A 113,820-nucleotide genomic window follows, 5' to 3' on the forward strand; every position below is an offset into this window, starting at 1 on the left:
ACTGCCAAGGCAGTCGCCAAGGACCCGAATGCGCCGGGGATCCTGGACCTGTTCAGGAGCCGCATGCTCTCGGGCATCTTCCTCGCGCAGTACTGCATCACGGCCATCACCTGGTTCTTCGTGTCGTGGTTCCCGACCTACCTGGTCAAGGAGCGCGGCATGACGATCCTCACGGCCGGCTTCGTCGCGTCCATCCCGGCCATCGCTGGCTTCCTTGGCGGCGTGTCGACTGGCTTCATTTCAGACTGGCTGCTCAAGCGCACCGGCTCCCTGACGATCGCGCGCAAGGTGCCGACCACCATCGGCTTGCTGCTCACCGCCGCCATGATCGGCTGCAACTACGTGGAGTCCGACGCACTGGTGATTGCGCTGATGTCGCTCGCCTTCTTCGGCAAGGGCTTCGGCTCGCTGGGCTGGACCATCGTGGCCGACACCGCGCCGCGCCAGATGATCGGCCTCACCGGCGGCGTTTTCAACGCGATCGGCAACACAGCGGGCATCACCACGCCGGTTGTGATTGGCTACATCCTCAGTGCGACCGGTTCGTTCCAGGGCGCGCTCGTGTACGTGGGCCTGCACGGCATGGTGGCCGTGGCGAGCTACTGGCTGATCGTCGGGCGCATCGAGCGATTCGAGATCAAGCCGCGCGTGCCGGCTGACCTGATCAAGGTTGCAAGCGTCCAGGGCTGATCCCGCGCCTCGCCTTGGCGACGCAGCCCCTCACGCACTGTTACACCGCGCGGGAATGGATCTTGCGGACCTCACAGCGTTCTCGATCCAAGAACGCTCGCTTGGCAATTGCTCAATTTTCAAGCGGGTGCCGCATCCCTAGCATTGACTCCGCCCGACCGAAGAGTCGCGCGAGTCACTGCGCTCGAACACATCAAGAGACAAATGCCGAACCACGCCACCGTCGCCATTGATCCTTCCGCCCATGAGTGCGCGGACATCTGGAACGACCCCGTCCATTTCTCACTGGCTGCACCTTCGCGAGACCTGTCGTCGTCGCCTGCAGCCGGTGACGCATCCCCGATTCCAAAACTGCACCAAGGACCTTCCATGAAAGCCGCCGAGTTGTTTGTCAGATGCCTAGAGAACGAGAACGTCGAATACATCTTCGGGATCCCAGGCGAGGAAAACATCGACGTGATGGACGCGCTGCTCGACAGCCCCATCACGTTCGTCACGACCCACCATGAGCAGGGCGCAGCCTTCATGGCCGACGTGTACGGCCGCCTCACGGGCCGTGCGGGCGTGTGCATGTCCACGCTGGGTCCGGGCGCCACCAACCTCATCACCGGCGTGGCCGATGCCAACATGGACCGCGCGCCGATCGTGGCCATCGCAGGGCAGGGCGCTACCACGCGGCTGCACAAGGAGAGCCACCAGATCCTCGACCTGGTGAGCATGTTCCAGCCGATCACCAAGTATTCGACGCAGATCCTGGAGCCGGGCATCGTGCCGGAGATCGTGCGCAAGGCCTTCAAGGTCGCGCAGACGGAAAAGCCCGGCGCTACTTTCATCGACTTCCCCGAGAACGTGGCGGAGATGACGACCGACAAGCAGCCGATCAAGGTGCAGACGGCCTACACCTCCGAGGCGCCCGCGCACAAGATCGAGGAAGCCGCGAAGCTCATCAACGCGGCGAAGGCCCCGGTGATCCTGGCCGGCAACGGCGTGATCCGCCAAGGTGCAGCCGATGCATTGACCACCTTTGCCGAGGTGCTGCGCATTCCCGTCGCCAACACCTTCATGGCCAAGGGCGTGGTGCCCTTCACCAATGAACTCTCGCTCGGCACCATCGGCATGAAGGCGCGCGACCTGCAATGGTTCGCCTTCGAGAAGGCCGATGTGGTCATCTGCGTGGGCTACGACATGGTCGAGTACCACCCGGACATGTGGAACCCGAACGGCGACAAGACCATCATCCACATCGACGCGCTGCCGGCCGAGGTGGACGAGCGCTACATCGTGGCTGTCGGTGTGCTGGGTGACCTGACCAACTCGCTGCGCGCCGTGGCACTGAAGGCGAAGCCGCAGACGGCCTCGCCGTTCAAGGCGATCCGCAAGGCGGTGGTGGCCGATCGCGCGGAATATTCGGAAGACACGGCCTTCCCGATCAAGCCGCAGAAGATCGTGTGGGACCTGCGCGAGGTGCTGGGCCCGGACGACATCGCGATCTCCGACGTGGGCGCGCACAAGATGTGGATGTCGCGGATGTACAAGGCCGAGCGGCCCAACACCTGCATCATTTCCAACGGCTTTGCGGCGATGGGCATCGCGGTGCCCGGTGCGATTGCAGCGAAGCTCGCCTACCCGGATCGCAAGGTGGTGGCCGTGACCGGCGACGCCGGCTTCATGATGAACTCGCAGGAGATCGAGACCGCGCTGCGCATGAAGACGCCCTTCGTGATCCTGATCTGGAACGACTCGGAATACGGCCTCATCACCTGGCATCAGTTGCGCCACTTCGGCCGGCCCAGCCACATCGCGTTCAAGAACCCCGACTTCGTGAAGTACGCCGAGAGCTTCGGCGCCAAGGGCTATCGGGTCGAGCGTGCGGAAGACCTGCTGCCCACGCTGAAGCAGGCGATTGCGGACGACACCGTCGTGATCATCGATTGCCCCGTGGACTATGCGGAGAACATGAAGCTCACCGCAAGGCTCAAGGACATGAAGTCGCCGCTTTGAACAGGAGTGCATGCAGATGAAGAAAATCAGAGCCGCCGTACTTGAAAAGATGGGCGTGGCGCCGCCCTATGCCGATTCGAAGCCGCTCACGATCATGGAGGTGGACCTGGCGTCACCGGGGCCCGATGAAGTGATGATCCGGATCGTGGCCGCGGGGCTGTGCCATTCCGACCTGTCGGTGATCAACGGCGACCGTCCGCGGCCGATGCCGATGGCGCTGGGGCATGAAGCCGCGGGCGTTGTCGAGGAAGTGGGCGAGGGTGTAACGGACTTGGCGGTTGGCGATCACGTGGTTGTCGTGTTCGTGCCGAGCTGCGGTCACTGTGCCCCTTGCGCGGAAGGGCGGCCCGCGCTGTGCGAACCGGGGGCTGCGGCCAATGGGGCGGGCACCTTGCTCTCGGGAGCGCGGCGCTTGAGCCATGGTGGAGAACCGTTGAACCATCAGCTCGGCTGCTCGGTGTTTGCGGAGTACGCCACGGTGTCGCGACGCTCGCTGGTGAAGATCGATCCGAGTGTGCCGCTGCATGAGGCGGCTTTGTTCGGTTGCGCGGTCCTGACGGGCGTGGGTGCGGTCGTGAACACGGCCAAGGTGCAGGTGGGCGCATCCGTCGCGGTGATCGGATTGGGTGGCGTGGGGCTCGCGGCACTGATCGGCGCGCATGCGGCGGGGGCGCGGCAGATCATCGCCATCGACCTGGCCGACGACAAGCTGGAACAGGCGCGCACGCTCGGCGCCACGCACACGGTCAATGCCGGACAAGCCGATGCGCTGGAGCAGATCCGCGCGCTGAGTTCGGGTGGCGTCGAATTCGCCTTCGAGTTTGCAGGCTCGGTGCGCGCTCTGGAGCTGGCCTACAAGATCACGCGACGTGGCGGCATGACGGTGACAGCTGGGCTGCCGCCGCCGACCGCGCTGTTTCCCTTGCCGGCCGTGAACCTCGTGGCCGAGGAACGCACGCTCAAGGGCAGCTACATCGGCACCTGCGTGCCCTCGCGCGACATCCCGCGCTACATCGCGCTGTATCAGCAGGGCCGCCTGCCGGTGGACAAGCTGCTCACGGGGCGCCTGAAGCTCGATGACATCAACCACGGCTTCGACCTGCTGCATGAGGGCAAGGCGATCCGGCAGGTGGTGGAGTTCGCATGATGAGCGGGCCGAACGATGCCGCACCTTCGTGGATGAGTGCATGGGCGGACAACATGCCGGCCTTCATGAAGGCGGTGATTCTTGGTGCACCGCAAGTGTCGACGGGCGAGGGCACGAAGTCGCCGATGGAAGAACAGTTCGAAGCGCTGCAGGCCACATGGAAGGAGTCCATCGAGAAGTGGGCAGCGCTGGCAAAGGAGGGCGCGCGGCCCGATGCCTTGACGCCTGAGGCCCTGCTGGCGCTCTTTTCCCCGGCACGCTGGAGCGGCTCGGGTGCGGACGCCTTTGACACCGGCCTGCGCGCGGTGCTGGAAGGACCGAAGTACGCCACCCTGTGGAACATGGACCGCGAACTGCTCCAACTGCAGCAACGCGCGGCCGAGCGCGACAAGGCGGTGTGGGCCTACCAGGACATCGAGCAGAAGGCGTGGCGCAAGGCCTTCGAACGCTTCGCCGCATCCTTCGTGCAGAAGGGTGATAGCCCAACGACGTGGCGCGGCCTGACCGATCGCTGGCTTGCGATCGCGAACGACACGCTCATCGAGGCGCACCGCACGGAAACGTTCGTGCAGGCGCAGAGCAGCATGCTGCGCGCCGCATCCGACTACCGCTTGCAGGAACGTCAACTGGCCGAAGCCTGGTGCGAATCGAGCCACATCCCCACGCGCACCGAGGTGGATGAGACGCAGCGGGTGGTGACGGAGCTTCGACGCGAGTTGCGGTTGCAACGGCGGCAGTTGGCCGCCTTGACGACGCCGGCGCGCGCCGCAGCGAACGCAGCCACGCCCCAACGCCGCACTGCCACCGCCACGAAGACGCGGCCAACAGCCAAGGCCTGAGGAACTTCATGACAGCCCTCCAGAAATCCCCCGCCGCCGCGGCGCTCGCGGAGTTCAGCGACTTCAACCTCAAGATGGCGCGCGGCCAGAAGCTGCTCGGCAGGATCAAGGACGAGCACGTCCAGATCGCCACTGCCGACAAGGAGGTGGTCTTCCGCGAAGACAAGACCACGCTCTATCGCTACAAGCCCACGGCAAAGCGCACGCTCGGCATCCCGGTGCTCGTCGCCTACGGCCAGGTCGGCCGCTACACGATGACGGACCTGCAGGAAGACCGTTCGATGCTGCGCAGCCTGCTGGCGCTGGGCGTTGACGTCTATGCCGTCGACTGGGGCAGCCCCACGCGCAGCGACCGGTGGCTCAGCTTCGAGGACTACGTCGACGTCTACCTCAACGACTGCATCGAGTTCATCTGCCGCGAGCATCAGTTGCCTGCCATCAACCTGCTGGGCATCTGCGAAGGCGGTGTCTTCTCGCTGTGCTACGCAGCCTTGTATCCGGACCGCGTCAAGAACCTGATCCTCACGATCACACCCGTCGACTTCCACCAGGACCAGGCCGAAGGCCGCATCAACCACGGCCTGATCAACTTGTGGACCCGCGGCCTGAGCGCGGAAGACATCGATCGCCTCATCGAGGCCAACGGCAACCTGCCGGGCGAGTTGATGAGCCATGTGTTCTCGCAGATGACGCCGGGCGCGACGCTCTCCAAGTACAACGTCGGCCTGCTCGACACCTTCGACGACGAGAAGAAGCTCTTGAACTTCCTGCGCATGGAGAAGTGGCTCGCCGACCGGCCGCACCACCCCGGCGAGGCAGCGAAGCAACTGCTGGTCAACCTCTACAACAACAACGAGCTGATCCGGGGCGAGTTCGAACTCGGCGGCCGCAAGGTCGACCTGGCCGACATCCGCGTGCCGGTGCTCAATGTCTTCGCCAAGGACGACCACATCATCCCGCCGAAGACCACGCAGGCGCTGCGCGGCGCTGTCGGCAGCCAGGACTATTCGGAGATCGGGCTCGATGGCGGCCATGTCGGCGTGTTCGTCAGCGGCAAGTCGCAGGGGGTGCTCGGCAAGGGCATCTTCGACTGGCTGAAGAAGCGCGATCGGTAGCCGGTGGCCAAGCGTCAAGGCAACACCACGGAGCCTCGTCTCAAGGAGGTCTCGGTCATTGGTCACGGCGGCTTCCGCAGGCTGGCCTATGCCGAGTGGGGGCCGGAGAAGGCCGAGCGCACCGTGGTCTGCGTGCATGGTGTGTCGCGTACGGGCCGCGACTTCGATGTGCTGGCTTCCGCACTCGCGGCGGAAGGCGTCCGGGTCGTCGCACCTGACCTCCCCGGACGCGGACGCAGCGAGTGGCTCGCGAAGCCGGCGCACTACACCGACCGGGCCTACACCGGCGCCTTGTCCACGCTCATCGCGCGGCTCGACGTGGAGTCGGTGGACTGGATCGGCACGTCGCTCGGCGGCCACATCGGCATGCTGATGGCCTCCGAGGAACAGACGCCGATTCGCAAGCTCGTGCTCAACGACTTCGGGGCGCGCGTGTCCGCCTCGGCGCTGCGGCGCATCGGTGCGTACCTCGGCAAGCGTTGGCGCTTCGCATCCGTCGAAGACCTGGAGGCGCATCTGCGCGAGATCCACGAGCCCTTCGGCAACTTGACCGATGCGCAGTGGCAGCACTTGGCGAAGTACAGCGCCACGCCGGACCCGGCCGGCGGTGTCCGCTTCCATTTCGACCCGGCCATCGGCATGCGCTTCGGCATCCCGATCTACCTGGACGTGGTGCTGTGGCAACTGTGGGACAAGATCGACTGCCCGGTGCTGATCCTGCGCGGCGAAGACTCCGACCTGTTGAGTGAAGCGACGACGCGACAGATGCTGAACCGCGGCCCTGCGGCCAAGGCCGGCCTCGTGAGCGTCGTCGAAGTACCCGAGTGCGGGCATGCACCGGCGCTGATGGAAGCCAGCCAGATCGCGACCATCCAGGCGTTTCTCTTCCCGGCCAAGCCCCGCCCAAGTGGCCGGGCGCGAGCGTCCGCCGCGGCATCTCGGGCGGGCCGTTCGATCTCTGCGAGCACACCGTGAAGCAAGACAAGATCGTCACGGCCGAGGCGGCTGTCGCACTGATCCGCGATGGGGATTCGGTGAGCTGTTCGGGCTTCGTCGGCATCGGGACGCCCGAGGCCTTGATCGAAGCGCTGGAGCGACGCTTCGTCGACACCCAGGGCCCGCGCGACCTCACGCTGGTGTTTGCCGCGGCGCCGGGCGATGCGAAGGAACGCGGCCTCAACCGGCTGGCGCATCCGGGGCTGGTCAAGCGCGCCATCGGTGGCCACTGGTCGCTCGTGCCCAAGCTCGCCAAGCTGGCGACGGACAACCTGATCGAGGCCTACAACCTGCCGCTGGGCGTCGTCTCGCACCTGTACCGCGACATCGCGGCGCACCGTGCGGGCAGCGTGAGCAAGGTCGGCATGGGCACCTTCGTCGACCCGCGCAACGGCGGCGGCAAGATCAACACGCGCACCACCGAGGACCTGGTGCGGGTCATGGACATCGATGGCGAGGAGTGGCTGTTCTACAAGACCTTTCCGATCAACGTGGCGCTGATCCGCGGCACCACGGCCGATGCCTCCGGCAACGTCACGATGGAACGCGAGGCGCTGGTGCTGGACGCGCAGGCCGCGGCGATGGCCGCGCGCAATGCCAACGGGCTGGTGATCGCCCAGGTGGAGCGCATTGCCGCGACAGGCTCGCTGGATGCGCGCAGCGTCATCGTCCCGGGCGTGCTGGTCGACTGCGTGGTGGTCGCACCGCAGGCCTCCCACGTGCAGACCTACGGCACCGACTACAGCGCCGCCTTCTCGAACGAGATCCGGGTGCGGACCGACAGGATCGTGCCCGCACCACTGGACGAGCGAAAACTCATTGCCCGTCGCTGCGCCTTCGAACTGCCGCTGGGCGGCGTGATCAACCTGGGCATCGGCGTGCCGGAGGTGGTCGCCGCCGTTGCCGCCGAGGAGCGGGTGCTCGATGACCTCACGCTCACGGCCGAACCGGGCGTCATCGGCGGCATGCCGCAGGGCGGGCTGGACTTCGGTGCGGCGGTCAACGTGCAAGCGCTGCTGCACCAGAACCAGCAGTTCGATTTCTATGACGGCGGCGGGCTGGATCTCGCGTGCCTGGGCATGGCCGAGATCGACCAGGTCGGCAACGTCAACGTGAGCCGCTTCGGGCCGCGACTGGCGGGGGCGGGTGGCTTCATCAACATCAGCCAGAACGCGCGCCGCCTCGTGTTTGCCGGCACGTTTACTGCCGGGGGGCTGGAAGTCTCGATCCAGGACGGCAAGGTGCGCATCGATGCCGAGGGCAAGGTGCGCAAGTTCGTGGATGCGGTCGAGCAGATCACCTTCAGCGGCACACAGGCGGCGGCCAAGGGCCAATCCGTGCACTACGTGACCGAGCGCTGCGTCTTCAGGCTCCAGCCGCAAGGGCTGCAACTGATCGAAGTGGCGCCGGGCATCGACATCGATCGCGACATCCTCGCGCACATGGCCTTCCGGCCGTTGATGGACACCGTCACCATCATGGACCCGCGCATCTACCGTCCCAAGTCGATGGGTCTGGCCGCGGTGTTGCAAGACCTGCAGCTCTCCGATCGCTTGAGCTACGACACCGAGCGCAACACGCTTTTCGTCAACTTCGAGGGCATGGCGATCCGCAGCATGGAAGAGATTGAGAGCGTGCGGCGCGTGTTCGAGGCGCTGTGCAGCCAGATCGGGCGCAAGCTGAACGTGATCGTCAACTACGACGGCTTCAGGCTCGACGACAGGGTGGCCGAGGCCTACGAGGACATGGTGGCCGCGCTGCGGGCGAAGTACTACAGCACCGGGCGGCGCTACACCACCAGCGCCTTCCTGCGCGCGAAGCTGGGTTCGTCATTGCAGACGCGCCAGGCATCGGCGCGCGTTTTCGAATCGAAGGCGGATGCGGCTGAGTTCCTTCGCACTCGGCCGCAACTCGTCGCAGTCGCCTGAGCCGCTCTGGCGTACCGGCGACAGACCCTGTCAACCGCTTTCGCGAAGGGCCAGGGAGAAGCCGATGTCATGGATGCGCGGCACCTCGCCGGGCTCTCGCGACAGGCGCCGCGCCAGCAACAGGCCTGCTCGTTCGCCCAGCTCGCGCGAGGCGATGCGTACGGTGGTGAGCGGCGGAACGCAGGCCGCAGCCACCGGCAGGTCCGAGAAGCCGACCACCGACAGCTCTCCTGGCACCGCGAGCCCGCGACGCCTGCATTCGAGCAACGCACCAAGTGCCAAGGTGTCGTTGCTGCAGAACACGGCTTGCAGGCGGGGCTCTGCAGCCAACAGTTGCGCGAGGCCGGCAGCGCCGTCATCGATGGAAGTGGGCGGTGCGGCAGATCGCGTCACGACCTCGCCGCCACCGGCCCGTGCGATGGCCGCGCGGTAGCCTTGCAGTCGCTTGCGCGCACGGTCTTCATCGGCGCCAAGGAAGCCGAAGCGTCGGCGCCCACGTGCCAGCAGGTGCGCGGCCACGGCCTCGCCGGCCGCCTCGTTGGAGAAGCCCACCACCATGTCGATCGGGTCGTCGCAGAGGTCCCAGCATTCGACCGTCGGGATGCCGGCCTTTTGCAGCTTGCTCCGCACGCCCGCGGTGTGCGCCGTGCCCGTCAGCACCATGGCATCGACGCGACGGCCCAGGAAGGCATCGACCAGCTTCTCTTCCGCATCGGCGTCGTAGCCGGTCTGGCCAAGCAACAGTTGGTAGCCGGCTGCGCCCAGTACCTTGGACAGCCCATCCATCGTGTCGGCGAACCAGGCGTTCGACAGTGTCGGCACGATCGCGCCGACGATGCGCGAGCGGCTCGACGCGAGCGTGCCGGCGTTGAGGTTGGGGACATAGCCGAGCTGCGCGACCGCTTCCTGCACGGCGGCGCGGGTGGCCGGTGCCACGCTGTCCGGGTCGCTCAGCACGCGGGACACGGTCACGCGTGCCACGCCGGCCGCCTTGGCCACGTCCGACATCAGCACCTTGGAAGGTTTCACGTGCTGGCCCGCGCCACGATCTCGAAGCCGATGTCGATCAGGTCGGCACCTGTGGATTGGCCGGACAGCCGCGCCAGCAGCATCTGGCCCGCGCGCTCGCCCATCTCGGCGCGTCGGATCAGGACAGTGGAGAGGCGTGGCGATGCGGCACGCGCCACCGCCAGGTCGCCGAACCCGAGCACGGCGAGCCGCCCCGGCACGGCCCAGCCGCGCTGCACGCATTCGAAGAGCACGCCTGCCGCGAGCAGGTCGTTGTTGCAGAACACGGCCGTGACATCGGGCCGTCGCGCGAGGATCTGCGTGAGGCGAGGGCCGGCGTCGTCGATCAAGGCTGGCGGACGGATCAGTTCCGACTGCACATCGTCGATGCCATGCGCCGCCGCCACGGTCCTGAAGCCTTCGAGCCGCAGCCTCGAGCGGTCTTCCTCGGCGCCGATGAAGGCCAGCGCTCGGTGCCCGCGATCGATCAGGTGCTGTGCCGCTGCCTTGCCGGCTTCAAGGTTGGAAAAGCCGACCAGCATGTCGATGGGCGCGTTGGGCGGCGTCGGCAGGTCCCAGGTCTGCACGACCGGCACGCCGGCGCGCTTGAGCTTGGCGCGCAGGGCGGGCGATTGGGCATTGCCGGTCAGCACGAGGCCATCGACGCGTCGGCCGAGGAAGGTGTCGACCAGCGTCGCCTCGTCACCAGCGCGATAGCCGCTCTGGCCGAGCAGCAACTGGTAGCCGCCATCGGCCAGGGTCTGCGCCAACGCCTCGATGGTTTCGGAGAACACCAGGTTGGAGATGGTGGGCACGATGGCCGCGACGATGCGCGAGCGGTTCGAGGCGAGGCTGCCGGCGGTGAGGTTGGGCACGTAGCCCAATTGCTCGACGGCGGAACGCACGGCGGCCAGCGTATCGGGCGCGACCTTGTCGGGCTCGTTGATGGCGCGCGAGACGGTGACGAGCGAAACGCCCGCGACGCGCGCAACGTCGCTCATGCGCGCGCGTTCCGGAGCGGGGGAGGGAGGGGGAGTCTGTGGGCGGGTCAAGGGCAGGGTTATACCGCGACGCTTGCAATCATGGAAGCGCTTCCATACAATCGATGCAACGGCGCGGAGAAGCGGCACATCTGAAATGGGCACGAGTGCCCGTTTTGTTTGCCCAAAGATGGAAGCGCTTCCATTACAACGGAGTCACGATGCACGAGATCACTTTCGAGGGCTTTGTCCGGCCCGATGGCAGGGTCGGCACACGCAACCACATCGGCGTGTTCGTCGTCGGCAACTGCGGCGCCACGGCGGCGCGGCGCGTGGCCGACCATTTCAATGCGAAGCGCCTGGCGGCCTTCCCCAACGTGGACGAGGTGCTGCCTTTCGTGCACGAGATCGGCTGCGGCATGGAGGCCACCGGCGAGCCGATGAACCTGCTGCGCCGGACCATTGCGGGCACCATCCGCAATCCCAATATCGCAGGCGCCGTGGTGATCGCGCTGGGCTGCGAGCGCAACAACATCCGCGCGTTCTTCGAGCAGGAGCAGCTCGTCCCCGGACCCATGCTGCACATGCTGGTGATGCAGGAGATCGGCGGCACGGCCAACACCATCGATGCGGGCATTGCGGCGGTCGAGGCGATGCTGCCCGAGGCGAACCGCTTCCAGCGCGAGGCCGTCTCCGTCGAGCACCTGGTGGTCGGCTTGCAATCGGCCGCCGCCGACAGCGACACGGCCATTTCAGCGAACCCGGCGCTGGGCGCGGCCATCGACCTGCTGGTGCGCCATGGCGGCACGGCCATCCTTTCCGGGACGAGCGAACTCGCACCGGACGCACAACGCGTGGCGGCACGCGCCGCGAGTCCCGCAGTCGGTGCGCAACTGGAGCAGCGCATCCAGTGGTGGAAGGGCTACACGGCGGGACGCGACACGGGCATGACCCGGGCGGCGCCCGCCGAGACCGAAGGCCTGCGCCGCGCCGGAACCTCGCCGCTCCAGGCCGTCTACGAATACGCCCATCCGGTCACGCAGCGCGGCCTGGTGTTCATGGACGCGCCGGCCTATGCCGCCGTCTCCGCCACCGGGCAGGTCGCCAGCGGCGCCACGATGGTCTGCCTTACGACAGGCAGCGGGTCCGGCTTCGGCGCGGCACCCGTACCGACCGTCAAGTTGGCCAGCAACTCGGCGGTGTTCGCGCGCATGGAGGACGACTTGGACATCGATTGCGGCGGCGTGCTGGCCGGCGAGATCGGCGTGGCGCAGATGGGGCAACTGGTGTTCGAGCGGATGCTCGCGCATGCCTCGGGCGAGGCCACCAAGAGCGAAGAGCTTGGCGTCGGACGAGATGAATTCGTGCCCTGGCCCATCGGCGTGCTGGCTTGAACAACGAGGAGACAACAACATGAGCACATCGACCCTCGGCGCGACCACTGCCGCCATCGTTCCAACCATCGCATCGACCGTGAAGCCGTCGGAGGCCGTCCAGCGCAACCCCTTCATCCGCCTCGACCCCAAGGACAACGTCGTTGTCGCACGCATCGAGGTGCCCGCTGGCGTTGCGGTGCCGAGCGAGGGTGTGACCACGCTGCAACCCGTGCCCGCAGGCCACAAGCTCGCAGCCCGCTTCATCGCCAAGGGCGAGCCGGTGCTCAAGTACAACACCGTGATCGGCTTTGCTTCGGAGGACCTGCCTGCGGGCACTTGGATGCACAGCCACAACATCGCGTTCGGGGACTTGGTGAAGGACTACCGCCATGGCCTCGACTACGTGCCGACGAAGCTATTGCCTTCGGATGAGCGGGCGCGCTTCCAGGGCATCGTTCGCCCCGATGGCCGGGTCGCGACACGCAACTACATCGGCGTGTTCATCGTGAGCCACGGCGCGGCCACGGTGGCGCGCAAGATCGCCAGCTTCTTTGACGAAGACGAACTCGCTGCCTTCCCGAACATCGATGGCGTGGTGCCCTTTGTGCACGAGCAGGGCGTCGGCATGGAGCGCAGCGGCGAGCCGATGGAACTGCTGCGCCGGACCATCGGGGGCTACATCCGTCATCCCAACACCGCAGGCGCCTTGGTCATCGCGCTTGGCGAGGAGCACAACGGCCTGGACGACTTCCTCGCACACCAGAAGCTGGCGACGGGCCCCATGTTGCAGACCCTCGTCATCCAGCGGGCAGGCGGCACGAAGAAGGCCATCGCCGCGGGCATCGAGCAGGTGCGCAGCATGCTCGCCAGTGCCAACGAAGTACGGCGCGAGCCGGTCTCGGCCGAGCACATCAGCATCGGGCTGCAGTGCGGCGGTTCCGATGGCTTCTCTGGCCTGTCGGCCAACCCGGCGCTGGGTCGTGCGATGGAAATCCTCATCGAGCATGGCGGCACGGCCATGCTCTCGGAAACGTCGGAGATCTTCGGTGTCGAGCACACGCTGACGGCACGCGCCGTCACGCCGGAAATCGGCAAGAAGCTGGTCGCACGCATCGACTGGTGGCTGCGCTACAACGAGGGGCGCGACACGCAGATCAACGGACGTGTCAGTCCCGGCAATAACGCCGGTGGACTTGCCAACGTGCTGGAAAAGTCGCTGGGCGGCGCGAAGAAGGGCGGCAATGCGCCGCTCATGGAGGTCTACGAATACGCCGAGCCCGTGACGCAACACGGCCTCGTCTTCATGGACACGCCAGGCTACGACCCGGTCTCGGCCACCGGCCAGATCGCCGGCGGGGCAAACCTGATCTGCTTCACGACGGGCCGCGGCTCCTGCTTCGGCTCGGTGCCGGCGCCGACGATCAAGCTCGCCAGCAACACGCCGATGTATGCGCGCATGAGCAACGACATGGACATCAACTGCGGTGTCGTGATCGACGGCGAGGCCACCATCGACCAGATGGGCCGCGCCATCTTCGAGCAGATCCTGCGCCATGCATCCGGCGAGGCGACGAAGAGCGAGGCACTGGGCGTGGGTCTGAACGAGTTCGTGCCGTGGCCGCTCGGCATCTCTGACTAGCAACTTCGTCCCACTGGGCGGGACGCCGCAGCCACCCTAGGGGACACCCTGCATGGCTCGCACAGGACGATCCCGATTCAATGACCGCACACCCATCCATTCGCATCCAAGGAGACATTCCCTCATGAACAAGCGCAACTTCCTCGCCGCCGCGCTGGCCCTCGCCACCGCACTGCCGATGGCCGTGCAAGCCGAGACGGACTACCCCAACAAGCCCGTGAAGATCATCGTGCCCTTCCCGGCCGGCGGGACGAGCGACATCATGGGCCGGCTCATCGCCGAAGGCCTGAGCAAGCAACTCAAGCAGCCCTTCGTGGTCGACAACAAGGGCGGGGCGGGTGGCGCGATCGGCACCGACCAGGCGGCCAAGGCGCCTGCGGATGGCTACACGCTGCTGCTGTCGGGCATCGGCAGCAACGCGATCATCCACGGCTTCACGCCCAAGCCGCCGTACGACTCGAACAAGGACTTCATCCACATCTCCGAACTGGCGGCGGGCCCGAACGTGCTGGTGGTCAACCCCGAGTTCCCGGCCAAGACCTTCAAGGAGTTCATCGCATGGGTCAAGGCGAACCCCGGCAAGTTCAGCTACGGGCAGGTGAACGCCTCGTCGGGCCACGTCACGACCGAGTACCTCAAGCAGGTGGCCGGCCTCGACATGGTGGGCATCCCGTACAAGGGCGGCGCGCCCGCGCTCAACGACGTGGTGGCCAACCAGATCCCCGGCATGTTCACCAACCAGGACGTGGTGCAACCCTTCGTCAAGGCCGGCAAGCTGCGCGCCCTGGTCGTGACGAGCGAGAAGCGCAACCCGCTGTACCCCGATGTGCCGACCGTGGCCGAGTCCGGCTACCCGGGCTTCACCGCCGTGTCGTGGACCGGCCTGTCCGCACCCAAGGGCACGCCGAAGCCCATCGTCGACAAGCTCGAGGCGGCCATGGTGGCGGCCTTCAGCGACCCCGCCGTGCGCGCCAAGATGGAGGCCAATGGCTTCGTGGTGCTCGCGTCGAAATCGCCGGACTTCACCAAGTTCGTCGCGGATGAAATCGCCCGCTGGTCCAAGGTCGTGCAGACCGCCGGCATCAAGCTCGACTGATCGTTTTCCACTCTTCCAGAAAGAAAGTCCATCGCCATGGGTGCCGTTGAATCCAATATCGTTTCCTACGCCAAGATCGGCGCCGACGCGCGCACCGCCGCCGACACCGGCGACCGCATCGCGCACATCAAGCTGTCGCTGGTGTTCCTGCCGCTGGCCACGCCGGTCAGCGACGCCAAGGTGCTCACGGGCCGCCAGAAGCCCCTGACCGAGATCGCCTTCATCTTCGCGGAGATCTCGACGCGTGACGGCCACAGCGGCATCGGCTTCGGCTATTCGAAGCGCGCGGGCGGTCCGGGCATGTACGCGCATGCGAAAGAGCTTGCGCCCCACCTGATCGGCGAGGACCCCAACGACATCTCGCGCCTGTTCACCAAGCTGCTGTGGGCCGGCGCGAGCATGGGCCGCAGCGGTCTCACGACGCAGGCCATCGCCCCCTTCGACATCGCGTTGTGGGACCTGAAGGCCCGGCGCGCGAAGCTTCCGCTGGCCAAGCTGCTGGGCGCCGAGCGCGACTCGGTGCAGTGCTACAACACCTCGGGCGGCTACCTGCACACGCCGCTCGACCAGGTGCTGAAGAACGTCGAGATCTCGCGTCAGAGCGGCATCGGCGGCATCAAGCTCAAGGTTGGCCAGCCCGACCTGGCCATCGACATCGAGCGCGTCGCCGCGGTGCGCAAGCAACTGGGCAACGCCTTCCCGCTGATGGTCGATGCCAACCAGCAATGGGACCGGCAGAAGGCCACGCGCGCCTGCCGCGCCTTCGAGGACTTCGACCTGACCTGGATCGAGGAGCCGCTGGACGCCTACGACTTCGAAGGCCATGCCCAGCTGGCGGAGCGCTTCGACACGGCGATTGCCACCGGCGAGATGCTCACCAGTTTCGGCGAGCATGCACAGCTCATCATGGGCGAGGGCAGCGACTTCATCCAGCCCGATGCACCGCGCGTCGGCGGCATCACGCCCTTCCTGCAGATCATGTCGCTCGGCGCCTTCAAGGGCCGCAAGCTCGCGCCGCACTTCGCGATGGAGATCCACCTGCACCTGGCGGCGGCGTACCCGATCGAACCGTGGCTCGAACACTTCGAATGGCTGGGTCCCATGTTCAACGAGCAGATGCACCTGAAAGATGGGCGCATGCATGTGTCGGACCGGCCGGGCCTGGGCTTCAGCCTGAGCGAGCAGGCGCTGTCGTGGACTGCGGAAACCCAGGAGTTTGGTAAAAGGCCCTAGTCAATGACTCAATGCAAGCGCCAGCGGGCGTTCGCGCCACGCCAGGTACTTCGGCCGCCGAATGACTGGTTGCGAAGTTCATAGTCAGCGCCGAATGAGCTGAAAACTGACAATCGCCGAGATAGGCACGTCCTCATTGAACGGCGGCATTCCTGTGCAGTTCGACCTTCACCGTCGTCTCGCAGTCTCGCCCGAGATCCGTAGGCTTTGCGTCCGCGCCGCTATCGATTGTCGCAGCGGGTCTTGCTGCGAGCGCGCGCCCTTGATACGAGAAGCCATGAATGCTGAAGCAACAGTTGCTCGAAGCAAGGAGTCGCAGGTTGCTCATTCCAGCGTGATTCTCGCTCTGCGCGTCACTTCTCGCCATCGCGCCAAATCGGCTTCAAGCGTCGCACGAAATTGCGCAGGTGTGTCGAGGACCGGATCCACGCCTCTAGACATCAAGGCCTTGCGCGCTTCCGGCGTACCCATACTCATGCGCAGCGCGCCATGGATTCGAGCCACCATCTCGGGGTCGAGCTTCGAGGGTCCCAGCACGCCGAACCAGGTGGCGGCGTCGTATCCAGCCACCCCGGCCTCCTGCAAGGTCGGGATGTCTGGCGCAGCGTTGGCCCGCCCGCCGCTCGTGACGCCGAGGGCGCGCAACTGACCACTCTGAATGAATGGCAGCGACGAAGGCAGGGTGTCGAAGTAGGCCGCGATGTGACCGCCAATCAGGTCGGTGATGACCTGGCTGCTGCCCTTGTAGGGGATGTGCCGCAGGTTGGTCGTGCCGGTCGATTGGGCATAGAGCTCTGCGGCCATGTGGGTGATGTTACCGGTGCCAGCAGAGCCGTAGGTGACCGGATCCTTGCTCGTGTTCACGTAGCGCAGGAACTCTTGAGCCGTCCTGACAGGCAGCGACGGATTGACGACCAGCACCAACGGTGTCGAGCCCACCTGGCTGATCGGTGTGAAATCGCGCAGCGGGTCATAGGGCAGCTTGGGCGAGAGCGCGGGACTGATCGACTGGCTGGCCGTCGCGCCCAGCAGCAGCGTGTAGCCATCGGCGGGACTGCGCACCACGTCCGCCGCGGCGATGGTGCCGTTGGCGCCGGGCTTGTTTTCCACCACCACGCTGCCGCCGAGCCCTTGGCCCAGACCTAGCGCGACCTGTCGTGCGACGAAATCGGCGCCACCGCCCGGCGGGAAGCCAACCACAAGGCGGATGGGACGGTCGGGGTAGCCCGCTGCATGGGCCGCCGCGACAGTCACGCCGAGCACGCAGGTTGCGAGGACCCTTGCCAGGCCCACGGCTGCTTTCATCATGTCTCGCTCCTTCCAGGTCAAACCGATCACTCGACAGGCCGCTTGCCTTCTTCGGCCGGGCGATGCAGATGCGGCCAGAGCCGGGCCACCACCTCGCGCTCCGCCGCATAGGCGAAGCAACTGTCCACCTTGGCCTGCCGCTCCGCTTCGCTGCCGGGTTCGTTGATGCGCGCCAGGCGTTGCGGTGCGAGGCCCTGTATCGCCGTGGTGGCCATCGGGCCCAGCAGTTCGACGATGTGCGTGCAGGACGCACTCCCTCCGAGCAGTTCCCTGACCCGCTTGTTCCATCCCGCGCCGATGCGCAGCCCCACCAGCGGCGCCAACGTATTAACCGCGCCGCGGCACACGCCGAATGGCGTGGCATGCATTGCGGCCTCGGCCTCATGCACCTGCAGCGCGTCGTCGATGACGAGCCGCACCACGATGTTGTGCACAGGCACGCCGGGCGGAATGGCGTCGACGGCCAGTTGCCGCATGAAGGGATGGCTCTTGGTGTCGACGAGCCGACCTTCGATCTCGCACAGGCCATCGGTGCGACTGAAGAAGCGCAGGTCGACCTGTCGATGATGCAGTTCCTTGCGTTCGATCCGGGGGGGTGTCACAGCCAAGTCCTCCAATGGCGTCAGGCCGCCTCTCGCACCGCGGCCCACGCGAACGTGCCGGGCCGGCTCGAGGCAATGGCGCCAGACGCCAGCAAAGCCTTGCATTCTTGCGGCGGCACGCCCGCGGCTTGAAGCAGCGCCAGCGTGTGTTCGCCGAGGTCCGCCGGCGGCAGCGTTCGCACACCCTCTTGCGTCGCATTGAACGCGGGAAACTCGGGCACCTCGAAGTCCAGCCCGCGGAAGCGCACCTCGCGCAGCTTGCCCGGCTGGTGGGCCTGCGGCGCCTCCAGCACACGCTCCAGTGGCAGCACCTCGGTACAGCCGACGCCGGCCGCGTTCAATCGCCCGGCCACGTCGTCGAAGCTGCGGGCTGCGACCGCGGCCTTCACGATGCCCTCGCACTGTTCGCGCGCCTTCTTGCGTTGGCGCAGCGTCGCCAGCGACGCGTCCTGGGCCTGCGGCAGTCCCATCGCCTGGCAGAACTTCAGCCAGTGGCTGTCGTTGAGCATCAGCAGGTAGATCCAGCGCTGGTCAGCCGTGAGGTGGGCGCCATAGCCCGGCATGCTGAATTCGCCGTGCGGCTCGCGCTCGGCGCGGCCCAGCAACTGCGTCTTCAACTGCACGCCGACCAGGTCGCGCGAGGCCACGTGCAGGCCGGTCTCGTACAAGCCGACTTCGACAGGCTGCGGAGACCGCCCCGCCTGCTGCTGCAGCAGCGAGACGAGGATCCCGATCACCGCGTAGGCCCCGGCGAACTGGTCGTGATAGGACGGGCCCAGGCGGCTGGGCCGGCCGTTGACCCAGTTGGCTTCCATCACGCCGGTCGCCGCTTCGGCGACCGGATTCGATGCCAGGTCGTCCGCCTGCGGTCCCGCCGCATAGCCGCGGATGTGGCAGTAGATCAGCTGCGGATTGGCCGCCGCGCAATCCTCGCGCGTCAGCCTCAGCTTGCGCGCGGCCTTGGGCGCCAGGTTGTGGACCAGGGCATCGGCAGTCTCCAGCAGCTTGCAGAACGCGGCATGGCCCTCCGGGTTGGAGAGGTCGATGCACACGCTCTTCTTGCCGTGGCTGTAGGCAATGAAGGTGCCGCTGGGGCCGCCGCGCACCAGGCTGCGCGTGGGATCGCCCGCGGGCGGTTCCACCTTGATCACCTCCGCGCCGAGCTGCGAAAGGATGTGCGCCGCAAACGGCGCCGCGAGCATGGTGCCCAGTTCAATGACGCGGCGACCGGCGAGGGGAGCTTGATGCATCGGAGTGCCTCATTTTCAAAAAGAATGCATTCTATGTTCACCACAAAACCTGTGTTATCACCATTTTCACGGGGAAACCCGAATGTTGAACGTCAAAATGCTTCTTATACAATGCATTCTATTGCGGCGAAGCGTCGATCAACCTCCCACTTTCCCAGGAGACAAACACATGCGCAGAAGGTCTTTCCTCTCCACCGGCGGCGCCGTCGCGGCCTCGGCCGCCCTGCCAGGCTGGGCGCAGGCGCAGCAGGCGTCGCCCGGCATCGACACGGCCACCAAGACCGTCACCGTGGGCGCCTTCACCCCCATTTCCGGGCCGGTGCCGTTCTACACGATCCTCACCCACGCCGCGGAGTCCTGCTTCAAGTGGGCCAACGAGACCAATGCCCTGAACGGCTGGAAGATCAACTACGTCACCTACGACGACGGCTACGAGCCCGCACGCAGCGTGGCCGTGACGCGTCGCCTGGTCGAGGAAAACAAGATCTTCGCGCTGGCCGCCGCCACCGGCACCGCGCAGTCGGTGGCCGTCATTCCCTATGCCAAGGAAGTGGGACTGCCGATGATCGGTCCGATCGGCGGCGCCACGGCGCTGTTCTCCGAGCGGCTGGTCTATCCGCTGCTGCCGGACTACGGCTGGTCGGCCGCGGCCAACCTCGACTACGCCTTCAACGGCCTGAACGCCAGCCGCGTCGCCCTGCTCTGGGAGAACGACGAACTCGGCCGTTCGGCCCAGCGTGGCTTCGACCTGCACATGTCGACCAACAAGAAGACGCCGGCCGAGTCGATCCCCTTCGAAGTGCGCAACACCGATTTCACGCCGCACGTGCGCCGCCTCGCCAATGCAAAGGCCGAAGTGGTCGTGCTGTTCGGCTCCAACGCCAACCTGGCTGCGGCGCTGAAGGCCGCCGAGCGCATCGGCTACGAGGCCAAATGGATGGCGCCCTTCTTCACGGCCGACCCGACCACGCGCAAGCTGGCCGGCTCGCTGCTCGACGGCGTGTACTTCTCCTCCTGGCTGCTGCCGGTGACCTCCGACGATTCCGATGTGAAGGCCTACCGCGACAACGTCGGCAAGTACTACCCGAACGACCCGATCGGCGTGTTCGGCCTCAACGGCTGGAGCAACGGTGCGCTGTTCGTCAAGGGATTCCAGATGCTGCTGGCCAGCGGCAAGCCGCTGACACGCGCCAACTTGGTCGACGTGATGGAAACGATGACCAACCAGAACGTCGGCGGTGCGCGCAACGTCAGCTTCAAGGCGGGTGACCATCGCGGCGCGCGGCAGGAAGGCATCCTGCAGGCCGCGGCCGATGGCACCTTCAAGCTGGTGCGCGAGTTCCGGCCCTACCCAGCCGAAGTCTTCGACGCGAAGCTGGCATGAAGGAGCAGAGCGTGAGCATAAGCTACGACGCCTGGGTCGGGCGCGAGGAAGAACGCACCGAGCGCATCCTGGCCCGGCCCGTGGCAGCCATGGCCGCCACCCTCGACCTCTCGACCGCGCCCGCGGCGGGCGAAGCATTGCCGCCTGGCTGGCAGTGGCTCTTCTTCAACCCGGCCGTGCGCCGCAGCGGCCTGGGCACCGATGGCCATCCCCAGCGCGGCGGCTTCCTGCCGCCCATCGAACTACCGCGTCGCATGTGGGCCGGCAGCCGGCTGCGCTACCTGGCCGACCTTCCGGTGGAGGCCGAGGCCACGCGGCGCAGCCGCATCCTGAAGGTCGAGAACAAGACTGGCAAGCGCGGCGCGCTGTGGTTCGTCACCGTCGAGCACACCACCACCTGCGATGGCACGACCTGCATCGTCGAAGAGCAGGACATCGTGTACCGCGAAGCGACCCCCTCGGGCGCCGCGCCGGCCGCCGCCCCGCAGCGCTACGAGGGCGAGGCACAGTGGGGGCGAGATGTCTCGCCCGATACGACGCTGCTGTTCCGCTATTCGGCGCTGACCTTCAACGGCCATCGCATCCACTACGACCTGGCCTATGCACATGACGAGGAGGGCTACGCCGGTCTCGTGGTGCATGGTCCGCTGACAGCCACCCTGCTGCAGCAACTCGCGCTCGAACAAGGCAGTGGCCGGCCGCTCGCACGATTCGACTTCCGGGGCGTCAGCCCACTGTTCGCGGGGCGCGCCTTCCGCATCGAAGGCCGCGCAGCCGACGACGGCTCGCTTGCGCTGTGGGCGCGCGGGCCGGACGGCGAACTCGCGATGTCCGCCACCGCGGCCTTCCGCTGATCCGGTCCCCAGGAAGCGCGCAATGAATTCACATCGCAAGGAGACAAGAGACATGGCACAACATCTGAGCGGCCCGGCGAGCCTGGAGGGCCAGGTCGCCCTGATCACGGGCGGCGCGGGCGGCATGGGCCGCGCCATCGCCAATGCATTCCAGTCGGCCGGCGCTCATGTGATCGCCACCGATCGCGCCGAGCACGAGGACATCGGCCCCGGCATCCAGTACCGCCCGTATGACGTCACCTCGCGCGCCGAGACCGACAAGGTCATCGACGCGGTGATCGCCGAGCACGGCAAGGTCGACATCCTCGTCATGTGCGCCGGCATCATCGCCCGCACGCCGCTCGGCGACAGCTCCGACGACGAGTGGGACGCGATCATGTCCGTCAACGTGCGCGGCGTGGTCAATCCTGCGCGCAAGCTCTTTCCGCTGATGTGCGAGCGCGGCTTCGGCAAGATCCTCGCGGCCGGCTCGATTGCCGCGAAGAACGGTGGTGTCGCTTCCGGGCCGGCCTATGTCGCGTCCAAGGCCGCAGTGCACGGGATGATGCGCTGGATTGCCAAGGCGGGCGCCGCGCACGGCGTCTATGCCAACACCCTCGCCCCCGGCCCCGTGGAGACCGCGATGTGGGCCAACGTGACCGGCGGCACCTCGGCGCCCTCGGCCAACACCACGGTGCCGCTCGGTCGCTATGGCAATGCCGACGACATTGCGCAGGCCGCGCTGTTCCTCTGCTCGCCGGCCTCGAACTGGATCACGGGCACCTCGCTGGACATCAGCGGCGGCATGTGGATGAACTGACCGGGAAGAACAGCATGGCAACCAACGCAGTGCCGGTGATCGGCTTCGTGGGCCTCGGCGTCATGGGCGGCGCGATGTGCCGCAACATGGCGCTCAAGCATGCCGGCGAAGTCATCGCCTTCGATACGAACCCGAAGGCCTTCGAGGTGCTGGACGGCACCCAGGCGCAACGCGTGGGCACCGTGGCCGAAGTGGCCGCGCGGGCCGACGTGGTGTTCCTCTCGCTGCCCGGCGGCCCGCAGGTGGAGGCGGTATGCCTCGGTCCGGAAGGCCTCTCCGGCGGCGCGCACAAGCCTTCGGTGATCGTCGACCTGAGCACCACCACCGTCGCGTCGGCCCGCCAGGTGGGCGCGAAGCTCGCGACGCGAGGCATCGCCTTTGCGGATGCGCCGGTGGCCCGCACGCGGGAGGCGGCGCAGCGCGGCGAGCTGAGCATCATGGTCGGCGCCGATGCATCGCTGTATGGGCGCATCGAGCCCCTGCTGCGCTACATCGCCACCGACGTGACGCATTGCGGTGACGTGGGCTGCGGCCAGGTCGTGAAGCTCATCAACAACGCACTGGTGTTCGAGAACACCGTGGCGCTGGCCGAGATGATGGTGCTGGGCGAACGTGCCGGCGTGCAATCGGCGGTGCTGCTGGACGCCGTGTCGAAGGGCTCGGGCGACAGCTTCGTGCTGCGCAACCACGGCCGCAAGGCGATGCTGCCGCGCCAGTTCCCGGAGAAATCCTTTCCGCCCGAATACGCGCTGAAGGACATCGGCTACGTGCTCGAACTTGCCACGCAGACGGGTGTCTCGGCGCACGTCACCGAACTGGCACAGCGCTACTACACGGCGACGGCAAGCAAGGGCTGGGGCGGACGCTACTTTCCCGCGGTGATCGAAGTGATCGACCGCAACATCGGTCCGGCGCAGTGCGCCACTGACGCAAAGGCCTGAGGCCATGACCGACTTCATCGGGCTGGTCTGGGCGGGCATGGTGAGCGGCTGCCTCTATGCGATGGGCGCGATCGGCATCGTGTTGATCTACAAGAGCTCCAATGTCGTGAACTTCGCGCACGGCAACCTGGCCGGGCTCGCGGCCTTCCTGGTGTATGGCTTCACCGCCGGCGTCTTCGCGCAGATGGCCTGGGCACCTGCGGTGTTGCTGACGCTGGCGATCATGGCGGCGGTGATGGCCGCGACCTGCCTGCTGATCGCACCGCTGGTGTTCAAGTCGGACCTGACCAGCACCATTGCCACACTGGGCGTGGGCCTGGTCGCGCAGGGTGCGACACAGTTGCTGTTCGGCTCCAACGTGGTGTCGATGGATCTCCCGCTGCCGCGTTGGCGCATGGACCTCGGCCTGCTGCGCGTGTCTGCTTACGACCTCGCAGTGATCGGCGTCACCGCCCTGGTCATCGGGCTGCTGTACCTGCTGATCGAGCGGACCCGCATCGGGATCGCCTTCCGCGCGGTGTCGGCCAATCCCTTTGCCAGCCGGGTCTGCGGGCTGAACCTGCGGCGCGCGCACATGTTTTCGTGGGTGGTGGCGGGCTTGCTGGGGCTGGTCGCGTCGCTCTTGATCGTGCCCACCACCTTCCTGTCGTCGACCAGCGTGGCGTCGTTCATGCTGCAGGCCTTCGCGGCCGCGGTGGTCGGCGGCTTCAGCAGCCTGCCGGGCGCGGTGCTCGGCGGCATCTTCATCGGCGTGCTGATGAACCTGCTGTCGTTCTATGTCGCGGCGGAATTCAACAACACCTACGTGCTGCTGACCATCCTGCTCGTGCTCAACGCGTTCCCGAAGGGCGTCCTCGCCGTGCGCGGAGGTGCCCGTGTCTAGCATGCCGATCACCCCCGACGTCTCGCCGGATGTCAGCGGCGCAGAGCGCACACAGCGCTGGACCTTGAACGTCGGCAGCGCGCTCGGCCTCGCCGTGTTGCTCTTGCTGCCGCTGGTGGCGGGCGGCTACTGGACCTTCACGCTCGGCCTGTGCTTCGCAAATGCGATCGCGATCATGTCGGTGAGCTTCCTCGTGCGCTACGGCGGAGAGGTCTCGATCGGACATGGCGTATTCGTCGCGGCCGGCGCCTACACCGTGGCGTTGGTCGAGAAGTACCTGGGCCTGTCGGTGCTGGCGAGCATGCCGTTGGCCGCGGTGGTGGGCGGCGCGCTCGGGTTGGCGTTCGCATTTCCGTCGCGAAACCTGTCGGGCATCTACCTGGCGGTTGCCACGATGGCGCTGGCCCTGGCGCTGCCCGAACTGCTGTTGCACTACTCCAGCATCTCCGGCGGCTACGAAGGCCTCTACGTGAAGCTCGACGCGCTACCGGGCATGCCGAAGTCGCTGCAGCGCTACTACCTGCCGCTGCTGGGCGCGATCGCGGTCGTGCTGCTGCTGCGGCACTTCCGCCGGTCGCGCCAGGCCATGGCGCTGCTGCTGATCCGCACGTCGGCGCATGCGGCGGAATCCTTCGGCGTGCGCCGCAGCTGGGCGCGCCTGTCGTGCATGGCCTTGAGCGCGGCCATCGCCGCGGTGGGCGGCGCGCTGCTCTCCTTCAGTTCGTCGACGGTGTCGCCGAACAGCTTCACGCTGTGGACTTCGATCTTCCTGCTGGTGGGTTCGGTGGTGAGCCTCTATTCGCTGTCCCTGGTGGGCAGCGTGATCGGCGGCCTGTTCCTGACGCTGATTCCGCTGCTGCTGGCCGGCGCTGGCGACTGGGTGCCGATCCTCTACGGCGGCGCGTTGCTGGCCGTCGTGCTGGGCTTCAACGCATTGCCGGCAGCGTTGCGCGCGCGCCTTTCGGGAGGCCAGTCATGAGCGGCGTTGCAGTGTCGCAGGCGGTGCCACTGGTCGTCGACGGGCTGGGGCTTTCCTTCGGCGGCAACCATGTGCTGCAGGACATTGCCCTGCAGCTTCGGCCCGGTGAAATCACCGGCCTGATCGGCCCGAACGGGGCCGGCAAGACGAGCTTCTTCAACTGCCTCACCGGCCTCTATTCACCGCGCAAGGGCAGCATCCGGCTCGGTGACGTGCGCCTCGAAGGCCTGCCGCCGACCCACCGCGCCGCACTCGGCTTCTCGCGCAGCTTCCAGCATGTGGCGCTGTGCCCGGAACTGAGCATTGTCGAGAACGTGATGATCGGCCTGGACCGCCTCTCGGGCGCCGGCTGGCTCGACGCCTTCCTGCCGCTCGCGCGCGGCCGCCAGGAGCGTGCACGCCATCGTGACTTGGCGCTCACTGCACTGGCGCGCCTGGGCATCGCCCACGTTGCGGACGAGGAGCCTTCGCAGCTGCCGCCGGGCGTGCTGCGGCTGGCCGAGATCGCTCGCGCCATCGCCGGATCCCCGCGCGTGCTGCTGCTCGACGAGCCCGCCGCCGGTCTCAACTCGGTCGAGACGCGCGACCTTTCGAACGCCCTCCTGAAGTTGCGCTCGCCGCAACTGGTGCTGGTGGTCGTGGAGCACGACATGGACCTGATCATGGAAGTCTGCGACACGATCCACGTGCTCAACGTGGGCCGCCTGCTGGCCTCGGGCAACCCGGCGCAGATCCGCGCGAACCGCGAGGTGGTGGCCGTCTACCTGGGGGACGACGATGAGTGACAGCCTGCTCCAGGTCGAAGGCCTCAGCGTCCGTTACGGCGCCGGGCCGGTGGTGCATGGTGTCAGCCTCGGCATGGCGGCCGGCACCGTGGCGGCGTTGCTGGGCGCGAATGGCGCCGGCAAGTCCAGCACGCTGCGCGCAATCGCAGGACTGGAGCCGTCGCAAGGCCGCGTGGTCTTCGAAGGGCAGGACGTCTCGAGACTCTCGACGGCCGCGCGTTTCAAGGCCGGCATCGTCTACGTGCCCGAAGGCCGGGCGATCGTCGCGGACCTGTCCGTTTCCGAAAACCTGACGCTGGGTTCGTACTTCGTCGATGCCGGCACGCGCGCCAGTCGCCGCCGCATGGTCCTGGACTTCTTCCCCGAGATCGCGAACCGGCTCAACGCGCCAGCGGGGCTGCTGAGCGGCGGCGAGCAGCAGATGCTGGCGATCGGCCGCGGGCTCATGTCGGGGCCGCGCCTGCTGTTGCTGGACGAGCCGTCCCTCGGCCTGGCGCCGCTGCTGGTGGCGCGCGTGTACGAACGACTGGCGCTGATCCAACAGCAGCAGAAGCTGTCGGCGCTGCTGGTGGAGCAGAGCTTCCATGCCGCGGCCAAGCTCGCAACGCAGGCCTGGGTCATGCGCCACGGTCACATCGTGGGCTGGCTCGATGCGCTCGCGCTGCGCAGCCGCGAAGGCCGCCAGCAGGCGATCGATGCCTACCTGGGCGCGCGGCAGGACACCAACACCGCCGTGCCCGCATGAGGAACGACGACATGAGCTCCAAAGATCTGAAGTTGCAGGGCCGCGTGGTCGCCACCGGCCTGAAGTTCCCCGAAGGCCCGATCGCGATGCCGGACGGCAGCGTGCTGGTGGTCGAGATTGCATCGGGCCGGCTGATGCGCGTGCAGCCTGATGGCGCCATCGAAGTGGTGGCCGACGTGGGCGGCGGCCCGAACGGCGCGGCCCTCGGACCCGACGGCCACTGCTACCTCTGCAACAACGGCGGCTTCAGCTGGCGCACCGACGACGGATTCTCGCGCCCGACCGGCGCAGCGGCCGGCTACAAGGGCGGCGCGATCCAGCGCGTCGACCTGTCCAGCGGCGCGGTGGAGACGCTCTACACCGAATGCGACGGCATCCCGTTGCATGGGCCAAATGACATCGTCTTCGACGCGCACGGTGGCTTCTGGTTCACCGACTTCGGCAAGACCTTCGAAGACCGCATCCTGCGCGGCGCTGTGTACTACGCGCGCGCCGATGGCAGCTTCATCCGCCGCGCGGCGCATCCTTTCCTGACCCCGAACGGCGTCGGCCTGTCGCCCGATGGCAGCACGCTCTACGTCAGCGAAACCGAGACCGCCCGACTGTGGTCCTATCCGGTCAAGGGGCCGGGCGAGCTCGGCCACGAGGCCTGGCCCTCGCCCAATGGCGGGCGACTGGTGCACGGCCTGCCCGGCTTCCAGCGCTTCGATTCGCTGGCCGTCGAAGAGAACGGCAACATCTGCGTGGCGACGCTGGTGCGTGGCGGCATCAGCGTGTTTTCCCCCGCTGGCGAGCTCATCGAGTTCCACGCCGCGCCCGAGGGCTACTGTACCAACATCTGCTTCGGCGGGGCCGACCGGCGCACTGCCTTCATCACCCTGTCCGGCTATGGCCAGCTGTTTGCGGCCCGCTGGCCGCGCGCCGGCCTGGCCCTTTGCGCATGAAAGCCCCCATGAACACCACTTCAAGCCAGCGCGGCCTGCGCGACATCCTGCAAGCCAGCGCTGTGCTGGTCGCCGCGGCCATGGGCGTGTGGTCGGCCCCGGCGTCGGCGCAACAGGCTTGGCCCGACCGACCGATCCGGATCATCGTGCCCTACGCGGCCGGCCAAGGCGCGGACGCGCTGATGCGGCTGGTCGGGCAGGAGCTGTCGAAGACGCTGAATCAGAGCATCGTCGTGGAGAACCGCGCCGGCGCTGGCGGCAACATCGGTGCGGCGCTCGCGGCCAAGTCGACGCCGGATGGCTACACCTTTCTGCTCGGCACCAACGCGACCCATGCCGCCAACGAGTTTCTCTATCCCACGCTCGGCTTCAATCCCGCCACGGATTTCGAAGCAGTGGCCATGCTCGGCCTGCTGCCGATGGTGATCTGCACCGCCGCGACCGACCTGCCCACCAACGGCATTGCCGAGCTGGTGGCCCGCGCCCGCAGCAAGCCGAACAGCCTCAACGTGGGCTTGCCGAGCACCACGGCCGCCGTCGTGTTCGCACAGTTCGCCAAGCAGGCGCAGGCGCCGCTCTTCGGCGTGAAGTACAAGTCCTCCGGCCAGTCCATGACGGACACGTTGGGCGGCCAGATTCCGCTGACCATCGACACCGTTACCGCCGCGCGCCCGCAACTCGCGGGCGGCAAGCTGCGCGTGCTGGGCATCACCTCGCTCAAGGCCAGCGAGATGCTGCCGGGCATCAAGCCCGTGTCCGAGCAAGGCGTGCCGGGCTTCGACGTCGTGGCATGGGATGCAGTGTTCGCGCCGCGCGGCACGCCGGCGGACATCGTGCAGAAGATGAGCGAACACATCCAGCGCGTCCTGCAACAGCCCGAGACCCGGCAACGGATGATGGACAGCGGCGTCGAGCCGCTCTACATGAGTCCTGCCCAGCTCGACAAGTTCGTCAAGGAAGAACGCCCCAAGTGGGGCGGGGTCATCAAGGCCGCCGAAATCAGCGTCGACTAGAGGTTGGGCGCTTCGCATGCCACGGAAGCGCCATTGCCTTTCCCACAAGAATGCATTCTGCATTCTTTAACTTTGAAACCAGGAGTTTGAATCCATGAACACCACAGTCCTCGAAGCCCCCCAGCCCGAAGTCGGCAATGCGCCCGCCGAAGGCCTGATCACCGATGCCGCGGTGGCCGATGCCCGCGCCATGATCGGCCTGCACCTGCGGCCTGAAGGCCCGTACCTGCAGGACGCCACCGCCGACACGCTGCGCAACTGGTGCAACGGCATCGGCGACCTGAACCCGCTGTATCGCGACATCGGCTACGGCAATGCCACGCGCTACGGCTCGATGATCGGCCATCCGATGTTCCCGATGGCCTTTGGCTGGCTCGGTCGCACGCGCTGGGGCCTGCCCGGCGTGCACGGCTTCTATGCCGGCAACGACTGGGAACTGTTCCGCCACGTTCGCCCTGGAGACCGCATCACGGCCATCGAGCGCGTGGTCGGCGTGGAGGAGAAGGAAAGCAAGTTCTCCGGCCGCCTGGTGCTGCAGTATGTCGAGGCCTGCTACTACAACCAGCGCAGCGAGCTGGTGGCGCGAGCCCTCGGCACCTGCACCCGGCACGAGCGCAAGGCGGCACGCGACACCGGCAAGTACAAGGAGATCCTCCAGCACGAGTACACGAGCGAGGAGCAGGACCGCATCGACCAGATGGTGCTCGACGAGCCGAAGAACGTGCGCGGCGCCAACGTGCGTTTCTGGGAAGAAGTGAAGGTGGGCGAGCAGCTGCCGACCATCGCGCGCGGCCCGTTGTCGCTGATGGACACCATGGGCTTCCTGGTCGGCTGTGGCCGCGGTCACACGCACGGCGTGGTGCTGCAGTCGGCCGTCAAGCACCCGGGCCACTACTTCCGCAACCCCGAAGCCGGCGGCGGCGTGGAATACACCGGCATCGGCCACCACCGCGAGTCCGTTGCCAAGGAAGTCGGCGTGCCCGGCACCTACGACTACGGCCCGCAACGCTCGGCATGGATGTGCTCGCTCGTCACCAACTGGATGGGCGACGCGGGTGTGATCAAGCGCGTGCGCACCGAGATGCGCCGCTTCAACATCGTCGGCGACACGACGTTCTGCAAGGGCAAGGTCGTGCGCAAGTACCTCAAGGACAAGACGGCGCTGGTGGACATCGAGATCGCGGCCGAGAACCAGCGCGGCGAGGTGACAACGCCAGGCATCGCCACCGTCGCGCTGCCCTCGCGCGACGTGCGCCTGCCGGCGTTCATCGACGGCTCGGGCATCGACCTCGAGCTGCCGATCGTCCGCTGAGCCATCACAGCCCGGCGCCGCCCGCCCGCAACCCAGCAAAAGAGAGTTCTCATGGATCCTCACGACCTTCCGCCAGCCGCCGCGCTGCCCCTGTCCGGCTGCCGGGTGCTGGAGCGCTCGCGCTCCGCCGCGGCCGCCTATGCCGGGCGTATGCTTGCCGCCATGGGGGCGCAGGTGGTGATGCTCGAGCCTCCGGGCGGATCGCCTTTGCGCCGGGCGGTGCCGCTGCTGGAGGACACTGGCGACAGTGCCCTCTTCGCTTACCTCGCGGTGGGCAAGCGCAGCCTGTTGTGCGACACCACCTTGCACGCCGGACGCGAGCTGCTGGCGCGCGAACTCGCCGATGCGCACATCCTCATCGACGACACGCCGGTGCGCGAGCGGGCCGCACACGGGCTCGATGCGGAGTCGATCGGCGCAGGCTTTCCGCACCTTGTGCATGTGAGCGTGCTGCCCTTCGGCGCCACTGGCCCCAAGGCCGGCTGGGATGCAGAGGAAGTCAACCTCCTGCATGCCGGCGGCGAGGGCTTCCTGCTGCCCAACGGCTTGTCGCACGAACTCTTTCCGGATCGCGCGCCGCTGAAGATTTACGGCCACTTCGGTGCGTACCAAGGCGGATGCATGGCCGCCATGTGCGCTCTCAGCGCCTGGTGGGCGCAACCCGAATCCGGCGGCCAGTATGTCGACGTATCGCTGCAGGATGCGGTGCTCTCGGTCGGTGCGTTCGCGCTGCAGCGCCTGGGCGATGGGTCGCTGGAACACCGCACGACCCGGCGTTTTCGCTACGGAGGCGTGTTCGAGGCACAGGGCGGCTTCGTCGAGCTGCTGACCTTGGAAGACCGGCAGTGGCACTCGCTGGTTGAGCTGCTCGGCCAGCCGGCGTGGGCGATGGAAGACGCGCTTCGCGACCCGCTGGAACGCAGCCGCCGCGGCGACGAGATCAACGGCCACGTCCGCGAATGGATGGCCAGGCATGCCGTGGAAGACATCGTGCGGCGTGCGCAGGAGCTCGGCGTGCCGGCCGCGAAGTACCGATCGCCTGACGAAGTCTTCCATGGAGAACAGGAGCGCGCGCGCGGCCTGTTCGCACCCGCGATGCTGGAGAGCGGCGCGCCGGCCGAGATCCTGGTCGCACCTTTCCAGTTCCGCTGCACGCATCTGCCAGGCGGCGGGCGTGTGCCCGCACTGGGCGAGATGTCGCACGAGGCGCCGCAGGAACTGGCGCAGGAGGTACTGCAATGAACCATGGCAAGGCGCCACTGGCCGGCGTGCGCATCGCCGACTTCACCATCCACGCGGCCGGTCCGTTCTGCACACACCTGCTGGCGCAACTCGGCGCGGAGTGCATCAAGATCGAAAGCCGCACCCGGCCCGACGCTTTCCGCAAGCCACACGCGGTTTACGGGCGGATGCAGGCGGCGACCTTCGACCAGGTCTCTGCCAACAAGCTGTCGATACGGCTCAATCTCAAGCAACCGGAAGCGGTGGCGCTGGCCAAACGGCTCGTGGCCCAGTCGGACATTGCGGCGGAGAGCTTCCGACCTGGCGTCATCAAGCGCCTCGGCCTGGGCTTCGACGAACTGCACAAGGTCAAGCAGGACATCGTGATGCTCTCGCTCTCGTCATGCGGCCAGAGCGGCCCCGACTCGCACTTCGCCGGCTACGCGCCGCTGTTTGGCGCATGGGGCGGCCTGGGCTGGATGAGCGGCTACAGCGACGGACCGCCGATGGAGATGCGTCATGTCATGGACCATTCCGCCGGCGTGCACGCGGCACTGGCCACCGTGGCCGCGCTGCACCAGCGCCGGCGCACCGGCCGGGCGCAGCACGTGGACCTGGCAGCGCGCGAGGTGGCCTCGGCCATGATCGGCGATGCGCTGCTGCAAGCGAGCGTCGGCGTTGCGCCGGCGCGCCCCGGCAATGGCGATCTCGGGATGGCGCCACATGGCGTGTACCCGACCCGCCAGCCCGACCGGTGGCTCACGCTGGCCGTGCGCGACGACGCGCAATGGCGGAAGCTGCTTCGCGTATTGGGCCAGCCCAACGCCGACCCGCGCCTGGGCACCGTGCAAGGCCGACTGCGCCTGCGCGAAGAGGTGGACGGCCTGCTGACGCAATGGCTGTCGACCTGCGATGCGGATGAAACCGCCGCCCGCCTGCAACAGGCCGGCGTCAGCGCCCATGTGTCCTGGAACATGCAGGACATCGCGGACGACCCGCACCTGCGCGAGCGCAAGGCACTGGTCGAGGTGAGCGCGGCCGGCATTGCGCCGCGGCTCGCGGTCGGCGCACCCGCGCGCTTCGCCCGCAGCAACGACATCGGCATCCGGCGCCTCACACCCACGCTGGGCCAGGACGAGGACTATGTGTTCGGCGAACTGCTCGGCCTGGACACCGCGCAACGCAAGGAGCTCGAGGCACGCGAGGTGATCCTGTGAATGCGTCACCATCGCGCAACCCCTCGTTCAACGAAAGGATTTCCCCGTGAAGGACGCCATCTACCTCGTGCTGGACATGGAGAACGACCTGATCCACGCCGACGGGCCGAACGGCAAGGCCGCCTATGGCGAGCAGGTGCGCGGACGCCGCATCATCGAGAACACGCGCACCGCCATCGACAAGGCCCGTGCGGCCGGCGTGCCGATCGGCTTCGTGCGCGTCGGCTTCTCGCCGGACTATCGCGAATGCCCGCCCAACTCGCCGATCTTCGCCGGTGCGCGCAAGGCCGGCATCTTCAAGCTCGGCGAATGGGGCACCGAGGTCCACCCAGACCTGGGCCGGCAGCCCGGTGACTTCGACATCGTCAAGCACCGCGTGAGCCCGTTCTACAGCACCTCCCTCGAAGCGATCCTGCGCGCGCACGGAATCCGGCGTATCTATTGCTCCGGCATCTCCACCAACGCTGTCGTACAGGCCACGGTGCGCGAAGGCCACGACCGCGACTACGAGATGGTCGTGCTCGAAGACGCCTGCTGCGGCGCATCGACCGAGGAGCACGAGCATGCCATCGGTGGCCTGAAGCGCTTCTGCCGCATCACGAATTCACAAGATGTCGTCTTCGAGTGAGTCGCCGTTGCACGGCATCGCACGCAGCCTGCTCTTCGTGCCGGGCGATCGCCCCGAGCGCTTCGACAAGGCCCTCGCGAGCGGCACGCACGCGGTGATCCTCGACCTCGAGGACGCAGTCGCGCCCTCCGCCAAGGTGCAGGCGCGCGAGGCCGTGGGCGCCTGGCTTGCGGCGGGCGGGCAAGCCATCGTGCGCATCAACGCCATCGACACCGAATGGCATGCGGACGACCTGCGGCTCGTGCAGGCGATGCCGGGAGCCGGCGTGATGCTGCCCAAGGCGGACGCGGCGTCGATGGCAGGTGTGGCGAACGCCCTCCGCGGCAGACCGGTCATCGCCCTGGTCGAGACCGTGGCCGGCTACCTGGGCTTGCGCCAGCTCTGTGCGACGCCAGGTTTGCAGCGCCTCGCCTTCGGCAGCGTCGACTTTGCCGTCGAGAGCGGCATCGCCGACGAGGGCGATGCGATGACCGCGATCCGCACGCAGATCGCGCTCGAGTCCTGCCACGCGCGCCTGGCGGCGCCCATCGACGGTGTCAGCCTGGAGTTCACCGACGAGGCACGAATGCGCGCGGATGCCCTGCGTTCACGGCAGCTCGGCTTTGGCGGCAAGCTGTGCATCCATCCGCGCCAGGTCTCTGCGGTCAATGCAGCCTTCTTGCCGACCGCCGCGGAACTGCAATGGGCGACGCGCGTCCTCGCCGCGTTCGAGGCCAGCCAGGGCGCGGCGACTGCGGTGGACGGCAAGATGATCGACAAGCCGGTGGTCGAGCGGGCAAGACGCATCGTGGCGGGTTCGCAGCCGCCGGTCGCCGCTTAGAATTCCGCGGGATGGCTGGCGCGCCGTGTGGCTCCGATCGCGGAGGCGGGGCACATCACGGTGCAGCCGCGTGATCTCGAACCAACACAGGACTTGCAGCTCGGCCAGGGGACGGCCGGCCAGGCGCAGCAGATGGATTACCGAACAAAAGAAGAGCAGGTCGCGGACTATTTGCGCGAGCGGATCATCTCCGGGGTGTATCCGCGCGGCTCCCGCTTGAAGCAGGCAGAGATCGCCGAGCAGTTGCACCTGAGCATCACGCCGGTGCGCGAGGCCCTGAAGCTACTGGCCGCCGAGGGCTATGTCAACGGCGACTCGTACCGCGGTGCCCGCGTCGCTCCGTTCGATCCCGGGATTTCCGGCGAGATCTTGCAGTTGCGGCTTCTGCTCGAGACGCAGCTGGTTCGCAGCGCCGTCGAAAAAGCCACCGCGCAGGACATCACCGAACTGCGGGCCCTCGCCGACGAGTTCGAGAAGGCGTTCGCTGACGGCGACCGTGCGACCGCGCGCGGCGTCAACTATCGCTTCCACCGGCGCATGTCCGACATCGCCGACATGCCGCAGACGCTGCACTTCGTGCAGATTCTGTGGGCCCGCTATCCCTTCGACCTGATCAACGCCGCCGAAGGCCGCGGCAAGGATGCGGTCAAGGAACATGACGAGATCCTGCAGGCGCTCACGACCGGCGACGCTTCCGCAGCGATGCTCGCAATGCGCAAGCACATCGAGTCGGGTTGGGAAGTGCTCAAGTCGGCCGCATAGTGCGTGGGTGCTGGCCATCGCCCTGCTTGCTCGGCAGAAGACGCGTTTGAAGTGGTTCGGAATCAACTGACGAACGGGTTGCTCTTCCTATGATCAATTGCGTTATTCCTTGAGGCGGGCGCACCGCATCCGAGAATCCTCATGAGCGTGCATCTGAACTCACCGCCGCGGGCGCGACCGCGGGCTTTTTGTGCAGTCTTCACCTGACATGGCAGAACGTCCCCGCGCGGATCGATGCCAAGCCTGGCTTCACTTCCGAGACTTAAGTGGTGTAGTCCACCGCCGCCCATTCGAAGTAGGGCTTGAGATCCGCGACCAGCGCCTGGTGCAAGGGATGGAACAGGTACTGATCCAGTGCCTCGGCATCGGCCACTTCGGTCTCGAGCACATAGTCCCAGCAGATCGGTCGGCTGAGTTCATTGGCGGCGAACTTCCAGCCCTGGATCACCGGGATCTCCGCGCCCAGCGAGGCCATGCGTTCCGTCAGGGCCTTCTCCAGGACCGCATCTTTCGTGACGTCGGACTTGCGGCGGAACAGGACGATGTGGCGCATCAGCATGGCACGCCCTTTCTTTCGATGAGCCAATCGGGCGCATCCTGCAAGGCCACGGGGCGCAGGAAGCGGTCGAGCGCGGCGTAGCCAACCGAGGTCGTGAAGGGCTGCGTCGACGCGGGGTAGGGGCCGCCGTGGTGCTGCGCGGCGGTCACGGCAACGCCGGTGGGCACGCCCTTGAACAGCACGCGTCCGGCCACCTGCGTGGCCGCGCGCACCAGCCGGCGTGTCTCGTCGGTCTCTGCTTCTGCGCCCCACAGCGTGACGGTCAACGAGCCGCCGATGGCTCTCAGCACCTCGATGGCTTCGTCGATCGACGCCACGCGCACGACCAACGCTGCGGAACCGAACACTTCTTCATGCAAGGTGTGGCTGGCGATGAAGTCGGCCGCCGACACTTCGGCCAGGAAGGGCCGGGGCGCGGGCGATGTCGCATCGGACGCATCGTCGACCAGCGGCCTGAGTTGCGGCGCATTGCGCCACTGTGCAACGCCGCGTTCGAAAGTGGCGCGGATGCCGGCCGACAGCATGGCGTGCGGCTGCATCGGTCGCAGCGCTTCGGCCAATGACTTGACGAAGCTGTCGCCAGCCGCATCGGTCGGCACCAGGATCACGCCCGGACTGGTGCAGAACTGGCCTGCGCCAAGGCAGACCGAGGCGGCCAGTGCGCTGGCGAGTTCCGTGCCGTTGCGCCCGAGGGCTGCGGGCAGCACGACCAGCGGATTGACCGAACCGAGTTCGCCGTAGAAGGGAATCGGACGCGGGCGTTCGGCTGCAACCTTGGCCAGCGCGGTCCCGCCCTTGAACGATCCGGTGAACGCGACAGCCGAAATCGCCGGTGCCTGCACGAGCGCCACGCCGACCTCGATGGAGCCGCCTTGCACGAACTGGAACACGCCCGCCGGCAGGCCTTGCGCGCGGATCACTGCTTGCGCCATCGACGCCACGCGGCGCGATAGCTCCGGATGCGCGGGATGGCCCTTGACCACCACGGGGCAGCCCGCGGCAAGCGCCGACGCGGAATCGCCGCCGAGCACGGAAAAAGCGAACGGAAAGTTGCTGGCCGAGAACATCGCGACCGGGCCCACGGGTACGCGAACACGTGTGAGGCGAGGGCGGCCAACTGGCGGCGCGCCATCGATCGCGGGGTCGTCGATGAGCGCATGGGCCGCCCCACGCTCCAGCACCTCGGCAAATCCGCGAAGCTGGAAACTCGTGCGGTCCAATTCGCCGTTCAGGCGCGGGAGCCCGAGGGCGCTCTCGCGATCGGCAACTGCGACGAGCGCTTCGCGATCCGCCTCAAGTGCATCGGCCAGTGCACGCAGCAGCGTGGCGCGTTGGCTTGCGGTACTCGCTGCGAAGGCATCGCTCGCATCCGCGGCAGTCTTGACGGCAGCATCGATTTCCAAAGCGCTGGACTCGGCCCAGCGCGTGCCCACAGCGACGCCAGTTCGCGCTTCAACGGATTGCGGCATCGACGCCCCTACTTGCTCTTGAGCGGATAGCCGCGACCGACGTAGTCGAAGGCGACGAGTTCGTTGATCTTCACTTCCTTGTCGGCCGGCGCAGCGTAGTACGCGCGGATCTCCTTGATCTTGCCGGTCTCGGTGTCGAAGTCGTACCACTCGGCGCCGCGCAGGGCGGTTCCGCTCTTGTTCTTCCAGTGGGTCCACTCGATCATCGCCTCGGGCGTGTTGTGGCTCACGATGAGCTTGTCGATGGTCCATTGCGAGCCGAGTGTCTCGACGCACCATTGCCATTTCTTCGCGATGGTGTCGGCCGTGCGCCAGGGAATCTCCGGCAGCCCGGCGGGAAAGTAATGCACGGCATCCGGCGTGAAGCAATCGACCAGCGCGTCGTAGTCGGCGGCGTTGCAGGCGTCGAAGTAGCGGCGGATCAGGGCGGCGTGGTCTTCGGGGGTGAACTTGGCCATGTCGTTGGTCTCCGTGAATCAGCGGCTGCCGGCAGGCTTGGCCGCGGGAATGGCGGGGCGGCCATCGGCCACCCATTGCTTGTGCTGCGCACGCGTGGCATCGCTCGGCGGGTACAGGCCCCACAGCGCCTCGCCGGCCTGCACGCGCAGGGCGAGGTAAGCCTCGATGTCGTCGCGCTTCTCGCACAAGTCGGCCATCTCCTCGGCGAGGTGCGCGGGGATCACGGTGATGTTGTCGCCGTCACCGTGGATCACGTCGCCCGGGTACACCGCCACGCCCGCGCAGCCGATCGGCACCTGCAGGTCGGCGACGTGGTGGTAGCTCAGCCGGGTCGTGGCCGTGACGCCGGTGCACCAGATCGGGAAGTCCATCTGGCTCAGCTCCGTGCCGTCGCGGAAGGTGCCGTCGGTGATCACGCCGCGGGCGCCGCGCATCATCATGCGGGTGATGAGCATGTTGCCCATCGAGGCGGCGCGGCCGTCCTTGTTGCTGTCGATGACCAGCACGTGACCGGGCTCGATCTGCTCGACGCCCACCCATTGCAGATTGTCGGCGCTGGGCGAGGTGGTGAGGTTGCCGTAGACATCGACATCCTCGCGTGCGGGGATGAAGCGCATGGTGTAGGCGCGGCCCGCGAAGGGCTTGATCTTCTTGTTGAGCGGCGTGAGGCCATGCAGCACGGGCTGGCGGAAGCCCTTGATGTAGAGCTGCGTGGTCAGCGAGCCGCTGGTGGCCTTGGCCAGGCGGTCGAGCACGGCGTCGGACACGTAGGGCGCCGGAGCGCGTTGCGGAATCGCGGAGAGGGGAGGCGGCGTGGTGGTCATGGTGTTTGTCTCAAGTGGTGGGAACACAATGGGTCGGAAGACAGATTGCAGCGGGTGATCCGATCGTAGGGAGACTGGCGTGCAAAGAAAATCGATTGCCATCGGGCGGCGACATGCAACCTGCCCCCGCGTACCACCATTTGAGACAAACCGAACGACATGGCCACTTCTTCCGGTGAGGGCACAGGTGCCCTTGAAAAAGCGCTCGACGTGCTGGACGCCATCGGCGCCGCGCCGCAGGGACTCGGGCAGACCGAGCTTGCGGAGCAGTTGTCCTTGCCGCGCACCACGGTCTACCGCCTGCTCGCGACCTTGACGGCGCGCGGCCTGGTGCGGCGCGATCCGCTGCGCAAGGTCTATTGCCTGGGCTTTCGATGCTTCGAGATGGCGCGGCAGGCCTACGCGATGCCCGACCTGGTCGCGGCCGCCGCCTTCGAACTGCGCGCCCTGCGCGACCTGACAGGCGAGACCTGCTACCTCGCCACGCTGGATGGCCGCGAGGTGATCTCGCTCGAACGCTGCGACGGTGCGCACAGCCAGCGCTCGGCTGCTGCGCTCGGCGAGCGCAAGCCCGTGCACTGCACCAGTCAGGGCAAGGCGATCCTCTCGGCCATGTCCGACGAGGCCCGCGATGCGATCGTGCGCGATGCCGTGCTCAAGCCGCTGACGCCGCTGACGATCACGGACCGCCGCAGGCTTCAGGCCGAACTGCGCATCACGCGCTCGCGCGGCTATGCCATCGACGACGAGGAGATCGTGCTGGGTGTGCGCTGCGTCGGCGCGCCGGTGATCGACGCGGCGGGGCAGGTGAGGGGGGCGATCAGCGTGGCAGGCCCGGCGTATCGGCTGACCCGCGCGCGGCTGGAACTGCTGGGCCCTGAAGTGGCCGAGGCCGCACGCCGCGTCGGCGCCCAGTTGTCTCCCGTGGGCAGTGATGTGGCCGTGAGTACCGAAGCGGCCGTCACGGCCCTTCCGGGGCAATGGGCCTTCCATGGGGCGCATCCGCTCTGGTCGGCGGACGGTGCGCGACTCTGGTGGGCCGACGCGCTCGCGCCCTCGGTGCGCCTGTACGAGAACGGCCAGGACCGCGAGGTCGCCACGCTGGAGTCGCCGCTGGTGGGACTGCTGCGCGATGGCGACGACGTCATTGCTGTGCACGAGCGCGCGGCAGTGCGCATCAATGCCGAAGGTACGGCCACGCCCGTCGAGAAGTGGCTTTCCGCCCAGGTGCTCGCAGTCTGCAGCGGCGCGGACGACGAGGTGTGGGCCGCGATCACGCTGCCGGAGTCTGGCACCGCGATCGGGCTCTTGCGCGGCGACGGCACGCTCGACGTTCGCTGGCGCATCGGCGAGCCCGTGCAATGCGTGGGCTGGCATGCGGCCGAGCGGCAGCTCTATGCGACCGCACCAAGCTCTGGGGCCATCCTGTTGCTGCAACCGGGGCAGGCATCGGTGCGGCGGCTTGTCACGGTGCCCAAGGGCTCGGGCCGGCTCAGCGGCCTGGCCTTCGACGCGCAGGGCGGCATCTGGACGGCGCTGTGCGACGGATGGTCCGTGGTGCGCTTCACCCAAGATGGGCAGCTCGACCGCGTCGTTGGCCTGCCGGTGCCTTGCGCCACCGACCTTGCGATCACGGGGGCAGGGGTGGCGGGCGGCGAGCGCATGGCGATTACCACGTCGCGCCACAGCGTACCGATCGATTCGCTGGCGAGCGCGCCGCTGTCGGGACGTCTATTGAGTATTGGACTGTCAGCGTGATCGTGGTCTATCTCACAAACGGCACATTGGATGCCACCAGTACCGTGGTCTTCTGGAATGCAGTCTGGTCCATCCACCAGACTGCCGCATGACGATCGGATCCACCCTTAACACGCTTAGAAGGAAATGAGTCCGTTCCAAACGTGCCGGTAAAAGTATGACTCCGCGTCTTCCGGATCCCCGTCGCACAGGCAGATCGCCAGTTCGGAAAGCAAATGTGAACCGCTGCGCCGCATCGTTCCAAAAGTCGACGCGTTGTCTTCGCGGGCGATCGGATTTCAACCGATGGCGGCGCGCGTCACAGTCGCGCGAGCCTTTTGCCCGAGATTCCTGTATCCCGTCCGTCGGAGGTTCGTAGCCGAGAGTGGAATAGCAACTGCGATCAGTGCTTGCAGCGAAAAGGCGCGTCCATCAACTGCGCGTCGAGTTTGTACGCCGATTGGCGACCGCATCTTCGGCAAACATCACGCAGGGGGTCACCGTGAATCGGACGCCGCGCATGCCGCTCGAGCTGGAATATACGACCGTGATAAGCCACACTGATGCAGCTTGGACAGAACCGGAAGAAAGGGCTTGTGTCGTTCGAGACGCAATTCACGCCCTCGCGCACGTTGCACCGGGAGATGCCAAGCAACAGCGCAACCCGTGCGATGTCGACGTCAGAGGGCGCCGCGCCCGTGTAGGGATCTGCGTGGGGCGGCTTGATTGCCCTCCGATTTTTGCGTTTGCTGCAGTGGCGCCGTTCTCTGCGCCATTCGCTGAGTCCTCGTCGGGCGTGTTGGCTTGCCTCGAAGTCGCGATGTCCGCGCAGCAACACGTGGATATTGGCAGCAAAAAAACGTCGCAACGTCAACGGCACCGCCCGCCATCGGTGACCCTCACTTCAAGCCGTTCTTTGCAGCGGCGGAGGAATGGGGCGCTGCATCGTTCGTGCACCCATTGCGTCTTGCAGGCATGGATCGCGTCGCCGAGCCGCCGTCGCTCGAGCAGGTGGTGGGTTTCCTGGCGAGATCGGCTTGGCTGCCGCTTCACCTCGGCCTCGATCCGTGGGCTTGCTGAGACGTGCTCACGCGACTGCCGACGAATCTGCAACATCCGCATCAACGAGCTGCTTCTGCAAATCCGCACCTCTGGCAATCCCGCCCACTAAGCCTCAAGCCGTACACCGACTTGGTGAGGACCGCCTACTGGCCGCAGACCATATATGAAACGTTTATAATTGATGCATGGTTCATATCAAGGTGTGGTGATGGGTATCGTCAAGATTTCGGATCTGATGCACGAAAACCTGCGCTTGGCAGGCGGCGCGCTGAGCCGGTCTATTAATGCGCAGGCGGAGCACTGGATGCGCGTTGGCATGCTGACAGAAATGCACCCCGAACTGGACCACCGGGAAATCTGTCAACTTCTGATCCGGGCTGAACTGGCCGGTGGGCTGGACATTGTCGCGGCCGTCACACCGCCATCTCCCTCTCGGTCGCGTGCGCCGTTGACCGGCAAACACTGATGCCACACGGCGTTCAAATCAAATCTGCTGATGACATGCAGATGGCAAGGCGAGCGGCCACGCTGGCCGCGCAGGTGCTCGCAATGATCGAGCCCTACGTCGTTCCCGGGGTGAGCACTGAGGCGCTCGACCGAATCTGTCATGACTACATCGTAAACGTTCAAGGCGCAATTCCGGCCAATGTCGGATACAGCGGCTATCCGAAGACGATCCTTACTTCCGTCAACCATGTGGTTTGTCATGGCATTCCGTCAGCTGACAAGATTCTGAAGAAGGGCGACATCGTCAACATCGATGTCGCCGTGAACAAGGAAGGCTGGTTTGGCGACACCAGTCGCATGTACTTCGTCGGAGCACCGAGTGTGTTGGCTCGACGCTTGGTGGAGACGACATACAAAGCGATGCTGGCCGGAATCCAACAGGTCAAGCCCGGGGCGACTCTGGGCGATATTGGACATGCGATACAGTCGGTTGCGCAGCGGGAGCGTTTCAGCGTGGTGCGCGAATACTGCGGGCACGGCATTGGTCAGGTCTACCACGACGAGCCGCAAGTGCTGCACTACGGGCGACGCGGAGAGGGACTGAAGCTGGAGCTTGGCATGGTGTTCACCATTGAGCCAATGCTCAATGCAGGTGGGCGCGAAACCAAGGAGTTGACCGACGGCTGGACAGTTGTGACAAAGGATAGATCCCTGTCGGCCCAGTGGGAACACATGGTGGCCGTCACGCCGCAGGGATACGAGGTGTTGACAGCTTGGCCGGGCGGAACAGGTGTCTACCCGCCGGTTTGATATGCAGCAAAGCACGGGCGATTACATCTCGGCCTCGGCTCACCTTCGACTTTGAGCATGCAACGGATGGCGAAATAAACCTATCGTGATAAGTCTTCCTATCACCATAGCAGCGTTCGTGGCCAGGATTCCTAACCTGGCGCGACTACGACCCGCCTCCACGTATCGCAGTTAGTCCGGATCGAGCATCCGGCTGGCCTTGCTGTTGAGCGAGCTTTCAGCGCGGAAGTAGCCCATCACGGTCGCCACGCTGTGGTGCCCGGTCATCGCCATGGTCTCGGGCAGCGACATGGCCTGCTTGCCCGCCTCCGTCACAAACCCCGCCCTGAGCGAGTGCGCAGAAAACTCTCCTTCCACCCCTGCGAGTGCACACCGCTCCTTCACGATGTCGCGCACGGCTGCCGGTGCCAGCGGCTCGCCCAGATGCCCGCCTTTGCGGATGCGACGGAAGAGGGCGCCTTCCTTGATGCCGCTGGCGGCAAGCCACGCTTGCATCGCCAGCGCCGCGGTGCCGATCAAGGGCTTGATGTCCTCGGGACGGTCCTGCCCGGTCTGGTTGGTCTTGGAGTGCGTGAGGGTGTAGACATAGGACTTCGCATCCACGCGCCGCAGGTTCTCTAGCGTCGCCCCAGCCACCTCGGAACGCCGCCTGCCCCCGGAGGCCCAGGCAAACAGGAGCAGGGCGCGGTCGCGCTTGCCGCGCAGCGTTTCGTCGCACGTGGCCAGCACGAGCTGCAACGGATCTTTCGTGAGCGCGCGCTGCTTGTGCGGTCGGGCGCCGCGCTGGGCATAGGCGCGCCGTGTGCGACCGAGGAGCTCGCGAACGAGCGCGTCGGCGCACGGATTGCTTTCCTTGGCCAGCTGATGCGCTTTCGAAAGCACCGCCACGCGATGCACCAACGTATTGAGCGCCGGCACCCCCAGTTTCCCCTTGTACCCGTTGTCCACCAGCGCCTGATCGATCTCCGGCGGCAGTTCGTTCACCAGGGCGCTTTTCAGATTCGCCGTTGATTTGGATTTCGCCGCTGACTTTGCCGCGGGCTTCGCAGGGGCCGCGTTGGTGACGTCGTCCGAGTCATCCACTGACTCGTCGTCGATGGTGTCGGCCTTGCGCGCGGCGTGGTCGACGATGAACTGGATCACGACGGGCACGGGCACCGGCAATTGAAGCGCGTGGCCGTAGCGCGCGGCGAACCAGGCGCACCAGTAGCGCATCGCCGAGGCATAGGAGGCGCGAGTGTTGGCGGATTCGCCTTCGCGCAGCAGGGCGCGCGCCGCCGCCTCGGCGGTTTGCGTGAGCCGGGCGGGCTCCAGGACTGGCGTCCATTCGGCGGCGTTCACAAGCGGGTGCGGATTTGACATGGCGCTAGAAATATTCATACATATGACATATGATTTGCTACATCATACACCAATAGGTCACGATAACAACCACTTATCGATGGTAAATATTTGAGGGGAAGGGCGGTCGTTCGCCTGAAAGTTGCGAGGTTCAAATGGCTGAGATTCAACAGTTTCGACGTGGTGTTCAGGAAGAAGACGTGTTCAGGGCCGCGGACGCGCTACTGTCCGAGGGGCTGCGGCCCACCATCGAGCGCGTGCGGCTGAAAATCGGGCGGGGGTCGCCGAACACCGTGAGCCCGATGCTGGAGAAATGGTTCGGGACGCTCAGCCAAAGGATCGCCGGTGGGATGAATCCGTCTGCCAATCTGGCGGCCGGGAATGACGCGGACGGCGTGCCGGTGAGCGTGCGCAACGCCACGCGGCTCCTGTGGGAGACGGCGCGGCGTGAGGCGGACGATGTCCAGCGACTGGAACTTGAGGGCGCCCGGGCGGCGCTCGAGGAAGCGGGCAATGTGCTGGCGGTGGGCCAAGCCGGCCTGGCGCAGCGGGAAGCCGCCTTTGAGCAAGCCCGGGCGAGCCTGGACGCCGCGTTCGTCTCCTCGCAGCAGGCGCGCGAGACGCTGGAGCGACAACTGGCCGAACAGGCGGCCGAGTTAGCGCGCTTGCGGGCCGCGTCAGAGCAGGAGATCGCCCGGCTCAACGCCCTCCTCCAGGCGTCTCACGCCAGCAAAGAATTGCTGCGGCAGGAGCAGGCCGAGGCGCTGGCTGCCCGCGATAACGACGTGAAGGCAGAGCGGGAGCGTCACGCAGCCCAGGAGCGCCACTCTCATGAGGAAGTCGACCGGGCGCGCCAGGCCTCAAAACAACTGGAGGCAGGTCTGGCGAGGGAGCAGCAACAGCGTATCCGTAGTGAAGAGGCCGCGGCCCAGACACTCGAGGCCGGGCGCCGGATGCTGCGCGAGACGCAGCACGCCGCCCAGCAGGTCGAGCGGGAGCTTCGCGATCAACTCACCCAGCAGGCAAGCGTGCTCGCGCAAGCGCAGACGGAAGGCACGGCGCTGGCACACCGGCTGGACGACCTGGGGCGTCAGCTGGGCGAAGAAAAGAAGGCTCACGAGGGCACGCGTGCGCTGCTGGCCAGCGCCCTCACAACCGCGCGCAAGGAGGACTCGCGCAAGGGCGGGATTGCACCCAAAATCAGGCGGCCAAAGGCGTAGCGGCCGCACGGTTCCGGCACTTTAAAACGCGTGCAGCCAGCGTCTTGGAGAGGCTCAAGAAGTTTGCAGGAAAAGATCCCAACGCATAACAGTCACGGACCGCAGATGCTCATCTACCCTCGCCTGCTCATGTTCTGGGCGATCTCCTTTTGCGGCGCGGCCTGGGCCGCCCCCAACAGTGTCTACCTCGAGGACTTGACTTCCACCGAGGTGCGCGGCCGGGGAAACCCGGGGAATCTGGGGGCGGTCAGCGGCTTTAAACGGCTTTGGGGGCTCTGGCGGGCTATGGCGTAGGGTTGTGTGGACGGGGCGGGAATGGCAGCGTGTGGGGCGCTTGGGCGAGCCTGGCCGGTGGCCTGAAGTGGAGCACTTGCCATGCTGGCGATTTGTGCGGCCGGGGGTGGGCGGTGAGCGGGGCGGCGCCGAAGCCGACAGCGCTCAGTCTGATCAACTCAGGCGGCAAAGGCACGGTCGCACGCCGGCGTGCGAAGCACAAAGCGCAGGTACTCGACGCTCCGGGCGAGCCGCCCGACGACTTCACAGATCCGCAGCGCCAGGACTGGGAACGGATTGCGCGACTGGCGCCGCTGGGCCTGCTGAGCAGTGCGGACCGCGAGGCCTTTGCCGGGTTCGTGGAGACTGCGGCCCTGCGTGCGCAGACGCTGCAGTTGTTCAATGGCAGGGGCGGGCACGTATTGGTCCGCGATACTGCGCACAACCAGCTGGTGCTCACCCCCCCCCCGAATGCGCGAGTACCGGCGCATGACCGAGCAACTTCGCGCGCTGGGCTCGGAGTTTTTCGCCGGCGTCGCGCGCCGGCTTGCGAGTGTCCTGGCCAACGAAGAGGGCAAGGGGGACGAGCTCATTCAGGTTCTTTCGCAGGACCGCGCCTAAAGGATTTGCGAGGCCGTTCTGAATGCCCGAGACCTAAGCGCTGCTTCCAATACGTCGCGATTCGCTCGATGGCGCACTACTTCCCAACTGAAGAGTCTTCGTGCACCATCCGTGTACGAGGGTGCGCAAACGAGGAGACCACAAATGGGATTCTGTGTCATTCGATTGCGGGGCAGGCTCTGGTTCAACAGCGCGGTGTGCCTCTTCGGCTTTGCATCTACGGTTCTTGCCCAGACAGCGGCTGCACCGCCCGCTTCAGCGCCAGCCCGCGTTAAAGCCCGCGACATCCAAACCAGCAACGTCGTGCCAGCAAGTTGCATGCAAGCCGTTGCCTCCTGCATTCAGCCTCAGAACCAAGTCGACGGACCTTCGCCGGACCTGATGCATCAGGCCTACGAGAAGCTGTTCTTGTGCCTGCGCAAGGCACTGGTGGCACAGGACTGCACCACGAAAGCAGTCACTCCCGGTGAAATCGAGCAAATGAGGACGGATACTGCCGCGCTCGTCACTGTCGCGTCAGGTGCGACCTGTGCACCCCCCGCTCAAGCGAAGATTCCGGAAAAGTGCCTCCCCGAAGACAAGTCGGCAAGCGCGACATCGCCAGTTCTTAAATTGCGCCGACTGGAGCAACGCACTGCACTTGTCTGCAACCCGACGGGCGCCGAGGTGTGCAATCTGCTAATCCTGCGCGACTTGGATGGCACTGGGCAATACGCCGCGCAGCAGTACGTCGTGCGTAAGGGCAGGACAGAGACGGTGTTCCTTGATTCTCTGCGGGACAAGTTCTGCATCGCGCCCAGCGCCGAGGCAAAGTTTTCGTCCGACAACTGCACGCCGCTGCAACTGCCCGCCACAATGATGCGGGAGGGGCAACTGACGATGAACTTCCCGCTTTCCAAACTCAATTGATGCCCCTGCCCATGCGACGCGACGCACGGCTTCGAATTCGCCGCACCGTGGCGCAGCGCGCCTGCGCGCTGTGCCTGGTGCCGTCCCTCGTCATGGCGCAACTCGCTCCCCCGTCCGGCCTGTCCATGCCAACGCGCGAGGCTCTGCTGGCCGAAGTGTCTAAGGGGCAGAAGGGTTCTTGGAGCATACAGCAGCTGCTGCTGCAGGAAGCTCGGCTGAGCGCCGAGGACAAGGCACTCGACGCCCCCATCACTGATGCCCAGCGTTTTGCGCTGCATATGGCAAACGCGCAGCTCGAGGCCCATATGCGCCAGTTCGAGATTTCACGGGTTGTCGCACCTGAAAAGGAGAACATAACCGCGGTGTTCCAGTTCGTGCAGGCGTCGGTGGCCATCACGCAGCAGGCCGCCAGTCAGACGGCTGAACGTGCTCTGGCCGATATCCAGGCGGATCAGGTCCGAACGCTGCTTCAAGAGGCGATGGCTCGTCAGTCGGATGCTAGGGTGAAGGATTTGAGGGACGCTCTCAACAAAGGGGCGACTGCAGCGCAGCTTGCGAAGGCCGAGATCGCGCAGCAGCTCGTTCGCCACAAGGCGGCCTTGCTGCAAGAGGCCGAACGTGCGGCGCAGGAGTTCTCCCGTGCCGCCACTCAGGTTCAGGACGTGGCGGCTAAGGCTGAACGCCAGGCTGATGTGATGGCGCGCACCGCGGCCGGGGCGCAAACTGCTGTGGCCAAATGGGACGTCGCCAAGATCAAGGTAGAACTCGAGAGCCAAGCAGGCGCCGTGTTTACGGTGCCGGAGCAGGTTCTGAAGCAGTTCGCCGCCGACCAGATACCGAAGGTGATGCCCACGGCACAACACGTGAAGCAAGCGGTCCAGAACTTGGCGAAGGTGAATGTCGGGCTGCAGTTCGAGGCGTTTCGGGTCGAAGCCGTGCTCAATCCGCTGGAGCAGACCCAGAGACTTGCGACCCAGGCAGCGTCATCGCTCTCCGCGTTCGTTAAGGGAGCACATCTTCCGCCAATGGATGCGGTGCGCGCGCCACTGTTCATTTCGCAACTGACCGCCAATCCTCAAGCGATGGCGCAGGCGGCGACGACTCGGCTGCTTGGGCAACTTCCTACTAAGGCACTCGCCGAATTGAACGGAGTGGCCAACGCCACGAGGGACTTGAAGCTCGACTTCGGCGGCTGGGCACAAACTGGCAGGTCGCTCGACGGCATCGCCGCGGTGATCAGCTCTGTCGGTGCCCTGGACCCGAAGCTGCAGGAGGCCGCCACCAAGGTCACTTCCTTGGTCGCCACTGCGTCGAGCTTCATCGCCGTAGGCCAGAGCATTTTTGAGTCGGCCGGCAAAGTGGGATCGCTGCTGGGCATTGCCGGTCAGGCAGGGTCATTTGCGGCCACTTTCTTTTCCACCGGCGGCGTTGGTACGGTCCTGTCGCTCATGAGCGGCATGGGGGGCCTGGGTGGCCTGTTCGGCGGCAGGAAGAACAAAAGCGATGCGGCGCTGATGCGCAAGCTTGCCGAGGTGAACCGCAAGCTCGACTTGGTGCTGGAAAACCAACGCAAGACGCTCGAGGCGCTCGTGGCCATCAGCGAACAGCTGCAAGCAGCCACGAACGAAATCCTGCGTGAGGTCGACGGCGTGTCGCAGCAGGTAACGCGCCTGGAGTTCGACCAGTTCGTCCAGTCGATCGAGTCCGAGCGCTTCCCGTGCCGGTCGTTGTACCTGATGGCGCGGCGGAACTATTCCTACGATACCGACACCGGCACCTTTCCGGCTGGCGGTCGCATCGCGTTCCTGCGCGCCGCATTGGAGGTCAACTCGGCCTCACGAAAGGAATATCTTGCCGACTGTCGAATCTTCCTCGAAAGGGTCGCAGAAAACCGCAGCATCCTGCATCCTTATCTCACAGACGACGCACGCACGTTCAGAGCCGACCGGGTCTTCGGTCAGACCGAATTGCCTCCCATCTTGGCTCGTCAGCCGGAAGCCGCGCGCTACGCGCCGATGCGCGACCTCACGCAGAAGTTCGGAGACGACCCCTACATGGACTCGGCCTGCTTCAAGAACTTGCTTTTGCCGCAGGCGTTGGCGGCACCGCGCACTTTCGCCGAGGTGTTTGCCCTGGACGAGGCGTGCACCGCCGGCGTGGACTTGACGGCACAAGCCGTCCTCGAAAAGGACCTGCAGCGGCCCAACTTCGTGCTGCACCGGTTGATGCATGAAAACAGTGTGCGCGACTACGCGTTGCTCGTGGACTTCTATGCACCGTTAGTCGACATGAGCATGGCGCTCGCAGGACGAAACCCAAATTGGGAAAAGCTAGTCAGGGAGCCTGCATTGGCGTTCTCGACATTTGCGGGGGCTGCCCCCGTTTGTCGCGTCAAGCCGAGCTTCGGTGCCGCCACGTTGTCGGAAAGCGAGCGGTTGTACTCCGGAGCGCTCACCTACACCAACATCGCTCTCGGTCAGCAATACGTCCTGAGCGGCGCGGCGTTGGCCAAGCAGGCCACCGATATACTAGAGAAGTATGCCTACGGAGCCAGCCTGGACGCATTCGGCTCGGCCAGGGAGCGCGAGGAGGAGAAATTTAACGACGCTCGGTGGGAGAAGCTCCAGCCCATTGCTGCGGGGCTCGCCACAGGTGACTTAAGCCACAGGGACGCCAGCGTGACAGCCGGCGGCAGGCAGCCTGCCGTGGCCGATTACGCAGCGCTGCAAGAGGACTGGATATCTGCGCGCAGGAAGGCATTGGCCCCGGACCCGACCAACCGCTTCGCGGAAAGCTGTTCGGTCGCAAAGAACATGGGCGCGCGGCCCTACCAGACGCTTGCCTGCACCCTTGAGGTGAATCCCACGTTTGCGAACAACGTGCTGCAGTACCTACTGTTGCGCGCCATGCATGAATTAGTGCCGGTACCTGACTGGGCCGCGGAGACCAACCCGCGCCTTGCGCAACTGAAGCCGCGCGCCATGTCGATGCAGCTGTACAACGCAGTACTCGGCACCACCGACGGACAGTCGCCACTGGTGGCGCAGACGTTCGCGCGAAAGCTGCCGTTAGAGTACCTGGAGGGGCGGCGGCCCGGCTGGTTCCTGCACTTGCGCAAGCACACAGGCGAGCATTGGTACTGGCGGCTGCCCGACGCGTCGCTGCTGGCCAGCGGCCACGTCTACTACCCCATCACCGAAGGCCCGTTGCGCGAGACCCAAGAATTGTTGACGAGTCGACTGGCCGGCTACGCCTCGACGTGCCTGAGTGCGGAGATGCGTGCGGACCCCAAGCTCCTCAGTCGCTCGGCATTGGTTGCGCCGCCCCGACGTCCTCTGCCGTCGCAAGAATGATCCGCGCGAACTGCTCCCCGATTCGCTCTCCGCCAAAGCGAGCAGTCCTCGATCCCCGCAGTGTTCGCATTGCCGGCCGTCATCTGCAAATTTCATGTGTCTTCGTAGCCAGTCCCACACCAAAAGAAAGAAAACGCACATGACCAGAATCTGCCTCGCATGTCTCACGACGCTGCTCGCTTGTGTGGCCGGACCGGCCTCAGCCGACCCCGGGTTCGCTGTCAAGCCAACCGGCCAAGCGCTCAGTGACACCTGTCAGTCATACGCACTTGGCCTTGCTCTCGCGTTCAAGCGAGATCCAGACTTCAAGGTCGACACCGCCGCGCAACTCAGAAATATCGAGCTCGCTATCCGCGCTCAGATCAAGAAGGCCTCTGGAACGGCCAACGTCAACCACGCGCATGTTCAAAAGGGGTTCGAGACCTATACCGGTGGCCGGTATAAGCTGGTCTTCAAGGATGTGGCAGAGGCACAAGTTGGGGCCGAAGCTGGCAAGCGTTCCGGCGTGACGTCAGGCGCCGCCGTGCCTCCGGCTTTCCTCCTCGGGGTGATAGTTAGGGACGTTGTGCTGGCTTCTGCGACGCGGATCGGACCTTACCCCTATGGCGACGGGCACATCTTTACTATTTTGGGCAAAGACGGTCCGCCAAATTCAAACGAGAGGCTTCTGATACTTAACAGTGCTGTCAAGGTCAAGGACCTGACCAGGAACTCGTGCTCAGAAGATTTGCCCGACGATCCGGGCTCCTATACTGCAGAATTGTCTTGGAAGCCGGTGCAGGACATTGCTTTCAAGCAATTCGGAGGTAAGGTTAGGCTGTGGACTGTCGAAAAGGGCTAGAGCGAACGCTGGACTGATCATCCAAGTCGTCTGGGCGGTTTCTAGAGCGAGGCTCGAATCGGGCGACTCTCCAGCGACAGCATGCTGTCGCCATCGCCAACCGCCATAAATTGCACCCGAAACCGAGATCGCGCCTTGATGCGGGAGAGCATCCATTTCCTGGGGGTGGGCAGTGCAGCAAAGTATGCTTTGGATATGGAAATCGGGGCATGTCCTGGCCAAGAGGTGCTGCAGCTGCGCGCCGTGCTGCGCGACATTAGCCCTCTGATTTGGCGGCGCCTGCTGGTACGTAGCGATGCCAGCGTCGTCCGGCCTCACCAGATTCTTCAGGTCGCGTTCGCTTGGCAGGACATGCACCTTCACCTCTTCGAGATTCGCGGTCGCGAGTACGGAATCAATCAGGATGGCGGCGTGGCCAGGAGCATCAGTCCCTGGCCATCGAACCACAGCACCTTCAGATGTCGCCACGCCTGCCGCGGAAGACGAAGACGTGACCACAGAACGGATTGGCCGCAAGCGCGTTCTGCACCATCGCGGCCAGGCCGTCAAAGCCCTTCCGCATGTCGGTGTGGCCAGCCACGATCCACACGCGGGTGTTTGAAGGAAGGCCGATCATGAGCGCTGCGCCAGGACGTCTAGTACGACGCCCAGCCGTTGCGCGTCGATAGGGCCCTGCAGGCGAACGCGTGCACCGTGGATTTCGATCTCGATGATTTGCGGCTCCACGCGCCCGCGCGCCGGCGGCGGGTTACTTGCAGGGGGTGGCGCCTGCAGCGTCACCGGCAACAGCGTTGGCGACGGCGCAGCGGCGCGCTCGCCACCGCCGTGCAGACCAATCCAGCGTCGCAACAGGTTGGCGTTGATCCCGTGCGCCAGCCCGGTAGCAGCCACTGATGTTCCCGGCACCAGGCATTGCCGAACCAACTCCGCCTTGAATTCATCGGCGTACAGGCGCTTGCCATTGCTGCGAACGCGCAAGACGCCACGCGGCAGTTGGCTCGGTTGTTCTCTCTCGTTCAGGGATTCCATGCTGCGTCCACTACTCATGTCAGTGGACGCAAGGGTGACGCGGTCTCTCTGTCAACTCAAGAGGGTGTTGAGGCCTCGCTTACCTGCAAGAGATGCTGCCGATCGAACAAGGGTTGCATCAGGAGACCATCCGCCAGCACGTCATGGCCACGGCCGATCGACTCGAGGCGCAACTTGGCCCGGAACAATTCGCCTACGACGGCGGCTCCCAGCGCGAGATCGAAGCTTCTCCGGAGTCGCCAGCGCCGATCAACGTGGGACTGGATGGGGGCTACGTCCGCGGTCGCGAGCGTTTGCCCGGCGCCAATGGTTGTTTCGAGGTCAGCGCCGGAAAGAGCGTTCCCGAGGAAGGCGAGGCCAAAGTCTTTGCCTTCGTTCATCGAGTGGACCGCAAACCCAAGCGCCGTTTACGTGCGGTGCTCGAGTCGCAAGGCATTCTTCCTCGTCAGCACATTACCTCCCTGTGTGATGGTGGCGATACGGTGCGCGAGCTCGGCGCGTTCTTGCACTCGCGATCCGAGCACATCCTGGACTAGTTTGATGTTGCGATGCGCATCGAGCAACTCTTGCAGACAACACGAGGGCTGCAAGGCCCAGAGAGGGAAGAGCTCCTCAAGAACATCGAGCGCGTCAAATGGTTCTTGTGGCATGGAAACGTGTTCCGCGCCGACGAGACATTGAACAGGCTGCTCGAGGACATCGCTGACGTGCGCGAGAACCAGAGGAAAGCGGGTCTACCAACTTCGGTCGTGTTCAAGAAGCTTGCGAAGGCGGTAGATGAATTCGCAGCCTATGTCGACAACAACACCGGCGCCATCGTCAACTACGGGAAGCGGTACCGATGCGGGGAACGGATCTCTACCGGCTCCGTCGAATCCGCGGTCAACCAGATGATCGCCAGGCGGTTCGTGAAAAAGCAGCAGATGCATTGGACGCCGCGCGGAGCGCATCTACTGCTCCAGGTTCGTACCCAGGTCCTGAACGACGAGTTGCGAGCGTCATTCGAGAGGTGGTATCCGCGCTTCGACGCCCAGGCGCAGGAGCCGCTTGCAGCGTAGCCTTCGTGGAAGGATGCTGCACTGCACACCCCCAGGAAATGGATGCTCTCCTTATAGGGTTCGTGCCGCCGGTCACGGTCCTCGGCGCGGCGCTTGTGGTCTCCGCCCAGCGCAATCTCGGTCGATCAACATCGGTGACGTTGGAGAGCGTTAACGGTTTTGATGGTGACGGACGGCTTGAAGGGCGGACTTTTTGCCTATGGCAGATAGCTCATTGCACGTTGAAGACCAAATCATTACATTAGCCCGTCTATGCAAGTGATGATCTGAGCCCCACGCAGGGAGGTGAATGCAAATTGATCGACTTGTAGCGCTGCTGGTTTTCTGCAAGGAGACAAGCCATGCCAATGTTCAGTGTCAATCGCCTCGGCATTCACTTCGCCCAAGCGGGTGTTTTGCAAACTGGTGGTGCTGAACCTTATTGTTCGTTCGCGAGGAGAACCGAAGCGCGATGCATCACGTTCTGCATTGCCGCATTTGCTGCCGGTAGTTGTGCTGCTCAAGCTAGCAAATGCACTCTAACCGGCGAGCCCAAAACGTTGCCTCTTTTTCGCGTCACAGAAGGGGCTGAAACCAAATATGAGGGAAATGAGGCTCAAGCGGGTTGCGACTATTCCGCCCACCGACTGGCGATCGAAAACGGGGGTGGTCGTGTCGACAAATGCGAATTGGCCAAGGACGGCGACCGCCTCTGGATCACGTTTCGACGCAGCAAGACAGAGGGGGACGTAGAGCGCTATTTAATGCCCATCTCATCGTGGACCATGAAGGTCTGCGGTGTTCATCTCGCCATAAGGCCTCAAGTTGAAGCGGCGGTCAAAGCGAAGGTGGCCGCTGATCCAGGCTACAACCAAATGATCGAGGAGATTTTTGGTAAACCGGCACCGAACGTGACCATTATCGTGCAGGCGCCGTCAAACAAATCCCAAATCGCCGATGAGTCGGATGAGCCTGAATCTGCTCTTCGGCCTTTGACACGAGAACAGGCTGATGCGCGAAATCGAGGTGCGAGGGCAAGGGTTTCAGAGCCTCAGCCGTCAACGTTGGCGCCCTTGCCTGGTCCGGAGACGCCTAGACGACTTGCCGTGATAGGAGCGCCTGAAGCGAGTTCGGAAAGAGTCAATCTCGGTCGGATTGAGTTGACTGATTGCTCTAGGTTAGAAGCGAATCAGGGGTACAACGCTGTCTGGCGGACGGCGCGTCAAGAGACAATCTTGTATGCCACTTTCAATGGAACCGACCCAGCAATTGCCGCCGTTAAAGCAACCATCGCGGACTGCATGAAAATTGGCATTGCGGCATGTGGGTTGAGTTCGGCGATTACCAACCCCGCCGCGTGTTACCCGTCATTTAAGACGGCCTTCTTTACTTGCTTGACCACGAATGTGCGCGACGGGACGTTGCCGCAGAAAATTGTGAATTCTCTGGGTAGTCTCAATACTGAGACGGTATGTCATTGGTGAGTCCTCGCTAGGGCTTTAGCTGCCTCTTGAGCACGGCCTTCCCGCTCTCGTTCACCCCGTGGACTAGCAGCACGTTCTTTGCCAAAATCGATATTAACTGTTGCGATCTTCATGATGGATGCTCCTTCAATGGTTCAGGCGGTTGAGTAACGCTTCAACTGTGGCACATCCCATGTCCCCGCTCGGCTGTTAGGTGGGGGCGTCCATTTCGTTATTTCACTGGCAGCGTTTGCACAATTGCTCCGATCCCACCTCCTTCAAAGATCCCAGTACACCCATTGCATATCTTCCCGAACCGTGGCCTTGAATTTGTCTTTCAGCTTTTCGCCAAGGTAGGCTGTGATTCGCTGAGTGTCTAGAAGGCAATCAACGGTCGCGTTGGCAGCGGACCGAGCGTAGTCGGCAATTTTCAAGGGCGTGAACGATGTCTTTTGATCGCTGTTCTTGTCGACGTAGATAGCGAGCACAAGCTCCAACATGTGTCGGGTCTTTTGATCGTTCAGACCATGATCTATGCACTGCTTTACATACTCTTCCGCGATGCCATCGATCGACGTGACTCCGGTGAGATCCAGGCGAATGCAGTGCTCGAGCTTCTTCATGGTGGTTACCAACTTCTGGTTGTTCCATTGGATAACCATTTGAGTTGAGTGCACCTGATGCGAGTCGTCCCAGCGTGCGAGGCAAAGTGTCTGCACCACGCCAGTTTTCGCGGTGGCGAGTTGCTCCGCGGCTTGCCTATCTCTCGCCGCGATTGCCCTATGGAGCTCGGCGTTTTTCTTCTTCTGTTCCTCGGTTGGATCGGCCTGCACGTAGTCGAAGTCCTGTGCATTGAAGTATTTTGGTTTCGGTGGAGGGGTAAATCTGTCGCGAATCCCCTGAAGAGCCACGCTGCTGACTCCAGTCAGGTTCACAGTAAGGGTACGGTAGCCCACTGAATAGACGATCCGGGCCGAGACACGCACGCCTTCACACCTGCCGCCCCTCGAATGGCGAAAATCACTGTCTCTTGAAACGCATATGGTGGCTGTCGATTGGGGATCCCATGCTTCTGTACCGCTGTTTTCTTGGTGGTAGTAGAAACCTAAGCCATCATCGAGCTCGCTCCGCAGTACACGGCATTGACTTGGATCCAGATGGTGCCAGCCGTCTACGATGGACACGGCGTCGAGGGCGATCCGAACCGCGGATCCTGTTTGATTGCAAAACGTGAGCTGAGCACCGGCTACCGCCGGGACAAAGGCCAGCACAAGAATCATCAGCGCCCGTTCAAGGATCGGTGTCATGGTCGCCTCCTCGTCGCCCCCGGCCATGACGACCTCCAGCGGGTCGACGAGAGACCGGTACGGCAAGTCTGAAGCTACCCATGGCTTGCGTCAACATCGAAAGTGATGAGACTTTCGTGCGTGAGTGTCCGAGCTTCCCCGTCATTGCCTGAGGCGGCCTGATCGGCGAAGGTCAGCTCTCCCTATTTCAATGACGGATGAAGCAGGATCGGTCGAGACCGGCGTGTCGCAGCGTGTGCGCGTGGACTGGCGAACCGGCCTGACGATGGTGCAGAATGACGAGGCCGTCTGGCGTGATCACGAACGGCGTCGCCTGGCGTGAAGGAGAGTGTGCAAAAGTGTGGGAGGCTGATTTCGAGGGACAAGCACTGAACTCCCCTGGAACCCGCCGCCGTTACGGCGGATGGCACGACTGTCGAATGCCCGTCCTCGACGCCTTGGCCAACTTCGCCAGTCGACCTGGCGACAGCTCGCGGTTGAGAGCAGCGACAGGGACCTGCGCCAGGCAATGAGCCCCTTCGTCGGTCCATTGCATTTGCTGCTTCTTCGCCATCCGATGGCTCACCACCAGGTCACTGCCGACTCTGCGATGCTGCTGCTGATAGCCAAGCCCCTTCTGTGACGCGCCCCGCAATCCACCAGCGTGGCGGCGTTGTTGTTGATGTAGCCAGACGCGCGCTGGAGATTCCACCAGAGCGTTCGAGTATTCAAAGCCTGTCCTGGCCATCAACGCTTCATCGAGCGCCTTAATGCGCGCCACGGACTTGCCGCCCTTGCCGTGCCAGACGAACCATTTGGCGCTGCGGATTTCGCTCTGCACCCAAGCTCGCTCCGGTGGTTCGATCATCGCGCTGCGGAACACCGAGTTCTCAGCCGCCTTGAATTTCATTGCAATGTGAAACCAGTCCAGTATCCTGCCGCGTGCAAGCTGGCTACCCTCGACCGCCTTGGCGAACTCGCCCGCGTCATCGCTGATCACGGTCACTCGCTCGTCGGGCCCGACACCGCTTCGGGCGAGGAACTGATCCAATCGCGCGGCCGCCGAGGGCACCTGCTTGTGCACGTACGCGTACACGCGAGGGGCGCGGTCGGCAAACGCAGCTCGTCCGGCAACGATGTTCACGTGGCGTTGCAAGGTCGGTGGCTGCGACCAAGGCGACCGAAGCTTGGCTTCGGCGCGCGCAGCCTCGCGACCCTTTGCGGTGCTGTGGTGCGTCAACCATGCCGAATCGACGCTGACGCACGCGACGTTGGGGGATTCGCGCGGTGGGGCGATGGTGTCGGCGATTGCGGCGGCTTTCGGCTGGTTGGCAATATCGCGGTCCACCTCGGCATCGAGTAGCCTCGCGACCGCATGAATCCTTTGCCGTGTGCCGCTGAACGAGATCTGCTTGTCCGAAGGAAGGACCTCCTTGAGCAGCGCCGTGGCCTGCCGGTAAGGCAAATGGGCAGCCCATTCCACCTGCAGGTATTCCAGTTCCGGCGTCACACGCCTGGGCAGCGCCTTGCAAAGCGGACTCATGGAGCTGCGTGCTGTCCCCGGCGCCGCGCGGCAGCGGCACGACCACTCTCGGGCTCCTGACGGCCACGTTTCCATACACGGTTCCGCACCACAACGTCGCGACTGTCCTTGTGGCTGAGCGCCCTGCCGCACCGGCGGCAGTTCGTCTCGCCCGACATCCAAGCGTCGACCTGCTGCGAGACCAATGCGTCTTGGGCCCGGGCCAGCAGAGCACGGTCCTCAGCAAGGGTGAGGCCCAGCTTGGAAAGACTGCGGTCGCGCCGCTCGAGCACGGCCAATGTGACCAAACCGTCTACTGCGTCGCCGATGTCCGCAGCGTCCGCGATTCGAGCTTCAATGATCAAGCGTATGGTTTGTCTCCGGACCGTACGATGATCGCGAGCGTAGCGAAGATGGCACAGATGGTCGCTTATTAGCAATTCGAAGCGAGGTCCCCGCCCCTCTCAGCCTCCCACACTTTTGCACACTTTCCTTCACGACCATCGACAGGCTCAGGTGCGAACATACGAAGAACTTCTGGCGGTTGCTGTTGCCCTCCCCCAGCTACGCATCGAGCATCACGTAGTTGTCGCCCAAGGCGAGGTGCCGAAATGCTCGAAGCGCAGCGTGGCCCGACTTCCACCGGCGGCGCCGGTGCCCATGACGTGCGTTCTTGTCGTTGTTCGTGTAAGCGAGAAGGCGCTCACCGCCGTCATCCAGGAGGCCTACGTGCAAGGCATCTCCACCCGTTCGGTAGACGACCTGGTCAAGTCGCTAGGCATGAGCGGCGTCTCCAAGAGCCAAGTCAGCTGCCTCTGCGGCGAACTCGACGAGCGGGTCAACGCCTTCCTTAGACGCCAGATCGAGGGCGACTGGCCCTATCTCTGGGTGGACGCCACCTACGTGAAGACGCGCGAGGCCGGGCGTATCGTCAGCGTGGCGGTGATAGTGGCCGTCGGGGTGAATGCCGACGGTCAGCGTGAAGTGCTAAGCCTTTAGTTGGCGCCTCTGAAGCCGAGCCCTTCTGGACCGAGTTCCTGCGAAGCCTGAACCGTCGGGGCCTGCGCGGTGTAAAGGTCGTCATCAGCGACGGCCACGAGGGCATCAAGGCGGCCGCCAAGGTTTGAACCTACTTCACGCGATGCAGCGTGAGGGCACCGAACAGAGCGTAACCCATCGGCCTGGCAAGCCAAAGCGTGTCAATCTGAACGAAAAGGCCAACCTTGCGCAGAAACCGGGATTGCTAAGTTGTTGTCAGCGTTAGCCTTTTTAGACCGACCAGTGACAATCTGCACGGAAAGGACGATGACCCCGGGTTGGGCTTTGAGATCGGCGCGCACGCGCTTCGCGCCACTGCCACCGCGAACGCCCTTGACCACGATGCCGACATCGCAAAGGTCCAGGAATGGCTGGGCCATGCCAACATTGCGACCACTCGGCTCTATGACCGGCGCCGCACTCGGTCGGAAGACTCGCCCACCTTCAAGGTGAGCTACTGATCTAGAACCAGCTCTTGACGCGATCGAGCAGACGCTGCCAGAAGTTACGTTCCTGCGCGCGCCGCGCTTGGTTGGCCGCTTCGAGCACCTTCGCGTCATGGGCGCGATTCGCTGCAATCTCTGCCGTGGTGAACTGCACTGACCACCGAATCGCGTTGTCGTCGATCCAGTAATGTGACTGGCATTCCAGGCTCCAGTTGCCGACCGACGGCGACAGGCTGATCTTCCCCTTGCGATTCTTCAAGGTCCAGCGCCCGGCCTTGAGCGGCAGGACGACCTTTCCGCCGCAGCCGCAACAGCAGTTGTGCGCCGAAGTGGAAAACTTCTCCGAGATATAGAGCACCCCGTCGTCCATCACTTTCGGGATTCGATCGACGAACTGCGGGGTGATGCTGCTAGTCCTCAACCGATCCCCCATGCAGATCATCTTTGGTCAAGAGGCTGTTGGCGACCGAGTAGGAAAGGAAACGCTCGTGCCCCATGTCGCTGTAGTAGCCGAAATGCTTCTTCCAGGCAATCACCGCGAAGAAAGCGTTCAGCCCGTTCAGCTCGGCGATCTGAATGTTCCTGTCGTACTCGTTGAGCGCATCGTCCTCGGTGAACGAGATCCGCGCCCGAGCTTCTTCACGGGCATCCGGCAAGCTGAGAACCACGCGCAGCAAGCCGCCGATTTTCTTGCGCTTCACGTACAAACCCATGCCGACATCGACGAACGGCGTCTCCCATGCTTCCAGCTGTTCAATGATGGCGCGCTTGGCGGAGCCGCCATCCATTGCCAGAAAGACGAACGTCATGCCGGTCAGCAGGCCGATATTCGATCCATCGACCTTGACCGGGTGCGTGATGATGCCCTTGCGCATCTTCGAGTAGATCCCCTGGAAGTAGTCGACCTTCAACGGTTGCCCGCGCAGCTCGTCCAGTGAAGGGGCACCCGGCGCGCGGAACGCGTTGTGCGTCAACAGCACATCTGCATCGAACAGATGAATCTCGTCAACCGGGCTCTTGGCGACCGCGTCCAAGATGTATGAGCCGGTGCCGCCGAGCCCGATGATCGCGATCTTGATCCCGGAAAGCCGCGCATTGATCTCGTGAATCTCCGAGCGCGATGACGCCATGTCGAGGTAGTTGAACGGTGACTCGCCAGGCTCAGGCTCAACAACCTGCCGAGTTTTCGCCGTCACCGACGGGTCCAGCTCCAACGCCGGTTGCATGATGAGCGACACATATGTGGTCATCTTCTCGAAGTAGTCCAAGTAATGGCCACGCTGAGGCTTGCGCGAAAACGAGTGCTGCGCCGTCAGCCCATTGCCCAGCGCAATGGCTTCGCTGCTGTGCCGCAGCGGTTCCATCGGTGCGCCCTCCTTGTCGCAGGGGTACTCGCCCATGAACTTGGCGGTGTGATCGGACGGCTGCACCGTCACATCGCCCGCCAGGTCGAGCTGGCAGGCGACAGCCCCAAGAGCAATCTGCCGTTGACTGGTCACGTAGGGAACGTCACGCACGACCAGGAAGCCCGCATTGGTGACGACGATGTTGAAGCCGGCTTCACGCAGCCGGAACAGGTCCGGGCTACGAGCGATTGGTATGGCCGACATCGAAGATGGTCCCGTGTTTTTTGACTTCGACTTTCCCGTGCTTCGCGAGGTCGCCGTGATGGGGCTTGCTCTTGGCGTGCTCGAAGCTCACCGTGAATTCGGGGTCTGTACCACCCGGCGGCGTGGGATATGCCAGCTTCACAACCTGCTCGAACCGGACCTCGGCGTGCTTCACGACGAACGGCTCGGTGTTCACGTAGATCAGGTAGTAGTTCTCCGGCACCGACCCGGTGTGGAAGTGCGCATCTTCGGCCAGGTGGATGTGCGGATCGTCGATGCGGACCAGCTTGTCTTCGGCGTTGCCGTCGACTTCGCGGTACATCACGCGGCCCTCCTTGACGCTGAGCAGCTCGTACAGATCCGCGCCAGTCGTCGGGTTGGGCGACTGATACGGCTTCTGATCTGAGTGAATCCTGACCTGACTTTCCATGGCGGGCTCCTTTCAAGCTCCAAGCGCCGAAGTTCGGTATCGACGCACTTTTTATATTGCGCTAGAGAATACGCTTTGTCAAGTACCCAAAGTACTGCTACTCTGAACTTCTAGGAGATCTATATGCCGACCCCACTGGGCGAGAAACTAAGAAAGCTGCGGAAGGCCAAGGGATTCACCTTGGAATCCCTGGCGGATGCGACCGAATCCAGCAAGAGCTACATCTGGGAGCTGGAAAACAGCGATGTGGCACGCCCGTCGGCCGAGAAGCTGGCACGGATCGCCTCGGTCCTCGACACGATCCCAGAGTTCTTCCTTGATGCCGATCGCACAGAGGCGACGTTCTCGGACCGAGACCAGAAATTTTTCCGGAACTACGCGACGCTCGACGAGAAGAAAAAAAACAAGATGCAGCAGTTCCTCAAGATGCTCGACGACGATGACTGATCCCGTCGGACCAAGGGGATGGGGCATCACGCTGGCCAAGATGTGGGGGCCTCGCTTCCCTGTCGATCCGCAGATCATTGCGCTTGAGTACAGCGCCAAGCGTCCCGACCCAATCTCTAAGGTCAAAGCCCATCCGGTCGATGGCATCGAGGGAATGCTGATCCAGCGCGAGTCGAAGGCCTGGTACATCCTCTACAACGAGGGCATCGTCGTACCAGGCCGCATCAAGTTCACTATCGCGCATGAACTTGGGCATTACCTCTTGCATCGCCAGAGCCAGGAAGAGTTTCGCTGCGGCCAACGCGACATCATTGGTGCCCAGAACGCGCGTGCGCTCGAAGACGAAGCCAACCTGTTCGCTTCGTATCTCTTGATGCCCATGGACGACTTTCGGCGGCAGGTCGATGGGCAGCAAATCTCTTTAGAGCTGCTGGGGCACTGCGCTGAACGCTATGGCGTGTCGCTGACCGCCGCCATCCTCAAGTGGCTTGAGTTCACCGATGAGATCGCGACGCTGGTCGTCGGTCGCGACGGTTATGTGTTGTGGTCGCGATCCAGTAAGGCGGCCATGCAGCTTCGACTGTTTCGCAGGCATGGCTTTGCCCTGCCTGCGAAATCACTGGCCGCCGATGGTCACGCATTCGACTTTGACGATCGCACAGGTGTGTCCATGCCTGCCGGCGTGTGGCATCCCGCGGAAGAAACCAAGGAAATGAAGATCGGCTCCGATCAGTACGATTTTTCGATCTCTCTTGTGCTTTACCCGAGAACGCTGTCGTCCGTCATCCACAAAGAGGCAGAGCCAGCAGAGGACCTGCTGGATCGCGTGATGCAGCCGTTTCAACGTCGCGAATAGACGCTCATGGCTTGCTGGCGATCACCGACGTGGCGCGCTCATAACTTTTGAGCCAGCCGGCAGTGACGGAACAGCGTGTCGCCACCAAGTCATGAATCGTTTGGTGATCGTCCGCCAACGAGCGATTAAAAATCGGCTCGTGATGCGCGATGCGATTGCGCAGCTGCCGGACCTGCTCCAGCTGCGCATAGGTCTGCTTCCGCAGATCTGCGACCGTCTTGGTCGGGTCGAGGTTCGGCAGCACGCGGCGCAGATGCGGGTTCCAAATCCGAGTGTCATAGCGCCCCGTGAACATCTTTTGCCAGAACACGAATTTGAGTTCCGGGATCACCTTGCCTGTGGTGTGCTCACGCTTACGAATGCTTTGAAGGTCGTGGCGTGGATCGTAGTAGCCATGCGCTGCCGTGGGCAGGCTGCGTTCAAAGGTCGCATTCCAAGGCCAGCGCGGCCCGTAAATCGCCTCCAGCGCGTCCGAAACCGCGTTGCGAATGACCACCTCACAGATGTGCAGCGGCGAGAGCAAGGAGGCCGAGACCTCCGCATTCCAGGCGTACAGCGCCAGGGCAGAAAGATCGTCATCATTGGCTTTTCCGGCCGCTGCCAAGTAGGTCCCCATACGTGCCGGCGAGAGGGCCGCAGTAACCGCATCGTTCAAGGTTTTGTTTGACATCCAACACCCATAGCCTTACACTTGTCTCACTAGCCACGGGTCTAGCGGGCGCAAGCCTCCCCCCGAGGACAGACGATAGTTTGAAAAACCTGCTGTGAAGCAGGTTTTTTTTTGGCTGCGCTCTTAGCGCCGCCACGCCTTAGCCACAGTATGCGTCACTCTTCGTGCTGCATCCGCTGGCCCTGAAATGCGAAAGCCACCTTGCAGTGGCCTTGCGCCCATTCGCCGAAGCGGCTGGGGGGATTGCGTTCAGCATGGGCCTGCACTTCTCAATGTCAAAAAGCGCGCTTTTCATGCAGCCATGCATGCACGCAAGCATGCACTGGACATGGACCCAGTAAAGACTGGATATGAACACAGCCTGATGATTTATACTGTGTGCTGCCTGCCAGGTTCCTTGGCAAGCTCGCACTCCGCGCGATAAGACAGGGCCATGCAGACGCGGCCGCACGGATAGAAGTAGCGTTGAGCCGGTATGCCGCAAGGCTAGGGGGCAGTTCCCGAATAATCCGGCGGGCTGGTCGAATCTCGAAGCCCAGGGCGCACGCGGCTCACCACCGTCGTGGCATCGGGAATCCGCGCGAGCGGGGTGATCTCCTCTCACTCCAGGGTGCCCCCTGGGGTAGGGGGTCTTTCGGTGATCCCTCCCCTGCGCCCAGCTATCGAGAGCCGTTTTTCCTCGCTTCTCATGACCAGAATAGGGTGAAAACAGCGGTCGGGCCGCCGCGCGAAAAATTTTCGCCTTCGGCGTCGGACGCAAAAAAGGGAGGGCAACCACCGGCCACCCTCCCTTACACCACCGGTCAGCGCTTGCTGTTCGGCGTCACCTTCGTGGGAACCCAGGTGTGACCCGGCTTCGTCGTCGGCGGCAACTGGCGACCGTCAGGAACGGTCGTGTAGTTGGGTTGCCGACCACCACGGGGACCCACCTCTTGGTAGATCCCGCCCTTGTCGCCGGTGCTTTCACCGGGCTTCTTACCTGCTGCCATAACTTCCTCCTTGGAAAAAGCAGCAACCCGGCCATCGAAAAACCCAATTGGCCAAGACCAACGCCGCGGGCGACAATGTCTTTGCACACATCCGTGAGCAGACAGACTTCGCCGGTAAGGTGGTCTGTCTAAGCCGCCAAGGAGCTGAACCCTCCTCGGCGGCTTTTTTCTTCCTTTTCTGGATTCGTCGTTAAGACTCCTCCGCCGTCATGACGCGCCCCGGCGATCCCGGTTGCTCGATGCGTCGCTGATTCGTCTCCCTCGCCTCCTTTGCCAGCATGCCCAGCGGCTTCAACCGCTCTACCGTGCCGTGCAGGTCGTAGGCCGTCAGGCTGCGCTCGTCATCGTTGCCCGGCATGACGTGTCGTTTCACAAACCCCTTTACTTCGAGCTGCTTGAGCCGCCTCTGGACCGTGCGTTGCGAAATGCCGGTGCGTTTGGCCAGGCTCTCAGTGCGCGGGTACGGCCGACGTGCGTCGGTCCACCAGTGCGCCAGCAGATTGGCCAACACCACCACTTCCTCGCAGTCCAGCCCGAGTTCCCCCTGGTGCTGCAGCAGTACGGAAGGAATCACAACAAAACCACCACCAAGACCGTCACCCCAACGATCTTGAATCGCATGAGTTTCGTTAGCAGTAGTTGTTGCTGTTCCCAACATGGCTTGAAATATACGAGGGCATTTTTTGGCGCGGATTCCACGTCGATAGCGGCCTGCTCGACGGGGCGCGCCGGCCGGCGTTGTACAGTCTCCAGCCCGCTGAATCTGCCCGCCGGTCATGTCCACCTACATGTATCGCTTCGTCGGCCTGGAAGCCCTGCCCTCCCGCCTGACGGACTTCGATCTTCAGTACTTTTTCCGGCTCGGAGATGGCGACGTCGAAGCGATCCGTCAGCGATTCCGATCCGACCGTCGAGTTGCAGGCGCACTTCAACTGCTTTTCCTGCGTGCGTGCGGCCGCCCCATGGACCGCTTCTCAGTGCTGCCGCGCAATCTGCTGCAGTACGTGGCCGAGACGCTCGCGGTCCCTCCTCTCACAATCGCCAGCCTTCGGAGTCTTTACCAGCGCCGCCCTACCCTCTACGAACATCAGCAGTGGGCCAGGGACTACTTGGGCCTGCGCGAACTTGACTCGGACGCAGAAGCTGCCCTCGTGGCCATGCTCGCCCTTCATGCCGCCGACGCTCCGCACCCGGACGACTTGGCCACGTCGGCACGCCACTGGCTCTACGACCACCGCATCCTGATCCCCGGCGAGCGCCGCGTGCAGGACTGGGCGCGCAACGCATTTGCCGCGACGGAAGCTGTCATTCGCAAGGCGATTGGGAGCGAGGTCTCGCCCGCCGTCGTGCGCCACTGCCTCAAATCGGCCCATAGCCAGCGTGCTGACGCCGGCTGCTCCCACCTCGAGTGGCTCAAGACGCCTTCCGGCCGCCACGGCTCCTCGACGCTCGCTATCATCTTGGAGAAGATCGCCTACCTCAAGTCGCTCGGCGTTCACGAGTGGCTGATGGCCGGCATCAGCCTGCCCAAGCAGCACGCTTATGCGCAGCAGGTGCAGGCGCGCCGGCCTGCCAAGAATCGCGAACTCAAGGAGTCCCGCCAGGCGATCGAACTGCTGTGCTTCCTGCGCGTGAGCCTGCTTGAACTCACCGACATCGCCGTGCAGCAGAGCCTGCGCCGCAGCCAGCAACTGTTTCGAGAGGCGACGCAGAGAGTAAGGACGACGCGCGAGTATTCGGACAGCGCTGCACGCACGCAGGTGCGCCTCGCTCGGGACGTGCTGCGAGATGGCGCCATGTCGGTTCAGGCGCGGTGCATCGAAGCCGATCGACTGCTGACCGAGATACTGGACGTGCCTCACAAGAGCTTTGCGTCCGAAGTGCGGAAGGTGCTGTCTACCGACCACCAACGTGTCAAGGCGTTCCTGGGAGGCCTGCAGTCGCTGGAATTCGGCGGGCGGGCCAAGGATCCAGCGTTTGATCAACTCGTCGCATGGCGTGAGTTGCAAGGGATGAAGGCGTCAGAACTTCCCGGCGACTTCGTCGTGCCGGATGTTGGCGCCGCCTGGCACGACCTTGTGCGCGATGTCGATCCCCGCTCCGGCCTCCACGCCTTTGCGGCGTGGACCATGATGTCGTTGCGCAAGAGCCTGAGAAACGGCCGCGTCTGGATCAACCACTCGCTGAGCTACCGGTCGCGCGAGCAGCTGCTCATCTCCCCTTTCGAATGGGCGCGTGATCGGAATGCATACCTGTCCTTGTTGGATTGCCGGCATGCGCCGATCCATTGGTTGTTCCCCTCCTCGACAATCTCACAGCCGGCGTCGCGGCGGTAGCCGAGGTGTGTGAGCAAGGTTTGCTCAACATCGATGCCCGCGGCATGCTCCATCTGCCCGCTGTCACCGCGCTGCCCGACGAAGGCGAGCCACGTCGACTGCGTGATCTCATCTATCTCAAGCCGCGTACAGTTCCCCGATCTTCTGCTGGAGATCGATGCTCAGTGCAACTACAGCGAAGCGCTCTTGGGCCACCGCGCGGAAGCCGTTGACGAGCTTCTCGCGCTGTATGCCGCCCTGCTCGCGCACGGAACCGACATCGACGCCAAGAGCGTGGCGGCAATGATCCCGGGCTTGGACACGGCACGGGTGTCCGTTGCGATGCGGGCGCTGGAGACGCCCGGGCGCCTGCGCCGCGCGAACGAGCGCGTGGTCGAATTCCAGGGCCGCGTGCCGATCGCTGCACACTGGGGCGACGGCGCCAAGGGTTCAGCCGACATGATGTCGCTGGAAGCGTCGCGCCACCTCTGGAGCGCGCGCACCGATCCGCGGCGGCGCACCTACGCAGCCGGCATCTATACCCACGTGCTCGACCGCTGGGGCATCGTCTATGACCAGCCCATCGTGCTCAATGAGCGCCAGGCCGGCGTGGCCATCGAAGGCGTTGAGCGACACAACCGCAGTGACGATCGCATCCGGCTGTCTTTGCTCGCCGTAGATACCCATGGGTATTCGAGCAGCGCCATGTCAGTCGCCAAGCTGCTTGGCTTCGACCTGTGCCCTCGCCTTCAGGATCTGTCAGAGCGAAAGCTCTTCCTGCCCGCGGGCTTCGCCGTGCCGGAAGGTATTGAGCGCGCGACGGTCAAGCGGGTGTCGCGCAGGGCGATTCGCGAGGGCTGGGACGATTTGATGCGCGTTGTCGCATCGATCCGGGTCGGCAAGATCGGAGCCGACGTTGCGCTGCGTCTGCTCGGCACCGCCGCGCAGGGTGACCCGGCATATCGGGCGGCTGACCACCTGGGTCGCCTGCTGCGCAGCATCTTCCTGTGCGACTACATCGCGATCCCCGACTTCCGGCGCGAGATCCACACGTTGTTGAGCCGCGGCGAATCGGTGCATCAGTTGCAGCGCGCGGTCTACACGGGCAAGGTGGCGCCCGAGCGGGGGCGACGGCGCGACGAGATGAGGGCGATCTCAGGCGCGCATGCCTTGCTGACAAACATCGTGCTCGCTTGGAACACCAGCCGGATGGACGATGCGGTCGAGCGCCTGCGCAGGGACGGAATCGACATTGACGATGCATGGCTGCGCCGTATCGCGCCAGTGCACTTTGCGCACATCAACTTCCGGGGGACCTTCAGATTCCGGATCGAGATTTACGCCTCGGCGCTACTCCAACCGGGCGCCGCGCCAAGGGTCAGCGCTGACGCTTGAGGTCCCCGGCGTGAGCCAGTCGATCTGATCCGCTCGCACGAAAGGTCGAAGCGTATCAATTGGCACGGAAAGGACGTTGCCGCGCAGAAACAGAGATCACTAAGTTGTTGTCAGGGTTACGCTTTTCAAAGCCAACCGTATCAATCTGCATGAAAAGGACGATTACCCCACACCGCCCTGGAACGCCACTCGCATGAGGAGGTCGACCGGGCGCGCCAAGCCTCGAAGCAGCTGGAAGCCGGGCTGGCCAGGGAGCAGCAACAGCGCATGCGAAGTGAAGAAGCCGCGGCGCAGACGCTGGAGGCCGGCCGCCGGATGTTGCGAGAAACGCAGCAGGCCGCCCAGCAGGTCGAGCGGGAGCTGCGCGATCAACTCACCTTGCAGGCGAGCCTGCTGGCGCAGGCCCAGTCGGAAGGCTGGGCGCTCCAGCAGCGACTCGACGATTCCCTTCTGCAACTCAGCGAAGAAAAGACATCGCATGAGGGCACCCGGACGCTGTTGGCACGTACTCTCGACGCCGGGCGCAAAACTGCCCCGCGTGGCTCCGGCGTTCGATTGAAAGCCAAGCGGCCCAGGGGTTAGATCCTATCAATAGCGGCGCAAGCGCCTTATCATTTCTCATTGCAAAAATCAGGATTTGTAATGGCAACTCTTTCTCTCGCCGAAATCGATGCCCAGATCAAGGAGCATGAAGGGCGAATCGCGCAGCTGCGAGCCACCGCCGCGAAACAACGCAAGGAAGAAATCGGCGGCGTCGTTCAGGAATTGCGGCGGCGGATCGCTGAATACGGAATATCCGCGAAAGAACTCGGTTTGACCGGCAAGTCTGTGCTGCCGCGCCGTCGCACCGGCACAGCGGGAGCGACTGCCAAAGGCCCCACATATACGGGACCAAATGGCGAGACCTGGGTCGGTGGCTCGCGCGGGCGCAAGCCGCTCTGGCTCGCTGAGCAGTTGGCAAAGGTAAAAGTGCCATCGGAGTAGTCCGCGTAGAGGCTCGACTCGGACCCTCCGGGATTTTCAGCGGTTAGTATTGCCGGCGGCATGACGCTCTTGGCCGGCGCATGGGGCGGAGTGAGCAAGGCTCACGCGCGGTCCGGCGCTTGATTGAGACTCAGGCGAACTAGGGGTTAGATCCTATGAGTAGCCGCTTAACGGGGTCGTTTAGGAGTTGCGGCGGCGGACCGCGGAATACGGCTTAACAAATCGTCGCACGGCACCACCTCAAAAAATTCACCGCCGTTTTTGGCCGCTCCCGAGCGCATTTCGCGGAGCTTGCTAGCGGTTTTGAAAGAAATCACAATGACCACCGCCACTATGGCACGAGCCGATCTCGCCGAAAAGAGAGCTGACGGCGACGTCCTGCGCCAGATGGTGCCAGCACTGGGCGCGCGGTGACTGGACTAGTCAGTTCAGTGCCCGGATATGAACTCCCGGCTCACGCGCTAGCGAGGGTCGCTGACTAACTTGGTCGATCAATATGGAATCGAGCTCGCATTCTACGCAGACTGCTGAGGAAAGGGCTTGTAGAACTTACGACCTTTGGTGGATGTATCTTGCCATCTCAGCAGTTCAAGCCGGGTACTACATAGTCGTACGAAGTACGTTGGCTTCAGGCTCGATATTAATTCTGCAGATCGCATGCTTGCTCGGCTTCTTATTATCAAAGGCATCTGAGACTCGGCGCTGGGCTTATCTCGGACTGCTCACTTTCGCGCCGATACTTACAGTCATTTGTGCGCTCTCGTCAGCTTGGTCGTGGGACATTCTCGTGGCGTGGTACCTTACTGTTCGCCTCTTAAGCAAGGATGTTCGGCGAGGGTTGTACTCTGTAGTACAGATAGGCAATTGGGGAGTTGCCGCAACGCAACTGTCTGTTCGAAGCTGGAAATTTCTTGGTATATTGCTATGGTTCACTGCTGCCTTCGCATTAATGCAAATTCTCTTAGGAGGCGGGAGAGACGGCCACGGCGGGACGGTGATTTACGGCTTTCTTCTGGGCGGTGGTGCTTACTACCGAGGGCGATCGTTGGAGACCTTGCTCTTGGCAGCGCGCGCTAGGGAAATGGATACCAGAGCGCCGGTTGTGTACCTCCGCGCTTTCTCGGCAGATGAGCACCCCGGGGGCACGCCGTTCAACCCCAAACTACTCCCGTTCCGGTTCGAGGAAGAGGAGTTGGTTCGAGCGCTCCAATGGTACGGACCTGTTTGGGCGATTTCACCCCCTGGCGAAGACACTCCTACTCTTGGTGCACTCAGGATAAAGGCTTCAGATGACGAGTGGAAAGAAGTTGTAATCGACCTTGTCAGTCGATCGAGATTGACCGTGCTCCGCCTTCCTTTAAAGGTGACCCCTGGTATTAGATGGGAACTGGAAACTGCCGCGGGCCAAACCGGTGCACGCACACTTATTCTTGCAGTGCCTCGCAGGTGGAGTGGCGCTGACTATTTACGCGATGTAATGCCAAACATTCCCGGCGAATTATTGGCGCAGGCGGAAATGGCTTCGAGGGAGCCGTCGACCCGTGCGTCAATTGTAGGCTTCTTGCACGCGGCAGCCAATGATTCGACTTTCACGAAGCTAGTAGGCCGAACAAGTTGGCTGAATCGGCTCATGGCGGGACGAGCACATGAGTTTGAGGCCGCATTGCGATCCGTGATTCCTCCTGAGTCGCGAGGCGTGCTGGATGATTCCGAGTATGAGTAATCGTTCTTTTCATGCATGTATGAGGTGATCGTCCTTTGGGTGCGGACTGTCACGGTTAGGGCAAAACAACCATTACGGATCAACGACTTGGTGAAGGGCTTCTCCCGTAAGACATCCGCGATGCAAGTTGCTGATTTCAATGGCGTTTTCACTCTCCTCCGTGACAATCCGCACCGAAAGGACGACGATCACCCCTTCATGGACGCGCCGTCGACGTTCGTTCCGGATGCCGGAAGGGCTCGCGTCATGGTGGGCTTGCAGCGCCAAGCGCCTTAGGTCCGAGCAGCCAGTCTTGCGACAAGTCGTACGCCCACACGGAGCGCCCGAAAGCCAGTAACTGCGCATCGCACTCGCGCGCGCGCTGCTTGGGGCGATTTCGGTTTCGGTGCATTTTGTGGCGGCTAGCTGTGGCGGCAACTTGGTCTTCGCTGGAGAACTTGGCTATCGATCCGTTGCGTCAAGATTCGGCAATGGCCTGTCTGCAACGTATTGATCATCGCGTTCCGCAACCTGCACCTAAGTGTCTCGGGTCTGCCCCAATCGCTCACGATTGTCTTCTCCGCGCACCGCGCTTGATGTGGCTAGTGCAGGCGCACCCACTCCTCGAAAAGACGAGAGCCAATCGAGTAACGAGCGTCGCCCAGGTAGTTAATTACGCCAGTGCCCGCTAGAACCTCCAGGGCAGTGGCCACCTCTGCCACGCTGCGGGAAGTGTCTCTCGCAATCGATGCGGAAATCGCCTCTTGGCGCGCTGCCAATGCAATATAGATTTGCCGCTCTGCCTCTTTAAATCCGTCTGACTTGTCGTTAAGATTCCACCAGAGGGCGAACGTACGATTTAACACACTTTGTGTCAAAAGCGTCTCTATCGCCTCCGCCCTTCGCCCTGCCAGTCCGATCCTGCTTCCATCCGACACGTTGTTCACAACTTGCTGAGCGATAAAAGGATGACCTCCACTTAGAAGTTCAATCGCGGTAGCCTCTTCCTGGCCGATCGCAATGCCTTCGCTGTTTGTACGAAGTGTAACTAGTTGCCGGTGCTCTGCTTTCGAAAAGGTCGACATCCACAATACCTCTGCAATGTTTAAAAGCGGGGATCCAACGCGTTGCGTGTACTCGGCGATATCGCGGTATCCGGCAATCACTAGCCCCACGAGCGGCTTGAGTGCAGTGTCGGTGTCCTTGAGGCCGCGGATATAGCTCCAGGCGTCATTTGCCCACTCCTTCCGGACAATGTACTCGGCCTCGTCAAGGATGAAGACTACGCCCTCGAATCCCAAGGCCCGCGTGTGAGATAGACTGTTAACTAAGGCGTGCCGGAAGTCCTCGTGTACCAACCGTCTCGTCTGTTCCGGATTCTCAAGTTTTAGTTTGATCAAAGACCCAATTGCTACTTCCGCGCCAGATATCTGGCGGAGAAAGGACCGATATCGTTCTCGCCAGTCGAGCCCAGTTGACTTTGCCCAGCGCTCCATGGAGTCGCGAAGTCGGCGGATGAGAATGAAGCGAAAGTTGTCGAGCCCAGTAGGTTGTTCGACGTCCAAACTGATGTAGACAGGGAACGGACGACGCACCGCGCGTGGTCTTGACCCTAGCATGGTCCATTCGAGAGCACGGAGCGCGCTAGTTTTACCAATTCTGCGTCCTCCGAGCAGAACGTTCACAGCGGAAGCTCGAGCCAGCACAGCGTCGAGCAGAAAGGTGCGGCCAACGAAGTGCTCAGGATCGGTTATCGCCGTCTTATAGTTATCAAACGGTCTGATCTTTGAGTCCCGTCTCACGAACATTCTCCATCGGGAGTTCGTTGTAAAGCCAACCACCGTGTCAGTAGACCGACGCGAATGTGCCACCTCTGGTCTGAAAGAATCGACTCACGCTCAATCAGGCCTGCGGATTCTAACCAAAGTAGCGCATCGACAAGACCTTCGATTGAGGAACCGTTCCTCATCTCCGTCCGGAGTGTCTCATCGCTCTTTTCCACCTGCAAGTTCATTAAGACGCGGGCGGCTGCGTTCGAAACGCGCTTCGCAATGTCGCTCCACACATTGTGTCGAAAGTAATTGTTAAGCAATGCGGATGCAGAGAACGGATCTCGCAGAATTGGATCGGCGTCGATGTAGCGAACCGCGCCGCCAGAATGCTCAATAGGAATTTTTGCGCACAGCATGCTAGCCAGCTGTCGAGCTAAAAACGGGTGGCCACCGCTTGCTTCCTGAATTGTTGAGATCGTTTGACCATCGAAGCTCCTCCCCATTAAACGACCGATATCGGCCAGCATCGTCTCTGTCTCCTCTTTTCGAAACGGGGGGAGAAACATTTCTTTGAAATAGCTAAACACGGGATTACTCTTACTGCCAAGTTGACGCCAATTATTTATGCGATTGCATTCTGGGAAGATGTCAGCGACGATCATGGTCAGTGTTCGAGTTTCCTGACTCAGCGCGCGGAGAACACCAAATACGGTATTGAATTCTTCGACATGTCGAGTTGTCGATGATTCACTCGGCACAATTCTTTCCATCTCGTCCAGCATACAAACCACCGGCATTTTTAGTCCCTGTTGAACAAGATGCTCGACTAGGCCAAGATACCTGCTGGCAAAATTCGACGACACCCTTGACGCAGGCTGATTCTCGTTGAACGGTTGATATTTAGCCGTTGCTCGATGATCAGCATAGTTCGCTAACTTTGACAGGATGGCGTTGAACAACTGAACTCCATATTGTGATCGCCCTGAGAATAATTGAAGGTCCACGTGCACAACAGGGTTTCCGCGCAGCAAAGCCCCAAGCTGCAGAAGTACCGATGTCTTCCCGGCCTTTCGTAGACCGAACAGACCGATTGATTGTTGGCCGAGCAGATCTTTCTTAGCGCGATCCAGCATGTCCGAGCGCCCGAAAAAAGACAATGAGTCAGATATCGCATTTCGGTCGTCGAAGAGATCAGCTCCAACTAAATAGCGAGTTGAATACTCCCGTAGCACCGCCTCCACCGAACCTTCGCGCGCGCCTTGCTCAATTGCCGTGATCGGCACTGGAATTACTATAAATCGATCGCGGATTCGCGCTTGAGCAATCCTCAGACGAGCAAGCGTATCAGCGGTTTCATGATAGAGAAGAATACCCGCACGATCGGCTGCTGGTCGTGTCGAATAGCTGGTGTTCTCGATTAATGTCTCAACGTCCTGCTCAGTTGCCGCGCCTTTAGTTATCACAATGTTCATTGGCTCAAAAATCTGGAGGCCACGAATAGAAGTGGTCAGAGCAAAGCGCCATGCGTCAATCCGATCGACTCTCAGCCCCGCTTCCCGAAGCATCTCGACTATTTCTTCTTTATGGTCTTGCAATGCGACCTCGCGTACCAACGCAATTGCAGAGGTATAAGGCGCCGCATCACTACTGAGAGTCTGTACGAGAACGTGAAGCTGCTGATTTAACTCGGTATCTCGTAGGCGCTCGCGTGCTACAGCCCGAATTCCATGGAATACCGTGGAACTCGTGCGCCCGCCGAACAACTCGCCGATCTCCGGCAGGCTCTTCTGTGTGAGTTCCTTAGCCAAGTACATCGCAATCTGGCGCGGCCGCGCGATGGAAGCGGGACGCTTCTTGCTGTACATGTCGGCGACCTTGATCTTGTAGTAGTCGGACACGGTCTTCTGGATGTTCTCCACGCTGACATGCCTGTTCTGGATCGAGAGCAGATCGCGCAGCGCTTCGCGTGCTAGGGCGATGGAGATGTCCTTCTGGTTAAAGCGCGAATACGCCAGAATTTTCCGCAGCGCGCCCTCGAGCTCACGCACGTTGGAGCGCACGTTCTTGGCGACGAAGAAGGCGACCTCCTCCGTAATCTCAGCACCCTCGGCGCGCGCCTTGTTGATCAGGATGTCGACGCGCATCTCCAGCTCGGGCGGTTCGAGCGCCACCGTCAGACCGCAGTCGAAGCGCGACACTAGGCGCTCGTGAATGTCGGTCAAGCCCTTGGGGTAGGTGTCCGAGGTCATCACAATGTGCGACTTTTTGGCCAGCAGCGCCTCAAAGGCGTTGAAGAATTCCTCCTGCGTTCGGTCCTTGTTGGCGAAGAACTGCACGTCGTCGATCAACAGCAGATCCAGGCTTTGGTAGCGCTCCTTGAACTCGTCGAAGGTCTTGCGCTGGTAGGCCTTGACTACATCCGAGACGAACTGCTCGGCATGGACGTAGAGAACCTTGGCGGCCGGGCGATCGTTCAGCAGCCGGTTGCCGACCGCATGCATCAGATGCGTCTTGCCAAGGCCGACGCCACCGTAGATGAACAATGGGTTATACAGCTGGCCCGGCGAGCCGGCCACGTACATGGCGGCGGCGCGCGCCATACGGTTTGCCGTGCCCTCGACCATCGCTTCGAAGGTGAGCGCCGTGTTGAGGCGGCTGTTGATGTATTTTGTGGACATCGTTGGGTCGTTAGGGTTGGGCCAACCAGTTCGTCATTCTGGGCCAGGCTGGTGCTACTGGAGGCGATGAGTTCAGCCACGACCATACATGGCGCGAAGCGACGCGATCTCGGGGGCGTCGATCCCCAGTTCGTTGCCCAGGTGCCGCTAGAGTCCCGGTGGCACAACCCGCACGGCGTCCAGGAGCCGACCACTCATGCGCAGGAAACCGATGTGCAGTGCGAGCCCTAGTTTGCGTGCGTCGCCGCGGCGCGCCTGAACCAGCTGATGCTCGGCGCGGCTGAAGGTAAAGAACGCCTGCAGTTCGAAGGCTCTGAGGCCGTGAGGCAGCTCGCGCAGGCCCGGGAATGTCGTCTGCCGTAGACGCAAAGTCGGAAGCGCGAGTAGTAAGCTGCGAGACCTCCAGCATCCCTCATACCCGTGTCAAAGCCATCGGCTGAGGGTCTACAGCTCTCAGGTCGGAGCGCATCGTCGAGTTCGCTACCGGCGAAGTGTCGGCGCACCTCTTCTACGTATTATGCGGAGAGACCGGAAACTGACGTTGGCGCGATCGGCATAATGACTGCCAGAAGCCAAATATTGGAAGAGCAAACGGTACGCACCTGCATGGGCTAATGGATCTGAAGATATTGGCTTCCAACCCTCGAGCGGATTAGTGATCTTCCGACCGAAGGCTGCTTCGATTGAACTGGTATTCCAAAGCCAGCAGACTCCTTTCGTACCTATACGCCTCGCGCAGATTTTTCGCAAGGTAGGGAGACGCGGGATCAAGTGCCCTGAGGGCTTCCTCGATGTAGCGCTTTCCTTCCTTCAGCAATTCATACCCTCGACCGGTGCCGCCGACCTCTTTGGCGGCGTAATAGCGCGCGATGCCCATGCGGAGTTGGCATAGTTCAACGGCTTTGCCTTTTCTCTGTGCGGCCTTGATCTCCGCATCGCCTTTGTCTAGCTCGTTAAGTCGGTACCAGCACAGTGCCAGCGTCAGGGAGGCATCAGCACTGTCTGGGTCGAGCTTCACAGCGCGCTCTGCCTGCGGGCGGGCCAGTTCGGGACGCTGCCGCCGATTGAGCAGGAACCATGCAAATCTGTCATGCAGCGCGGCGTTCATCGGTTCCTCAAGCAGCGCCAGTTGGAAGTTTTCTTCCGCACCACCGAAATCACCTCGCTCTGCCGCGATCTTTGCGGCCTTGGCGTAGGAGCTTCGGAAGCCCTCCGCCACACGGTCAGAACGATACTCCTGCTGGGCACGCTGCCGGTCGGTCGCCAAAGTATCCACTTGCCGGGCAAACTGCTCGATACGCTCGCGACCAACTTCGCCACGCCTCTTTAGCTTGCCGCGGAAGAACTGTTCTGCCATGTCAACTAGTTGCAGGTCGTAGCGGTCGCCATAGTCGGTGACCATTCCGAAATACGTCTCGTCGAGGGCTTTCTGAAACTCGATATGCTGGATCTCGACGAGCGCACACGCATCGCCGACGCATTTTCCATCGAGAGGAACCGCGGTACTCACGAGTACCAAGAAGACATCGCGTTGCAGTTCATTGATGCGCAGCCAAGCGTCTTCATACAGGAACTCTTGTAGTTCGTCACTCGATTTTCTAAACACCTGGTCGACAGCGTCCTCAATGCCAATGGTCGATCGCGCCAGATACTTCACCAAGATGTCGATAAGCAGCGGCTTGTTGCCAAGCTTGTTTGAATACTTGCGAAGCGTCGCGTCACCCGCTTGCAAGATGGCGACCGTATGATGGTCTCCGGCAAGGCGCCGCATCAACGAGATGCACTCCGAGTCTGAAAGCGCACTCACCTGCAGCGGCTCGAACGCCGTCTGTTCGCGCCGCCTCGATGTTAGGAGCACACGACCGAGCTTTCGGCCCACCTGCTTGAGAAATACGCCGAGAGCCTCGACGCTTTCTGGCGAAGTGGCCAGGGTTTCGGTGTTGTCCAGAACGATCAGTACATCGTCATGGTCAAAACCTTGCTTCTTGAACTCCGTCGCTACCTTGTCAATCAGCGCCGTGCCGTTCAACTGGTAGTAGCTCTTGTCGAGCACAGGACCCAGGCAAAACATCAACTCTCGGACGCAATCCTCCATTGCGCCTGAAATGCCCTGGAGGTGCACCAGGCCCTGGTCCGTCCAGCGCGTCATCTTGGCGGAATAGTAGCTGACAACGCTGGGAGGCTTGTAAGCCAGCGTTGTCTCCCCGTCAAAGATGCGATTAAGAAATTCAAGTGCAAGCGTGGTCTTCCCGAAGCCTCCATCGCCATAAATTAACAGCATGCGCTCTTCTGGATCGTTGATCCACGCCATCAGCTTCCCGAGTTCTTGGGCCCGCCCTTCGAATGTGCTGGTCTGCCGGACCGGGACATTGCTGAAGACCATACGTTGCTGGCCCTCGAAGTCCACAGCGACGACGCCGAACTTGTCGGCAGTACTGGCTTCGAATTCCGCAAAGACGGAGCCTTGCGCCAGATCGATAGAGAAACTATCTGAGGCCGCCCAGGCCAAAGTCTGTCCGTGCAGTTTCCAGATGCCTTTACGCGCCGCAACGCCCGACACTACGATGGGACACCCTTCCCGTACGATAGGGGTGCGCAGTTCGAGATCTTGGTTTCCGATCCGGACCTTAAGACCCTCGGGCTCTACGCGCGGCAGCGTCATAGAGAAGCATGCCAAGCTCCGTTGCAGAAGCCGGGACAGCTTGGGCGTCCATTCGTCGATATCGGCCTTGCTCACCACGCCATGACCTGGCTTTCTGTTCCGGAAACTAATCCACGCTGTGGCCGCCGAAGCCAGGGTGTCGCCGTGGTGGGGATCACGTTCGAACCAACCAAGGTGATAAGTTCTCTGGACATGGCCGCGAATAATCGGCGTGACCAGTTCTAGGACCTCAACCGGCAGTCCGTCACTCGGCTTGTCAAATCGCTTTGCCAACGCGGCCAAGTCGGTGTTTTCAAGGGGATCGGGCGTCAGCTCGCGCACGATCTCCAAAGCTGTAACTGCAGCCGTCTGGAACAGGGAACGAAGGATCGAACCGACATAGCTGAACCTATCTGAGTCGGATGTCATCCCTGCGAGAACGGCCTGCTGGGCTTCAAAAAGACTGCGCATTGTTTTTCGGCGTGCGGTTCGGTTGGAACAAATGATTGATTTCAAGCCATTTTAAGGAATGCCGACTTGGTCCAAGTTGCCGCTCCGGCCTGCCCAGTTTGAACTAGCCAAGAAAGCTACCCACATCTCAGGTTGAATCCATCAGGCACCCTAATTCAACGCCGGTATCGTGACGAAGTAGACCATGTCCGGCGTGCGCCCGTCGTGCGCCGATGGAGTGGCACGGCCGAGCGAACTTTGGTCGAATAGATGGTCACCGCCATCGCCAGCTGCGTGCGGACGGCTTGCGATCAACGCTCTGCCGCGATGAGTCTTCGACTAATCGTCTGTGAGCCGAGGTTCGTAGTTGAGTTCAGGAAATTCATCGAGGCCTTGCAGGTTCTGCGCGAACAGGGGCGAAGCCGTTGACCACTCGTTCCTCCGCGTTGTGGATTTCAGCGCCGGCGCCGCGAGCACGTACCGTTCTTCATATCGCGCGTAGATTGTCTGAAAAAAGCGCTCGATCCGAATCGGACTATCTGCCTGAGGAAAGTCCGCTAGGACCTCGCCGACATCTGTACCAGTTGGCTGGACCAGCCCCAGCGCGATCGTTTCATAGCGGCTGACGTCATTTCTAATGCCGCGGCGCCCTTGAAGCTCGCGCAATGCTTCGTGAAAACGAATCAACGATTCGACGACTTTGCCGCCAGCATCGATCGCAATGTCGTTTTTCTTGAGTTCAGCTGCCGGACCCTCGGCATCCATCGCCACACCTTCAAGAGCTCCAACATTGATCTCGCGGTTTGCTCGGATCACGCAGAAATAGCCGAGTACCAGTGCTGGATAGAAGCTGTGAAGGTTGGTGCATTCGCCGATCGTTTCTTCCATCCGATTGGTGAGATTGCGGAACGCCCCAGTCACGCCTTTGCATGACACTGCGATGACCGGACCAATGCCGTCCATCGAAACCACCACGTCGACATCTTTGGTCTTCATCCCTCCGAGGACAGTGCGTTCCTTGCCGTGCGCAAGTTCGGGCGCGAATTCCAACTGAAGCTCGCCGCGCTTCTTTGTAACTTTGAAAGGCGGGCGCGGCCATACGTCATCCGGATGAAAGCCGCCTTCGATCACAAGGCGGCATGCGACGTACCAATGCAGTGGCTTTATGTGGTTGGCGCTCTCGGTCTTGCCGATGAACGCGCCAAAGTATTCGAGAGCTTCGCGAAGGCTGACGTAGCGACAGGATTCAAAGTTCTCGCCGACAGCGTTACTGCGCCGGGGCATAGTGCCTCCATTCACGCATCGTCGACAGTGCCGCCGAAACCGCTGGCGATGAGAGTCGTCCAATTTCCGAAGTCGCAGGAACGACGATACGAGTCGCCTCCCTTGGCTCAAGCTTCAGCATTCCTCCCCCAAGGGGGTGCCCTTCGATCTCAGCGCTGAGCCTCATGAAATCTGACTCCCATCCTTTTAGAAGCGCTGACGACGACATCTTCGCCTTCAACCGGACGCTGTGAACAGAATTGGTGCAAGTGCAAGATGCCTCATTGCGAACTAGGCTGGGCTCCAGTCCAGACATGTACGAAAGAAAAAAGTCGGGCACCTGAACATCAGGCACCGAGTACCAAGGATCTCGTACGCGACACTTGTAGGCCTCTCGGGCTTGGTGCCCTGCCGCTGAATCAAGGTAGCGCCCAACTGTTGAAGGCAATTTGGCTCCCTTGGGAATTCGCAACAGCAAGATCTGTTCATCTCCGCGGCGCCACTGGTCCACCATAGATTGCGTAAGTCGCTTGGACGGCAGCGCGCTGCCTTTTCTGACGGTGGGATGGAGCCATTGGTCGTCAATGCCCCAGCTCCGAACCTCTGAAGGCCGCAGATGGAAAAAATCGTTCGCTCCAGTCACGTAGCCGATGCCAATCGACGCAATGTCGCCGAAACGTCGAGTCGTGGATTCGGCCAGAGCCCCTTGATAAATCTGCCGCACCTCGCGGCTCATCAGAAAGGGTCTGAGCCGATTGCCCCAGCTCCGCCAGTCGTCTAGGGCGATGCGTTGAAAGCGCCGAGGCGGCGCGCGCAGCGGCTTGAACGAGTCCAAAGCGGTGAAGCGAATCTCGTTCGTACTCTCGCCAAAGCCTTCGGTGTACAGCAGCCAGCAGTCCTCGGACAAATCTGCAAAAAGCTTGTCACGCACCGCAACCACATGAACGACCTTGAAGTGTGACACCAGGTATTCGAGCAGCGGCGTCGCATACGGCGCGTGCCCGATTTCCGCCGGCACGACGAAGGCCATACGGCCGCCCCTTTTTAGAAGGCTAGCGGTCGCTACGAGAAAGGGCGCCCAGGACGAAGCCAAGCCGCTAAATTGCGCGCCTTGGTGCGCGCACAGCTGCAACGCCAGCGCGCGTACGTCCCCCTTGAAAGTCTGATAGCGGATGAACGGAGGGTTGCCCGCGGCGCATTCGAAGCGCTCGGTGGTGTTGGCGGCCCAAGCGAAGAAGTCGCCTTCATGCACGAGAGCCCAAGGCGCGCGGCTGATCGCCGCTTGCGCCGCGGTTGCATCTTGTTCGATTCCGACGGAGTTGCGATGACTGGAGATGAAGCGGCCGTCGCCGCACGAAGGGTCCAGCAGCCGGTCATCTAAGGACCGGATCGCCCAAAGCAGCAAACTGCTAGCAACATGGTCGGGCGTGTAATACGCCCCTGATTCCTTTTGGCTCAGAGCCTGCATCTTGATTCGTTTCCGTTATGGCGGGGCTGGAAGCGGTCCCACTCTTCTGTTTTGCTACAGCGTAGGACGGCAGGCCTCGTCGAGGCGTCATGACTCGCAGACGCAACCGACTCGCACGCTCGTCAAATACTACTGTATAAAAACGCACTAACCACCTTTTTTGGAGCATACGTGCGCCATCGACCTTGGCTGCAGCATTAGTGAGGCCGTTTCGCGATGAGGGTGCGTACAAGATCTCATCAGACACGTCCCCCCGCTTTGAAATGCGCCGCACTTGAGGCGGGCGCCAATAGAAGTTGATACGCCGGCGGCTGCTCCCGTACAGGGTCGATTGCCACCCTCAGATCCTGGAGTATGTACGGCGCCAGCGCCTCCCGTACTCGCAACCGCCGTGCACGAGCCCCCGGAAAATACTCGGCCGCGATGAGCGCCTGTTGTGCGGAAGTAAGTGACGGATGAGGCACCACGGTCAAGTCCACCAGATGATGCCAGGCCTTGTCGTCTTTCGGGTGGCGTGGGGCCGCCACAGGTGCAGCCTGGACTCCATCGATGCGCGCCAACACAAAGTCCCGGAAGGCTTCACGGCTGTTGCACCAGGCCCGCATGTGCCATCGACGCGGCGCCCTGACCAGGGCATGAGGAAATACCAGGCGAGTTTGGCCTTCGGGCGTCGACATGGATCGGTAGACGATTTGCAGGCCCGTGCCGCTCTGCGCAGCGTAGCGCACCGCAGCGAATACGGGCGGTGCGACGGACGTCATGTCTACGCGCGCATCGTGAACCAGTGATTGCCCGGCCAGCCCTTCTGGAGAAGTTGCGAGAAGTCGCAGGTACTCGTCTGGGGACCCCTTCTTTCGCGAGGATGCGCCGGCCGCGATCAGCGGCCCGTGCTTCTGTGGTCTGCGCACGCGCGTACCCAGCCGCTCGACCAGCTCCGCGATGAGCCGCGACGCCCATACGCTTTTGACCCCCAGCACCTCCCTGATGCGCGCATTGTCCAAGCGCCCTTCCCATTCGAGGATGGTTTCGAGCTCGCCCGACCGGGTGGCACCAGATTGGAAAGATGTGTCAGTCATCCTGCGTAGAGTGGGTGGACGATCATGTTATTGTAATGTATAACTTATATAGAACGCTAACTCTAGTTTCATGAACCTCTTCGACAGGCTTCCCTCAGGTCTCTTCGCACCGCTGGCCGGGCGCAACAGCCGGCGCGCGTGGGAACTGATCTGCCGCCTCGGCACCGATTACTTCGGACCCGAAGCGCTGCCGCCGTATCCGGATGGCTACCTGCATGAACAGGTGGTCAAGGAGATCGAGCGATTCCTGCTGGATCAGCGCTGGGAGAACGACGAGGGGCAACAGGAGGTGGCCACGCTGAACGCGCAAGCAAACATGCTGCTGCGGCGGCTGGTCGAATGCGGCTGGCTTGTGGAGGATCGGGTGGGCGCCAGAATGTTCGTGAGCATGCGGCCAGTTGTCTCACGCTTCTTCGAAACGCTGCGGCAGTTTGCCGACGAAGGCCCGCAACTCATTGGGGGCAACGTCCAGATGGTGCACAACCAGCTGCTTGGCGCGGCCCAGAACCCGCGGCAGCAGGTGCAGGGCTTCATCAGTGCGGCGACGATGTGCCTGCGCTCCATCAACGCGCTGAATGCAACCACATTGCGTGCGAGGGACCTGATGAAGGATCTCACGCAGGAGCACGATACGCCCGTGTTCGTTCGGCGCTTTTTCGGTGAGCACATTGCCGAGCTCTATGTCCGCGACTTCCAGGACTTGCGTACCGAAAACCACCCATTGCGCCTGCGCTGGGACATCATCGAACTGGTGCGGAAAATCACGACCACGGAACCGGCGCGAACGCAGCTACTGGCCGGGTACGCCGATCTTGCCAAGGCGGGGGAGGATCCCGCACGGATGTTGGAGCGCGACGTTTCGCGCTTCGAGCGGCTGCTGGATGTCGAGGACTTTCTGACGCGCCTGGACAACGTCATGGAGCAAGCCACGCAGCGCGCTCTCGCCTACCTTGGTTACCGGCTGAAGGCGACCGACCGCATCGAAGCCGTCATTGCGGACTGCGTCCGCAGCGTCGATCGGGTCGAGGCGCAAGGAGTTGCAGTCAGTGGAAACCTGCTGCCCCCCGCACTGCTGGTGTGCGATGCGCGGCTGCGACTGCCCGCCCCTCCCCCATCGAAACCGCGACGCCGAGCGATGCGAAAGCGCGAAATGACCGTTCAGGAACGTGCGCTGTTGATGTTGCGGAAAGAAATGACAGCGCACCGCGACGGCTCGCCCCGCGCAATGCAACGCTACGTCCAGGCCTTGATGCCCGGTGGTGGCGAACTGGCGGCACAGGACCTTCCAACCGCCAATGTCGAGGACGCAGTCGCCCATCTTGCTTTGGTTCGGCTCGGCGCGATGGCCAAGAACAACCCCAAAGGATATGCCACCAATCCTCTCTTGCGCCGCTTGGGATTCGAAGTTCGCCTTGGCGATCCCGACGAGCGCATAGAAACCGAACTCTTTGAGACGAGCAACTTCACGGTGAAGAGGAGCGAACACGATGCCGCGTAATTGGGAGTCGCTGGCGCAGTCCAGCGAAGGGATCTACCAGGTGCAGGACTTTCAGCAGGCGCTGTATCAATTGGTCACGCAGCAGTGCCTCTATCTGCGTCATCCGTCACAGGCAGTCGCCTACCGTCTCATCTCTCGATACCGGAGCGAATTCACGGATGCCGCCGACTTGATGGGCTTGAAGCTCGGCTTTTCCGATCGCTTGAGCTTTTGCTTCGTGGTTCAGGATGTGGCCAAGGCTCAGGCGATGGATCTGAAGGAGTCGTTGTTCCTGTTGACCCTGCGCCAAATTTATCACCTTCACGCGAATGCCGGTGATCTGGGTGTTGACGGGGTGACGACCGTGGGGCTGCCCGAATTGCAGGAGAGCTACAAACTGCTGACCAAACGCGACTTGGAGACGTCACGCGGCGCCATGGACGCGCTGCTCAAAACTGCGCGCCGCCAAGGCTTGGCACGTCAGTCTGACGCGGACAAGGACGATGGTCAGCCCTATGTCATCGAGATCCTGCCCGGCATCGCCGAGGTGCTGAGTGAATACGCCATCAGTCGTTTCGGCGCTGCGCTGAAGGTGAGCATTCCGAGCGAGAACACTGATGCTGAGGGCGAGGAGACTGGCGCATGAAAACGCTCGTTGCGCTTCACTTGGTGCAGTTCAGTTTCTGGGAATACGAGACGTTTGATCTGGCGGGCGACGGAACGGCCTTCATCGGCCCCAATGGCGCGGGCAAGACCAGCCTGGTGGACGCTATCCAGATTGCCTTGGTCGGGGCGAACCGCAATTACCTGCAGTTCAATGCCCAGTCCGTGCACAAGGATGCTCGCTCGTTGCGCGACTACGCGCTGGGCACCATGCGCTCTGGCGAGGGAGAAAAGGGAGCTCTGACGCGCAAGCGCGACGAGGCCTTGTCATACATCACCATGGTCTTCGCGGATGGAGACAGCGGCGACCAGTTCAGCGCCGGGTTGTGCATGTGGTCCACAGAGAGGGAACCGCAGGCTCGGGTCATGGGGCTGTATGTTCTGCCGGGTGTACGGCTCCTGATGGACCACCACTTGGTCGACGAGGGCGATGAGGGCAAAGCGCCGCAGGACTGGAGCGTGTTCGAGGCGCAAGCGCGTAGCCTTTGTGCAGCGGCCGGCCGCACCCCGACGTTCACCTCCAAGCCGGAGAGTTATCTGGACGAACTGCTACACAACTTGGCCGATTCCAAGGCAAGCATCGACCCTCGCAAGTTCCTCAAGGCGCTGAAGCAGAGCATCAAGCTTAAGGATGTCAACAGCGTGAGCGACTTCCTCCGCGACAACCTGGTGGATGCAAGCAGGATCGACAGGAAAGGCACGCTGCGTCACATCCAGACACTGCGACAGCTGGCTGCGCAAATCGAAGAGGTCAAGCTGCAGCTCGCACAGCTAGATACCCTGAACGGGCGGCATGACAACCTGCATCGCCTGCACCGTGTGAGGGCCACCGTGCGGGCGGTGGCCGCGCAACTTCAGGTGGAGTCGGCCGACGCTCAGGTGGTCGACCTGCGCGTGCGCCTGGAGGGTCTGGAAGCTCAGCGCCTGGAAGCCGTCGAGAGCGAAGCCCTGCGGCAACAGGCCGTGCGGAGCACCTTTGACGCCTACGAGGCGCTTCGGGACCGGTTCAACAAGGACCCCGGCGCAGCGGCGCCTGAGCAGGCACGGGCGCTGCGCGCCGCCCTCCAGGATGCGCGCAAGACCCTACGGCAGGACGTCGATCGCCTTGACCTCAGCCTGGGCCAAGCCTTGCAGTCGCTCGCCGTCGCGTTTGAAGGTCGCTACGTCGCCGGGGTGCAAGGTGCCGCGCGGGCATCGCGTGCATGGGACGGCCGTCGTGGGCGTCTGATGCTTCCTTCGATTGACCAGGTCCGTGAAACGTTGCGTTCGCTGGAGCAGGCGCGGCCGGCCATCGAGGCGCTTGCCGAGAGCGACCGGAAGGGGGCGGAGCAGGCGCAACAACGCAAAGAGGCGGCCGAGGAGAAACTCGGCGCCGCCAGCAGGGGCGTACGCGTGCGCGACGACGATGTTGCCTCTGCGATGCGGCTATTTTCGCAGGCAGGCATCGGCTGTCACACCGTGGCCAGCGTCGTGTCGGTTCGAGATCTGGACTGGCAGTGTGCGATCGAAACCTTCCTGGGCCGCAACCGCTTGGCAGTGGTCGTCGAGCATGGGCGCGAGCGCGACGCAGTCGCCCTCATACGACGCGAGCGAATCAACGACGTGACGATTGTTCAGCCCAGCCACCTGACCGATGTGCTCGGGCGGCAAGCAGATTCCGGTTCAGTGGCGAACTTGCTCGTAAGCAAGGACAAAGTGGCACTCGCCTTTCTGACGCGCCTCCTGGGCCGCATGCGTTGCGTCGAGACAGAGGCGGAACTGGAGCGCCACGACCGTGCGCTGACCAAAGATGGCATGCTCAGCGCGAACGGCGGCACCCGGCGGATGCGCCCCGTGCCGGTGGGGCACTTCGTGCTCGGCGTCCAGGTGTCAAGCGCGGACTTGGCCGAACTCAGGGCAGAGGCTCGGCAGGCACATGAAACACTCACGGCAGCCAACCTGCTGCTGAACTTATCCCGCAATGCGCGCGACAGTAATGCAAGAACGCGCCTGGAGGTAACGCTGGATGGGTTCTCCGCAGCGATGACTGCGCACGAGGCTGCGCTGAGCAAAGAGGCTGCAGCCAAAGAGTCCGCGGGGGAGGACCTGCCTGAGCATCTTCAGGAACTGCAATTGCAGGTCGATGCGGCGCGCGCACGCAGCGTCCAGGCTCAGGCGGAGCACCACGAAGTTGGCCAGCGCATCACGAAACTTCAGGCCGATCAAGACTACGTTCAGCGAGATCTAAACGATGCGACTGCCAAGCTCGAACAGTTGCAAGGGCAAGCGGCAGACGCCAAGTCCGATCAAGACTTTGACCCGGAAATGGCGACAGTACGATTGGCGATCGCGTACCAGCGCGGTGCAGCCCTTCGCGCCGAAGCTGTCGAGGAACTTCAGGCACATGCCACCAAGACTGGTGCCACCATCGAGAAGCACGTTGGCGAAATTGCCTCAGAGTTCACCGAATTCATCAATCGTCATTCGATCGCGCTTGTCGAGGAACGCAGTGACTGGCGCAAGGCCGCTGTCTGGGTCAAGGGCCACATTCACCTGTTGCGCCATTCGACCTTGGGCGAGTATGACGCTCAGGCCAAGACGGCGCGCGAAGCGGCGGAACGCGCCTTTGAATCGGATGTGAAGTACAGCTTGCGCGAGGCGCTGCGTCGCGTAGAACGGGAAATCCGTGACCTCAATGCGATCCTGGACCGCTGCCCTCCTTTCACAAATGGGGAGCGGTACCACTTTTCGGCCCGCACGGATGAACAGCATCGCGCGCTGTACAACCTGGTGATGCATCAGGCCGCCGACGGTGAGAGCTCTTCGCTGTTCTCGGACGGCGATGTGCGCAGCAAGCTGGTGCAGTTGATGGAGTCGGCCGAACACGGGACGGACAAAGGCAACAATCCGCTGGAAGACTATCGCCTGTTCTACCAGTTCGACCTCGAAATCCGAGTGGACGGCAAAGTTGTCGACCTTCTGAGCAAGCGCATGGGCGTCGCCTCCAACGGCGAGCATCGCGTACCCTTCTACGTGATCGCCGGCGCCGCGCTAGCCACGGCGTACCGCATCAAGCCGGGCGAACAACACCGTGGCGCGGGGGTGATGATCCTGGACGAGGCCTTCTACGGCATCGATGCACAGAACACCGTGGTGACGGCGGAGTTTCTCAAGTCCCTGGGCCTTCAGCTGATCATGGCGGGCCCTGACTCCGACACCAGCAAATTGACTGCGGTACTCGACTCCTACTACGACCTGACGCGCTTTGGTCCCGACGTCTTCGTCGAACTGGTCCGCATCAAAGACAAGGCGCGTGCGCTGATGCAAAGCGACATGCCAGAGCGCAACCCAGGCCTCTTTGCAAAGCGAGTTGAGCAGCTTGCGCTGGAGGCCAGATGAATGCCAGCGCGCGAGCGGCGCTCCATAAGCTGTTAGGGCTTGCCGAGAATGCGTGGGGACGCAGCCCGGACGAACCGGTTCACATCAGTTTGCGTTTTTCGCAGGCTTCGCTTCCTGCTTACCTTGCAATCGGGAGCCATTCCGAACGGCACGCTTGCCACGCTGATCTGCAGCTGGCCCAGCAGCGCGGTGCCGTCTCCATTGAATGGGATCAGCGCGCAGGGGAGCAACGCCAGATCGTGCGCATTCAGCTCGTCGATCGTGACAAGCTGGCAAGTATTCTTGGTGAGGATCCTTTGTGGAAGCAGATGGAGACCGCGTCCGTGCGGCTTGAGCCGCAAGTTAGTCTCTTTCCGGTGCTCGCCCAAGTATTCTCTGCTTGGCGACGCGGGACGCAATGCCGCGGCACCTTGCCTACCGATTGGCAGATTTGGGAAGACGCAGCGCGCGTGGTGCGCCACTGCCGTGATTCAGGAAGCGCCGACCAGCCGATCCGGCGCCTGAGCACGACCCTGTTTTCGGACAGCAAGCGCATCGAGGCGCTCTGGCCGGCGATGGATGTACTTCTGCAAGCCGACGCACTCGCGCCGCCGCGTATGGACGAAGAGGTCTACGGTGAACTGGGACTGGTCAAGTTTCCTCCGACATTGCTGCTAGCGGGTGATGCGCAACTGCATTGTGGCCAGATCGAAACGCCACTACTCAGACCCTATGTGGGCTTTGCGCCACGGGCGGTCAACGGCTTCAGGGGACTAGAGCAGACCCGGCAGCTCATCAGCGTGGAGAACCTCACCACCTTCCATGAGCTGTGTGGGTTGCTGCGCCCTGGGGACGGTCGGTTGCTTATCTACTCCGCCGGCATGCCGAGTCCATCATGGCTGCGCATCTACGACCTGCTGCACAGGGCCCTCCCCGACTCGGCCAAGGTGCTGCACTGGGGCGATGTGGATTCGGGCGGCTTTCGCATTGCCGCTTACATCGCAAAAGCTGCGGCGCAGCACGGGCGCAGACTGCACCTTTATGGAATGGACGGAAAACTCTGCACTCACGACAGGCCCGCGGTGGTACGCAAGGCGCTCAAGGATGCAGAAGTCAACGCAATCGTTCGGATCTGTGAGCGTTTCGGATGGGCCGAGGAAGGCGCTTGGCTCAGCCGCTCGCGCCACGCCATCGAGCAGGAGTCGATGCGTCTCGAGCTTCCTTGATTGCCTGGGCCCGCGGAATTTGCAGACAGCTGAAAATTTGAGGGAAGGTGGCTTCCTGGCCTCCTCCGTGGACGACGGGAGGCAAGCGAAGAAGCTCGGGCGCAGCTCTAGAAGTCCCCCGTTTGGCAATACCCAACCGCTGTGCTTGCAAGCTCGTGGACCGACCTTCCCGAAACTTGGGCGAGGCGCGACTGGACTAGGTCCAGTCCATCTTGCCGGATGCGCACCAAGCCCCTACCAGAGTCAGGCGCAGAAACCTGTAAAGTTTGGGGGTCAGTCAATCTCCGCGAAGCTGTCAAAGCTGCGCACTCCAAGGACCTCTGGGTGATCTCATCCTTCTCTGTAGAGAATTACCGCGCGTTCTCGCGTCTGCAGACGATCGAGTTGCGCCCGCTCACGTTGCTTTTCGGTTGGAACAGCGGCGGAAAGAGTGCGTTGCTTCGCTTCCTGCCGCTTCTTTCAGAATCCATCGCCGCCCACGGACCGCCAATCTGGCTTGGAGGGAATGTCGGCCGTGGGGCCAGTTGGTCGGATCTCGTTTGCAAAGTCAGCGAGTCGACACGGCTGCGATTCGGCCTCGTATGGGATAAAAGCCTAGCTCTTCAGGCTACATGGGATGTGGCGGGCGATATTCAGGGGAAGTGGCAGGAGGTGCGCGACCTAAAGGTGCAGCTTGGCGAAGCTGCGTTCTCTTGCGGTAGCAAAAAAGAAACTGAGAAAGATTGGCTAGGCCTCTATCCCCGAAATTCGGAGGGCGCCGCGCCGGGGGCCGTTTTAGCCGCGCTCGTTCTACTGCTTGGCCGACTGCGCGACGAAGTGCAATGGCTGAGCGGAATTCGCACGAAGCCACTGCGAGTTTTCTCATACGGCGGAGGCGCGATGCGCCATCTGAGCTTCAATGGTGGCGACGCCATGGACCAGTTGATCGCGGCGCATTTGCAGAGCCCTGACCACCCGCTTCTAGCCGCGCTCCAGACCTTCTTCGGTGCGTTGGGCGAGCGGCTGGCGCTTGATGAGTTGTCGGATGGCGTGTGGCGCGTCCTCCTGCAGCCCCTCGGGTCCCCGAAAGTTGGTGTGAACATCTGCGACACAGGCGAGGGCTACTCGCAAGTGCTACCTATCCTCGTCGCCCTGGCGCGAGCGTCCTCCAACGGCCCGCGCATTGTTTGCTTGGAGCAACCAGAGCTTCATCTGCACACACGGGCCCAAAGCGAACTGGCAAAGACGCTGGTCCGAACAGCCATCGCTGAGACGAAGCCAAGGTTGCTCGTTGAAACGCATTCAGAGGTCCTGCTAACCAGCGTTCAACTGGCGATCGCGAACGGCGAGATCCCTGCGGAAATGGTGCGGGTTTATTGGGTTGAATCGCGCAACGATGGAACAAGCGATGTTGTGCCCGTTGATTTCACGGCGGAAGGCAAGCCGACGACCACCGCTCTGGTTGGAGCATTTCGAGAGGCCGCGGACCTGGGGCAAGAGTTGATAGGCAAGCAGCTCGCGAAATTGCGTCCATGAAAGTAGTTGTTTCGGCCAAAGTGGTGACCGCGATCACCGGTACAGCCGACGCCCGCAAGCTCCATCAACTCCTAGCCTATGCGTGCGATGGCCGGCATGCTGTTCTCTTCGACGAGCCGACCGGTCTAGACGCTTGGCTCCAACAAGTTGATGAAGGAAGCCGCGCCGCTTATGTCGAAGCTTTGCGACTGTCCTCAAGGGCCGCGATCAGGCAGCCGGAGAATGCGGCAACCGTTTTCATCGAGGAGCGAGCCGATGGCGACTGGGGTGATCCGGTTGCCAAGCTCTCGCTCGATGACGCTCTCGCCCTCCTCAACCAGCCGCTCGGCGTGCTTGTCGAGAATAGCGAGAACGATTGGCATTTCTGTCGGGGAATGATGCGAACCTCTGAGCGCGAGATCGTGGATCGCGCGTTAGAGCGCTCGTGGATCACTGCCTTGCACGGAGGCGGAAGCACTTTGCCGGCGCAGTTGGAGATCCGGCTGTCGAAGGCAGCCGAAGGTCTGCGGACGTTTGTGCTCTTTGACAGCGATCGCCGGCATCCTTCCGAGCTGGACTTGACATGGGCGCCTGTCCCGCCTCAGTCATGCGAGGGTTTTAACGCGGAAAAAATCGTTCGCCCCAAGATGCCCGACAGATTCTGGATGTTGCAACGACGATTTATCGAATCCTACATGCCAAGAGCGCAAGTTTTGGCATCCGGCGTGGTGAAGGAAACTGCCGACGCGTTTTTCCGAATGGGCAGAGACGCGCGTTGGCACTTCAATATGAAACGGGGTTTCGACGCAGACGCCACGGCGGAGAATCTGGGACGAAGTCAGGATTTGTACGCCGCCTTGAGCCCCGAGGATTGGCAGATGCTCAAGGCAGGGCTTGGTCGCAAGCTCGCGGATCGCTATGAGCATGCGACTACGTCTGATTTCGATTGGGATGCCGATGCTCGCAGCGAATCGGAGTCTGCGATTCCGAACTTGATACGCCTTCTGTGAGAGCACATGTCTGATACTTTGACGGCCCTGGCCTCCGAGAACCTGAACCCTAGCTTGCGCAGCCTGCTGGAGGATGTCCAGCGAGGCCACATCCGAGTGCCCAGATTCCAGCGGCCCTTTGTTTGGACAGACTCCCAGAGATTAGAGCTTCTGCGGTCTGTGCGCGACAACATGCCGATCGGCTCACTGCTTGTCTGGAGAACGATCAAATTCAAGCTCGCGTCTTTCGCAACAGTTGGGCCGCAGGTCATCCCGCCCATTGCGCCCAATGCGCCGCCTACGGGGTGGCAGTACTTGCTGGACGGGCATCAGCGCGTGTCGACGTTGCTCGGTCTGCTGCTTCAACCTACCTTGACAGAGCCCGTGAGCTCTGTGCCGGAGGACTCGATCGACTGGGACATCCAATATGACTTGATCGATCTCGATTTCACCTTCCTGAGCAAGATCCAGAAGAAGGAATCTCACCGACCCATGCTGCCGCTGTGGACGCTGCTGGACGGGCGTCTGGTGAACCGGCACATGCGGGATTTGCGTCGGCAGGGCGCATCCGAAGGATGGACCGAGGAGCAGCTTGACGGTTGGGAGGAGCGCGCGGACCAACTTTCGTATCGGTTCCAGCAGTGTCGCATTCCCATCGTTGTCATGGTTTCAGACGATTTGGAATTGGCGGCTCGGACTTTCCAACGCATCAACAGTCTCGGGACTCCAATGGGCGAGGCGCATCTCGTCGCGGCGCTTACTTGGCGCTCTGACTTCGATCTACGGGAACGGCTGGATCAGTTGCGTCAGGAATTGCCGGCTGGATGGAGGGAGGCGGAAGACGGCCTGTTTCTGCAAGTCTGCAAGGGGCTCGCTGGTCTCGATATGACCAAATCCGGGCAGACCGAATTGGTCAAGCGACTGACGGACGACTCCAGCATTTTGGAGCGAGCGGGAACGGCGCTGTCTCGGGCTCTCGCTTGGCTCAGCGGTGAGCTTGGCGTGGTGCGGGAGGAGCTGTTGCCCTATGCGTTTCAAGTGGTTCTTTTGGCGGTGGAACTCGCTCGTAGGCCGGAGATTCGGCTTCCGGCGCCGCCGCTTGCCTCATGGTTTTGGCGGACTGGTTGGTCGGAGGTGTTCGCGACCTCGGCTTACAGAACCGTGAAGGAGGAGCAGGAAATCCTCGCGCGCTCTGTTGGAGGGGGCGATCAAGCCGCCTGGGCACGAGAGCAAGATCTGCCGGCAAGGTTCGATTTCCGCTCGGCCCGTGTTCGCCTCTTCGTGCTGCGACTGGCTAGACGGCCGGAATTGACCAATGCCCAAGGCCAAATTGCAAGCGGGACCGCGCTGTTAAGCAAGCATGGTCGTGAGGCGATGGTTCGCCTCTTCCCGGTTCCCCGCGGGGCCTCACCGTCTCTTAAGCAAAAACTTCAAGGCGCCGGGAATCGTTTCCTCGTGGACCCGAACTCAGATTGGTTCCTGCGAGATAGATTGAAGGTCGGGCCCGATTTGAGCGACATGGCTCTCGCCTCTCACTTCGTGGACACGGAATCGCTGCTCGCTCTGCGCGCCGGTCGGTTGGAGGAGTTCATTGGTAGGCGCGCGGAGGCTATGAACATTTGGGACCGCAACGAATTCGAGCTGGAGCAACAGGACTCGCGAGGCCCGGACAGCAAGGAGGTATAAAGGGCGGAGGGCCGACTACGAATGGCAGGCAAAGGAAGGATCGAGATTTTTGCCGCGCTCAGGCCGAGTTTCTGGGGCACTGAGAATTGCCACTTCCTATGTACGCTGGAAGGTTGTCAATTCGCGCGCTTTCGAGCCAACGTGACGCGGTGTTGCCGTGCATCGTTATTTCGCTTCGCATAATGGGCAGACGCGCTCTAAGGGGACGCACCGTCGCTGGCTCCATCGCTGAACGACCGCTTCAGGCGCCGACTCCCAAGCATTCTAGGACTGCAACGGGTCGCCAGTGAACAGGGCGTTTGGGCTGACGCCCTTGCACGTGACAGGCGCCCACTGCGCGCGTCAAAATCGGCCGGCTATCCTGCGCTCGCTAAGCTAGGCGTTCGTACGTCTGCGACTCGCGCATTACCGGTTGCACGACCGCGTGGATCGACTGACGGTACCGTTGCCGAGCCGGCGCTCATTTCGCTATCATGAGATCGCGCCCCGTCCGCCTCGCGCGGCAGTTGCGGCGTATCCGGCGGCACTTAACATAAATCGGATTTAACACCTCGCTGTCTGTAGGCCCCGAGTAGTAATGTCCGTTTTCTCCCGCATCGAAATGTCGCGTTGTGTCGCCCCGATTTGTGGGACCCGAGATACAGAGATGGCAACACCGCGGCAGATATCACCAACCTCCCCCAGATGAAATCGCTAACGAGGCGACCGCTGCAGAGACACCAGCGAGTCGGTTTCATCAAGAATGCGCCCACCGTCGGAAAAAATAGTTAGTTCGGTCTTGAGGCTATACATAGTCTGCGGGTCGATCCAGTAAGTTCCCACCATTGTGTTTGTCCTCCTTCGGCCGGTCGCTGCCCCTTTCCGCTCGATTCGAAATGCCATGTAGCGGCCGGCCGGAATCATCACCTCTTCAATGCGGGTGACATGAAAGTCCCAGAAGTTGTGCGTTGTCCTACCGTCAGGGTGCTTCAGAGTAAATGCGGAGCGCCATCTCTTGCCTACTTCGAGATCGGCGGGGACTAGCAGCAGCCCAGGATCTCTGGTGCCAAACCGGTCCGTGATCAGCGATCCCATCTGGTCCCTGACCGAACGACCCGAATCAAAAACGACCTGCTTGTCATCCGCCGCAGTCACCCTAACCTTGTAGACAAACTTATTGCGTGTCATGCGATCTTCCCGCTCGTATTCGAACGCATCGCCCACCTCGAACCGGCGCCTTCCACTTTGCAGAGCAGGGGGTTCGTTCTTCTTCGGTTGAGCCTCTATTGCCGGCTTCTCCAATTGGTCAAGCCTGAACTGCGCCTGCTCACTCATGTAGCCATTAGGATGCGCCTTAAGGTAAGCGAAGAAGTCATCAGGTTTGGCGGATTCGCGGATGCGGTCCCAATCTGACCGCTCGCCTTCAAACTCAGCCTGTTGATTTTCTAGCGCTTCCAAGCTACCCGGCTCCAGCGCAGCCACGACCACCGCCTTCGGCGCTCCTCCAAAGTAGAAATCCTCTTCCAGGCTGGTCGACTCCCAAGGGATCTGCCGGCCCTTGCTTTGTTGGCGCACATTCGTTCGTACGCGCTTGAAGACATCTTCGATTTTGGCTTGCGGCTTCCTGAGTTCCTCGATCAGGTACTGCGTGTAGAGTCCGTGACCTGTGGCTTCGGAGCCATCCCGCGCCACGTTGCCTGGGGCTGTTGCGTAAGCCAAGAAAGTCCCGGTCGGCGCATCCAGAGGCGCTAAGCCCTTTCCGCTGGCCGTGGCGGAAAATGGATTGTCCCTGCATGCGTCTAGAATCACAATGTTCATGCGGGTCCGGGCCGACTTGAAAGCAGTCATGACGCTCTCGACATCGACTGTCTGACCCGGCACATCCTGCGCGCTGGCGAGTTTGGCGTCGATGGGAACCATATAGTTTCGCCAGTCGAGTTGCATCGCGTGGCCGGCGTAATAAAACATCGCGACGCCCTGCTTTCCGGCGAGAGCGCGCCGCGTCGTTTCGATAGCCGAAGCCATCTGGCCGTGCGAAGCGTCGTTAACCTCGATGACTTGGAAGCCGAGGTCGCGAAGCGCGCTGCCCATTGCACGCGCGTCATTGATTGAGTTGACCAACGGCGCCGCGTGATAGGCCGCATTACCAATGACCAGTGCCACACGGACGTTCGCAGGAGCCTGCGCTTCGGCTGTGATAAGCGTCAGCGCCGATGCGAGGACCCCGACCGCAAGAGATCGAATCAATCCGGCCGCACGCGTCGGACCTGTCAGGACGCCTCGATACGGGTCGCGGTCTGCCATGGCCGAATCCGTTGTGTAGGTTGTTATCGAAAGATTATGGCGGCACGGCATGTTTGCATGCAAGCGAGCTGGCTGGCCCGCCGAAACCAACTATTCGACAACGTTACGACGGCCATGCGACAGCGGGGGCGAACCGTGTTGCCGAGTATGCGGTCGGCCGTTTGATCGACGATCAGAACGCCGCTTACGGGCTGGGCGATCCGGCCGCTGCTTACCGTAAGCAACGAAACTGAGCGCACCCCTACTTAGAGGTGGTGGGGTTACGCGCCTGGCGCACTCGGCCCAGACCGCTTCGGTGCGCCGGTTGCTTCCGCGGATCTTTCGGACCTCCTGCTTGGTCGCCGTTCCCGCGATCAACGCCTCGGTGATAGTGCCGATTGCCATTACGTCCTTGGAGGCTAGTCGCTCCAATCCGGTGACGCGACCTCTACTGGACGACGAATCACGCTCCGGGCTCTGACGCACGCTGCGAGCAGCAAGACAACGATCGCCTGCCCAGGAGGCAGCGGCCTTCACCATCTTCCTCTACCCGCGTATGCTCGCATGCGCCCCCACATCGACGTCCACCTGGACAGCGGCCAGCAAATAACGGTGGATGGCTTTTCGCACCAGCAACTTGGAAAGCAAATGAACTACGCAAGTCCTGAGTTCTGGATCGCGCTGCTGCAGATCATCGGTGTGAACATCGTGCTGTCGGGCGACAACGCGGTGGTCATCGCGCTGGCCGCGCGCGGATTGCCGGTCGATCAGCAGAAGCGCGCCATCCTGTGGGGCAGTGCCGCGGCGGTGGTGATGCGGATCGGCCTGACGATCGTCGCCGTCGAACTGCTGCGGCTGCCCTACCTCAAACTGGTCGGCGCGGCGCTCCTGCTCTGGATCGCGGTCCAGTTGCTAGTCCCCGAGGAAGAGGGTGACGGCCATGGCGGCGGCGGCACCAGCCTGGCCGCAGCGATCAAGACCATCCTGCTCGCCGACTTGGTAATGAGCCTGGACAACGTCATCGCGGTGGCGGCGGCTGCAAAGGGCAATACGGTGCTGCTGGTCCTCGGCCTGGCCATCTCGATTCCCCTGGTGGTGTTCGCAAGCCGCCTGCTGCTGACCTTGATGGATCGTTTTCCGATCATCATCACGCTCGGCGCCGCACTGCTCGGCTGGGTGGCTGGCGACATGGCGGTCACCGACCCGATCGACAAGCCCTGGGTCGACCTGAACGCGGCCTTCCTGCATTGGGGTGCGCCGGCTGCATGTGCGATCGGGGTGGTGCTGGTGGGCAAGTGGCTCGCGGCGCGCAAGGCCCCTACCGCAGTGGAGGCTGCGCATGCGCCGGTCGCGAGAGCTACCGGTGCCCCGGCGCTGCAGAACGTGCTTCTCGCAACGGACGGCTCGGAAGGCGCGCTGAATGCCGTGCAACGGCTCGTTGCATTGCGCGACGACCTGCGCGATGGCGTTGCACTGAACGTGCACCTGCTCAACGTGCAGCGCCCGGTCTCGGGCGACGTGTCACGCTTCGTCGCCAGCGGCACGCTCGAGGACTATCACCGGGAGCGCAGCGAACAAGCGCTCGTGCCGGCACGTGCGATGCTCGATGCCGCAGGCATCAAGTACGCGGATCATCGCCGCGTCGGCGACCCCGGAACCGTCATCGCCGAGTTGGCGCGAGCCGAAGACTGCGACTTGATCCTGATGGGCGCACGCGGCGTTGGAACGCACACCGGTGCGCTGCTCGGCTCGGTGGCGCGCAGCACGGTCGAACTTTCAGCCGCGCCGGTGATGCTGGTCAAGTAAGCACCGCATGGTCCACTCACCATTAGGCGAACGGCGCGCGACGCACCTCGTCCAGCAACCAGCGCTGGAATGCGGCCAGCCTGGCGCCGACCGGCTTGCCCTTGGGGCGGACGAAGTAGTAGGCAGCATCCGGATTCACCTTCGCTTCTTGTAGCTGCACGAGTTGTCCCGACGCCAGATCCTCCTGTAGCAGACCGCGGAAGAAGAGCGCCACGCCGTGACCATCCAGCGCGGCCCGACGCAGCGCGTGCGAGTCATCGATCACGATCACATCGAGCTTGCGTGAGACCGCATGGCCTGCATTGCGAAACCAGGCATCCCAATGCTGCCTGTCGAATTCACAGAGCAGCCGTTGGCGCTGCAGCGCCTGCAATGCCGAACCCCGTGCCAGTGCGTTGGCCAGGGCGGGGCTGCAGACGGCAACGAGTTCGCCAGTGAGCACCTTTCGCACTTCTGCTTCTTCCCAGTTTCCGTGGCCCCAACTGATACCGGCATCCACCCTGTCGTGCAGGAAGTCCGCAGGCTGATAGGCATGACGCAACTGAAGGTCGATGTCGGGATGCCGCTCCCACCAGCGCCCCAGCCGCGGCGTGAGCCATCGGGCAGAAAAGTAAGGCGCCACGCTGATGGTCAGCGTGTGTTCCGCTTCGGAGAGCGCCAGTTGGCTCACGGCACGCTCGAGCGTCTGCAAGCCGGCCGTGCATTCTGCGCAAAGGCGTTGGCCCTCTTCTGTCACTTCGATGCGGCGATGAAGCCGCCGCAGCAAGGCGATCCCGAGATGCTGTTCCAGGTGGCGGACATGATGGCTCAGGGCCGACTCCGTCACGCTCAATTCGTTCGCCGCGCGCTTGAAGCTTCCCTGCCGCGCAACGGCCTCGAAGGCGCGCAGTTGATTGATCAAAGTGGAGGACAAGCGCATGACGGACCATCCTACGCTTGAGCTGTACTCATGTGAAGGCGAAAGAAAGCGTTTGAGCATCAAAGCCGGAGTGAGCAATATTGACGCGACGGCGAGCTGAGCGAGACTCATCTGAATGCAGAGTCTTTCCACCCAGCCGTGCCGACCGGTCGCCTCGCTCGCAGCGTGGCCGCAGGTTCCCTCCATTGCTGCGGGCCTTCCTCAAGGAGAAATTCATGAAGCGCTACCTCATTGAACGCAACATCCCTGGCGTGGGAAATTTCGACAGCCAGCAACTCAAGGCCGCCTCGACGGTCTCCAATGCAGCGCTGGCCACGCTGTCGGGCAAGGTGCAATGGGTGCACTCCTACGTGGTCGACGACAAGACCTTCTGCGTCTACTTGGCCGACGACGAATCACTGGTACACGAGCACGCCACGCTCAGCGGCTTCCCCGCAAGCAAGGTATCCGAAGTGCGCCAAGTCATCGAGCCGATGACAGCGAATTGACAAGAAACGGAGCGCTGCGGCCCGGGCCGTCTCTTCACCTTGCCGCAATGGCTGTCGAGAGCAACCTCGAGGCCGGTTGCGCAAGAAGAGCACGGCCGAGTTACGGCCGGGTTTCACCCAACCCTGCCGAACCGCGAGTCTATGCTCCTCCGGGTCGCGCACCGGGCCTGGCCTGCCGGGCAAGACGCTGATCTCGCCCGGCGACAACGTAATCGTCGAAGGGCCGACCTTCCTGGCGACCATCAAGTGCTTTCGTTGTACGGAGCGCAGCTCATCAGCGCGCCGATCGACGCCAACGGTGTCAAGACCGAGGAGTTGAAGCACGGATCGCCGAGCACAGGCCAAAGTTCGTCTATCCGACCCGACCTTCGGCAATCCGAGCGGCGCGATGCTGTCACTGCAGCGCCGCAAAGCGCTGGAACTCGTCGTCAAGCACCAGATGCTGGTGGTCGAGGACGACCCCTACGGCGACCTGTACTTCAACGATGCGCCACCGCCTTCGATCCTGTCGCTCAGTCAGGGCGGGCCTGCGCATCGGCTGGATGATCGCACCGGCCGAGTTGCTCGCCAAAGCGACGATGTGCAAGCAGTTCAGCGACGCGCACACCATCACCTTCGCGCAAGCCACGGCGGGCCAATACTTCAAGAGCGGCCGCATGCCGGCCACGCTGACGAACGTGCGCAAGGTCTACGGTGAACGCGCCAGGACGATGGGCGCGGCACTGAAGCTGTGACGGGCGAGGCTGACAGTTGCCGATCGAATCCTATGCCCGGTTACCAGACGCCGCGTAGCCATGAGAACTCCTTCGATTCGACGAATCCTGCAGCGCGATCCGATGCAGTTTCTTACCGCTATTCCAGCGCCATGACCCGCGCCGGAACGTGCTTGTGCCAGGGCGTACCTGCGAACCAATCCCGATCCTCGTTCGAGGTCAACTCATTCGTTGACACGCCGGTGACCTGGGGTGGGCCACCCTCCTCGCCGTAGTCGAGGCCTTGCCCGTTGGGCAGCGACACGTGGCCTGGCCGCATGCGGTCGGACAACTCGACCAGCACCTTCGCCGATCCGCGCCCGGTGCTCAGCAAGGCCGCACCGCCGTTGACCACGCCGGCGCGGGCGGCATCGTCGGGGTGCATGCGCAGGGCACCGTTGCGGTCCTTGTTGCGCCAAGCTGGATTGCGAATGATGGTGTTGGCCGTGAACGAACGGCGCTCGCCCGCCGACAGCACCAGCGGAAATTCGGCCGAGCCGGTGGGCGCGGGCTCCGCGGCCAAGGCATCGAGTTCTTCGAACAGTTCGGGAATGGCCAACTGGATGCGGCCATTGGCAGTGGCCACGCGCTGGAAACTCTCGGCCCAATCGTCAATGGAGAACACCACCGCGCTGGGGCTGGCCAGCAGTGCATCGAACAAGGCGTCGGCGGCCTCGGGCGCCGGGCCATCGAAGCCGGCGCGCGCAATCGACGCCATCTGCTTCTGCGACGCCGTCTGGCAAACACCCCACAACGCTGCCGCTTCGGCGCTGCCCTCCGGCAGCAGCGGGCCGATGGCGCGATACAGCAACACCGGCGCAAGCACCTCGAGCTGGGGATCGGCACGCATCAGTCCCACGAATGCGCGGCGGAAATCGGCGCGACCCGCCTCCCATGCGGCACGCAGCGCTGCCACGGCCTCTTGCGGCAGCGCGCCCAACGCCTCGACCAGCCGAGCGTGCAGTTCCGCCTCACTGAACAGGCCGTCCAGCTGCGGCAGCAGCGCGCGGCGAACGTGAAAGTAGTTGTTCGGGAACTCGAAGTTGAAGAAGGTGGCTTCGGCCTTCTCGAACTGGCTCGCCACCGGCAGTACGTAGTGCGCCAGGCGCGCGCTCTCGGTCATCGCCACGTCGATCACGACCAGCAGGTCCAGCGCCGCCAACGCCTGACGCATGCGGGGGCCATCGGCCAGGGAGTGGGCCGGGTTGCCACTCTCAACAATCAGACCTCGGAAGCGTTGCGCATGGTCGGAGAGGATCTCGTCGGGAATGCTGTTGCAAGGCATCAGGCCGCCGATGATCGGCGCGCCGGTCACCGGCGTGCGCTTGAGACCCGCCGCACCGCCGTTGACGCCGCCGAACAGTGGCACCAAGCTGCTGGGCCGATAGGCCGCGCCCTTCTTGCCGAAGTGGCCCGTCAGCAACACCAGCAGCTTGTGCAGGTACGACACCAGCGTCGAATGCCGGTTCATCTGCACGCCCAGGTCCTCGAAGCTCGCGACGCTGCCGGCCCTAGCGATGCATCGGGCGGCCTGGCGGACGAGGGCTTCATCGACGCCCGCCTTGGCGCAGCATTCGGCGACCGAAACAGCGCTGAAGTGCGGCAGCACCTCGGCCACGCCGTCGGCATGCGCGGCGAGCCAATCGCGCGCGACCAAGTCTTCCTGCACCACCACGGCCACCATGGCCGTCAGCAGGTGCGCGTCGCCGCCCGGTTGCACGCGCAGGTGGAGGTCGGCGATCTCGGCGGTCTCGGTGAGGCGAGGATCGATCACGATCAACGTTCGCGCCGGGTCGCGCGCGATCTCGCGCAGCGTGACCCGGGCACGCGGTATGCCGTGCGAAAGCCAGGGGTTCTTGCCGATCAGCAGGCCCACCTCGCAATGCTCGAAGTCCGAACGCGTGATGCCGCCCAGCATGCAGCCGGCGACGAAGAATTCACCGGTCTTCTCCTGGGCCAGCGCGCTGCTCTGGTAGCGCATGCCAAGCACTGCGCGCGTGGCGCGGCTGTAGAGGCCGGGCAGGTGATTGCCCTGCCCGCCGCCACCGTAGTACAGGATGCTGGACCCGCCGTGGGTGTCACGCAGCGCGGCGAGCTTGCCGGCCACCTCGCGGATCGCCGTGTCCCAGTCGATCTCGTCGAAGCCGCCGTCGGCGCGACGGCGCAATGGCCGTGTCAAGCGGTGCGGGCCGTTCTGGTAGTAGTCCACGCGCGACGCCTTCTCGCACGCATAGCCCCTGGACGCGGGGTGCGCATCGTCACCGCGTACCCGGACCAGGTTGCGCCCTTGGGGTCCGCCCAGTTGAACCTCGATGCCGCAATTGCATTCGCACAGGATGCAGGCGTTGTGCTTCCAGTCGGACACCGGATGGTCAGTGGCAAGGCTCATGCAGGGTCTCCGGATTGGCGGGCCTGCGGCGAGCCCGGGCGCTGGAAGCGCTGTGAGACTATCTGATGCGGCTTCAACGTGCAACCAGTCGAACTTCGCGTTTGGCCCTCACGAACAGCCGCGCAGCCACACTTACGCTGAAGACTGACTGGTTGCGGTCTTTCGAATTTTCGAACAGAGCGACGGGGAGGTCTGAAAGCTGAATTTGACGACCTTGCCAGCGCATGACCGGTGTCCCTGGAACTCGGCGGCACATGCAGCGGCCGACGGAATCGCATTGGATGACCGCTTCGACAGATTGCGAAATGACGTTGGGGCCCGAAGTAGACATTGCATTGGAAACTTGACTTCCAAAGGCGGTTCATGTCCGCGCTCGACGAGGTCAGGATTGATCGGCCGGGCTTTGCATCAGGCGACATCGCATGTGTGGCGCGGCAAGTCATATTGATTTATTTTTTTTCTGAGGCCAAGCGGTAAGCTTTCGCTTGATGAGCCTCCGCCAGAAACAAGACACCAAAAGTGATGCCCGAACCGTCGCCGTTTCAGCAAGCAGCGCCACGCGCCCGGGCTCGGTCGTCGAGGTGTTCCTGGCCTTTCTGAAGCTCGGGCTGACCTCCTTCGGCGGCCCCGTCGCGCACCTGGGTTACTTTCGCACCGAGTTCGTCGAACGCCGGGCATGGCTGGACGACAAGAGCTACTCTGACCTGGTTGCGCTTTGCCAGTTTCTACCGGGGCCAGCGAGCAGCAAAGTTGGCATTGCATTGGGACTAGGGCGCGCAGGATGGTTGGGCGCGCTATGCGCATGGGCCGGCTTCACACTCCCGTCGGCCATTGCCCTCATCCTGTTTGCGATGGGCGTCACCCAATGGGCGGCGCTTGCGCGGTCCGGCGTGGTGCATGGCTTGAAGGTGGTCTCGGTCGCCGTCGTCGCACAGGCCGTCTGGGGGATGGCAAAGACGCTCTGCCCGGACCGCCTGAGGGCAGGCATCGCGATCGTTGCCGCCTTGCTGGTGCTTGCGATTCCATCGACGATGGGGCAAATCGGCGCCATCATCGCAGGCGCCATGGTTGGGCGATGGGCTGTCCAGCTCGGAGCCCTTCCGGTTGCGCAGCACCGCGACTATGGCGTGAGCAAGAAGACGGGTGCGGCGATGCTGCTGTTGTTTGCCTTGTTGCTGCTGCTGCTTCCGACTGTCGCGGCAACGGTCCATGTGCCGGCGCTGTCGGTCATCGCCTCCTTCTACCAATCAGGCGCACTTGTATTCGGAGGGGGCCACGTGGTGCTGCCGCTGCTGCAGGCGAGTGTCGTGCCCAGCGGCCTGGTCACCAATGACGCATTCCTTGCCGGCTACGGCGCGGCCCAAGCCGTGCCCGGTCCATTGTTCACGTTCGCGGCGTACCTCGGGGCGGTGATGACAGGCCCGCTGGGTGGGTGGATCGGCGGTTTGTCCCTTCTCGTCGCGATCTTTGTTCCCGGCTTTCTGATCATCGTCGGTGCGTTGCCGTTCTGGGAGCTTCTGCGCCAGCGCAGGGGCGTGCAACGTGCCCTGGCCGGGGTCAACGCTGCCGTGGTGGGTGTCCTGGCCGCCGCGCTGTACGACCCGGTATGGACGAGCGCGATCCATTCCCGGGCCGATTTCGGCCTTGCCTTGGGTGCGTTCGGCTTGCTGGTGTACGGGCGGCTGTCGCCGGTATGGGTCGTGGCGCTTGCAGCGGCGGCGGGTTGGCTGTTCGCGAACTGAGGCCAGCACAATGAGCGCGATGAAGACCTTCTTTTTGTTCGTGGTCACGGCCATCGCCGAAATCGTCGGCTGCTATCTGCCGTATCTCTGGCTCAAGCAAGGTCGATCGGTGCTCTGGCTCGTGCCCGCGGCGTTGAGCCTCGCACTTTTTGCCTGGCTTCTCACCTTGCATGAAACCGCCGCTGGTCGAGTTTATGCCGCGTACGGCGGCGTCTACATCGGCGTCGCCTTGATGTGGCTATGGGGCGTTGATCAGATTCGACCGACAGCCTGGGATCTGGCTGGTGCGGGTGTCGCGCTTGTCGGCATGGGCCTGATCATGTTTCAGCCCGCACGCTAGAAATGCCGCGCTCGTACCACCCCTGCGAGCGATTGACAACGGCGACCACCAGCAGCATCACAGGGACCTCGATGAGCACCCCGACCACCGTGGCGAGTGCCGCGCCCGACTGGAACCCGAACAGGCTGATGGCGGTGGCGACGGCCAGCTCGAAGAAGTTGCTTGCGCCGATCAACGCCGATGGCCCGGCGACGCAGTGCGCGACGCCCATCTTGCGATTGAGCCAATAGGCCAGTCCCGAATTCACAAGCACCTGGACCAAGATGGGCACGGCGAGCAGCGCGATCACCACGGGTTGCCGGATGATGGCCTCGCCCTGGAACGCGAACAGCAGCACCAGCGTCAGGAGCAGCGCAGAGATGGACCACGGCCCCAGCCTCGAGGCCACCGCCTGGAAATGCGCCGTCCCCTTCTTGAGGAGGTGCGAGCGCCACAGCTGCGCGATGATCACAGGCACCACGATGTACAGACCCACCGACGTCAGCAGCGTGTCCCAAGGAACGGTGATCGATGACAGCCCCAGCAGGAGCGCAACGATCGGCGCGAACGCCACCACCATGATCGCGTCGTTCAACGCCACTTGAGAGAGCGTGAAGTACGGATCGCCTTTGCAGAGTTGGCTCCAGACAAACACCATCGCCGTGCAAGGTGCGGCTGCCAGCAGGATCAGCCCTGCGATATAGCTGTCGAGTTGCGTTGGCGGAAGCATGGGTGCAAAGACGTGGCGGATGAAGATCCACCCCAGCAGCGCCATCGAAAACGGCTTGACGGCCCAGTTGATGAAGAGCGTCACACCGATGCCGCGCCAATGCGCCTTGACTTGTCCCAACGCCGCGAAGTCGATCTTCAGCAGCATCGGGATGATCATCACCCAGATCAACACGCCAACCGGCACGTTGACTTTCGCAATCTCAAGCGCGGCAATGCCCTTGAAAACGGACGGAAACCACTGGCCGAGTGCGATGCCGGTGACGATGCACAGCGCAACCCACACCGTGAGGTAGCGCTCGAAGAAGCCGATCGCCGGGGGCGCGGGCGAAGGAACACGGTCGACGGTTTGAGCGGTGGCCATTGACTTGATCAAGTCCTGGAAATGGTTGTCAGTGCGGCCTGCAGTTCGGCATCCGTCATCGACTCCATCGGCAATGCGAGGAGTTGAAGCATTCGGTAGGCGATGGCTTGCCGGGTCAGTTCGAAGGCGATGCGCTTGCCCTCGTCGCCTCCGGCCGCGTTGGACGGGTCGGCATAGCCCCAGTGCATCTTCACGGGGCTGCCAGGCCAATAGGGGCAGGTCTCGCGCGCTGCGCTGTCGCACACCGTGATGACCACGCGCATCACGGGCTTGTCATCGCCGACGAATTCATCCCAGCTCTTACTGCGATAGGAAGACACGTCAACGCCAGCGTTGGTCAACGCTTCCAGCGCGAAAGGGTTGAGCTTTCCACTGGGCGCACTTCCGGCGCTGAAGGCGCGAACATCCTTGCCGGCCGTGGCTGCAAGGTGATTCAACATGCCTTCGGCCAGCACGCTGCGCGCCGAGTTGTGCGTACAGAGGATGAGGACGTTGATGGTCATGGGGCGACAGTTGAAACTTGAAGCACGGCAAGGTTGCGCGACATGCATGTCGCGGATTGAGGGCAGATGCCCGTGAACTGGGTGCTGGAGCGGATTCCGGCCGGCGCCTCGCTCCTTGCGCAAGCTGTGTAGCCTTTGCTGGCGAAGAACGCCGAGGCGCTGGTTGTCAGAAGGAACAAGCGGCGCACGCCCGTTGCCAAAGCGTGCGATTCCATTTCTTGCAGCAACCCGGTGCCCAAGCCTTTCATGCGCGCGGCAGGGCTCACTGCCAATGACCTGAGCAAGCCCGCGTCGCCGGCTCGTTCGAGGCCAACGCAGCCGATGAGTTCGCCGGTATCCGTGCGTGCCGTCAGGAAATCGCACATGCTGGCGACCGTCAGGTCAGCCTCGGGTAGCTCGCAGCCACGGAGCAACGCTTGCACTGCGCCCAGATCGTCGGCGCTGGCCACCCTGAAGTTCATGGGTCAGCAGCAGGACGAAGCAGACTTCACCGGTCCTGCAGTCGTGCGAGGCGCGGCGCCAGCGCAGCATGCGCCGGCAGCGACGCCTTGTTCGACGGCGAGTGAGCGGCTTTCACCATAGACCTCGGCGCGCTCCAGCGTCCTGAACTGCTCCCAGGCGATGCCTTGGGGATCGGTCACCCAATGCTTCTCGCTCTTCGAGTAGCAGCAGACGGTCTCGCCATCGTCGAGCAGCGTTCGATCGGCCGATAGCGCACGCGACTTGAGCTCGGCAAGCTCGACCTCGTCGTCTGCCTGGATGCCCAGGTGATCCACACCGTGACCCTCGCCGCGCGTGGAGATTGCAAAGTTGACGCGTGGATCTTCCAGCATCCACTTGGCATAGTCGGCCTCGATGCGCGTGGGCGCGCTCGCGAACAGTTTCGAATAGAAGGCGACGCTCTGGGGCAGATCGTCGACGTGGACATGGACGTGGAAACGCTTCATAGGTTCTCCTTCAACATGCACAAGAGGTCGCAGGGTCGACGGCACAGGCTTGGCCTTGGCAACAGTTCTCGGTGAGGTAGCCGATCAGGCCATTCATGCGGTCGAAGCTCGCGCGATAGATCAGGTAGCGACCGTCGCGCTCTTGGGTCACGAGCGCGGAATGCACCAATTCCTTGAGGTGGAACGACAAGGTGGTTGCCGCGACGCCCAGGCTCTCAACGAGCGCGCCAGGCGTCATTCCGCCGGGCCCGGCGACGACCAAGGCACGGAATACCTGCAAGCGCACCGGCTGAGCCAAGGCGGCGAGGGATCTGACGACTTCGTTCTCTTCCATATTTCAATAATAGTTGGATAATGGAATACATGCAATCAAAAACGCCGACCATCAGTGCCATCCACAACCCGGATTGCAGTGCCATGTCCCCCACGACGCTTGGCCTGCCCAACATCGACGCGGCCCTGTTCGACCGGCCGACAGCGAATCGCCTTGTCAACCCGACGCCAGCCCAGCACGCGCCGCGCTTCCTGATGCTGTATGGCTCGCTGCGCGAGCGCTCGTACTCCAGGTTGCTGACCGAAGAAGCGGCAAGGCTGCTGGAATCGATGGGTGGCGAGGTGCGAATCTTCGACCCGACGGGTCTTCCCCTTCCCGACAGCGCGCCCGATGATCACCCGAAGGTCCGCGAATTGCGTGATCTCGCGCAATGAGCCGAAGGCATGGTCTGGTGCTCGCCCGAACGGCACGGCTCGATGACCGGCATCATGAAAGCGCAGATCGACTGGATTCCGCTGAGCATGGGTGCGGTTCGTCCCACGCAGGGCAAGACGCTGGCGGTCATGCAGGTTTCCGGGGGATCGCAGTCTTTCAACGCGGTCAACCAGTTGAGGGTGCTCGGCCGCTGGATGCGCATGATCACGATCCCGAACCAGTCCTCGGTCGCGAAGGCCTTCCTCGAATTCGATGAGGCCGGCCGGATGAAACCTTCTTCCTACTACGAGCGCGTGGTCGACGTGATGGAAGAGCTCTTCAAATTCACGCTGCTCACGCGGGACGTCTCTTCGTACCTGGTCGATCGCTACAGCGAGCGCCGCGAAAGCGCCGAGGAACTGTCGAAACGGGTGAACCAGCACTCCATCTGAGCGATGCGCAAAGCAGCGGCGCGAGGGCGTGGCATCGCCTTCGCGCTCACACGCCCATCAATGCGTCCCGTGAACGTGCCGTCGGCCGGTTGCTCTCGCCAACACGGCCGGTGAATCGCTGGACAGCTCCTTGAGGATGCCGCAGCTGGAAGCGGCATTCGCGTCGCTGCACTGCTCGCGGAGCGACTTCAGCAGCTTTTCCAGGACCCGCAGTTCACGGATGCGCTGCGCCACGTGGCCGATGTGGTCGTCCAGCAGTTCGTTGACGCCCACGCAGTTGTCCTCCGGCGAATCCTTGAAGCGCAACAGGGAGCGGATCTCGTCGAGCGCCATGTCCAGCGAGCGGCAATGGCGGATGAAGGTCAAGCGCTCGACGTGTTCCGGGCCATAGGAGCGGTAGTTGTTCTCCTTGCGCTCGGGCGCCGGAAGGAGCTTTTCCCGCTCGTAGAACCGGATGGTTTCCACGGGCGTGTCAGTGGCTTGGGCCAGTTCACCGATCTTCATGTGGACCTCTTCCAGAAAAGGCTTGACTCTATACCGGCTACAGGGTTTCCAATAGACCTAATGACAAAGACCCCGACAGACATCCTCCCGCTCAACCCCGCTCCCGACAGTTGCGCGGCAGACGCGTGTTGCGCCCCTGCCATTGCGCTTGCCCCGCCCGTCGAGGCTCGCGAAGGCGACGCATGCTGCGCGTCGCCCGCCGCCGCCCCCGGCCCGGCGCGCGCCGCGCCCGCCGGTGCCACCGTTTTGCGCATTCCGGCCATGGATTGCGCGGTGGAGGAAAGCGACATCCGTCGCGCGCTCGACAAGGTGCCCGGCATCCGGAGTCTCAACTTCCAGCTCGGTGCACGCACAGTTGCCATCAGTGCGCCGGACGATGTCGTTGCCCTTGCGGTCAAGGCCATCAAGAGCGCCGGGTATGACTCCGCGCCGCTACCTGCCGGCGGCCCCGCCGCCGATGCGCCTGCGGGCGCCCATGCCGGGGACGATCACGACGCGCACGACGACCATGGCCATGGCACCGGCGTGAAGCGCCTGGCGGCGGCCCTCGTGCTCGCGATCGGCGCCGAAGGCCTGCATTACATCGCCGGCGATGTCCCGGCCATGAAATATCTGGGCCTGGCCCTCGCGGCACTGGCGATCTGGTTGTCCGGCGTCGAGACCTATACCAAGGGCATCAAGGCCCTGATGCGCGGCCGGCTCAATATCAATGCGCTGATGAGCGTGGCTGTGACCGGCGCCTTCATCATCGGCCAGTGGCCCGAAGCCGCGATGGTGATGGCCCTGTACGCCATCGCTGAATTGATCGAGGCGAGAGCCGCCGACCGGGCGCGCAACGCGATCAAGGGCCTGGTGGCGCTCGCGCCGGAAGAAGCCGACGTGCTGCAAGCCGACAAGAGCTGGAAGGCAGTCCCCTCGAACAGCGTCTCGCTCGAAGCCATCGTGCGCATCCGGCCCGGCGAGCGCGTGCCGCTGGACGGCGTGATCACCGAAGGCCGCAGCGCCGTCAACCAGGCGCCCGTCACCGGGGAAAGCCTGCCAGTCGACCGCACTATCGGTGACCCGGTCTTTGCGGGCACTATTAACGAAACGGGCGAACTCCAGTTCCGCGTGACGGCAGCCGCATCCAACACCACCCTCGCGCGGATCATCCATGCCGTCGAGGAAGCGCAAGGCACGCGCGCACCGACACAACGTTTCGTCGACCGGTTCGCTGCGATCTACACGCCTGCTGTCTTCGTTCTAGCGCTGGCCGTCGCCTTGTTGAGCCCGTGGCTGGCGGGCCTGGAATGGCTCGACGCGATCTACAAGGCCCTGGTGCTGCTCGTCGTGGCCTGCCCCTGCGCGCTGGTCATCTCGACGCCGGTGACGGTGGTGAGCGCCCTGGCCGCCGCCGCGCGGCGCGGCATCCTCATCAAGGGTGGCACCTACCTGGAAGAGGCCCGCAAGCTGAAGGCGATCGCGCTCGACAAGACCGGCACGATCACCGAGGGAAAGCCCAGGCTCGTCGAGTGGAAGTCGCTGCGTGAAGGCGAGGATGCCGGCCCGATCTCCCGCATCGCCATGAGCCTGGCGGACCGATCGGACCATCCCGTCTCGAAGGCGATTGCGCAGGGGCTGTCGTTGCCGGTGAGCGCCGTGTCTTCCTTCGCCGCCCTGGCCGGTCGTGGCACGCAAGGCGAGGTCGGCGGTCGCACCTACGTGCTGGGCAACCATCGCCTGATCGAGGAGCGCAAGCAATGCTCGCCCGACATCGAGGCCGTCCTGAAGGCGCATGAGGAACAAGGCCGCACAGTGACCTTGCTGGCCGACGCCGACGGCGTGCTGGCCATCTTCGCGGTGGCCGACACCATCAAGGACTCGTCGCGCGAGGCCATTGCCGAACTGAAGGCGCTGGGCGTGGCGCCAGTGATGCTGACGGGCGACAACGTCGCTACTGCGAGAACCATCGCGGCACAAGCCGGCATCGATGAAGTACGCGGCAACCTGCTGCCGGAAGACAAGCTCGCCGAGATCAAGAGCCTCAAGGACCGGCACGGCATGACCGGCATGACCGGCGACGGCATCAACGATGCGCCGGCGCTGGCCCAATCCGACATCGGCTTCGCCATGGGCGGCATGGGCACCGACATTGCGATGGAAGCCGCCGACGTCGTGGTGATGAACGACGACCTGCGCCGCATCCCCGAGACGATTCGCCTTTCCCGCAGGACGCACAGCGTGCTGATGCAGAACATCTCGCTCGCGTTGGGCATCAAGGCCGTGTTCATGGTGCTGGCGATCTTCGGCACGGCGACCATGTGGATGGCCGTGTTCGCCGACATGGGCGCGACCTTGCTCGTTGTGGCGAACGGGCTTCGCCTGATGAAGGTCAAGGCAAAGGCATGACAGAAACCGGCCTGCATCGGGGAGTCATCGCCGCATTGGGCGCGGCGGTGCTCTTTGGCGCGGGCACGCCGCTTGCCAAGCTGCTGCTTTCGCATGCCAGTCCATGGATGCTGGCCGGACTGCTCTATCTCGGATCGGGACTCGGGCTGTGGCTGTGGCGTTCGGTGTCGCGGTCGCCCAGGGTCGTGATCCAGCCCGGCGAAGCGAAATGGCTCGGCGGCGCCGTGGTGGCGGGTGGGCTGGTCGGCCCGCTGCTGTTGATGACAGGCTTGTCCGGCATGGCGGCCACCGATGCTTCTCTTCTCCTCAATGCAGAAGGCGTGTTCACCGCGTTGCTGGCCTGGTTCGCATTCAGGGAAAACTTCGACAGGCAGATCGCCCTCGGCATGCTGGCCATCGTGGCCGGCGCCGTCGTGCTGAGTCGGCCTGGCGAGGCGCGCGTGGGTGCCCTCTGGCCGTCGCTGGCCGTGCTCGGCGCGTGCGCGGCCTGGGCGCTGGACAACAACCTGACGCGCAAGGTGTCGGGCATGGATGCGTCGTTCATCGCGATGACGAAGGGCCTGGCCGCCGGCGCCACGAACCTGGCTGTCGCGCTCGCCTTCGGGGCGAAGCTGCCCTCCGTGGCGGTGCTCTCCGGTGCCGCCGTGCTGGGACTGCTGAGCTACGGCACGAGCCTGGTGCTCTTCGTCATTGCGTTGCGCCACCTGGGCACGGCTCGCACGGGCGCGTATTTCTCGGTGGCGCCATTTTTTGGTGCGGTGCTCTCGATCATGCTGCTGGGAGAGCCGGTGACCCTGGAGCTGATCGTTGCGAGCGCCTTGATGGCCTTTGGCGTCTGGTTGCACATTCGGGAACGCCACGTCCATCCTCATGTGCATGAGCCGATGGAGCACGAACACGCACACACGCACGACGAGCATCACCGCCACCACGCCGATGGCGTGCATGCCAACGTCCGGCACTCCCACTGGCACCGGCATGAACCGCTGGAACATGCTCATGCGCACCATCCCGACATCCATCATCGCCATGACCATCCGCACTGAAGCTGTCCGCATGGCCCCGCGCTGCGTAAGCCTTCGCGGCGGGCCGTCCTTCGGTCATTGCTAGACTTCCCACCCATGCGCCGCCTGCTGCTCGTCTTTCTGATGCTGCTGATGCCGCTCCAGTCCGTCTGGAGTGCGGCGGCGTCCGTCTGCGCGCACGAGCAGGTCAATGCGGCTACACGCCATTTCGGTCATCACGATCCGCATCACGGCGACGTCGCGACAGCCAAGGCATCGCCCGATGCCACAGGCGACGAGCAAGCCGGCGAGCAGGGCGTGATCAAGGCCATGGACACCGATCATCACCACGCGCTGAGCGTGAACCCGGTGCCCCACATTCCCTTGCTGGTGCCCCCGCTTGTTGGCGCCCAGCGCGATCCCCCAAGCCCTGTCGATTCATTCCACAGTGCCTTGATTGCCTCCCTTGAGCGTCCTCCCAAAGCCTCCGAAGACTCCCTTCGGCAGGGCTTCTGAGGCGGCGCGCGATCTCGACAACCATTCACGAAAGACGCACACCCGCCTCGCCTTGCCGAATTCCCTCGTCCAGTGACCAACGGAGAATTCGATGCGCAGGTTTGTGTTGCCGTTCGCGGCGGCGTTTCTCGTGGTGCCCGGGGCCTTTGCCCAAGGGACACCTTCCCCCTCTTTTTCGCCACCGCCTGAGGCGGCCAAGGCCGGCAACGCGCAGGCCCGTCCGCCGCTGACGCTGGCTGCCGCTGTCAATCTGGCGATGGCCCTCAATCCGGAGCTGGCCGCCGCCAGCCTGGAAGTGGACGCGGTCGCCGGCGCGCGACTGCAAGCCGAGGCGCGGCCCAATCCGGAACTTGCCTTCCTGCTGGAGGACACGCGCCAGGCCACGCGCACCACCACCTTGCAGATCAACCAGCCGATCGAGCTTGGCGGCAAGCGCGATGCGCGCATTGCCGCGGCCGACCGCGGCAGCGATGTGGCGCGACTTGAACTGCAAACGCGTCGGCGAGGGGTGCGTGCGGCGGTGGCCACGGCGTACTTCGACCTGCTCGCAGTGCAGGAGCGGGTGCGCGTGGCCGAGGCCGCGCTCGCCGTCGTGCAACGCTCGTCCCTTGCGGCGACGCAGCGGGTGGCGGCCGGCAAGGTCTCGCCGGTGGAAGAGACGAAAGCGCGCGTGGCCGAGGCCGGCGTGCGCATCGAACTCACGCAGGTGCGCAGCGAGGAAATCGGTGCGCGTTCGCGGCTGGCGACCGCGATCGGCCAGCCCATCGACGGCTATGCGCTTGATGGCTCGCTCGTCGCACTGCCGCCGATGCCCTCCGACGAGACGTTTCGCAGCAAGATGGAGAACGCCCCGGCCGTGAACCGTGCCGAACTCGAGGTGGCGCGCCGCACGGCGCTGACGGCGGTCGAGAACTCGCGCAAGTTTTCGGATGTCACGGTCAGCCTGGGCGGCAAGCGCAACAACGAACTCGGCCTGAACCAGGCCGTCATCGGCGTGTCGGTGCCGCTTCCGCTGTTCGATCGCAACCAGGGCAACATCCTCGAGGCCTTGCGCCGCGAGGACAAGGCCCGCGAAGAAGCCAACGCGACCCGCGCCATCGTGCGCAGCGAGGCCACTCAGGTCCGCGAGCGTTTGCTGGCGGCTCGTACCGAGGCCATCGCCCTCGGCGCCGATGTGCTGCCTGGCGCGCAGAGCGCGTTCGACGCTTCCACTCGCGGGTTCGAACTAGGCAAGTTCAGCTTCCTGGAAGTGCTCGATGCCCAGCGCACGCTCTTGCAGGCGCGCACGCAGTACCTGCGCGCACTGGCCGAAGCGCATCGCGCGGCGGCCGACCTGAACCGAATCCTCGGCGTCGATGCGATGCCGGCCACCCCCTGAATCGCGGAGCAGCTTCCATGAACAACACCCCACCCAAAAAGCAATGGATCGCGATCGTCGCGGTGCTCGTGATCACCGCCGTTCTGGGCGCATTGATCCTGCGCGACAAGAAGCCCGCAAACGGCGGCGACGGACACGGCCATGCGGAGGCGAGTCACGGCGAAGAGCACAAGGACGAGCACGGAGAAAAGGACGGGCATTCTGAAAAGGACGGCCATGTTGAAAAAGACGGGCATTCTGAAAAGGAAGAGCACGCTCAAGAGGCAGCACCGGCACCCACCAAGGGCCCGCATGGCGGCAAGCTGCTGAAGGACGGCAACTACGCGGTCGAGGTCACCATCTTCGAAACCGGTCGGGAACCCCAGTTCAGGCTCTACACCTATGTCGACGGCAAGCCCGTCGACCCCGCGCAAAGCCAGGTCCAGTTGACGATCGAACGTCTCGGCCAGCCGCCCCAGGCCTTTGCTCTGGCCAAGGAGGGCGACTACCTGGCGGGGAACGCGACCGTCGACGAACCTCATTCGTTCAAGGTGAACGTGACCGCCACCCATGCGGGCAAGACGCATCAGATGGGCTACGAGCAGGTCGAGGCCCGCGTGACCATGACGGACGCGCAGATGAAAGCGGCGGGCGTGGACCTGGGCACCGCCGGCCCGGCGCTGATCGGCAGCACACTGCGACTGACCGGCGAGGTGAAATACAACAGCGACCGCACGGTGCAGGTGGTGCCGCGACTGGCTGCGCTGGTCGAGGAGGTCAAGGCCAGCGCAGGCGATGCCGTTCGCAAGGGCCAGGTGCTGGCCGTCCTCAGCAGCCAGGGCCTGTCCGATCAACGCGCCGAACTGCTGGCCGCGCAACGCCGCCTCTCGCTCGCACGCACGACCTACGAACGCGAGCGCAAGCTCTGGGAAGAAAGGATCTCCGCCGAGCAGGACATGCTGCAAGCCCGCGCAGCGATGGAGGAAGCCTCCATTGCCGTGCAGAGCGCGCAGAACAAGCTCGCGTCGCTGGGTGGCGTCGCCGCAAGCGGCAGCCTCACCCGCTACGAACTGCGCTCGCCGATCGATGGCATCGTCACTGAAAAGCGGCTGTCGCTTGGTGAGTCGGTGAAGGAAGACAGTGCTGTCTTCACCGTCTCCGACCTGTCGACCGTTTGGGTCGAGGCCGCCGTGGGTGTGCGTGATCTCGGCAGCGTCGTCACCGGCCTGCCGGTGGTGGTCAAGGCCAACGCCTTCGAGGCGCAAGCCAACGCGAAGATCAACTACATGAGCGCGCTCGTCGGCGAACAGACGCGCAATGCCGTGGCGCGCATCGTGCTCGCCAATCCCAAGGGCATCTGGCGGCCCGGCTTGCCCGTCACGGTCGACGTGCTCATCGAGGAGAAGCAGGTCGCGGTCGCGGTGGCGGCCGATGCGGTACAGGACCTGCGCGACTGGAAGGTGGTGTTCGGCCGTTACGGCACGGCGCTGGAGGCGCGGCCGCTGGAGCTTGGCATCAGCGATGGCAAGCACGTCGAAGTGCGCGCCGGCTTGCGCGCCGGGGAGAACTATGCCCGGACCAACAGCTTCGTGGTCAAGGCCGAACTGGGCAAGGCTGGCGCAAGCCACGACCACTGAAGGGGGCAATCACATGAAACAAATCACCGCGGTCATTCGCCCCCACCGCCTCGACGCCGTCGAGGCCGCCCTGCACGGGCTTGCACATCTGCCCGGCTTCACGGTATTCCCGGCGTTCGGCCATCCACGAGGGCATGGCCACCAGCATCGCTACGCAGACGACGAGTGGAAGCCC

The 113,820-nt window shown here is 63.3% G+C and carries 97 protein-coding genes and 8 pseudogenes (2 of these 105 only partly in view); 67 read left to right on the top strand and 38 right to left on the bottom strand.

The genetic code is table 11. From position 1 onward, the window contains the following. The 7 genes from WKW82_RS25975 to WKW82_RS26005 all read left to right on the top strand — a co-directional run. On the top strand, window positions 1-690 hold the 3' portion of the coding sequence (locus WKW82_RS25975; protein ID WP_340345342.1) for an MFS transporter. It extends 666 nt beyond the left edge of the window; only the last 690 of its 1,356 coding nucleotides appear in the window; its start codon lies off the left edge, out of view; it ends in the stop codon at window positions 688-690. A gap of 369 nt (window positions 691-1,059) precedes the next feature. Next, window positions 1,060-2,691 carry an acetolactate synthase large subunit gene (locus WKW82_RS25980; protein ID WP_340345343.1) on the top strand — a complete coding sequence of 544 codons (1,632 nt, stop codon included), beginning with the start codon at window positions 1,060-1,062 and terminating at the stop codon, window positions 2,689-2,691. A 16-nt stretch (window positions 2,692-2,707) separates the two neighbouring features. Beyond that, window positions 2,708-3,838 carry a zinc-dependent alcohol dehydrogenase family protein gene (locus tag WKW82_RS25985; RefSeq protein WP_340345344.1) on the top strand — a complete coding sequence of 377 codons (1,131 nt, stop codon included), beginning with the start codon at window positions 2,708-2,710 and terminating at the stop codon, window positions 3,836-3,838. Then, window positions 3,838-4,677, top strand: coding sequence for a poly(R)-hydroxyalkanoic acid synthase subunit PhaE (locus WKW82_RS25990; RefSeq protein ID WP_340345345.1), 840 nt, complete (start codon window positions 3,838-3,840; stop codon window positions 4,675-4,677). Before WKW82_RS25985 ends, WKW82_RS25990 begins: the two co-directional genes overlap by 1 nt. 8 nt (window positions 4,678-4,685) lie before the next feature. After that, entirely contained in the window at window positions 4,686-5,792 is a 1,107-nt protein-coding gene (gene phaC / locus WKW82_RS25995) for a class III poly(R)-hydroxyalkanoic acid synthase subunit PhaC (RefSeq protein ID WP_340345346.1), read from the top strand. 3 nt (window positions 5,793-5,795) lie between these two features. After that, the gene (locus WKW82_RS26000) at window positions 5,796-6,767 is read left to right on the top strand and encodes an alpha/beta fold hydrolase (protein ID WP_340345347.1); all 972 of its coding nucleotides are present in this window, start codon (window positions 5,796-5,798) and stop codon (window positions 6,765-6,767) included. Beyond that, window positions 6,764-8,716 carry an acyl CoA:acetate/3-ketoacid CoA transferase gene (locus tag WKW82_RS26005; RefSeq protein WP_340345348.1) on the top strand — a complete coding sequence of 651 codons (1,953 nt, stop codon included), beginning with the start codon at window positions 6,764-6,766 and terminating at the stop codon, window positions 8,714-8,716. Before WKW82_RS26000 ends, WKW82_RS26005 begins: the two co-directional genes overlap by 4 nt. A 30-nt stretch (window positions 8,717-8,746) precedes the next feature. On the opposite strand, the gene WKW82_RS26010 is transcribed toward WKW82_RS26005, so the two are convergent. Then, complete coding sequence (locus WKW82_RS26010) at window positions 8,747-9,745, bottom strand: LacI family DNA-binding transcriptional regulator (protein ID WP_340345349.1); 999 nt, start codon at window positions 9,743-9,745, stop codon at window positions 8,747-8,749. Beyond that, the gene (locus WKW82_RS26015) at window positions 9,742-10,725 is read right to left on the bottom strand and encodes a LacI family DNA-binding transcriptional regulator (RefSeq protein ID WP_340345351.1); all 984 of its coding nucleotides are present in this window, start codon (window positions 10,723-10,725) and stop codon (window positions 9,742-9,744) included. Before WKW82_RS26015 ends, WKW82_RS26010 begins: the two co-directional genes overlap by 4 nt. 200 nt (window positions 10,726-10,925) lie before the next feature. On the opposite strand from WKW82_RS26015, the gene WKW82_RS26020 reads away from it, so the two are divergent. The 4 genes from WKW82_RS26020 to WKW82_RS26035 all read left to right on the top strand — a co-directional run bounded on the left by WKW82_RS26020 (window position 10,926) and on the right by WKW82_RS26035 (window position 16,048). Continuing rightward, window positions 10,926-12,098: a UxaA family hydrolase gene (locus WKW82_RS26020; protein ID WP_340345352.1), complete on the top strand. Its 1,173-nt coding sequence runs from the start codon at window positions 10,926-10,928 to the stop codon at window positions 12,096-12,098. Window positions 12,099-12,117: 19 nt separating this feature from the next. Continuing rightward, entirely contained in the window at window positions 12,118-13,719 is a 1,602-nt protein-coding gene (locus tag WKW82_RS26025; protein ID WP_340345354.1) for a UxaA family hydrolase, read from the top strand. Window positions 13,720-13,843: 124 nt separating this feature from the next. Next, entirely contained in the window at window positions 13,844-14,815 is a 972-nt protein-coding gene (locus WKW82_RS26030) for a Bug family tripartite tricarboxylate transporter substrate binding protein (protein ID WP_340345355.1), read from the top strand. Window positions 14,816-14,851: 36 nt separating this feature from the next. Then, window positions 14,852-16,048: an L-talarate/galactarate dehydratase gene (locus WKW82_RS26035; RefSeq protein ID WP_422823585.1), complete on the top strand. Its 1,197-nt coding sequence runs from the start codon at window positions 14,852-14,854 to the stop codon at window positions 16,046-16,048. Window positions 16,049-16,372: 324 nt separating this feature from the next. Here WKW82_RS26035 and WKW82_RS26040 read toward each other — a convergent pair whose 3' ends face one another. The 3 genes from WKW82_RS26040 to WKW82_RS26050 are packed head-to-tail and all read right to left on the bottom strand — an operon-like array spanning window position 16,373 to window position 19,208. Continuing rightward, on the bottom strand, window positions 16,373-17,356 hold the full coding sequence (locus WKW82_RS26040) for a Bug family tripartite tricarboxylate transporter substrate binding protein (RefSeq protein ID WP_340345356.1): 984 nt from the start codon (window positions 17,354-17,356) through the stop codon (window positions 16,373-16,375). A gap of 26 nt (window positions 17,357-17,382) precedes the next feature. Beyond that, the gene (locus WKW82_RS26045) at window positions 17,383-17,958 is read right to left on the bottom strand and encodes a DUF2889 domain-containing protein (RefSeq protein WP_340345358.1); all 576 of its coding nucleotides are present in this window, start codon (window positions 17,956-17,958) and stop codon (window positions 17,383-17,385) included. A 20-nt stretch (window positions 17,959-17,978) separates the two neighbouring features. Next, a complete protein-coding gene (locus WKW82_RS26050; protein ID WP_340345359.1) occupies window positions 17,979-19,208 on the bottom strand; it encodes a CaiB/BaiF CoA transferase family protein in 1,230 nt (409 codons plus the stop codon). Between the two features lie 169 nt (window positions 19,209-19,377). Between WKW82_RS26050 and WKW82_RS26055 the strand changes: the two genes are divergently transcribed. The 16 genes from WKW82_RS26055 (at window position 19,378) to WKW82_RS26130 (ending at window position 34,495) form a co-directional block, all read left to right on the top strand. Next, entirely contained in the window at window positions 19,378-20,592 is a 1,215-nt protein-coding gene (locus tag WKW82_RS26055; RefSeq protein ID WP_340345360.1) for an ABC transporter substrate-binding protein, read from the top strand. Next, the gene (locus WKW82_RS26060) at window positions 20,589-21,446 is read left to right on the top strand and encodes an HTD2 family dehydratase (RefSeq protein WP_340345361.1); all 858 of its coding nucleotides are present in this window, start codon (window positions 20,589-20,591) and stop codon (window positions 21,444-21,446) included. Before WKW82_RS26055 ends, WKW82_RS26060 begins: the two co-directional genes overlap by 4 nt. Window positions 21,447-21,498: 52 nt before the next feature. Continuing rightward, window positions 21,499-22,245, top strand: a complete 747-nt coding sequence (locus WKW82_RS26065; protein ID WP_340345363.1) for an SDR family NAD(P)-dependent oxidoreductase — start codon at window positions 21,499-21,501, stop codon at window positions 22,243-22,245. Between the two features lie 14 nt (window positions 22,246-22,259). After that, window positions 22,260-23,186: an NAD(P)-dependent oxidoreductase gene (locus WKW82_RS26070; RefSeq protein WP_340345365.1), complete on the top strand. Its 927-nt coding sequence runs from the start codon at window positions 22,260-22,262 to the stop codon at window positions 23,184-23,186. A 4-nt stretch (window positions 23,187-23,190) separates the two neighbouring features. Then, window positions 23,191-24,069 (top strand): branched-chain amino acid ABC transporter permease, encoded by an 879-nt coding sequence (locus tag WKW82_RS26075; protein WP_340345367.1) that lies wholly within the window; start codon window positions 23,191-23,193, stop codon window positions 24,067-24,069. Window position 24,070: 1 nt separating this feature from the next. Continuing rightward, window positions 24,071-25,048 carry a branched-chain amino acid ABC transporter permease gene (locus WKW82_RS26080; protein ID WP_340345368.1) on the top strand — a complete coding sequence of 326 codons (978 nt, stop codon included), beginning with the start codon at window positions 24,071-24,073 and terminating at the stop codon, window positions 25,046-25,048. Beyond that, the gene (locus tag WKW82_RS26085; protein ID WP_340345369.1) at window positions 25,045-25,833 is read left to right on the top strand and encodes an ABC transporter ATP-binding protein; all 789 of its coding nucleotides are present in this window, start codon (window positions 25,045-25,047) and stop codon (window positions 25,831-25,833) included. The genes WKW82_RS26080 and WKW82_RS26085 overlap by 4 nt, the downstream gene beginning before the upstream one ends. After that, window positions 25,826-26,578, top strand: coding sequence for an ABC transporter ATP-binding protein (locus WKW82_RS26090; protein ID WP_340345370.1), 753 nt, complete (start codon window positions 25,826-25,828; stop codon window positions 26,576-26,578). The genes WKW82_RS26085 and WKW82_RS26090 overlap by 8 nt, the downstream gene beginning before the upstream one ends. Before the next feature lie 11 nt (window positions 26,579-26,589). Further along, window positions 26,590-27,522 (top strand): SMP-30/gluconolactonase/LRE family protein, encoded by a 933-nt coding sequence (locus tag WKW82_RS26095; protein WP_340345372.1) that lies wholly within the window; start codon window positions 26,590-26,592, stop codon window positions 27,520-27,522. Between the two features lie 8 nt (window positions 27,523-27,530). Then, window positions 27,531-28,535: a Bug family tripartite tricarboxylate transporter substrate binding protein gene (locus WKW82_RS26100; protein ID WP_340345373.1), complete on the top strand. Its 1,005-nt coding sequence runs from the start codon at window positions 27,531-27,533 to the stop codon at window positions 28,533-28,535. A 94-nt stretch (window positions 28,536-28,629) separates the two neighbouring features. Then, window positions 28,630-29,847 carry an FAS1-like dehydratase domain-containing protein gene (locus WKW82_RS26105; RefSeq protein WP_340345374.1) on the top strand — a complete coding sequence of 406 codons (1,218 nt, stop codon included), beginning with the start codon at window positions 28,630-28,632 and terminating at the stop codon, window positions 29,845-29,847. 51 nt (window positions 29,848-29,898) lie between these two features. Beyond that, window positions 29,899-31,089 (top strand): CoA transferase, encoded by a 1,191-nt coding sequence (locus tag WKW82_RS26110; protein WP_340345375.1) that lies wholly within the window; start codon window positions 29,899-29,901, stop codon window positions 31,087-31,089. Further along, window positions 31,086-32,285 carry a CaiB/BaiF CoA transferase family protein gene (locus WKW82_RS26115; RefSeq protein ID WP_340345376.1) on the top strand — a complete coding sequence of 400 codons (1,200 nt, stop codon included), beginning with the start codon at window positions 31,086-31,088 and terminating at the stop codon, window positions 32,283-32,285. Before WKW82_RS26110 ends, WKW82_RS26115 begins: the two co-directional genes overlap by 4 nt. Window positions 32,286-32,331: 46 nt before the next feature. Further along, the gene (locus tag WKW82_RS26120; RefSeq protein ID WP_340345377.1) at window positions 32,332-32,913 is read left to right on the top strand and encodes a cysteine hydrolase family protein; all 582 of its coding nucleotides are present in this window, start codon (window positions 32,332-32,334) and stop codon (window positions 32,911-32,913) included. Beyond that, window positions 32,897-33,733: an HpcH/HpaI aldolase/citrate lyase family protein gene (locus WKW82_RS26125; RefSeq protein WP_340345379.1), complete on the top strand. Its 837-nt coding sequence runs from the start codon at window positions 32,897-32,899 to the stop codon at window positions 33,731-33,733. Before WKW82_RS26120 ends, WKW82_RS26125 begins: the two co-directional genes overlap by 17 nt. 27 nt (window positions 33,734-33,760) lie before the next feature. Continuing rightward, the gene (locus WKW82_RS26130; RefSeq protein ID WP_340345381.1) at window positions 33,761-34,495 is read left to right on the top strand and encodes a GntR family transcriptional regulator; all 735 of its coding nucleotides are present in this window, start codon (window positions 33,761-33,763) and stop codon (window positions 34,493-34,495) included. A 262-nt stretch (window positions 34,496-34,757) separates the two neighbouring features. Here WKW82_RS26130 and WKW82_RS26135 read toward each other — a convergent pair whose 3' ends face one another. From WKW82_RS26135 to WKW82_RS26150, 4 genes are read right to left on the bottom strand one after another with little or no spacing between them, the layout of a single operon-like run. Then, entirely contained in the window at window positions 34,758-35,054 is a 297-nt protein-coding gene (locus tag WKW82_RS26135) for a Dabb family protein (RefSeq protein ID WP_340345382.1), read from the bottom strand. Beyond that, window positions 35,048-36,523: an aldehyde dehydrogenase (NADP(+)) gene (locus WKW82_RS26140; RefSeq protein ID WP_340345383.1), complete on the bottom strand. Its 1,476-nt coding sequence runs from the start codon at window positions 36,521-36,523 to the stop codon at window positions 35,048-35,050. The genes WKW82_RS26135 and WKW82_RS26140 overlap by 7 nt, the downstream gene beginning before the upstream one ends. An 8-nt stretch (window positions 36,524-36,531) precedes the next feature. Beyond that, window positions 36,532-36,981 (bottom strand): nuclear transport factor 2 family protein, encoded by a 450-nt coding sequence (locus WKW82_RS26145; protein ID WP_340337629.1) that lies wholly within the window; start codon window positions 36,979-36,981, stop codon window positions 36,532-36,534. Between the two features lie 18 nt (window positions 36,982-36,999). Further along, the gene (locus WKW82_RS26150; RefSeq protein WP_340345384.1) at window positions 37,000-37,806 is read right to left on the bottom strand and encodes an RraA family protein; all 807 of its coding nucleotides are present in this window, start codon (window positions 37,804-37,806) and stop codon (window positions 37,000-37,002) included. 159 nt (window positions 37,807-37,965) lie between these two features. On the opposite strand from WKW82_RS26150, the gene WKW82_RS26155 reads away from it, so the two are divergent. The 3 genes from WKW82_RS26155 to map all read left to right on the top strand — a co-directional run bounded on the left by WKW82_RS26155 (window position 37,966) and on the right by map (window position 41,862). Continuing rightward, window positions 37,966-39,564 carry an IclR family transcriptional regulator domain-containing protein gene (locus WKW82_RS26155; protein ID WP_340345385.1) on the top strand — a complete coding sequence of 533 codons (1,599 nt, stop codon included), beginning with the start codon at window positions 37,966-37,968 and terminating at the stop codon, window positions 39,562-39,564. A gap of 1,249 nt (window positions 39,565-40,813) precedes the next feature. Beyond that, the gene (locus WKW82_RS26160; protein ID WP_340345387.1) at window positions 40,814-41,071 is read left to right on the top strand and encodes a ParD-like family protein; all 258 of its coding nucleotides are present in this window, start codon (window positions 40,814-40,816) and stop codon (window positions 41,069-41,071) included. Continuing rightward, window positions 41,071-41,862, top strand: a complete 792-nt coding sequence (gene map, locus WKW82_RS26165) for a type I methionyl aminopeptidase (RefSeq protein ID WP_340345388.1) — start codon at window positions 41,071-41,073, stop codon at window positions 41,860-41,862. The genes WKW82_RS26160 and map overlap by 1 nt, the downstream gene beginning before the upstream one ends. 171 nt (window positions 41,863-42,033) lie before the next feature. On the opposite strand, the gene WKW82_RS26170 is transcribed toward map, so the two are convergent. Next, entirely contained in the window at window positions 42,034-43,203 is a 1,170-nt protein-coding gene (locus WKW82_RS26170; RefSeq protein ID WP_340345389.1) for a site-specific integrase, read from the bottom strand. Between the two features lie 155 nt (window positions 43,204-43,358). Here WKW82_RS26170 and WKW82_RS26175 point away from each other — a divergent pair, with 155 nt between their 5' ends. Then, on the top strand, window positions 43,359-44,423 hold the full coding sequence (locus WKW82_RS26175; RefSeq protein WP_340345391.1) for a DNA-binding protein: 1,065 nt from the start codon (window positions 43,359-43,361) through the stop codon (window positions 44,421-44,423). A gap of 452 nt (window positions 44,424-44,875) precedes the next feature. On the opposite strand, the gene WKW82_RS26180 is transcribed toward WKW82_RS26175, so the two are convergent. Further along, on the bottom strand, window positions 44,876-45,115 hold the full coding sequence (locus tag WKW82_RS26180; protein ID WP_340345392.1) for a hypothetical protein: 240 nt from the start codon (window positions 45,113-45,115) through the stop codon (window positions 44,876-44,878). 70 nt (window positions 45,116-45,185) lie between these two features. On the opposite strand from WKW82_RS26180, the gene WKW82_RS26185 reads away from it, so the two are divergent. The 5 genes and pseudogenes from WKW82_RS26185 to WKW82_RS40675 form a co-directional block, all read left to right on the top strand. Continuing rightward, window positions 45,186-45,317 (top strand): hypothetical protein, encoded by a 132-nt coding sequence (locus tag WKW82_RS26185; RefSeq protein WP_340345394.1) that lies wholly within the window; start codon window positions 45,186-45,188, stop codon window positions 45,315-45,317. Window positions 45,318-45,461: 144 nt separating this feature from the next. Next, window positions 45,462-46,226 (top strand): hypothetical protein, encoded by a 765-nt coding sequence (locus tag WKW82_RS26190; RefSeq protein ID WP_340345395.1) that lies wholly within the window; start codon window positions 45,462-45,464, stop codon window positions 46,224-46,226. A gap of 11 nt (window positions 46,227-46,237) precedes the next feature. Next, window positions 46,238-49,579 carry a cell envelope integrity protein TolA gene (locus WKW82_RS26195; RefSeq protein ID WP_340345397.1) on the top strand — a complete coding sequence of 1,114 codons (3,342 nt, stop codon included), beginning with the start codon at window positions 46,238-46,240 and terminating at the stop codon, window positions 49,577-49,579. A 139-nt stretch (window positions 49,580-49,718) separates the two neighbouring features. Continuing rightward, on the top strand, window positions 49,719-50,420 hold the full coding sequence (locus WKW82_RS26200; RefSeq protein WP_340345398.1) for a hypothetical protein: 702 nt from the start codon (window positions 49,719-49,721) through the stop codon (window positions 50,418-50,420). Window positions 50,421-50,615: 195 nt separating this feature from the next. Beyond that, window positions 50,616-50,813: pseudogene (locus WKW82_RS40675) on the top strand (IS1096 element passenger TnpR family protein); the annotation flags it as partial. Window positions 50,814-50,874: 61 nt separating this feature from the next. On the opposite strand, the gene tnpB reads toward WKW82_RS40675, so the two are convergent. Together tnpB and tnpA are read right to left on the bottom strand one after the other, a co-directional pair. Next, complete coding sequence (gene tnpB, locus WKW82_RS26205; protein WP_422823587.1) at window positions 50,875-51,036, bottom strand: IS66 family insertion sequence element accessory protein TnpB; 162 nt, start codon at window positions 51,034-51,036, stop codon at window positions 50,875-50,877. Then, window positions 51,033-51,449, bottom strand: coding sequence for an IS66-like element accessory protein TnpA (gene tnpA / locus WKW82_RS26210; protein ID WP_340345400.1), 417 nt, complete (start codon window positions 51,447-51,449; stop codon window positions 51,033-51,035). The genes tnpB and tnpA overlap by 4 nt, the downstream gene beginning before the upstream one ends. A 92-nt stretch (window positions 51,450-51,541) precedes the next feature. Here tnpA and WKW82_RS26215 point away from each other — a divergent pair, with 92 nt between their 5' ends. From WKW82_RS26215 to WKW82_RS26225, 3 genes are all read left to right on the top strand, one after another. Beyond that, a complete protein-coding gene (locus WKW82_RS26215; RefSeq protein WP_340345402.1) occupies window positions 51,542-51,985 on the top strand; it encodes a hypothetical protein in 444 nt (147 codons plus the stop codon). A gap of 12 nt (window positions 51,986-51,997) precedes the next feature. Further along, the gene (locus WKW82_RS26220) at window positions 51,998-52,507 is read left to right on the top strand and encodes a hypothetical protein (RefSeq protein ID WP_340345404.1); all 510 of its coding nucleotides are present in this window, start codon (window positions 51,998-52,000) and stop codon (window positions 52,505-52,507) included. A 341-nt stretch (window positions 52,508-52,848) separates the two neighbouring features. Beyond that, on the top strand, window positions 52,849-53,970 hold the full coding sequence (locus tag WKW82_RS26225; RefSeq protein ID WP_340345406.1) for a hypothetical protein: 1,122 nt from the start codon (window positions 52,849-52,851) through the stop codon (window positions 53,968-53,970). A 257-nt stretch (window positions 53,971-54,227) separates the two neighbouring features. Here the strand turns inward: WKW82_RS26225 and WKW82_RS26230 are convergent, their stop codons facing one another. Next, entirely contained in the window at window positions 54,228-55,256 is a 1,029-nt protein-coding gene (locus WKW82_RS26230) for a DUF1036 domain-containing protein (RefSeq protein ID WP_340345407.1), read from the bottom strand. A 190-nt stretch (window positions 55,257-55,446) separates the two neighbouring features. Here WKW82_RS26230 and WKW82_RS26235 point away from each other — a divergent pair, with 190 nt between their 5' ends. Continuing rightward, entirely contained in the window at window positions 55,447-55,578 is a 132-nt protein-coding gene (locus WKW82_RS26235) for a hypothetical protein (RefSeq protein WP_340345408.1), read from the top strand. Between the two features lie 72 nt (window positions 55,579-55,650). Here the strand turns inward: WKW82_RS26235 and WKW82_RS26240 are convergent, their stop codons facing one another. Further along, on the bottom strand, window positions 55,651-56,778 hold the full coding sequence (locus tag WKW82_RS26240) for a hypothetical protein (RefSeq protein ID WP_340345410.1): 1,128 nt from the start codon (window positions 56,776-56,778) through the stop codon (window positions 55,651-55,653). A gap of 663 nt (window positions 56,779-57,441) precedes the next feature. Here WKW82_RS26240 and WKW82_RS26245 point away from each other — a divergent pair. Together WKW82_RS26245 and WKW82_RS26250 are read left to right on the top strand one after the other, a co-directional pair. Continuing rightward, a pseudogene (locus tag WKW82_RS26245) lies at window positions 57,442-57,875 on the top strand (IS256 family transposase); the annotation flags it as partial. Between the two features lie 198 nt (window positions 57,876-58,073). After that, the gene (locus WKW82_RS26250; RefSeq protein WP_340345412.1) at window positions 58,074-58,256 is read left to right on the top strand and encodes a site-specific integrase; all 183 of its coding nucleotides are present in this window, start codon (window positions 58,074-58,076) and stop codon (window positions 58,254-58,256) included. 1 nt (window position 58,257) lies between these two features. On the opposite strand, the gene WKW82_RS26255 is transcribed toward WKW82_RS26250, so the two are convergent. Genes WKW82_RS26255 through WKW82_RS26265 form a run of 3 tightly spaced genes read right to left on the bottom strand, consistent with a single transcriptional unit; the run spans window position 58,258 to window position 60,281 of the window. Then, window positions 58,258-58,683: a ubiquitination-like system serine protease family protein gene (locus tag WKW82_RS26255; protein ID WP_479694182.1), complete on the bottom strand. Its 426-nt coding sequence runs from the start codon at window positions 58,681-58,683 to the stop codon at window positions 58,258-58,260. Further along, a complete protein-coding gene (locus WKW82_RS26260) occupies window positions 58,652-59,851 on the bottom strand; it encodes a ThiF family adenylyltransferase (RefSeq protein WP_340345414.1) in 1,200 nt (399 codons plus the stop codon). Before WKW82_RS26260 ends, WKW82_RS26255 begins: the two co-directional genes overlap by 32 nt. Then, a complete protein-coding gene (locus WKW82_RS26265; protein ID WP_340345416.1) occupies window positions 59,826-60,281 on the bottom strand; it encodes a multiubiquitin domain-containing protein in 456 nt (151 codons plus the stop codon). The genes WKW82_RS26260 and WKW82_RS26265 overlap by 26 nt, the downstream gene beginning before the upstream one ends. A gap of 123 nt (window positions 60,282-60,404) precedes the next feature. On the opposite strand from WKW82_RS26265, the gene WKW82_RS26270 reads away from it, so the two are divergent. Both WKW82_RS26270 and WKW82_RS26275 read left to right on the top strand, forming a co-directional pair. Continuing rightward, window positions 60,405-60,728: a helix-turn-helix domain-containing protein gene (locus tag WKW82_RS26270; protein ID WP_340345417.1), complete on the top strand. Its 324-nt coding sequence runs from the start codon at window positions 60,405-60,407 to the stop codon at window positions 60,726-60,728. Next, complete coding sequence (locus WKW82_RS26275) at window positions 60,721-61,584, top strand: ImmA/IrrE family metallo-endopeptidase (protein WP_340345418.1); 864 nt, start codon at window positions 60,721-60,723, stop codon at window positions 61,582-61,584. Before WKW82_RS26270 ends, WKW82_RS26275 begins: the two co-directional genes overlap by 8 nt. Window positions 61,585-61,588: 4 nt before the next feature. Here WKW82_RS26275 and WKW82_RS26280 read toward each other — a convergent pair whose 3' ends face one another. Further along, window positions 61,589-62,254: a hypothetical protein gene (locus WKW82_RS26280; protein WP_340345419.1), complete on the bottom strand. Its 666-nt coding sequence runs from the start codon at window positions 62,252-62,254 to the stop codon at window positions 61,589-61,591. A gap of 803 nt (window positions 62,255-63,057) precedes the next feature. Then, entirely contained in the window at window positions 63,058-63,243 is a 186-nt protein-coding gene (locus WKW82_RS26285; protein ID WP_340345420.1) for a hypothetical protein, read from the bottom strand. Window positions 63,244-63,290: 47 nt separating this feature from the next. Here WKW82_RS26285 and WKW82_RS26290 point away from each other — a divergent pair, with 47 nt between their 5' ends. After that, window positions 63,291-63,437 (top strand): hypothetical protein, encoded by a 147-nt coding sequence (locus WKW82_RS26290; protein ID WP_340345421.1) that lies wholly within the window; start codon window positions 63,291-63,293, stop codon window positions 63,435-63,437. Here WKW82_RS26290 and WKW82_RS26295 read toward each other — a convergent pair. After that, entirely contained in the window at window positions 63,434-63,901 is a 468-nt protein-coding gene (locus WKW82_RS26295) for a helix-turn-helix domain-containing protein (RefSeq protein WP_340345422.1), read from the bottom strand. The genes WKW82_RS26290 and WKW82_RS26295 overlap by 4 nt on opposite strands. 118 nt (window positions 63,902-64,019) lie before the next feature. Here WKW82_RS26295 and WKW82_RS26300 point away from each other — a divergent pair. Next, window positions 64,020-66,953: pseudogene (locus tag WKW82_RS26300) on the top strand (Tn3 family transposase). A gap of 162 nt (window positions 66,954-67,115) precedes the next feature. Here WKW82_RS26300 and WKW82_RS26305 read toward each other — a convergent pair. Further along, complete coding sequence (locus WKW82_RS26305) at window positions 67,116-67,433, bottom strand: hypothetical protein (protein WP_340345423.1); 318 nt, start codon at window positions 67,431-67,433, stop codon at window positions 67,116-67,118. Between the two features lie 162 nt (window positions 67,434-67,595). Here WKW82_RS26305 and WKW82_RS26310 point away from each other — a divergent pair, with 162 nt between their 5' ends. Continuing rightward, window positions 67,596-67,937, top strand: a complete 342-nt coding sequence (locus WKW82_RS26310; RefSeq protein ID WP_340345425.1) for an H-NS histone family protein — start codon at window positions 67,596-67,598, stop codon at window positions 67,935-67,937. Window positions 67,938-70,241: 2,304 nt separating this feature from the next. On the opposite strand, the gene WKW82_RS26315 is transcribed toward WKW82_RS26310, so the two are convergent. The 7 genes and pseudogenes from WKW82_RS26315 to WKW82_RS26345 form a co-directional block, all read right to left on the bottom strand. Beyond that, window positions 70,242-71,441, bottom strand: a complete 1,200-nt coding sequence (locus WKW82_RS26315) for a hypothetical protein (protein ID WP_340345426.1) — start codon at window positions 71,439-71,441, stop codon at window positions 70,242-70,244. Between the two features lie 1,619 nt (window positions 71,442-73,060). After that, window positions 73,061-74,068: pseudogene (gene dnaA / locus WKW82_RS26320) on the bottom strand (chromosomal replication initiator protein DnaA); the annotation flags it as partial. Window positions 74,069-74,164: 96 nt separating this feature from the next. Next, window positions 74,165-74,458 (bottom strand): annotated as a pseudogene (locus tag WKW82_RS26325) (DUF4158 domain-containing protein); the annotation flags it as partial. Window positions 74,459-74,741: 283 nt separating this feature from the next. Continuing rightward, entirely contained in the window at window positions 74,742-77,201 is a 2,460-nt protein-coding gene (locus tag WKW82_RS26330; protein WP_340345427.1) for a hypothetical protein, read from the bottom strand. 318 nt (window positions 77,202-77,519) lie between these two features. Then, entirely contained in the window at window positions 77,520-78,464 is a 945-nt protein-coding gene (locus WKW82_RS26335) for a hypothetical protein (RefSeq protein WP_340345428.1), read from the bottom strand. Then, window positions 78,448-79,911 (bottom strand): Eco57I restriction-modification methylase domain-containing protein, encoded by a 1,464-nt coding sequence (locus tag WKW82_RS26340; RefSeq protein WP_340345429.1) that lies wholly within the window; start codon window positions 79,909-79,911, stop codon window positions 78,448-78,450. The genes WKW82_RS26335 and WKW82_RS26340 overlap by 17 nt, the downstream gene beginning before the upstream one ends. A gap of 239 nt (window positions 79,912-80,150) precedes the next feature. After that, entirely contained in the window at window positions 80,151-80,987 is an 837-nt protein-coding gene (locus WKW82_RS26345) for a BrxR family transcriptional regulator (protein WP_340345430.1), read from the bottom strand. A gap of 70 nt (window positions 80,988-81,057) precedes the next feature. Here WKW82_RS26345 and WKW82_RS26350 point away from each other — a divergent pair, with 70 nt between their 5' ends. From WKW82_RS26350 to WKW82_RS26380, 7 genes are all read left to right on the top strand, one after another. Next, the gene (locus WKW82_RS26350; RefSeq protein WP_340345431.1) at window positions 81,058-82,485 is read left to right on the top strand and encodes a Wadjet anti-phage system protein JetA family protein; all 1,428 of its coding nucleotides are present in this window, start codon (window positions 81,058-81,060) and stop codon (window positions 82,483-82,485) included. Beyond that, a complete protein-coding gene (locus WKW82_RS26355; protein WP_340345433.1) occupies window positions 82,475-83,110 on the top strand; it encodes a DUF4194 domain-containing protein in 636 nt (211 codons plus the stop codon). The genes WKW82_RS26350 and WKW82_RS26355 overlap by 11 nt, the downstream gene beginning before the upstream one ends. Beyond that, window positions 83,107-86,505 carry an SbcC/MukB-like Walker B domain-containing protein gene (locus tag WKW82_RS26360; protein ID WP_340345435.1) on the top strand — a complete coding sequence of 1,133 codons (3,399 nt, stop codon included), beginning with the start codon at window positions 83,107-83,109 and terminating at the stop codon, window positions 86,503-86,505. The genes WKW82_RS26355 and WKW82_RS26360 overlap by 4 nt, the downstream gene beginning before the upstream one ends. Further along, window positions 86,502-87,710, top strand: a complete 1,209-nt coding sequence (locus tag WKW82_RS26365) for a Wadjet anti-phage system protein JetD domain-containing protein (protein ID WP_340345436.1) — start codon at window positions 86,502-86,504, stop codon at window positions 87,708-87,710. The genes WKW82_RS26360 and WKW82_RS26365 overlap by 4 nt, the downstream gene beginning before the upstream one ends. Window positions 87,711-87,929: 219 nt before the next feature. After that, window positions 87,930-89,225, top strand: coding sequence for an AAA family ATPase (locus WKW82_RS26370; RefSeq protein ID WP_340345438.1), 1,296 nt, complete (start codon window positions 87,930-87,932; stop codon window positions 89,223-89,225). Beyond that, the gene (locus WKW82_RS26375; RefSeq protein WP_340345439.1) at window positions 89,222-90,214 is read left to right on the top strand and encodes a hypothetical protein; all 993 of its coding nucleotides are present in this window, start codon (window positions 89,222-89,224) and stop codon (window positions 90,212-90,214) included. Before WKW82_RS26370 ends, WKW82_RS26375 begins: the two co-directional genes overlap by 4 nt. Before the next feature lie 6 nt (window positions 90,215-90,220). Beyond that, a complete protein-coding gene (locus tag WKW82_RS26380; RefSeq protein WP_340345441.1) occupies window positions 90,221-91,879 on the top strand; it encodes a DUF262 domain-containing protein in 1,659 nt (552 codons plus the stop codon). A gap of 693 nt (window positions 91,880-92,572) precedes the next feature. Here WKW82_RS26380 and WKW82_RS26385 read toward each other — a convergent pair. Then, entirely contained in the window at window positions 92,573-94,162 is a 1,590-nt protein-coding gene (locus WKW82_RS26385) for a caspase family protein (RefSeq protein ID WP_340345442.1), read from the bottom strand. A 627-nt stretch (window positions 94,163-94,789) separates the two neighbouring features. On the opposite strand from WKW82_RS26385, the pseudogene WKW82_RS26390 reads away from it, so the two are divergent. Both WKW82_RS26390 and WKW82_RS26395 read left to right on the top strand, forming a co-directional pair. Then, window positions 94,790-95,455, top strand: a pseudogene (locus WKW82_RS26390) (TerC family protein); the annotation flags it as partial. A 69-nt stretch (window positions 95,456-95,524) separates the two neighbouring features. After that, on the top strand, window positions 95,525-95,947 hold the full coding sequence (locus tag WKW82_RS26395; protein ID WP_340345498.1) for a universal stress protein: 423 nt from the start codon (window positions 95,525-95,527) through the stop codon (window positions 95,945-95,947). A gap of 22 nt (window positions 95,948-95,969) precedes the next feature. On the opposite strand, the gene WKW82_RS26400 is transcribed toward WKW82_RS26395, so the two are convergent. After that, window positions 95,970-96,977 carry a LysR substrate-binding domain-containing protein gene (locus WKW82_RS26400; protein ID WP_340345443.1) on the bottom strand — a complete coding sequence of 336 codons (1,008 nt, stop codon included), beginning with the start codon at window positions 96,975-96,977 and terminating at the stop codon, window positions 95,970-95,972. A 104-nt stretch (window positions 96,978-97,081) separates the two neighbouring features. On the opposite strand from WKW82_RS26400, the gene WKW82_RS26405 reads away from it, so the two are divergent. Together WKW82_RS26405 and WKW82_RS26410 are read left to right on the top strand one after the other, a co-directional pair. Next, on the top strand, window positions 97,082-97,354 hold the full coding sequence (locus WKW82_RS26405; RefSeq protein ID WP_340345444.1) for a DUF4242 domain-containing protein: 273 nt from the start codon (window positions 97,082-97,084) through the stop codon (window positions 97,352-97,354). Window positions 97,355-97,493: 139 nt separating this feature from the next. Continuing rightward, window positions 97,494-98,082, top strand: a pseudogene (locus WKW82_RS26410) (aminotransferase class I/II-fold pyridoxal phosphate-dependent enzyme); the annotation flags it as partial. A gap of 124 nt (window positions 98,083-98,206) precedes the next feature. On the opposite strand, the gene WKW82_RS26415 reads toward WKW82_RS26410, so the two are convergent. Beyond that, the gene (locus tag WKW82_RS26415) at window positions 98,207-100,495 is read right to left on the bottom strand and encodes a molybdopterin-dependent oxidoreductase (RefSeq protein WP_340345446.1); all 2,289 of its coding nucleotides are present in this window, start codon (window positions 100,493-100,495) and stop codon (window positions 98,207-98,209) included. 488 nt (window positions 100,496-100,983) lie between these two features. Here WKW82_RS26415 and chrA point away from each other — a divergent pair, with 488 nt between their 5' ends. Further along, entirely contained in the window at window positions 100,984-102,237 is a 1,254-nt protein-coding gene (gene chrA / locus WKW82_RS26420; protein WP_340345500.1) for a chromate efflux transporter, read from the top strand. 19 nt (window positions 102,238-102,256) lie between these two features. Beyond that, window positions 102,257-102,577, top strand: a complete 321-nt coding sequence (locus WKW82_RS26425; protein WP_340345501.1) for a YnfA family protein — start codon at window positions 102,257-102,259, stop codon at window positions 102,575-102,577. Here the strand turns inward: WKW82_RS26425 and arsB are convergent. Genes arsB through WKW82_RS26450 form a run of 5 tightly spaced genes read right to left on the bottom strand, consistent with a single transcriptional unit; the run spans window position 102,555 to window position 105,433 of the window. Further along, window positions 102,555-103,649 carry an ACR3 family arsenite efflux transporter gene (gene arsB / locus WKW82_RS26430; protein WP_340345447.1) on the bottom strand — a complete coding sequence of 365 codons (1,095 nt, stop codon included), beginning with the start codon at window positions 103,647-103,649 and terminating at the stop codon, window positions 102,555-102,557. The two genes, WKW82_RS26425 and arsB, sit on opposite strands and share 23 nt — an antisense overlap. Before the next feature lie 8 nt (window positions 103,650-103,657). Continuing rightward, entirely contained in the window at window positions 103,658-104,152 is a 495-nt protein-coding gene (locus WKW82_RS26435) for an arsenate reductase ArsC (protein WP_340345448.1), read from the bottom strand. Then, the gene (gene arsN2, locus WKW82_RS26440; protein WP_340345449.1) at window positions 104,149-104,601 is read right to left on the bottom strand and encodes an arsenic resistance N-acetyltransferase ArsN2; all 453 of its coding nucleotides are present in this window, start codon (window positions 104,599-104,601) and stop codon (window positions 104,149-104,151) included. The genes WKW82_RS26435 and arsN2 overlap by 4 nt, the downstream gene beginning before the upstream one ends. 15 nt (window positions 104,602-104,616) lie before the next feature. Continuing rightward, window positions 104,617-105,099: an ArsI/CadI family heavy metal resistance metalloenzyme gene (locus WKW82_RS26445; protein WP_340345451.1), complete on the bottom strand. Its 483-nt coding sequence runs from the start codon at window positions 105,097-105,099 to the stop codon at window positions 104,617-104,619. Window positions 105,100-105,109: 10 nt separating this feature from the next. Further along, window positions 105,110-105,433, bottom strand: coding sequence for an ArsR/SmtB family transcription factor (locus WKW82_RS26450; RefSeq protein ID WP_340345453.1), 324 nt, complete (start codon window positions 105,431-105,433; stop codon window positions 105,110-105,112). 83 nt (window positions 105,434-105,516) lie between these two features. On the opposite strand from WKW82_RS26450, the pseudogene arsH reads away from it, so the two are divergent. Next, a pseudogene (gene arsH / locus WKW82_RS26455) lies at window positions 105,517-106,239 on the top strand (arsenical resistance protein ArsH). A 57-nt stretch (window positions 106,240-106,296) separates the two neighbouring features. Here the strand turns inward: arsH and cadR are convergent. Continuing rightward, window positions 106,297-106,743 carry a Cd(II)/Pb(II)-responsive transcriptional regulator gene (gene cadR / locus WKW82_RS26460; protein ID WP_340345454.1) on the bottom strand — a complete coding sequence of 149 codons (447 nt, stop codon included), beginning with the start codon at window positions 106,741-106,743 and terminating at the stop codon, window positions 106,297-106,299. A gap of 60 nt (window positions 106,744-106,803) precedes the next feature. Between cadR and WKW82_RS26465 the strand changes: the two genes are divergently transcribed. The 6 genes from WKW82_RS26465 to WKW82_RS26490 all read left to right on the top strand — a co-directional run. Further along, window positions 106,804-109,131, top strand: a complete 2,328-nt coding sequence (locus WKW82_RS26465; RefSeq protein ID WP_340345455.1) for a heavy metal translocating P-type ATPase — start codon at window positions 106,804-106,806, stop codon at window positions 109,129-109,131. Further along, window positions 109,128-110,177 carry a DMT family transporter gene (locus tag WKW82_RS26470; RefSeq protein WP_340345456.1) on the top strand — a complete coding sequence of 350 codons (1,050 nt, stop codon included), beginning with the start codon at window positions 109,128-109,130 and terminating at the stop codon, window positions 110,175-110,177. The genes WKW82_RS26465 and WKW82_RS26470 overlap by 4 nt, the downstream gene beginning before the upstream one ends. A 75-nt stretch (window positions 110,178-110,252) precedes the next feature. Further along, window positions 110,253-110,651: a hypothetical protein gene (locus WKW82_RS26475; RefSeq protein ID WP_340345457.1), complete on the top strand. Its 399-nt coding sequence runs from the start codon at window positions 110,253-110,255 to the stop codon at window positions 110,649-110,651. Window positions 110,652-110,742: 91 nt separating this feature from the next. Continuing rightward, on the top strand, window positions 110,743-112,029 hold the full coding sequence (locus WKW82_RS26480; RefSeq protein ID WP_340345459.1) for a TolC family protein: 1,287 nt from the start codon (window positions 110,743-110,745) through the stop codon (window positions 112,027-112,029). 17 nt (window positions 112,030-112,046) lie between these two features. After that, window positions 112,047-113,645 carry an efflux RND transporter periplasmic adaptor subunit gene (locus WKW82_RS26485; RefSeq protein ID WP_340345461.1) on the top strand — a complete coding sequence of 533 codons (1,599 nt, stop codon included), beginning with the start codon at window positions 112,047-112,049 and terminating at the stop codon, window positions 113,643-113,645. A 13-nt stretch (window positions 113,646-113,658) separates the two neighbouring features. After that, window positions 113,659-113,820 carry the start of a P-II family nitrogen regulator gene (locus WKW82_RS26490; RefSeq protein WP_340345462.1) on the top strand. The gene runs 180 nt beyond the window's last position, so the window shows 162 of its 342 coding nt (coding positions 1-162); the start codon lies at window positions 113,659-113,661; its stop codon lies beyond the right edge, outside the window.

The organism is Variovorax rhizosphaerae (assembly GCF_037889975.1).
Classification (GTDB): Bacteria; Pseudomonadota; Gammaproteobacteria; order Burkholderiales; family Burkholderiaceae_C; genus Variovorax; species Variovorax rhizosphaerae.

What these genes read in the sequence shown, in the direction of transcription:
- tnpB (WP_422823587.1), bottom strand. Translation starts at nt 51,036, where the DNA reads ATGATCGGCCTTCCTTCAAACACCCGCGTGTGGATCGTGGCTGGCCAC.
- WKW82_RS26085 (WP_340345369.1), top strand. Translation starts at nt 25,045, where the DNA reads ATGAGCGGCGTTGCAGTGTCGCAGGCGGTGCCACTGGTCGTCGACGGG.
- WKW82_RS26425 (WP_340345501.1), top strand. Translation starts at nt 102,257, where the DNA reads ATGAAGACCTTCTTTTTGTTCGTGGTCACGGCCATCGCCGAAATCGTC.
- WKW82_RS26355 (WP_340345433.1), top strand. Translation starts at nt 82,475, where the DNA reads ATGCCGCGTAATTGGGAGTCGCTGGCGCAGTCCAGCGAAGGGATCTAC.
- WKW82_RS26360 (WP_340345435.1), top strand. Translation starts at nt 83,107, where the DNA reads ATGAAAACGCTCGTTGCGCTTCACTTGGTGCAGTTCAGTTTCTGGGAA.
- WKW82_RS26335 (WP_340345428.1), bottom strand. Translation starts at nt 78,464, where the DNA reads ATGCCCCGGCGCAGTAACGCTGTCGGCGAGAACTTTGAATCCTGTCGC.
- WKW82_RS26095 (WP_340345372.1), top strand. Translation starts at nt 26,590, where the DNA reads ATGAGCTCCAAAGATCTGAAGTTGCAGGGCCGCGTGGTCGCCACCGGC.
- WKW82_RS26400 (WP_340345443.1), bottom strand. Translation starts at nt 96,977, where the DNA reads ATGAGTCTCGCTCAGCTCGCCGTCGCGTCAATATTGCTCACTCCGGCT.
- cadR (WP_340345454.1), bottom strand. Translation starts at nt 106,743, where the DNA reads ATGAAGATCGGTGAACTGGCCCAAGCCACTGACACGCCCGTGGAAACC.
- WKW82_RS26160 (WP_340345387.1), top strand. Translation starts at nt 40,814, where the DNA reads ATGGGTATCGTCAAGATTTCGGATCTGATGCACGAAAACCTGCGCTTG.
- WKW82_RS26375 (WP_340345439.1), top strand. Translation starts at nt 89,222, where the DNA reads ATGAAAGTAGTTGTTTCGGCCAAAGTGGTGACCGCGATCACCGGTACA.
- WKW82_RS26405 (WP_340345444.1), top strand. Translation starts at nt 97,082, where the DNA reads ATGAAGCGCTACCTCATTGAACGCAACATCCCTGGCGTGGGAAATTTC.
- WKW82_RS26055 (WP_340345360.1), top strand. Translation starts at nt 19,378, where the DNA reads ATGCGCAGAAGGTCTTTCCTCTCCACCGGCGGCGCCGTCGCGGCCTCG.
- arsB (WP_340345447.1), bottom strand. Translation starts at nt 103,649, where the DNA reads ATGGCCACCGCTCAAACCGTCGACCGTGTTCCTTCGCCCGCGCCCCCG.
- WKW82_RS26365 (WP_340345436.1), top strand. Translation starts at nt 86,502, where the DNA reads ATGAATGCCAGCGCGCGAGCGGCGCTCCATAAGCTGTTAGGGCTTGCC.
- WKW82_RS26195 (WP_340345397.1), top strand. Translation starts at nt 46,238, where the DNA reads ATGCGACGCGACGCACGGCTTCGAATTCGCCGCACCGTGGCGCAGCGC.
- WKW82_RS26035 (WP_422823585.1), top strand. Translation starts at nt 14,852, where the DNA reads ATGGGTGCCGTTGAATCCAATATCGTTTCCTACGCCAAGATCGGCGCC.
- WKW82_RS26150 (WP_340345384.1), bottom strand. Translation starts at nt 37,806, where the DNA reads ATGACCACCACGCCGCCTCCCCTCTCCGCGATTCCGCAACGCGCTCCG.
- WKW82_RS26030 (WP_340345355.1), top strand. Translation starts at nt 13,844, where the DNA reads ATGAACAAGCGCAACTTCCTCGCCGCCGCGCTGGCCCTCGCCACCGCA.
- WKW82_RS26295 (WP_340345422.1), bottom strand. Translation starts at nt 63,901, where the DNA reads ATGTTGGGAACAGCAACAACTACTGCTAACGAAACTCATGCGATTCAA.
- WKW82_RS26050 (WP_340345359.1), bottom strand. Translation starts at nt 19,208, where the DNA reads ATGCATCAAGCTCCCCTCGCCGGTCGCCGCGTCATTGAACTGGGCACC.
- WKW82_RS26415 (WP_340345446.1), bottom strand. Translation starts at nt 100,495, where the DNA reads ATGAGCCTTGCCACTGACCATCCGGTGTCCGACTGGAAGCACAACGCC.
- WKW82_RS26475 (WP_340345457.1), top strand. Translation starts at nt 110,253, where the DNA reads ATGCGCCGCCTGCTGCTCGTCTTTCTGATGCTGCTGATGCCGCTCCAG.
- WKW82_RS26265 (WP_340345416.1), bottom strand. Translation starts at nt 60,281, where the DNA reads ATGGAAAGTCAGGTCAGGATTCACTCAGATCAGAAGCCGTATCAGTCG.
- WKW82_RS26345 (WP_340345430.1), bottom strand. Translation starts at nt 80,987, where the DNA reads ATGACTGACACATCTTTCCAATCTGGTGCCACCCGGTCGGGCGAGCTC.
- WKW82_RS26065 (WP_340345363.1), top strand. Translation starts at nt 21,499, where the DNA reads ATGGCACAACATCTGAGCGGCCCGGCGAGCCTGGAGGGCCAGGTCGCC.
- WKW82_RS26350 (WP_340345431.1), top strand. Translation starts at nt 81,058, where the DNA reads ATGAACCTCTTCGACAGGCTTCCCTCAGGTCTCTTCGCACCGCTGGCC.
- WKW82_RS25985 (WP_340345344.1), top strand. Translation starts at nt 2,708, where the DNA reads ATGAAGAAAATCAGAGCCGCCGTACTTGAAAAGATGGGCGTGGCGCCG.
- WKW82_RS26340 (WP_340345429.1), bottom strand. Translation starts at nt 79,911, where the DNA reads ATGCAGGCTCTGAGCCAAAAGGAATCAGGGGCGTATTACACGCCCGAC.
- WKW82_RS26305 (WP_340345423.1), bottom strand. Translation starts at nt 67,433, where the DNA reads ATGCGATGTCTTTTCTTCGCTGAGTTGCAGAAGGGAATCGTCGAGTCG.
- WKW82_RS26090 (WP_340345370.1), top strand. Translation starts at nt 25,826, where the DNA reads ATGAGTGACAGCCTGCTCCAGGTCGAAGGCCTCAGCGTCCGTTACGGC.
- WKW82_RS26330 (WP_340345427.1), bottom strand. Translation starts at nt 77,201, where the DNA reads ATGCGCAGTCTTTTTGAAGCCCAGCAGGCCGTTCTCGCAGGGATGACA.
- WKW82_RS26270 (WP_340345417.1), top strand. Translation starts at nt 60,405, where the DNA reads ATGCCGACCCCACTGGGCGAGAAACTAAGAAAGCTGCGGAAGGCCAAG.
- WKW82_RS26310 (WP_340345425.1), top strand. Translation starts at nt 67,596, where the DNA reads ATGGCAACTCTTTCTCTCGCCGAAATCGATGCCCAGATCAAGGAGCAT.
- phaC (WP_340345346.1), top strand. Translation starts at nt 4,686, where the DNA reads ATGACAGCCCTCCAGAAATCCCCCGCCGCCGCGGCGCTCGCGGAGTTC.
- WKW82_RS26140 (WP_340345383.1), bottom strand. Translation starts at nt 36,523, where the DNA reads ATGCCGCAATCCGTTGAAGCGCGAACTGGCGTCGCTGTGGGCACGCGC.
- WKW82_RS26230 (WP_340345407.1), bottom strand. Translation starts at nt 55,256, where the DNA reads ATGACACCGATCCTTGAACGGGCGCTGATGATTCTTGTGCTGGCCTTT.
- WKW82_RS26215 (WP_340345402.1), top strand. Translation starts at nt 51,542, where the DNA reads ATGCTGCCGATCGAACAAGGGTTGCATCAGGAGACCATCCGCCAGCAC.
- WKW82_RS25990 (WP_340345345.1), top strand. Translation starts at nt 3,838, where the DNA reads ATGAGCGGGCCGAACGATGCCGCACCTTCGTGGATGAGTGCATGGGCG.
- WKW82_RS26075 (WP_340345367.1), top strand. Translation starts at nt 23,191, where the DNA reads ATGACCGACTTCATCGGGCTGGTCTGGGCGGGCATGGTGAGCGGCTGC.
- WKW82_RS26220 (WP_340345404.1), top strand. Translation starts at nt 51,998, where the DNA reads ATGCGCATCGAGCAACTCTTGCAGACAACACGAGGGCTGCAAGGCCCA.
- WKW82_RS26240 (WP_340345410.1), bottom strand. Translation starts at nt 56,778, where the DNA reads ATGAGTCCGCTTTGCAAGGCGCTGCCCAGGCGTGTGACGCCGGAACTG.
- WKW82_RS26020 (WP_340345352.1), top strand. Translation starts at nt 10,926, where the DNA reads ATGCACGAGATCACTTTCGAGGGCTTTGTCCGGCCCGATGGCAGGGTC.
- WKW82_RS26380 (WP_340345441.1), top strand. Translation starts at nt 90,221, where the DNA reads ATGTCTGATACTTTGACGGCCCTGGCCTCCGAGAACCTGAACCCTAGC.
- WKW82_RS26105 (WP_340345374.1), top strand. Translation starts at nt 28,630, where the DNA reads ATGAACACCACAGTCCTCGAAGCCCCCCAGCCCGAAGTCGGCAATGCG.
- WKW82_RS26370 (WP_340345438.1), top strand. Translation starts at nt 87,930, where the DNA reads ATGCGCACCAAGCCCCTACCAGAGTCAGGCGCAGAAACCTGTAAAGTT.
- WKW82_RS26225 (WP_340345406.1), top strand. Translation starts at nt 52,849, where the DNA reads ATGCCAATGTTCAGTGTCAATCGCCTCGGCATTCACTTCGCCCAAGCG.
- WKW82_RS26275 (WP_340345418.1), top strand. Translation starts at nt 60,721, where the DNA reads ATGACTGATCCCGTCGGACCAAGGGGATGGGGCATCACGCTGGCCAAG.
- WKW82_RS26115 (WP_340345376.1), top strand. Translation starts at nt 31,086, where the DNA reads ATGAACCATGGCAAGGCGCCACTGGCCGGCGTGCGCATCGCCGACTTC.
- WKW82_RS26465 (WP_340345455.1), top strand. Translation starts at nt 106,804, where the DNA reads ATGACAAAGACCCCGACAGACATCCTCCCGCTCAACCCCGCTCCCGAC.
- WKW82_RS26255 (WP_479694182.1), bottom strand. Translation starts at nt 58,683, where the DNA reads ATGATCTGCATGGGGGATCGGTTGAGGACTAGCAGCATCACCCCGCAG.
- map (WP_340345388.1), top strand. Translation starts at nt 41,071, where the DNA reads ATGCCACACGGCGTTCAAATCAAATCTGCTGATGACATGCAGATGGCA.
- WKW82_RS26435 (WP_340345448.1), bottom strand. Translation starts at nt 104,152, where the DNA reads ATGACCATCAACGTCCTCATCCTCTGTACGCACAACTCGGCGCGCAGC.
- WKW82_RS26080 (WP_340345368.1), top strand. Translation starts at nt 24,071, where the DNA reads ATGCCGATCACCCCCGACGTCTCGCCGGATGTCAGCGGCGCAGAGCGC.
- WKW82_RS26280 (WP_340345419.1), bottom strand. Translation starts at nt 62,254, where the DNA reads ATGTCAAACAAAACCTTGAACGATGCGGTTACTGCGGCCCTCTCGCCG.
- WKW82_RS26450 (WP_340345453.1), bottom strand. Translation starts at nt 105,433, where the DNA reads ATGGAAGAGAACGAAGTCGTCAGATCCCTCGCCGCCTTGGCTCAGCCG.
- WKW82_RS26485 (WP_340345461.1), top strand. Translation starts at nt 112,047, where the DNA reads ATGAACAACACCCCACCCAAAAAGCAATGGATCGCGATCGTCGCGGTG.
- WKW82_RS26175 (WP_340345391.1), top strand. Translation starts at nt 43,359, where the DNA reads ATGGCTGAGATTCAACAGTTTCGACGTGGTGTTCAGGAAGAAGACGTG.
- WKW82_RS26135 (WP_340345382.1), bottom strand. Translation starts at nt 35,054, where the DNA reads ATGCTGATGCGCCACATCGTCCTGTTCCGCCGCAAGTCCGACGTCACG.
- WKW82_RS26125 (WP_340345379.1), top strand. Translation starts at nt 32,897, where the DNA reads ATGTCGTCTTCGAGTGAGTCGCCGTTGCACGGCATCGCACGCAGCCTG.
- WKW82_RS26155 (WP_340345385.1), top strand. Translation starts at nt 37,966, where the DNA reads ATGGCCACTTCTTCCGGTGAGGGCACAGGTGCCCTTGAAAAAGCGCTC.
- WKW82_RS26470 (WP_340345456.1), top strand. Translation starts at nt 109,128, where the DNA reads ATGACAGAAACCGGCCTGCATCGGGGAGTCATCGCCGCATTGGGCGCG.
- tnpA (WP_340345400.1), bottom strand. Translation starts at nt 51,449, where the DNA reads ATGGAATCCCTGAACGAGAGAGAACAACCGAGCCAACTGCCGCGTGGC.
- WKW82_RS26200 (WP_340345398.1), top strand. Translation starts at nt 49,719, where the DNA reads ATGACCAGAATCTGCCTCGCATGTCTCACGACGCTGCTCGCTTGTGTG.
- WKW82_RS26235 (WP_340345408.1), top strand. Translation starts at nt 55,447, where the DNA reads ATGACGGATGAAGCAGGATCGGTCGAGACCGGCGTGTCGCAGCGTGTG.
- WKW82_RS26285 (WP_340345420.1), bottom strand. Translation starts at nt 63,243, where the DNA reads ATGGCAGCAGGTAAGAAGCCCGGTGAAAGCACCGGCGACAAGGGCGGG.
- WKW82_RS26025 (WP_340345354.1), top strand. Translation starts at nt 12,118, where the DNA reads ATGAGCACATCGACCCTCGGCGCGACCACTGCCGCCATCGTTCCAACC.
- WKW82_RS26015 (WP_340345351.1), bottom strand. Translation starts at nt 10,725, where the DNA reads ATGAGCGACGTTGCGCGCGTCGCGGGCGTTTCGCTCGTCACCGTCTCG.
- chrA (WP_340345500.1), top strand. Translation starts at nt 100,984, where the DNA reads ATGAGCCTCCGCCAGAAACAAGACACCAAAAGTGATGCCCGAACCGTC.
- WKW82_RS26110 (WP_340345375.1), top strand. Translation starts at nt 29,899, where the DNA reads ATGGATCCTCACGACCTTCCGCCAGCCGCCGCGCTGCCCCTGTCCGGC.
- WKW82_RS26185 (WP_340345394.1), top strand. Translation starts at nt 45,186, where the DNA reads ATGACCGAGCAACTTCGCGCGCTGGGCTCGGAGTTTTTCGCCGGCGTC.
- WKW82_RS26040 (WP_340345356.1), bottom strand. Translation starts at nt 17,356, where the DNA reads ATGATGAAAGCAGCCGTGGGCCTGGCAAGGGTCCTCGCAACCTGCGTG.
- WKW82_RS26060 (WP_340345361.1), top strand. Translation starts at nt 20,589, where the DNA reads ATGAAGGAGCAGAGCGTGAGCATAAGCTACGACGCCTGGGTCGGGCGC.
- WKW82_RS26480 (WP_340345459.1), top strand. Translation starts at nt 110,743, where the DNA reads ATGCGCAGGTTTGTGTTGCCGTTCGCGGCGGCGTTTCTCGTGGTGCCC.
- WKW82_RS26145 (WP_340337629.1), bottom strand. Translation starts at nt 36,981, where the DNA reads ATGGCCAAGTTCACCCCCGAAGACCACGCCGCCCTGATCCGCCGCTAC.
- WKW82_RS26385 (WP_340345442.1), bottom strand. Translation starts at nt 94,162, where the DNA reads ATGGCAGACCGCGACCCGTATCGAGGCGTCCTGACAGGTCCGACGCGT.
- WKW82_RS26100 (WP_340345373.1), top strand. Translation starts at nt 27,531, where the DNA reads ATGAACACCACTTCAAGCCAGCGCGGCCTGCGCGACATCCTGCAAGCC.
- WKW82_RS26190 (WP_340345395.1), top strand. Translation starts at nt 45,462, where the DNA reads ATGGGATTCTGTGTCATTCGATTGCGGGGCAGGCTCTGGTTCAACAGC.
- WKW82_RS25980 (WP_340345343.1), top strand. Translation starts at nt 1,060, where the DNA reads ATGAAAGCCGCCGAGTTGTTTGTCAGATGCCTAGAGAACGAGAACGTC.
- WKW82_RS26260 (WP_340345414.1), bottom strand. Translation starts at nt 59,851, where the DNA reads ATGTCGGCCATACCAATCGCTCGTAGCCCGGACCTGTTCCGGCTGCGT.
- WKW82_RS26070 (WP_340345365.1), top strand. Translation starts at nt 22,260, where the DNA reads ATGGCAACCAACGCAGTGCCGGTGATCGGCTTCGTGGGCCTCGGCGTC.
- WKW82_RS26445 (WP_340345451.1), bottom strand. Translation starts at nt 105,099, where the DNA reads ATGAAGCGTTTCCACGTCCATGTCCACGTCGACGATCTGCCCCAGAGC.